The sequence below is a fragment of the Micromonospora sp. SL1-18 genome (genome assembly GCF_047921505.1).
Taxonomy (GTDB): domain Bacteria; phylum Actinomycetota; class Actinomycetes; order Mycobacteriales; family Micromonosporaceae; genus Micromonospora.
In genome coordinates, this window is record NZ_JBLROA010000001.1 from 1 (window position 1) to 112010 (window position 112010).

Annotated in this window: 119 protein-coding genes, 2 tRNA genes and 4 pseudogenes (1 of these 125 running past the window's edge); 88 read left to right on the forward strand and 37 right to left on the reverse strand. The window is 70.9% G+C overall.

The annotated features are described in order from the left end of the window. The coding region (locus tag ACNAW0_RS00005) for a MerR family transcriptional regulator (RefSeq protein WP_416285714.1) at positions 1 to 384 on the reverse strand (384 nt) is incomplete at its 3' end. A gap of 885 nt (positions 385 to 1269) precedes the next feature. On the opposite strand from ACNAW0_RS00005, the gene ACNAW0_RS00010 reads away from it, so the two are divergent. Together ACNAW0_RS00010 and ACNAW0_RS00015 are read left to right on the forward strand one after the other, a co-directional pair. Continuing rightward, positions 1270 to 4152, forward strand: coding sequence for a glycoside hydrolase family 48 protein (locus ACNAW0_RS00010; protein ID WP_416285715.1), 2883 nt, complete (start codon positions 1270 to 1272; stop codon positions 4150 to 4152). Between the two features lie 406 nt (positions 4153 to 4558). Continuing rightward, positions 4559 to 5446, forward strand: coding sequence for a phosphatase PAP2 family protein (locus ACNAW0_RS00015; RefSeq protein WP_416285532.1), 888 nt, complete (start codon positions 4559 to 4561; stop codon positions 5444 to 5446). Here ACNAW0_RS00015 and ACNAW0_RS00020 read toward each other — a convergent pair whose 3' ends face one another. Next, the gene (locus ACNAW0_RS00020; protein ID WP_416285533.1) at positions 5447 to 5899 is read right to left on the reverse strand and encodes a YbhB/YbcL family Raf kinase inhibitor-like protein; all 453 of its coding nucleotides are present in this window, start codon (positions 5897 to 5899) and stop codon (positions 5447 to 5449) included. Positions 5900 to 6003: 104 nt separating this feature from the next. Here ACNAW0_RS00020 and ACNAW0_RS00025 point away from each other — a divergent pair, with 104 nt between their 5' ends. After that, positions 6004 to 6675: a maleylpyruvate isomerase N-terminal domain-containing protein gene (locus tag ACNAW0_RS00025; RefSeq protein WP_416285534.1), complete on the forward strand. Its 672-nt coding sequence runs from the start codon at positions 6004 to 6006 to the stop codon at positions 6673 to 6675. 65 nt (positions 6676 to 6740) lie between these two features. Here the strand turns inward: ACNAW0_RS00025 and ACNAW0_RS00030 are convergent, their stop codons facing one another. After that, a complete protein-coding gene (locus ACNAW0_RS00030) occupies positions 6741 to 7595 on the reverse strand; it encodes a DUF1028 domain-containing protein (RefSeq protein WP_416285535.1) in 855 nt (284 codons plus the stop codon). 52 nt (positions 7596 to 7647) lie between these two features. Then, positions 7648 to 8880, reverse strand: coding sequence for a low temperature requirement protein A (locus ACNAW0_RS00035; RefSeq protein WP_416285536.1), 1233 nt, complete (start codon positions 8878 to 8880; stop codon positions 7648 to 7650). A 190-nt stretch (positions 8881 to 9070) separates the two neighbouring features. Here ACNAW0_RS00035 and ACNAW0_RS00040 point away from each other — a divergent pair, with 190 nt between their 5' ends. Further along, positions 9071 to 9985 (forward strand): hypothetical protein, encoded by a 915-nt coding sequence (locus ACNAW0_RS00040; protein ID WP_416285537.1) that lies wholly within the window; start codon positions 9071 to 9073, stop codon positions 9983 to 9985. Positions 9986 to 10129: 144 nt separating this feature from the next. On the opposite strand, the gene ACNAW0_RS00045 is transcribed toward ACNAW0_RS00040, so the two are convergent. The 7 genes from ACNAW0_RS00045 to ACNAW0_RS00075 form a co-directional block, all read right to left on the reverse strand. After that, the gene (locus tag ACNAW0_RS00045; RefSeq protein WP_416285538.1) at positions 10130 to 11029 is read right to left on the reverse strand and encodes a hypothetical protein; all 900 of its coding nucleotides are present in this window, start codon (positions 11027 to 11029) and stop codon (positions 10130 to 10132) included. Beyond that, positions 11026 to 11535, reverse strand: a complete 510-nt coding sequence (locus tag ACNAW0_RS00050; RefSeq protein ID WP_416285539.1) for a SigE family RNA polymerase sigma factor — start codon at positions 11533 to 11535, stop codon at positions 11026 to 11028. Before ACNAW0_RS00050 ends, ACNAW0_RS00045 begins: the two co-directional genes overlap by 4 nt. Positions 11536 to 11651: 116 nt before the next feature. Beyond that, positions 11652 to 13988 (reverse strand): transglutaminaseTgpA domain-containing protein, encoded by a 2337-nt coding sequence (locus ACNAW0_RS00055; RefSeq protein WP_416285540.1) that lies wholly within the window; start codon positions 13986 to 13988, stop codon positions 11652 to 11654. Further along, positions 13964 to 15220 carry a DUF58 domain-containing protein gene (locus tag ACNAW0_RS00060; protein WP_416285541.1) on the reverse strand — a complete coding sequence of 419 codons (1257 nt, stop codon included), beginning with the start codon at positions 15218 to 15220 and terminating at the stop codon, positions 13964 to 13966. Before ACNAW0_RS00060 ends, ACNAW0_RS00055 begins: the two co-directional genes overlap by 25 nt. Before the next feature lie 9 nt (positions 15221 to 15229). Continuing rightward, complete coding sequence (locus ACNAW0_RS00065) at positions 15230 to 16225, reverse strand: AAA family ATPase (RefSeq protein ID WP_416285542.1); 996 nt, start codon at positions 16223 to 16225, stop codon at positions 15230 to 15232. 30 nt (positions 16226 to 16255) lie between these two features. Then, positions 16256 to 18883 carry a fibronectin type III domain-containing protein gene (locus ACNAW0_RS00070; protein WP_416285543.1) on the reverse strand — a complete coding sequence of 876 codons (2628 nt, stop codon included), beginning with the start codon at positions 18881 to 18883 and terminating at the stop codon, positions 16256 to 16258. 148 nt (positions 18884 to 19031) lie between these two features. Beyond that, positions 19032 to 19919, reverse strand: coding sequence for a hypothetical protein (locus tag ACNAW0_RS00075; protein WP_416285716.1), 888 nt, complete (start codon positions 19917 to 19919; stop codon positions 19032 to 19034). Between the two features lie 67 nt (positions 19920 to 19986). On the opposite strand from ACNAW0_RS00075, the gene ACNAW0_RS00080 reads away from it, so the two are divergent. Together ACNAW0_RS00080 and ACNAW0_RS00085 are read left to right on the forward strand one after the other, a co-directional pair. Beyond that, a complete protein-coding gene (locus tag ACNAW0_RS00080) occupies positions 19987 to 20457 on the forward strand; it encodes a hypothetical protein (RefSeq protein WP_416285721.1) in 471 nt (156 codons plus the stop codon). A gap of 877 nt (positions 20458 to 21334) precedes the next feature. Then, positions 21335 to 21457, forward strand: a complete 123-nt coding sequence (locus ACNAW0_RS00085) for a hypothetical protein (RefSeq protein WP_416285722.1) — start codon at positions 21335 to 21337, stop codon at positions 21455 to 21457. A gap of 388 nt (positions 21458 to 21845) precedes the next feature. Here the strand turns inward: ACNAW0_RS00085 and ACNAW0_RS00090 are convergent. Beyond that, a pseudogene (locus tag ACNAW0_RS00090) lies at positions 21846 to 22157 on the reverse strand (hypothetical protein); the annotation flags it as partial. Positions 22158 to 22251: 94 nt separating this feature from the next. Between ACNAW0_RS00090 and ACNAW0_RS00095 the strand changes: the two are divergent. From ACNAW0_RS00095 to ACNAW0_RS00105, 3 genes are all read left to right on the forward strand, one after another. Beyond that, positions 22252 to 22335: transfer RNA gene (locus ACNAW0_RS00095), tRNA-Leu, on the forward strand. A 256-nt stretch (positions 22336 to 22591) separates the two neighbouring features. After that, positions 22592 to 23812 (forward strand): tyrosine-type recombinase/integrase, encoded by a 1221-nt coding sequence (locus ACNAW0_RS00100; protein WP_416285544.1) that lies wholly within the window; start codon positions 22592 to 22594, stop codon positions 23810 to 23812. A gap of 584 nt (positions 23813 to 24396) precedes the next feature. After that, on the forward strand, positions 24397 to 24927 hold the full coding sequence (locus tag ACNAW0_RS00105; protein WP_416285545.1) for a GNAT family N-acetyltransferase: 531 nt from the start codon (positions 24397 to 24399) through the stop codon (positions 24925 to 24927). A gap of 144 nt (positions 24928 to 25071) precedes the next feature. On the opposite strand, the gene ACNAW0_RS00110 is transcribed toward ACNAW0_RS00105, so the two are convergent. The 4 genes and pseudogenes from ACNAW0_RS00110 to ACNAW0_RS00125 form a co-directional block, all read right to left on the reverse strand. After that, a complete protein-coding gene (locus ACNAW0_RS00110) occupies positions 25072 to 26115 on the reverse strand; it encodes a group II intron maturase-specific domain-containing protein (RefSeq protein ID WP_416285546.1) in 1044 nt (347 codons plus the stop codon). A gap of 490 nt (positions 26116 to 26605) precedes the next feature. Next, a pseudogene (locus tag ACNAW0_RS00115) lies at positions 26606 to 27724 on the reverse strand (recombinase family protein); the annotation flags it as partial. A gap of 132 nt (positions 27725 to 27856) precedes the next feature. Continuing rightward, positions 27857 to 28165 carry a hypothetical protein gene (locus tag ACNAW0_RS00120; protein WP_416285547.1) on the reverse strand — a complete coding sequence of 103 codons (309 nt, stop codon included), beginning with the start codon at positions 28163 to 28165 and terminating at the stop codon, positions 27857 to 27859. Between the two features lie 113 nt (positions 28166 to 28278). Then, positions 28279 to 29073 (reverse strand): reverse transcriptase N-terminal domain-containing protein, encoded by a 795-nt coding sequence (locus tag ACNAW0_RS00125; protein ID WP_416285548.1) that lies wholly within the window; start codon positions 29071 to 29073, stop codon positions 28279 to 28281. 1075 nt (positions 29074 to 30148) lie between these two features. On the opposite strand from ACNAW0_RS00125, the gene ACNAW0_RS00130 reads away from it, so the two are divergent. Together ACNAW0_RS00130 and ACNAW0_RS00135 are read left to right on the forward strand one after the other, a co-directional pair. Continuing rightward, positions 30149 to 30793 (forward strand): SMI1/KNR4 family protein, encoded by a 645-nt coding sequence (locus tag ACNAW0_RS00130; RefSeq protein ID WP_416285549.1) that lies wholly within the window; start codon positions 30149 to 30151, stop codon positions 30791 to 30793. Positions 30794 to 31012: 219 nt separating this feature from the next. Next, positions 31013 to 31789, forward strand: coding sequence for a hypothetical protein (locus ACNAW0_RS00135; RefSeq protein WP_416285550.1), 777 nt, complete (start codon positions 31013 to 31015; stop codon positions 31787 to 31789). A 142-nt stretch (positions 31790 to 31931) separates the two neighbouring features. Here ACNAW0_RS00135 and ACNAW0_RS00140 read toward each other — a convergent pair whose 3' ends face one another. Further along, entirely contained in the window at positions 31932 to 32618 is a 687-nt protein-coding gene (locus ACNAW0_RS00140; protein ID WP_416285551.1) for a hypothetical protein, read from the reverse strand. Positions 32619 to 32721: 103 nt separating this feature from the next. Between ACNAW0_RS00140 and ACNAW0_RS00145 the strand changes: the two genes are divergently transcribed. Further along, positions 32722 to 33252, forward strand: a complete 531-nt coding sequence (locus ACNAW0_RS00145) for a hypothetical protein (protein ID WP_416285552.1) — start codon at positions 32722 to 32724, stop codon at positions 33250 to 33252. A gap of 344 nt (positions 33253 to 33596) precedes the next feature. Here ACNAW0_RS00145 and ACNAW0_RS00150 read toward each other — a convergent pair whose 3' ends face one another. After that, positions 33597 to 33779: a helix-turn-helix domain-containing protein gene (locus tag ACNAW0_RS00150; RefSeq protein WP_349876144.1), complete on the reverse strand. Its 183-nt coding sequence runs from the start codon at positions 33777 to 33779 to the stop codon at positions 33597 to 33599. A 175-nt stretch (positions 33780 to 33954) separates the two neighbouring features. Between ACNAW0_RS00150 and ACNAW0_RS00155 the strand changes: the two genes are divergently transcribed. From ACNAW0_RS00155 to ACNAW0_RS00195, 9 genes are all read left to right on the forward strand, one after another. Further along, positions 33955 to 34027 (forward strand) — tRNA-Gly (locus tag ACNAW0_RS00155). A 24-nt stretch (positions 34028 to 34051) separates the two neighbouring features. Then, positions 34052 to 35407: a hypothetical protein gene (locus tag ACNAW0_RS00160; RefSeq protein WP_416285553.1), complete on the forward strand. Its 1356-nt coding sequence runs from the start codon at positions 34052 to 34054 to the stop codon at positions 35405 to 35407. Then, positions 35404 to 35859, forward strand: a complete 456-nt coding sequence (locus ACNAW0_RS00165; protein WP_416285554.1) for a hypothetical protein — start codon at positions 35404 to 35406, stop codon at positions 35857 to 35859. The genes ACNAW0_RS00160 and ACNAW0_RS00165 overlap by 4 nt, the downstream gene beginning before the upstream one ends. Beyond that, a complete protein-coding gene (locus ACNAW0_RS00170; RefSeq protein ID WP_416285555.1) occupies positions 35856 to 36776 on the forward strand; it encodes a ParB N-terminal domain-containing protein in 921 nt (306 codons plus the stop codon). The genes ACNAW0_RS00165 and ACNAW0_RS00170 overlap by 4 nt, the downstream gene beginning before the upstream one ends. Before the next feature lie 190 nt (positions 36777 to 36966). After that, a complete protein-coding gene (locus ACNAW0_RS00175) occupies positions 36967 to 37257 on the forward strand; it encodes a hypothetical protein (protein ID WP_416285556.1) in 291 nt (96 codons plus the stop codon). Between the two features lie 56 nt (positions 37258 to 37313). Continuing rightward, positions 37314 to 37931 (forward strand): hypothetical protein, encoded by a 618-nt coding sequence (locus tag ACNAW0_RS00180; protein ID WP_416285557.1) that lies wholly within the window; start codon positions 37314 to 37316, stop codon positions 37929 to 37931. After that, positions 37909 to 38064, forward strand: a complete 156-nt coding sequence (locus tag ACNAW0_RS00185; RefSeq protein ID WP_416285558.1) for a hypothetical protein — start codon at positions 37909 to 37911, stop codon at positions 38062 to 38064. The genes ACNAW0_RS00180 and ACNAW0_RS00185 overlap by 23 nt, the downstream gene beginning before the upstream one ends. Next, positions 38046 to 38444, forward strand: a complete 399-nt coding sequence (locus tag ACNAW0_RS00190; RefSeq protein ID WP_416285559.1) for a hypothetical protein — start codon at positions 38046 to 38048, stop codon at positions 38442 to 38444. The genes ACNAW0_RS00185 and ACNAW0_RS00190 overlap by 19 nt, the downstream gene beginning before the upstream one ends. A gap of 3 nt (positions 38445 to 38447) precedes the next feature. Next, positions 38448 to 39845: a terminase large subunit domain-containing protein gene (locus tag ACNAW0_RS00195; RefSeq protein ID WP_416285560.1), complete on the forward strand. Its 1398-nt coding sequence runs from the start codon at positions 38448 to 38450 to the stop codon at positions 39843 to 39845. Positions 39846 to 39853: 8 nt separating this feature from the next. Here the strand turns inward: ACNAW0_RS00195 and ACNAW0_RS00200 are convergent, their stop codons facing one another. Next, complete coding sequence (locus tag ACNAW0_RS00200; protein WP_416285561.1) at positions 39854 to 41458, reverse strand: helix-turn-helix domain-containing protein; 1605 nt, start codon at positions 41456 to 41458, stop codon at positions 39854 to 39856. On the opposite strand from ACNAW0_RS00200, the gene ACNAW0_RS00205 reads away from it, so the two are divergent. From ACNAW0_RS00205 to ACNAW0_RS00215, 3 genes are all read left to right on the forward strand, one after another. Next, positions 41375 to 42991 carry a ParB/RepB/Spo0J family partition protein gene (locus ACNAW0_RS00205; protein ID WP_416285562.1) on the forward strand — a complete coding sequence of 539 codons (1617 nt, stop codon included), beginning with the start codon at positions 41375 to 41377 and terminating at the stop codon, positions 42989 to 42991. The genes ACNAW0_RS00200 and ACNAW0_RS00205 overlap by 84 nt on opposite strands. A 2-nt stretch (positions 42992 to 42993) precedes the next feature. Further along, complete coding sequence (locus ACNAW0_RS00210; RefSeq protein WP_416285563.1) at positions 42994 to 43749, forward strand: recombinase family protein; 756 nt, start codon at positions 42994 to 42996, stop codon at positions 43747 to 43749. Between the two features lie 275 nt (positions 43750 to 44024). Next, positions 44025 to 44696: an FIMAH domain-containing protein gene (locus ACNAW0_RS00215; protein WP_416285564.1), complete on the forward strand. Its 672-nt coding sequence runs from the start codon at positions 44025 to 44027 to the stop codon at positions 44694 to 44696. A gap of 250 nt (positions 44697 to 44946) precedes the next feature. Here ACNAW0_RS00215 and ACNAW0_RS00220 read toward each other — a convergent pair whose 3' ends face one another. Continuing rightward, complete coding sequence (locus ACNAW0_RS00220; protein WP_416285565.1) at positions 44947 to 45321, reverse strand: hypothetical protein; 375 nt, start codon at positions 45319 to 45321, stop codon at positions 44947 to 44949. A gap of 231 nt (positions 45322 to 45552) precedes the next feature. Between ACNAW0_RS00220 and ACNAW0_RS00225 the strand changes: the two genes are divergently transcribed. Both ACNAW0_RS00225 and ACNAW0_RS00230 read left to right on the forward strand, forming a co-directional pair. Then, positions 45553 to 46449 carry a DUF6615 family protein gene (locus ACNAW0_RS00225; RefSeq protein ID WP_416285566.1) on the forward strand — a complete coding sequence of 299 codons (897 nt, stop codon included), beginning with the start codon at positions 45553 to 45555 and terminating at the stop codon, positions 46447 to 46449. 408 nt (positions 46450 to 46857) lie between these two features. Next, positions 46858 to 47733 carry a hypothetical protein gene (locus ACNAW0_RS00230; protein ID WP_416285567.1) on the forward strand — a complete coding sequence of 292 codons (876 nt, stop codon included), beginning with the start codon at positions 46858 to 46860 and terminating at the stop codon, positions 47731 to 47733. 257 nt (positions 47734 to 47990) lie between these two features. Here the strand turns inward: ACNAW0_RS00230 and ACNAW0_RS00235 are convergent, their stop codons facing one another. The 4 genes from ACNAW0_RS00235 to ACNAW0_RS00250 form a co-directional block, all read right to left on the reverse strand. Then, the gene (locus ACNAW0_RS00235) at positions 47991 to 49169 is read right to left on the reverse strand and encodes an ATP-dependent DNA ligase (protein WP_416285568.1); all 1179 of its coding nucleotides are present in this window, start codon (positions 49167 to 49169) and stop codon (positions 47991 to 47993) included. 220 nt (positions 49170 to 49389) lie between these two features. Beyond that, positions 49390 to 49596 (reverse strand): hypothetical protein, encoded by a 207-nt coding sequence (locus ACNAW0_RS00240; RefSeq protein WP_416285569.1) that lies wholly within the window; start codon positions 49594 to 49596, stop codon positions 49390 to 49392. Positions 49597 to 49601: 5 nt separating this feature from the next. Then, on the reverse strand, positions 49602 to 49898 hold the full coding sequence (locus ACNAW0_RS00245; protein ID WP_416285570.1) for a hypothetical protein: 297 nt from the start codon (positions 49896 to 49898) through the stop codon (positions 49602 to 49604). Then, a complete protein-coding gene (locus tag ACNAW0_RS00250) occupies positions 49895 to 50179 on the reverse strand; it encodes a hypothetical protein (protein WP_416285571.1) in 285 nt (94 codons plus the stop codon). The genes ACNAW0_RS00245 and ACNAW0_RS00250 overlap by 4 nt, the downstream gene beginning before the upstream one ends. Positions 50180 to 50712: 533 nt before the next feature. Here ACNAW0_RS00250 and ACNAW0_RS00255 point away from each other — a divergent pair. Further along, on the forward strand, positions 50713 to 51534 hold the full coding sequence (locus ACNAW0_RS00255) for a hypothetical protein (RefSeq protein WP_416285572.1): 822 nt from the start codon (positions 50713 to 50715) through the stop codon (positions 51532 to 51534). Between the two features lie 13 nt (positions 51535 to 51547). Beyond that, positions 51548 to 51982 (forward strand): type II toxin-antitoxin system VapC family toxin, encoded by a 435-nt coding sequence (locus ACNAW0_RS00260; protein ID WP_416285573.1) that lies wholly within the window; start codon positions 51548 to 51550, stop codon positions 51980 to 51982. 158 nt (positions 51983 to 52140) lie between these two features. Here the strand turns inward: ACNAW0_RS00260 and ACNAW0_RS00265 are convergent, their stop codons facing one another. Then, a complete protein-coding gene (locus ACNAW0_RS00265; RefSeq protein WP_416285574.1) occupies positions 52141 to 52491 on the reverse strand; it encodes a hypothetical protein in 351 nt (116 codons plus the stop codon). Between the two features lie 214 nt (positions 52492 to 52705). On the opposite strand from ACNAW0_RS00265, the gene ACNAW0_RS00270 reads away from it, so the two are divergent. The 5 genes and pseudogenes from ACNAW0_RS00270 to ACNAW0_RS00290 all read left to right on the forward strand — a co-directional run bounded on the left by ACNAW0_RS00270 (position 52706) and on the right by ACNAW0_RS00290 (position 62824). Further along, positions 52706 to 56242 carry a helicase-related protein gene (locus ACNAW0_RS00270; RefSeq protein WP_416285575.1) on the forward strand — a complete coding sequence of 1179 codons (3537 nt, stop codon included), beginning with the start codon at positions 52706 to 52708 and terminating at the stop codon, positions 56240 to 56242. An 84-nt stretch (positions 56243 to 56326) separates the two neighbouring features. Beyond that, entirely contained in the window at positions 56327 to 59107 is a 2781-nt protein-coding gene (locus ACNAW0_RS00275; protein ID WP_416285576.1) for a DUF1156 domain-containing protein, read from the forward strand. Between the two features lie 57 nt (positions 59108 to 59164). After that, a pseudogene (locus ACNAW0_RS00280) lies at positions 59165 to 59482 on the forward strand (Swt1 family HEPN domain-containing protein); the annotation flags it as partial. Between the two features lie 6 nt (positions 59483 to 59488). Continuing rightward, on the forward strand, positions 59489 to 62509 hold the full coding sequence (locus tag ACNAW0_RS00285) for an ATP-binding protein (RefSeq protein WP_416285717.1): 3021 nt from the start codon (positions 59489 to 59491) through the stop codon (positions 62507 to 62509). A 45-nt stretch (positions 62510 to 62554) separates the two neighbouring features. After that, the gene (locus ACNAW0_RS00290; RefSeq protein ID WP_416285577.1) at positions 62555 to 62824 is read left to right on the forward strand and encodes a hypothetical protein; all 270 of its coding nucleotides are present in this window, start codon (positions 62555 to 62557) and stop codon (positions 62822 to 62824) included. A 216-nt stretch (positions 62825 to 63040) separates the two neighbouring features. Here the strand turns inward: ACNAW0_RS00290 and ACNAW0_RS00295 are convergent, their stop codons facing one another. Further along, positions 63041 to 63670: a hypothetical protein gene (locus tag ACNAW0_RS00295; RefSeq protein ID WP_416285578.1), complete on the reverse strand. Its 630-nt coding sequence runs from the start codon at positions 63668 to 63670 to the stop codon at positions 63041 to 63043. 811 nt (positions 63671 to 64481) lie between these two features. On the opposite strand from ACNAW0_RS00295, the gene ACNAW0_RS00300 reads away from it, so the two are divergent. The 27 genes from ACNAW0_RS00300 (at position 64482) to ACNAW0_RS00430 (ending at position 83014) form a co-directional block, all read left to right on the forward strand. Continuing rightward, complete coding sequence (locus tag ACNAW0_RS00300; protein WP_416285579.1) at positions 64482 to 65009, forward strand: DUF6416 domain-containing protein; 528 nt, start codon at positions 64482 to 64484, stop codon at positions 65007 to 65009. Positions 65010 to 65301: 292 nt separating this feature from the next. Then, entirely contained in the window at positions 65302 to 65616 is a 315-nt protein-coding gene (locus ACNAW0_RS00305) for a hypothetical protein (protein ID WP_416285580.1), read from the forward strand. 3 nt (positions 65617 to 65619) lie between these two features. Next, the gene (locus tag ACNAW0_RS00310; protein ID WP_416285581.1) at positions 65620 to 67491 is read left to right on the forward strand and encodes a hypothetical protein; all 1872 of its coding nucleotides are present in this window, start codon (positions 65620 to 65622) and stop codon (positions 67489 to 67491) included. Then, the gene (locus tag ACNAW0_RS00315) at positions 67488 to 67718 is read left to right on the forward strand and encodes a hypothetical protein (protein ID WP_416285582.1); all 231 of its coding nucleotides are present in this window, start codon (positions 67488 to 67490) and stop codon (positions 67716 to 67718) included. The genes ACNAW0_RS00310 and ACNAW0_RS00315 overlap by 4 nt, the downstream gene beginning before the upstream one ends. Beyond that, positions 67711 to 67971 carry a hypothetical protein gene (locus ACNAW0_RS00320; RefSeq protein ID WP_416285583.1) on the forward strand — a complete coding sequence of 87 codons (261 nt, stop codon included), beginning with the start codon at positions 67711 to 67713 and terminating at the stop codon, positions 67969 to 67971. Before ACNAW0_RS00315 ends, ACNAW0_RS00320 begins: the two co-directional genes overlap by 8 nt. Before the next feature lie 3 nt (positions 67972 to 67974). Beyond that, positions 67975 to 70179 carry a phage minor head protein gene (locus ACNAW0_RS00325; RefSeq protein WP_416285584.1) on the forward strand — a complete coding sequence of 735 codons (2205 nt, stop codon included), beginning with the start codon at positions 67975 to 67977 and terminating at the stop codon, positions 70177 to 70179. Between the two features lie 14 nt (positions 70180 to 70193). Further along, complete coding sequence (locus tag ACNAW0_RS00330; RefSeq protein ID WP_416285585.1) at positions 70194 to 70349, forward strand: hypothetical protein; 156 nt, start codon at positions 70194 to 70196, stop codon at positions 70347 to 70349. A 653-nt stretch (positions 70350 to 71002) separates the two neighbouring features. Beyond that, on the forward strand, positions 71003 to 72712 hold the full coding sequence (locus ACNAW0_RS00335; protein ID WP_416285586.1) for a major capsid protein: 1710 nt from the start codon (positions 71003 to 71005) through the stop codon (positions 72710 to 72712). 65 nt (positions 72713 to 72777) lie between these two features. Next, the gene (locus ACNAW0_RS00340) at positions 72778 to 73605 is read left to right on the forward strand and encodes a hypothetical protein (RefSeq protein ID WP_416285587.1); all 828 of its coding nucleotides are present in this window, start codon (positions 72778 to 72780) and stop codon (positions 73603 to 73605) included. 8 nt (positions 73606 to 73613) lie between these two features. Beyond that, positions 73614 to 73952: a hypothetical protein gene (locus ACNAW0_RS00345; protein WP_416285588.1), complete on the forward strand. Its 339-nt coding sequence runs from the start codon at positions 73614 to 73616 to the stop codon at positions 73950 to 73952. Positions 73953 to 74132: 180 nt separating this feature from the next. Beyond that, positions 74133 to 74459, forward strand: a complete 327-nt coding sequence (locus ACNAW0_RS00350) for a hypothetical protein (protein ID WP_416285589.1) — start codon at positions 74133 to 74135, stop codon at positions 74457 to 74459. A gap of 67 nt (positions 74460 to 74526) precedes the next feature. Next, entirely contained in the window at positions 74527 to 74829 is a 303-nt protein-coding gene (locus ACNAW0_RS00355; RefSeq protein ID WP_416285590.1) for a hypothetical protein, read from the forward strand. Between the two features lie 165 nt (positions 74830 to 74994). Then, positions 74995 to 75333, forward strand: a complete 339-nt coding sequence (locus ACNAW0_RS00360) for a hypothetical protein (RefSeq protein ID WP_416285591.1) — start codon at positions 74995 to 74997, stop codon at positions 75331 to 75333. Between the two features lie 94 nt (positions 75334 to 75427). Next, the gene (locus ACNAW0_RS00365) at positions 75428 to 76438 is read left to right on the forward strand and encodes an N-6 DNA methylase (protein ID WP_416285592.1); all 1011 of its coding nucleotides are present in this window, start codon (positions 75428 to 75430) and stop codon (positions 76436 to 76438) included. A 117-nt stretch (positions 76439 to 76555) separates the two neighbouring features. Continuing rightward, positions 76556 to 76966, forward strand: a complete 411-nt coding sequence (locus ACNAW0_RS00370) for a hypothetical protein (protein WP_416285593.1) — start codon at positions 76556 to 76558, stop codon at positions 76964 to 76966. A gap of 145 nt (positions 76967 to 77111) precedes the next feature. Continuing rightward, the gene (locus ACNAW0_RS00375; protein ID WP_416285594.1) at positions 77112 to 77660 is read left to right on the forward strand and encodes a hypothetical protein; all 549 of its coding nucleotides are present in this window, start codon (positions 77112 to 77114) and stop codon (positions 77658 to 77660) included. After that, entirely contained in the window at positions 77657 to 78163 is a 507-nt protein-coding gene (locus ACNAW0_RS00380) for a hypothetical protein (RefSeq protein ID WP_416285595.1), read from the forward strand. The genes ACNAW0_RS00375 and ACNAW0_RS00380 overlap by 4 nt, the downstream gene beginning before the upstream one ends. Continuing rightward, on the forward strand, positions 78160 to 78543 hold the full coding sequence (locus ACNAW0_RS00385; RefSeq protein ID WP_416285596.1) for a hypothetical protein: 384 nt from the start codon (positions 78160 to 78162) through the stop codon (positions 78541 to 78543). Before ACNAW0_RS00380 ends, ACNAW0_RS00385 begins: the two co-directional genes overlap by 4 nt. After that, on the forward strand, positions 78543 to 78827 hold the full coding sequence (locus ACNAW0_RS00390) for a hypothetical protein (protein WP_416285597.1): 285 nt from the start codon (positions 78543 to 78545) through the stop codon (positions 78825 to 78827). The genes ACNAW0_RS00385 and ACNAW0_RS00390 overlap by 1 nt, the downstream gene beginning before the upstream one ends. Before the next feature lie 95 nt (positions 78828 to 78922). After that, complete coding sequence (locus ACNAW0_RS00395; protein WP_416285598.1) at positions 78923 to 79294, forward strand: hypothetical protein; 372 nt, start codon at positions 78923 to 78925, stop codon at positions 79292 to 79294. 126 nt (positions 79295 to 79420) lie between these two features. After that, a complete protein-coding gene (locus ACNAW0_RS00400) occupies positions 79421 to 80365 on the forward strand; it encodes a PKD domain-containing protein (RefSeq protein WP_416285599.1) in 945 nt (314 codons plus the stop codon). Between the two features lie 7 nt (positions 80366 to 80372). After that, complete coding sequence (locus ACNAW0_RS00405; protein ID WP_416285600.1) at positions 80373 to 81155, forward strand: hypothetical protein; 783 nt, start codon at positions 80373 to 80375, stop codon at positions 81153 to 81155. Then, a complete protein-coding gene (locus ACNAW0_RS00410; RefSeq protein WP_416285601.1) occupies positions 81152 to 81694 on the forward strand; it encodes a hypothetical protein in 543 nt (180 codons plus the stop codon). Before ACNAW0_RS00405 ends, ACNAW0_RS00410 begins: the two co-directional genes overlap by 4 nt. A 5-nt stretch (positions 81695 to 81699) precedes the next feature. Then, positions 81700 to 81948: a hypothetical protein gene (locus ACNAW0_RS00415; protein ID WP_416285602.1), complete on the forward strand. Its 249-nt coding sequence runs from the start codon at positions 81700 to 81702 to the stop codon at positions 81946 to 81948. Further along, a complete protein-coding gene (locus ACNAW0_RS00420) occupies positions 81948 to 82376 on the forward strand; it encodes a hypothetical protein (RefSeq protein WP_416285603.1) in 429 nt (142 codons plus the stop codon). The genes ACNAW0_RS00415 and ACNAW0_RS00420 overlap by 1 nt, the downstream gene beginning before the upstream one ends. Before the next feature lie 12 nt (positions 82377 to 82388). Continuing rightward, a complete protein-coding gene (locus ACNAW0_RS00425; protein WP_416285604.1) occupies positions 82389 to 82739 on the forward strand; it encodes a hypothetical protein in 351 nt (116 codons plus the stop codon). Then, the gene (locus ACNAW0_RS00430; protein WP_416285605.1) at positions 82700 to 83014 is read left to right on the forward strand and encodes a hypothetical protein; all 315 of its coding nucleotides are present in this window, start codon (positions 82700 to 82702) and stop codon (positions 83012 to 83014) included. Before ACNAW0_RS00425 ends, ACNAW0_RS00430 begins: the two co-directional genes overlap by 40 nt. A 44-nt stretch (positions 83015 to 83058) precedes the next feature. Here the strand turns inward: ACNAW0_RS00430 and ACNAW0_RS00435 are convergent, their stop codons facing one another. The 9 genes from ACNAW0_RS00435 to ACNAW0_RS00475 form a co-directional block, all read right to left on the reverse strand. Further along, complete coding sequence (locus tag ACNAW0_RS00435; RefSeq protein WP_416285606.1) at positions 83059 to 83379, reverse strand: hypothetical protein; 321 nt, start codon at positions 83377 to 83379, stop codon at positions 83059 to 83061. Between the two features lie 20 nt (positions 83380 to 83399). Continuing rightward, positions 83400 to 83978, reverse strand: a complete 579-nt coding sequence (locus ACNAW0_RS00440; protein WP_416285607.1) for a hypothetical protein — start codon at positions 83976 to 83978, stop codon at positions 83400 to 83402. Continuing rightward, positions 83956 to 84288, reverse strand: a complete 333-nt coding sequence (locus ACNAW0_RS00445) for a hypothetical protein (RefSeq protein ID WP_416285608.1) — start codon at positions 84286 to 84288, stop codon at positions 83956 to 83958. The genes ACNAW0_RS00440 and ACNAW0_RS00445 overlap by 23 nt, the downstream gene beginning before the upstream one ends. A 29-nt stretch (positions 84289 to 84317) precedes the next feature. After that, positions 84318 to 85175, reverse strand: a complete 858-nt coding sequence (locus ACNAW0_RS00450; protein WP_416285609.1) for an N-acetylmuramoyl-L-alanine amidase — start codon at positions 85173 to 85175, stop codon at positions 84318 to 84320. A 284-nt stretch (positions 85176 to 85459) separates the two neighbouring features. Further along, positions 85460 to 85786: a hypothetical protein gene (locus tag ACNAW0_RS00455; protein ID WP_416285610.1), complete on the reverse strand. Its 327-nt coding sequence runs from the start codon at positions 85784 to 85786 to the stop codon at positions 85460 to 85462. Positions 85787 to 85809: 23 nt separating this feature from the next. Beyond that, the gene (locus tag ACNAW0_RS00460; RefSeq protein WP_416285611.1) at positions 85810 to 86211 is read right to left on the reverse strand and encodes a hypothetical protein; all 402 of its coding nucleotides are present in this window, start codon (positions 86209 to 86211) and stop codon (positions 85810 to 85812) included. Next, a complete protein-coding gene (locus ACNAW0_RS00465; protein ID WP_416285612.1) occupies positions 86208 to 86651 on the reverse strand; it encodes a hypothetical protein in 444 nt (147 codons plus the stop codon). Before ACNAW0_RS00465 ends, ACNAW0_RS00460 begins: the two co-directional genes overlap by 4 nt. Before the next feature lie 209 nt (positions 86652 to 86860). After that, positions 86861 to 87067 carry a DUF397 domain-containing protein gene (locus ACNAW0_RS00470; protein ID WP_416285613.1) on the reverse strand — a complete coding sequence of 69 codons (207 nt, stop codon included), beginning with the start codon at positions 87065 to 87067 and terminating at the stop codon, positions 86861 to 86863. Positions 87068 to 87081: 14 nt separating this feature from the next. Beyond that, positions 87082 to 87951, reverse strand: coding sequence for a helix-turn-helix domain-containing protein (locus ACNAW0_RS00475; RefSeq protein WP_416285614.1), 870 nt, complete (start codon positions 87949 to 87951; stop codon positions 87082 to 87084). A gap of 279 nt (positions 87952 to 88230) precedes the next feature. Between ACNAW0_RS00475 and ACNAW0_RS00480 the strand changes: the two genes are divergently transcribed. From ACNAW0_RS00480 to ACNAW0_RS00605, 26 genes are all read left to right on the forward strand, one after another. Further along, positions 88231 to 91062, forward strand: a complete 2832-nt coding sequence (locus tag ACNAW0_RS00480) for a hypothetical protein (RefSeq protein WP_416285615.1) — start codon at positions 88231 to 88233, stop codon at positions 91060 to 91062. Beyond that, entirely contained in the window at positions 91063 to 94833 is a 3771-nt protein-coding gene (locus tag ACNAW0_RS00485; RefSeq protein WP_416285616.1) for a hypothetical protein, read from the forward strand. It begins immediately after the preceding gene. Next, positions 94811 to 95893: a hypothetical protein gene (locus ACNAW0_RS00490; protein WP_416285617.1), complete on the forward strand. Its 1083-nt coding sequence runs from the start codon at positions 94811 to 94813 to the stop codon at positions 95891 to 95893. The genes ACNAW0_RS00485 and ACNAW0_RS00490 overlap by 23 nt, the downstream gene beginning before the upstream one ends. Next, positions 95890 to 96801 (forward strand): hypothetical protein, encoded by a 912-nt coding sequence (locus ACNAW0_RS00495; protein WP_416285618.1) that lies wholly within the window; start codon positions 95890 to 95892, stop codon positions 96799 to 96801. Before ACNAW0_RS00490 ends, ACNAW0_RS00495 begins: the two co-directional genes overlap by 4 nt. 202 nt (positions 96802 to 97003) lie before the next feature. Next, complete coding sequence (locus ACNAW0_RS00500; protein ID WP_416285619.1) at positions 97004 to 97930, forward strand: hypothetical protein; 927 nt, start codon at positions 97004 to 97006, stop codon at positions 97928 to 97930. Positions 97931 to 97993: 63 nt separating this feature from the next. Next, the gene (locus ACNAW0_RS00505) at positions 97994 to 98296 is read left to right on the forward strand and encodes a hypothetical protein (RefSeq protein ID WP_416285620.1); all 303 of its coding nucleotides are present in this window, start codon (positions 97994 to 97996) and stop codon (positions 98294 to 98296) included. An 844-nt stretch (positions 98297 to 99140) separates the two neighbouring features. After that, a complete protein-coding gene (locus ACNAW0_RS00510) occupies positions 99141 to 99383 on the forward strand; it encodes a hypothetical protein (protein WP_416285621.1) in 243 nt (80 codons plus the stop codon). A gap of 39 nt (positions 99384 to 99422) precedes the next feature. Next, entirely contained in the window at positions 99423 to 100511 is a 1089-nt protein-coding gene (locus ACNAW0_RS00515) for an AAA family ATPase (RefSeq protein WP_416285622.1), read from the forward strand. Further along, positions 100508 to 101041, forward strand: coding sequence for a hypothetical protein (locus ACNAW0_RS00520; RefSeq protein ID WP_416285623.1), 534 nt, complete (start codon positions 100508 to 100510; stop codon positions 101039 to 101041). The genes ACNAW0_RS00515 and ACNAW0_RS00520 overlap by 4 nt, the downstream gene beginning before the upstream one ends. 67 nt (positions 101042 to 101108) lie before the next feature. Next, positions 101109 to 101423 carry a hypothetical protein gene (locus ACNAW0_RS00525; protein ID WP_416285624.1) on the forward strand — a complete coding sequence of 105 codons (315 nt, stop codon included), beginning with the start codon at positions 101109 to 101111 and terminating at the stop codon, positions 101421 to 101423. A 106-nt stretch (positions 101424 to 101529) separates the two neighbouring features. Beyond that, positions 101530 to 101772 (forward strand): hypothetical protein, encoded by a 243-nt coding sequence (locus tag ACNAW0_RS00530; RefSeq protein WP_416285625.1) that lies wholly within the window; start codon positions 101530 to 101532, stop codon positions 101770 to 101772. Between the two features lie 85 nt (positions 101773 to 101857). Further along, positions 101858 to 102148, forward strand: coding sequence for a hypothetical protein (locus ACNAW0_RS00535; protein ID WP_416285626.1), 291 nt, complete (start codon positions 101858 to 101860; stop codon positions 102146 to 102148). Next, a complete protein-coding gene (locus tag ACNAW0_RS00540) occupies positions 102148 to 102279 on the forward strand; it encodes a hypothetical protein (protein ID WP_416285627.1) in 132 nt (43 codons plus the stop codon). Before ACNAW0_RS00535 ends, ACNAW0_RS00540 begins: the two co-directional genes overlap by 1 nt. 6 nt (positions 102280 to 102285) lie before the next feature. After that, a complete protein-coding gene (locus tag ACNAW0_RS00545) occupies positions 102286 to 103089 on the forward strand; it encodes a DUF2637 domain-containing protein (protein WP_416285628.1) in 804 nt (267 codons plus the stop codon). Between the two features lie 12 nt (positions 103090 to 103101). Beyond that, positions 103102 to 103491 (forward strand): hypothetical protein, encoded by a 390-nt coding sequence (locus tag ACNAW0_RS00550; RefSeq protein ID WP_416285629.1) that lies wholly within the window; start codon positions 103102 to 103104, stop codon positions 103489 to 103491. 326 nt (positions 103492 to 103817) lie between these two features. Next, a complete protein-coding gene (locus ACNAW0_RS00555) occupies positions 103818 to 104783 on the forward strand; it encodes a recombinase family protein (RefSeq protein WP_416285630.1) in 966 nt (321 codons plus the stop codon). 220 nt (positions 104784 to 105003) lie between these two features. Continuing rightward, on the forward strand, positions 105004 to 105258 hold the full coding sequence (locus ACNAW0_RS00560; RefSeq protein ID WP_416285631.1) for a hypothetical protein: 255 nt from the start codon (positions 105004 to 105006) through the stop codon (positions 105256 to 105258). Between the two features lie 109 nt (positions 105259 to 105367). Then, complete coding sequence (locus ACNAW0_RS00565; protein WP_416285632.1) at positions 105368 to 106456, forward strand: ParB/RepB/Spo0J family partition protein; 1089 nt, start codon at positions 105368 to 105370, stop codon at positions 106454 to 106456. Between the two features lie 133 nt (positions 106457 to 106589). Then, positions 106590 to 106769: a hypothetical protein gene (locus ACNAW0_RS00570; protein ID WP_416285633.1), complete on the forward strand. Its 180-nt coding sequence runs from the start codon at positions 106590 to 106592 to the stop codon at positions 106767 to 106769. A 417-nt stretch (positions 106770 to 107186) separates the two neighbouring features. Beyond that, a complete protein-coding gene (locus tag ACNAW0_RS00575; protein WP_416285634.1) occupies positions 107187 to 107663 on the forward strand; it encodes a hypothetical protein in 477 nt (158 codons plus the stop codon). Then, on the forward strand, positions 107664 to 107933 hold the full coding sequence (locus tag ACNAW0_RS00580; RefSeq protein WP_416285635.1) for a hypothetical protein: 270 nt from the start codon (positions 107664 to 107666) through the stop codon (positions 107931 to 107933). Positions 107934 to 107936: 3 nt separating this feature from the next. Beyond that, positions 107937 to 108077 (forward strand): DUF6011 domain-containing protein, encoded by a 141-nt coding sequence (locus ACNAW0_RS00585; RefSeq protein ID WP_416285636.1) that lies wholly within the window; start codon positions 107937 to 107939, stop codon positions 108075 to 108077. Beyond that, positions 108074 to 108340, forward strand: a complete 267-nt coding sequence (locus ACNAW0_RS00590; protein ID WP_416285637.1) for a hypothetical protein — start codon at positions 108074 to 108076, stop codon at positions 108338 to 108340. Before ACNAW0_RS00585 ends, ACNAW0_RS00590 begins: the two co-directional genes overlap by 4 nt. Before the next feature lies 1 nt (position 108341). Further along, positions 108342 to 108752 carry a hypothetical protein gene (locus ACNAW0_RS00595; RefSeq protein ID WP_416285638.1) on the forward strand — a complete coding sequence of 137 codons (411 nt, stop codon included), beginning with the start codon at positions 108342 to 108344 and terminating at the stop codon, positions 108750 to 108752. Positions 108753 to 108768: 16 nt separating this feature from the next. Further along, entirely contained in the window at positions 108769 to 109260 is a 492-nt protein-coding gene (locus tag ACNAW0_RS00600; RefSeq protein WP_416285639.1) for a hypothetical protein, read from the forward strand. Positions 109261 to 109601: 341 nt separating this feature from the next. Continuing rightward, positions 109602 to 110099: a hypothetical protein gene (locus tag ACNAW0_RS00605; RefSeq protein ID WP_416285640.1), complete on the forward strand. Its 498-nt coding sequence runs from the start codon at positions 109602 to 109604 to the stop codon at positions 110097 to 110099. Positions 110100 to 110103: 4 nt separating this feature from the next. On the opposite strand, the gene ACNAW0_RS00610 is transcribed toward ACNAW0_RS00605, so the two are convergent. Continuing rightward, positions 110104 to 110583, reverse strand: coding sequence for a hypothetical protein (locus ACNAW0_RS00610; protein WP_416285641.1), 480 nt, complete (start codon positions 110581 to 110583; stop codon positions 110104 to 110106). 632 nt (positions 110584 to 111215) lie between these two features. Here ACNAW0_RS00610 and ACNAW0_RS00615 point away from each other — a divergent pair. Next, positions 111216 to 111314, forward strand: a pseudogene (locus ACNAW0_RS00615) (IS6 family transposase); the annotation flags it as partial. Positions 111315 to 111703: 389 nt separating this feature from the next. On the opposite strand, the gene ACNAW0_RS00620 reads toward ACNAW0_RS00615, so the two are convergent. Next, positions 111704 to 111925 carry a hypothetical protein gene (locus ACNAW0_RS00620; RefSeq protein WP_416285642.1) on the reverse strand — a complete coding sequence of 74 codons (222 nt, stop codon included), beginning with the start codon at positions 111923 to 111925 and terminating at the stop codon, positions 111704 to 111706. Between the two features lie 51 nt (positions 111926 to 111976). Between ACNAW0_RS00620 and ACNAW0_RS00625 the strand changes: the two genes are divergently transcribed. Then, positions 111977 to 112010, forward strand: partial view of a TSUP family transporter gene (locus ACNAW0_RS00625; protein ID WP_416285643.1) — the 5' end (the start) only. 452 nt of this gene lie beyond the right edge of the window; only the first 34 of its 486 coding nucleotides appear in the window; the start codon lies at positions 111977 to 111979; its stop codon lies off the right edge, out of view.

The following is a 112010-nucleotide window of genomic DNA, read 5'->3' on the forward strand; positions in this document are numbered from 1 at the left end:
ACCCCGGTCGATGGCGTCCATCAACGCCAGGAACTTCTTGCGGCGCAGGTTCATCCCGCCACCGATCTCGCTGACCCACTCGTCCACCGCCAGGCCGCGAGCCAGACAGAACTGCTGCATCGCCGCCACCTGCAAGGCCAGGTCGGCCTTCTGCCCCAGCGAGGAGACCCGGCAGTACACCACCACCACCCTGCGTCGGGCGGCGTCGAAGCCGGGCTGCAACACCCTACGCACATCGGAGTCGTCGAAGTACCGCTGCCCCGACGGCAGACGGCGAGCCACAATCCGCCCTTCCACCTCCCATCGACGCACCGTCCTCACCGAACGACCGATCCGCGTAGCGAACTCGCCGATCCGATAACACTGCCCACGATGGTCGACAATAGACGGTTCTGGCCAGAAAAACGATCACTAGTCGCTCCTCCTCGAAGTGACTGGCCACCCTGGGGTCGGGAGCGCTCCCAGCATAGGCCCAGCCGTGGCCGGCCGCGTCCCCTGGGCGGACCGCGGTGCAGGGCGCGGGCCGGGCCGGGGCGGGTGGCCGGTGGTCAGTGGGTGGGTGTCGCTCGGGGCGCGGGGTGAGCGGCGGGGTGGGCAGATAGCGAAAGGAGGCCGATCGGGCGGCGTGTCGCGCCTTTCTCGTCGGCCTCTTTTCCCGTCGACGGCGGGGGTTTAGTGTGTGGGGACGGGGGAGGGCGACCCCCGTCCCCACGAGTGGTGCGAACACGCGCGAGTGTGGATTTGGCGTCCTGTCGTGCGTGTCGCGCGGGAGCCGGGCCACGCGAGTGGCTCTGGTTCCACCTCCCCTCCATGCCGGTGGGTGATGGCTGGCGGCGGCGTCCGGGCTGGCCCGTCGTCAGCCTCTTGGGCCACTGGAGACACAGGTTCCCCAGCAAACTCGGATTTGCACCTCGGTCGATGGAAGCGCTCCCATCGGCGATGCTTGCGACTGTAGTGCCCGTCACCGGTTTGGGAAAGCCCCAAAACAAGATCGAAACATGGATGTGGCTGATTGCCTGGACGTTGTGGTGGGAGCGCTTCCATGTCACACTCTCCCCAATCGCGACACGGAGCCAGCACGCGCGAGCGTGGGACCGCCGAGGGCACCCGGACACCCGGTGCGGCGTCCTGCGATCCCCGGCACGACCGGGTCGACCACCTTTCCGGGCGCCTCCGTCCCCCCGTGTCCGCCCGTCGACGCGTGGAGGCGCCCCGCCGGGGCCGCACGGTCCCGGCCCGGTCCGAGGAGACACCGCGCACATGAGACTCATGGCCAGACGTCGCCGCATGGCGATGTTCGCCGCCACCGCCGTCACCATCGGCGGGGTGGCCCTGCCCGCCGGTCCCGCGCAGGCCGCCCCGGCCTGCGACGTGACGTACGTGACGAACGACTGGACCGGCGGCTTCACCGCCAACATCGACGTCAAGAACCTGGGCGACCCGGTCAACGGCTGGACGCTGAAGTTCACCTTCCCCAACAGCAGCCAGCAGGTGACCCAGGGCTGGTCGGCCAGGTGGAGCCAGTCCGGCAGCGAGGTGACCGCGACCAACGAGTCGTGGAACGGCGACCTCGGCACCGGCGCCACGGCCAGCATTGGGTTCAACGGCGCCTACTCCGGCAGCAACCCGAAGCCCACCTCGTTCACCCTCAACGGGGTCACCTGCAACGGCGTCACCGCCAACCAGCCGCCCACCGTCGCCCTCGACGTGCCGGCCGGGCCGTTCGTGGCGCCGGCGACCGTGCCGCTGACCGCGACCGCCAGCGACCCGGACGGGACCATCAGCAAGGTCGAGTTCTACCGCAACGGCCTGCTGGTCAACACCGACACCACCGCTCCGTACGCGTACACCCTGGACAGCCTGCCGGCCGGCAGCTACACAGTGCAGGCCAAGGCGTACGACAACCTCGGCGCCAGCGCCGTGGCTGAGAAATCCTTCACGGTCAACCCCGCCACCGGGCCGGCCCTGGTGGCCGCCCCGCTCGCGCTCAGCGTGGACAAGGGCAGCACTGCCACCTTCAACCTGAAGCTGAGCGCCGCACCGAGCGGCAACGTGCCGGTGACGCTGACCCGCACCGGTGAGCCCGGCATCACCGTCTCGCCCACCGCGACGACTTTGACGCCGTCGAACTGGAGCACCGGCGCCACCATCACCGTCGCCGCGGCGGCGAACGCCGGCAATGGCACCGCCACCATCACCGCCGCCGCCACCGGCTACACCCCCGTGTCGGTGACCGCCACCGCGGTCGACGCGGGCGGCGACAACGCCTACATCAAGAAGTTCCTCGACCAGTACAACAAGATCAAGAACTCGGGCTACTTCAGCCCGGAGGGCGTGCCGTACCACTCGATCGAGACACTGATCGTCGAGGCACCCGACCACGGCCACGAGACCACCTCGGAGGCATTCAGCTTCTGGATCTGGCTCGAGGCACAGTACGGCCGGGTCACCCAGAACTGGGCACCGTTCAACAACGCCTGGACGGTGATGGAAAAATACATAATTCCGAATCATTCAGATCAGCCAACCGCCGGCGCCCCGGGCACCCCCCAGTACGCGGCAGAGTACAACCAGCCCAGCCAGTACCCGTCGCAGCTGCAACCGAACGTGCCCGTCGGCCAGGACCCGCTGCGCAACGAGCTCCAGTCCACCTACGGCACCGGCGACATCTACGGCATGCACTGGCTGCTCGACGTCGACAACAAGTACGGCTACGGCCGCTGCGGCGACGGCACCACCCGCCCGGCCTACATCAACACCTTCCAGCGCGGCCCCCAGGAATCGGTGTGGGAGACCGTGCCGCAGCCGACCTGCGACACGTTCAAGCACGGCGGCCAGTACGGCTACCTCGACCTGTTCATCAAGGAAGCCAACGCCCCGGCCAAGCAGTGGAAGTACACCGACGCCCCGGACGCCGACGCCCGCGCCGTGCAGGCCGCCTACTGGGCGCTGACCTGGGCCAAGGCGCAGGGCAAGCAGGCCGACGTCGCGGCGACCGTGGCCAAGGCCGCCAAGATGGGCGACTACCTGCGCTACTCGCTGTTCGACAAGTACTTCAAGAAGATCGGCAACTGCGTCGGCCCCACCACCTGCCCGGCCGGCACCGGCCGCGACTCGGCGCACTACCTGCTCTCCTGGTACTACGCCTGGGGCGGCGCGTACGACACGTCGCAGAACTGGTCCTGGCGCATCGGCTCCAGCCACAACCACTTCGGCTACCAGAACCCCCTCGCAGCCTGGGCACTGACCAACGTGCCCGAGCTCAAGCCCCAGTCGCCGACCGCGGTCGCCGACTGGCAGAAGAGCTACGACCGGCAGCTGGAGTTCTACACCTGGCTGCAGTCCACCGAGGGCGGCATCGCCGGCGGAGCCACCAACAGCTGGGACGGCAGCTACTCCCAGCCGCCGGCCGGCACGGCCACCTTCTACGGCATGTTCTACGACGTCGCCCCGGTCTACCGGGACCCGCCGTCCAACCAGTGGTTCGGCATGCAGGCCTGGTCGATGCACCGCATCGCCGAGCTGTACCTGCAGACCGGCAACACCAAGGCCAAGGCGCTGCTGGACAAGTGGGTGCCCTGGGCCATCGCCAACACCACCCTGGGCACCAACTGGTCCATCCCGTCGGACCTGCAGTGGACCGGCCAGCCCAACAACTGGGACCCGGCCAACCCACAGCCGAACACCAACCTGCACGTCACAGTGACCAAGGGCGGCCAGGACGTCGGCGTCGCCGCCGCGTACGCCCGGACCCTGATCGCGTACGCGGCCAAGTCCGGCAACACCGCCGCCAAGAACACCGCGAAGGGACTGCTCGACGCGCTGTCCGCCGCCGCCGACACCAAGGGCGTCTCGCGGCCGGAGACACGCGAGGACTACGGCCGCTTCGACGACGTCTACAACGCCAGCAACGGCCAGGGCCTCTACATCCCGCCGGGCTGGACCGGCAAGATGCCCAACGGCGACGCCATCGCCGCGGGCAAGAGCTTCCTGGACATCCGGTCGTTCTACAAGAACGACCCGGACTGGCCGAAGGTCGACGCGTATCTCAAGGGCGGTCCCGCGCCGACGTTCAACTATCACCGGTTCTGGGCCCAGGCGGACGTCGCCATGGCCTACGCCGACTACGGCACCTACTTTCCCGCGGGGTGAGGTGACCACTCCGCCACGGGTGGCCGGACCACCCGTGGCGGAGGCCGACCGGGCCGAAGGCGGAACACACAGGGCTCGATCGGCGACGGCCTGATTCCTGTCAGGCCGGGTGGGCCGGCCGTCCGGCCGACGCAGCGGACGGACCGGCCCACCCTTGCGCCCGTAGACGAACTTGCCGCGAAAACACGCGCGAAAAACCGGCCGCCACGGGATCACATCAGGGCCATGGAGGGAGTAACGTACATCACCGGAGAGGCCGCTCCCCCCGTGGCGGCCTCTCTCCTAATTTCCGACCCGCCGTCCGCATCGGATCCTCAAACCGGATGCTCGGCCACCGCCGCCCGACCCCAGCAACCAGGACGCGACGGCAACCCAACGAACGCTCTAAACGGCCGGCCGATAAGTTGTGTCAGTGGGCGGGACAACGAGAAATACAACGGCGATCCGGCTGGTCGTGGTGGCCACGGCCCAGGCGATCGCGCTGCTCCTGATCTGGCGTTTCGCCGTGCACACCCCGACCGGCCAGTGGATCGACACCGTCGCGCTGACCGGCAACCAGATCGGCCGAAACCGCATCGACGGACCGGTGAACCAGATCCTCAACGCCATGTCGGTGGTGTCCCTGCTGATGGCGACCGCGGTCATCGGCTTCATCGCGCTGATCCGTGGCCGCAGCGCCCTCGCCGTCACCGCCACCATGCTGATCGCCGGCGCCAACGTCAGCACCCAGCTACTCAAGCACCTCCTGACCCGCCCCGACTTCGGCATCGACCCCGAACGCGCGGCGGCCGGCAACAGCCTGCCCAGCGGGCACACCACAGTGGCCGCCTCGGTGGCCGTCGCGCTGATCCTGGTGCTACCCCCGAAGGCGCGGGTCGCGGGCGCGTTCCTCGGCGCCGGCTACGCGGCCGCCGCCGGCGTGGGCACCCTCTCCGCCGGCTGGCACCGGCCCAGCGACGCCATCGCCGCGTACCTAGTGGTCGGGGTCTGGACGGCGATCGCCGGGCTGATGCTGCTGCTCTTCCAGCGGGCACGCGCGGCGGCCTCGCCAGCCGACGCACACCCGACCGCCGCCGCCGTGCTCGGCCTCGGCGGCACGCTCGCACTCGTCGCATCCGGGCTCGCCGCGTCCTGGCTCACCCGGCTCACCGACTTCCCCGCCGACGAACTCAGCCGCCGTCCACTCTTCATCGGCTACGCCGGCAGCGCGGCCGGCATCATCGGAACGATGGCCGTGCTGGCCGCGCTGGTCCTGGCGCTGGTGCACCGCCTGGTGCCCCGCTACCAGGGCTGATCAACGGAAATAGGTGCCCACCATCGTGCCGCTGGCGATCTCCTTGTCGCCGAGCGCCCGCTGCACGTCGGTGGCCTGCGGCGCGTCCGGCAGATCCAGCGGACGCTCCAGAGCGTAGAGGCGGAAGAAGTACCGGTGCGGCTCCTCGTGCTGCGGCGGGTGCGGGCCGCCCCAGCCCGTGGTACCGAAACCGTTGGGCCACTCCTGGCCCCCGAGCGGCACGCCGCCCTCGGGTACCCCGTTCGACCGGGGCGAGATTCCGGTCACCAGCCAGTGCAGGAAAGGGGTCTTCCCGGCGTCCGGATCCTCGACGAACAGGATCAGCTCCTCGGTCGAGTCGGGAACGTCGGACCACTCCAGCGGCGGCGAGACGTTCCCACCCTCGCGGGAAAAACGCCCCGGGAGCATGTCGTGGTCGTTGAATGCGGTACTGCGGAGCATGATGCCGGCCATCGTGCGGCGCCTCCTCTCCTCGTCCTGCGGCGCGTACCCGGCCCGGCGGCGGCGAAACGACAGGTGACAGGCTGGCCCGGCAGGCAACGGACGGAGAAGGCCGAATGGACACGGTACGGGCAGGGTTCCGCGACGAGTGCGCGCGGCTGGAGGAGGTACTGCGCGGCCTCGACGAGGCAGACCTGGACCGGCCCACACCCTGCCCGCCCTGGGCGGTGCGGGACCTGCTCGCGCATGTGCGCACCGGCGCCGGACGGCTGGTCGACATGCTCGCCGCCGAGCAGCCCGAGCGGGCCGAGGTGGACGCCGCCGCCTACTTCGGGGCCGCCAAGTTCGCCCCGGAGGTGGACAGCGCCCGGATCGACAGCGCTCGGCGGGAGGCGCGGGAGCTGCCCGGCGTACCCGAGGTGGCCGACGGCTTCGCGGGTGCCTGGCGGGCCGCCGACGCGGCGGTCGCCGCGCAGCCACCGGGACGGCTCGTGCGTACCCGGCACGGCGATGCGATGACGCTCACCGAGTTCCTGCGTACCCGGGTGGTGGAGGTCGGCGTGCACGGCCTGGACCTGGCCGATGCGCTGGACCGGCCGCCGTGGCTGACCCCGACGGCCGCCGAGGTGATCGCGAACCTGCTGACCGCCGGCCGGCCGGTGCCCGACGGACTCGGCTGGGACCCGCTGACCCTGGTCCGCAAGGCCACCGGTCGGGCCGCGCTCACCCACCGGGAGCGGACGCTGATCGACCGCGCCGGCATCCGCTGGCTGTCCTTCAGCGGCTGACGGCCCCGTCCTTCCACAGCTGGCCCGGACCGACCGCCGGCTGGCCTGGACCGGTCGGCGGCGGGTCAACCGACGGTGCGCTCGGCCGGGGCGGTGCGGCGCAGGTGGTCCAGAACGATCGGGTCGATGCGACCGACGACGAAGCGCTCCTCCAGGTTCTCCACCCCGGCCCACGAGGCGAGCGCGTCGTCCAGGCCGGCCGCGCCGACCGGGTGCCCGGCGGCGGCCAGCAGCGCGGCCACCTCGTCGGCCAGCGGGCCGGTGAGGTCCTGCAGCGTGGTCGGGTCGGGCTTGCCGAACAGCAGGGTGTGGGTGTCGAGCAGGCGGCCCAACTCGGTGACTGGGTCGGGGTGGTCGTCCACCCGCAGATCGACCAGCTGGTCACCGGTGCCGGCGTATCCGCCGAAGCGCTGCACCACCAGCAGGCCGGCGCTCTGCCGGCCGCGCCGATCGCCGCCGGCCTCGTCCCCGGCGTGCAGCGCGGCCAGCAGCCGCTGCGGGAAGGGCAGCTCCGCCCCACCCAGCCAGGCGTCCCGGATCGCGTCGATGACGTGCGGGCCGGCGAGGATGTTGCCCTGCGCGGCCCAGCCGTCCCCGGCCTGGCCACCGGCCCATGGGTGGCAGAACGGCCCGGTCCAGGTGGCCCCGTCGCCGGTCGCCCCGACCACGCCGAGCTGCCGCTCGTCGCGGCCCGGGTCCGCGGCGACCAGCCCGGCGACCACGTCCGCCGGGGCGACTCCGGTCCGCAACAGCGCCAGCCCCTGCGCCCGGTAGGCCAGGTTGAGGTGCGCCTGCGTGGCGACGGCGCCCACGTCGGCCTCGGCGGCCGGGACCAACGCCCCGGCGGCGAGGAACTTGCTGGCCACAGCGACGCCGTGCAGCCGGCCGTCGGCGGAGCGGGCGACAATCGAGAAAGTCACTCGCGGATCGTAGCGCCGTGACGGGCGCGGTCGTGTCTGCCGTGTGGCCGGCTCAGAACGGCGGGGCGGCCGCCTCCGGCGGCTTGCCCCGCGCCCGGCGGGCGTCGGCCACCGCCACCGCGGCCAGCACGGTGGCGGCCACGGCCGAGGCGATCAGCGGCGGGTGGTGCAGCAGCAGCGCCACCGAGCCGAGCAGGACCAGGATCGCGATCCAGCGGGACGGTGACACCCGGGCGAAGACCTCGTACTCGAGCCGTGCTCGACCGGCCAGGAACACCGCCGGACCGATGATGATCAACGCGACCCAGGCCGACTCGGCTCGATCGAGGGGATGCTCGATGGTCAGCTGGTAACCGATGGCGATGGCGGTGATCCCGACCAGCATGACCAGGTGGGTGTCGGCGGCGGACCGGCCGACCGTCGCGGGATGCCGCGCCTTGACGACCGCCTCGCCGAGGATCTGTCCGGCCCGCTGGTAGTAGATCCGCCAGAGCAGGATCGAGGTGAGCAGCGCCAGAGCGAAGGCGAAGGTGGGGTTGCGGGTGAACGGCCGCGCACTGTAGGAGAATCCGGCGACGAGGATCGTCTGGCCGAGCGCGATCAGGAAGAACTGCTGGTAGCGCTCGGCCAGGTGCTCCCCGGCGATGTCCCACTGCGACACGCTGGATCGCCCCAGCCCGGGCACCGGCCAGCCCGTCAACCCCGCCAGGTATTCGGTGCCCAACGCCACCGCCCACAGCACCACTCGAGGGCCCGTGGGCACGAACGCCCCGACCAGCCAGAGCACCCCGGTCACGCAGTACACGGCCAGCACGCGCAGCTGGAGTCGCCGGTCCGGATGCCGGCCGAAGGTGATCAACAAGATCAGCGGCCGGGAGACCTGCGTGACCACGTACGCGGCCGCGAACGCCAGGCCGGTGATACTGAACGCCTCGGGGATGGCAACGCCCATGACCATGCTGCCCACCAGGGCGATGATCATGATCAGCTGCAACCCGAGTCGGTACGGGTCGTGGTGGCTGGTGGCCCAGGAGATGCCCTGCCAGACCGTGTAGATCGCCACCAGCAGCAGCAGGGTCTTGCCGCCGCCGGTGATCGGCGACCACCCGGTGGTCCCGCCGGGCTCAAGGGCCAGATCCTCGAAGGACCGGTCCGCGATGCGGGTGAGCGCGAAGACGAACACCAGGTCGAAGAAGAGCTCCAGGAACGTGGCACGGGCGATGGTCGTGGAAACCGGTGGATTTCCTCGTTCGCTTTGCCCACCGGTCTCGTCACCGGTCGTCATGGTCGACTGTTCGTGCCGTCGCTGCAGGCCACCTGGCAGTCGTAACACGCTCGCCCGATGCTACGGCCGGTATCACCCAGATTCCCTGCTTGCCCGCGCAGGTGAGGCCGGAGGCCGGTGCGTGCAACCGATGGCCGCGGCCTGCCGTCCAAATCATCAGGACAGGCGCCAGCGGGGCGGCCGGTGGGACATGGGGGAGCAGATGGGGCGGATCAGGTACCTGGTAGCTGCGGTGGCGGTTGGGACGTTGCTCGTGGGCTGTGGCGAGCGGGTCGGATCAGGCCCCGCCGCTCCGGGCAGCCAGGCCATCGCGTCCACTGCGGTTGGCACGCCGCAGGTGGATCCGATTGCGTTGATCGGTTCCTGGACGCTGGCGGACGTCGACGACGCCACGGGTGACATTCTGCGGCTCGCCTCCGGCACGGACGACGGCCTGCTGTTGTTCGGCCGCTGCGGTGTGCAGATGGGGACGTGGCGGGCCGACGTCAACGGCCTGTTCGTCGCCGACATCACCGGCAACACTGTTTCTGAGAACGCTCGGGGATGCGGGTCCGGCGCTGAGGTCGTCGCCGATCCCTGGCTGCGTCGGGCCGCTGCCTTCCGCGTGGAGGGCGACAGCCGGGTCCTGCTCGACGGCCAGGGTGTGCGCGTAGCCCGGTTGCTGCCCGGTGCGAGGCCGACCCCTGGGCCGAACCTGCTGCCAGAAATGGCGGAGCCGCCCAAGGTCACCGACGAGGTCCGGCGCGCCTTGGCGCCGGCCACCGCCCTACCAGAGGCGTTGACGCCAGCGCGCCGGGACACCCTTCTCGGTCGGTGGGTGCCCGCCGACGCGCGGTGGTTCAGGTCGAAGGGACCGTACGTCGAGTTGCGCGATGACGGCGAATGGCGAGGCTCCGACGGGTGTAACGGCCAAGGTGGACGGTGGGTCGCTGGGCCCGGCGGTGCCCTGCTCGCCACCGCCGGAGTCAGCACGCTGATCGGCTGCGACAACGTTTCCGTGGGGACGTGGCTCTCCTCGGCTTCGCGAGCAGGGCTGGATGGTCAGGTGCTCGTACTGTTCGACGCCGCGGGGAAGGAGACGGGCCGGCTGCGCCGCGACCGGTGACGCAGTCGCCGGGCGCGCTCGCTGTCCTGGCGGGCAGCGGTGCCAGTGCAGCAGACCCGGGTGTACGTCCAAGCTGCGCCTGCCGGATCGAAGTTTTGGATTGTGGCCCGGCCGGGAATTCACCGGCCGGGCCACGTTGTCTGATCACCGCAGGTGGAACCGTTCGTCCATGGCGAGGGCGGCCAGTTGCGGCACGGTGAACGGCAGTTCCTTCAGCCCGTGCTTGGGGCTGCCGAAGGACCGGCTCTGTGCGACGAAGGTGACCGCCCCGTCGGGGTGCCGGTAGGCCGACCACTGTTCGAAGCGGGGGTCGATGGTGGGCCGGACGACCACACCGACCTTCGTGTTGCCGACGGTCACCACTTGGCACTGGCCCTGCATGCCCCAGAACTCCTGGGTCAGCGCGCACGGTTCGGTCGGGAGCCTGTTCCCGCGGGTGTACACCTCGACGGCCACGCGCCCGGTCCGGTCTCCCTCGGCCACGGTGGCCAGGGACGTGTAGCGCCACACGTCGACGCCGTTCACCTTCTCATCGAACTCGGCCTGGTTGCTGCGCGGCGGATCTTCGTCCACGGTCTGGTTCGCCGGGTTCTCCGGCACGACGTACCCGGTCGGCACCACGGCGATGAGCTCGTCGAGCAGCCGAACCCCCTGGTCGTACCGGCTGCCCGCGCGCGCCGTGCGGTCCTCCTGCGGGCGGCCGTCCGGCCCGGGCGGCCACGGCTCGGCGGTGCCCTCGTTGGAGGGGCTCGGAGTAGGCGTCGGCGACGGGTCCGGGATGGGCTCCGGTGCGGAAGCCGCCGGGCTCAGGTCGCCGGAACCCGCGGTGCCCGTGCCCGGGTTGCCGGCACCCGCGGTTCCGACCGCGGCCACGCCGGCGATGGCCAGCACCATGGCCGCGGACCCGGCGCAGGCCCACCCGGTGCGCCGGCGCGCGCGGGCGCGGCGTGCGGTGCCGAGCGCGGTGGCCGTGTCCAGCGGTGGCGGCGGGACGACAGCGGCCATCTCGTGGCGGAGCGCCTCGCGCAGGTCTTCACCGTTCATCGTTCCCCCTTCTCGGTCGTGCTGTAGGCGGGCTGTAGAAGGCCGCGTAGGTTCTCCAGGCCGCGTGCCGCCTGGCTCTTCACGGTTCCGGGTGAGCAGCGCAGCAGCGTGGCGGTCTCCTCGACCGACAGGTCCTCCCAGTAGCGGAGCACCAGAACCGCTCGCTGGCGTGGCGCCAGGGTGGCGAGCGCTTGGAGCATCACCAGCCGGTTCTCCGGCGATTCGGGTGGTGTGGGGCGTTCGGCGTCCTCCCCGCCCACCCGCTCGCGCCGCCACCAGCCCCGCCGTCGTTCGTCCAGGAAGGTCCGGACCAGGATCTGTCGTACGTAGGCGTCGAGCACCTCGTGCCGGGAAACCCGGTTCCAGGCCAGGTAGAGCTTTGTGAACGCGGTCTGGACCAGGTCCTCAGCCCGGTGCCAGTCGCCGCAGAGCAGGTACGCGGTGCCACGCATCGCGTCCGACCTCGCGGCGAAATAGTCCGCGAACGCCGTGTCGCGGTCGCCCATTCATGCCTCCGATCCCCGATTCGGAGATAGTCACGCTCGGTCCGGGTCAGGGGGTTGTTCCGCGGAACGGGATTTTTGTGGCGCGACACGCGACCTGGGCCGGCTGGGCGAGCCGGTCAGCGGTGCCAGCGCAGCGGACCCGGGTGTACGGTCCACAGCAGCCGTCGCCACCACGGGCGGGCCGTGCGCAGCGCCGCGGCGTACCGGGTGGCCAGTTCCGCGGCCCGAGCCGCCTGGCCGGGGGTGGCGGTGTGTGGGGCGAAGGCGACCTGGTTGAGCAGCGCGGCCAGTTCGTCGGGCTCCCGGTCGGCCACGTCGCTGCCCGGCTTCCCCGGCCGTTCGGCAAGGGCGTCGGCGAGGGTTCGGCGGGCCTGCACGGCCACCTCGGCGGCGGCCAGGTCGTCGCCGACCGGGTGGCCGGCGAGCCGCAGCGTGTCGGTCAGTTCCCGCCAGGCGCCGGCGATGCGCCGGCCGGGGTCACCGCGTTCGAGTCGGGTGCGGGTGAGGTTGCGGCGCAGCGTGGCGAGGGTCAGCAGCGCCAGCCCGATCAGCAGTGCCAGGGTGCCGGTGCCGCCGCCGACCAGCACCGGCGTGCTCAGGCCGCCCCGGTCGGCTCGTGGGCCGGGTGCGGCCTCGGTCGGTGCTGTGGGGGTGGGTTCCACCGTCGGTTCGGGCACCTCGGAGGGGGGCGGGTTGTCGGGGGTGGGGTGGAAGTCCTCCTCCACTGGGCGGGGGTCCTGGTCGGGGCGGGGCATCGGGTCGAACGGCACCCAGCCGACGCCGTCGAACAGCACCTCCGGCCAGGCGAAGGCGTCTGCGGCGTGGACCGGGCCGTCGTCGTTGGGGGCGAAGCCGACCACCACGCGGGTGGGTAGGCCGGCCAGTCGGCCCAGCACCGCGAATGATGCGGCGAACTGCTCGGAGGTGCCCTGCTGCCCGCCGCCGTTGCGCGGTCCGAACAGGAAGAATGCCAGGTTGGGGTAGGCGTGCCCGCTGGGGGCGTCCGGGGTGGTCCGGTAGTGCTCGGCGAGGAAGTCCTGGATGGCGGTGGCGCGGGCGTACGGGGCGCCGTTCTGTTCGGCGAGTTGGGTGGCCAGGTGGCGTAGCTGCTCCGGGGCCCCGTCGGGTACCCGCAGGACCCGGGCGACGGGGTCGCCGGCGGGCACGTTCGCGGTGGCGAGCAGGTTCGAGTCGAGGTGTTCCCGTGCGGAGGTGACGGTGTAGCGCAGCCCCGGGGTCAGCCCTTCGGGGCGGATCAGTGTTGCGGTCGTCGGGTCGTAGGCCACGCGTGCGCCGGTGACCTCGCGTGGGGTTGGTACGGCGGGTAGCAGCCGGCCGGTCAGGTCGGCGACGGTGATCTGTTGGCGGATGGTGTCGGTGGTGGTGTCCGGGGCGGGTTCGGTGGTGGGCAGGATCCGTCCGGCGTTGCGGTAGGTGGCGCCGACCCGCCAGGTGACGCCGTCGTAGTCGCTGAGTACCGCGAGGCGGATGCGGGCGGGTCCGGTCGGGCCCGTCTCGGTGTGTACCTCCAGCAGCTTCTGGTCGGGGTTCAGTGCCCACCCGGAGATGCGGATCAGTGGGTTTTCGTCCAGTGATTCGACCTGTGGTGGTTCGACGTAGCGGCGGGGGTCGACGGGGCGGTCGTCGACCTGGGCGGCCACGATCGGGGCGAGCAGGGCGGTGAGCGCGACGACCACTGCCACGCCGGCGGCGCTGGCGGCGAGCAGGCGTAGCCGCACCGTGGCGCGTACCGCCGGGGTGAGCCCGGCCGTCGGGTCGGTGGTGGTCGGGCCGTCGCGGTGCGACGGTGTCGCGAGGCCGGCGGCGGCGACGGCGGCGAACACCACGGTTGGTGTGATCGCCGGGCCGGCGTTGGGGCCGACCACGTAGACCGCGCCGGTGTAGAGCAGCACGGGTGGGAGGTAGCCGAGCAGCATCCGGCGGGTGCGCAGTGCCACCTCGGCGGCGGCGAGTCCGGTCAGCCAGGCGGCGACCACCGGCAGCAGCACGGTGTCCGGTGCCGGTTCGACGGGGATCATCGCGGTCAGCAGGCGGGGGATGGCGTTGCGGGCGGCGTCGGCCGTCACCTCGGCGAGGCTGCCGGGCAGCGCGGCGTGGCTGGCGGCCAGGCGCAGCGACAGCAGCGTCCACCCGGCCAGGCCGGCCACGGACAGCGGGGCGACCAGCCAGGACGGCTGCCGCCGGGCGGCGACGCTCACCAGCACCGAGCCGATCGCCGCGCCGAGGATCAGCCGGGTCAGCAGTGGGTCGGCGTACACCCGGCCCAGCACGACGCCGGCCAGCGTGATCATGGTGATCAGTGCCAGCGGCACGGGCACGTCGCGCAGGGCCCGCAGGGTGCGTCCGTTGGTCCGGCCGGTGGGCGGCCCGGCTGTCGGGTCCGGGTCCGTCGGGGTCTGGGTCACGGTCACCATCGGCGGATTCCGTCCCACCCGGCGGCGAATTCGGCGCCGTCGGCGGCGTCGATCACCAGCAGGCCGGCCGCGCCGGGCGGCGTCGGCTGCGCCGCGCCGAACACCCCGACCACCAGCGACGGGTACGCGCCGCGCAGCGCGCCGACGTGCCCGAGGTCGGTGTGGGCGCCCGGCCCGGTGAGGAAGATCAGGGTGTCGCCGAGTCGCTCCTGCCGCAGTCGGCTCACCGTGGTGCGCAGGGTGTCCTCGTTCCCGTCGGCCAGCTCGACCGCGGCGAGCCGGTCCAGCGGGCTCTTCGACGATGCCAGCTCGGCTGGCGGCCATAATTCGGCCTCCGCGCCGCTGGGCGGCGCTCCGGACCGAATGAAGGCCGGTCTGGCGTCGCGCCGCGACCTGGAGCCGTCGGTGGGTTCCTCGTCGGCGGGTGCGACCAGCAGCAGGGCCACCGGCAGGTCCTCCCGGACGGCCGCGGCCACCACCGAGGCGGCGGCCTCGCAACCCGACTCGAACGACTCGGCGATGCCGGCCACCCGCTGCGGATGGGCGGACGCCCGGTTGTCCAACACCACCACGATCCGCGGGAGGCTGGTGTCCACGTTCTCCCGCACCATCAGCTCGCCCACCCGGGCGCTGGTACGCCAGTGCACCCGGCGCAGTTCGTCGCCGACCACGTACTCCCGGAGCGAGTCGAAGGTGATCGAGCCGTGTGGGACGCTGTCGGTGCGCCCGTCGAGGCTGCGTCCGGCCCCGGTCGGCACCGCCGTCAGCGGGTGGATGCGTGGGTGCACCCAGACCGGCACCGTGCCGCCGTAGGAGCGGGCCAGCGCGACCAGGCCGAGGGGGTCGCGGCGGATCACCCGCAGCGGGCCGACCGGCACCACGCCACGGCGGTGGGTCGGCACGTCGTAGCGCACCTCGGTGTCGCGGCCGGGACGCAGCCGCAGCAGCGGCACCGGCACCACAGCGGCGCCGCAGCGGTCCTCGGCGAGCAGGTTCGCCGCCCGCAGCCGCCCGGTGTTGCGTACGGTCAGGGTCATCGCGGCCGGCTCCCCGCGGGCCACCCGGTCCGGGTCGGCGACCCGTTCGACCGTCAGCCGGGGCCGCCAGGCGGCGTTGACCAGGGCGTATCCGACGGCGACGGCGGCCGCCACGCCGAGCACGGTCAGCTCCGGGTAGGCGTAGCCGAAGCCGACGCCGAGCAGCACGAGGGCGGCGACGAGCAGCCCGACGCCGCGGGCGGTGATCCCCACGGTTTTGCCTCAGCCGAGCACGGGGGCGGGCTGACCGGACGGCAGCGGCACCGGCACCGAGGCGACCGCCTGGCGCAGCACCTCGGCGGCGGTCACCCCGCGCACCTGCGCGTCCGGGGTGAGCAGCAGCCGGTGCGCGAAGACCGGCTCGGCGAGGGCCTTCAGGTCCTCCGGCATGATCCAGCCCCGTCCGTCGATCAGCGCGTACGCGCACGCCGCGCGGGTCAGGGCGATCACGCCGCGAGGGCTGACCCCGACCCGGACCTGCGGGTGGTTGCGGGTGGCCGCGGCCAGTCGCACCGCGTACCCGTAGAGCGGCTCGGCGATGTGCACCCGCTGGGCCATGCGCACCATCTCGCCGACGGTGGCGGTGTCGGTGATCGCGTTCAGCGAGTCGGGGGAGCGGACCGTCGCCCCGCGCAGCACCTCCACCTCGACCGACTCGTCGGGGTAGCCGACGGAGAGTTTCACCAGGAACCGGTCGAGCTGGGCCTCGGGCAGCCGGTAGGTGCCGTCCATCTCCACCGGGTTCTGGGTGGCCACCACCAGGAACGGCTGCGGCACCGGGTGGCGTACGCCGTCCACGGTGACCGTCCGCTCCTCCATCACCTCCAGCAGCGCCGACTGGGTCTTCGGCGACGCCCGGTTGATCTCGTCGGCGATGACGATGTTGGCGAACACCGGCCCCGGGTGGAACTCGAACGCGCGGGAGGCCTGGTTGAAGATGGTCACCCCGGACACGTCCGAGGGGAGCAGGTCCGGGGTGAACTGGATGCGCCGCCACTTACCCTTCACCGTCGCCGCGATCGCCCGGGCCAGGGTGGTCTTGCCGACCCCGGGCACGTCCTCGAGCAGGACGTGCCCCTGGGCGAACAGCGCGGTCAGCGCCAGCCGGACCACCTGCGGCTTGCCCAGCACGACCGCGTTGACGTTCTCCGCCAGCCGGGCGGCGAGGGCGGCGAAGCCCTGCACCTCCGGCTGGGTGAGCGGTTCGGGGGTGTTCACGTTGCGCAGGTGCTCCTCTTTGTGGCGTGTTCAGCAGGTGGGCAGGAGGTTGATGTTGTCGCCGCCCTCCAGGTTCAGCCAGGCCCACGGGATGTAGTTGCGCCCCGAGTACTCGACCTGCACCCACCAGGTGCTGCGCTTGTCGTTGTTGTAGATGTAGGCGTAGACCTCTTCACCCTGCACCTTGCAGTACGCCTTCAGCCGGGTGCCGGGCTTGGCCCAGCCGACCTGCTTGGAGTTGATCTGCTGGGGCACCGAGAAGACCTCGTTGCCGTTGCGGCCCGGCACATCCCGGTTGCAGTAGGTGGCCTCCGCGCCGGACGACCCGTTGTTGCAGGTCGCGATGCCGTAGAGCGCGTCGGTCGACTGAGCCTTGGTGGCGGTGCCCTGGCCGGCGGCGTTGGTCGCGGTCACCGTCACCGTGTACGCCGTGCCCGGCGTCAGGCCGGTCACCCGCAGGCTGGAGCAGCTCCCGCTGGCGGACTTCCCGCCGGTGGCCGCCGAACAGGTGGCGTTGCCGCCGCCCGCGTCCACCGTGAACGACACCGTCACCGAGGTGACGTCCGCCGACGAGCCGGTCACGGTGACCCGGGGCGCGGCGACCGTACGCGCCGTGGTGGTCGCCTCCGCGCCCGGACCGGCCTCGTTGACCGCCTTCACCTTCACCGTGACGTTCTGCCCGTTGCCCAGCCCACCGACCGTGGTCTGGGTGTCGGTCACCTCGCTGGTCTTCCCGCCGACGTCCACCAGGTACTTGGTGACCGGGCGGCCGTTGTCCACCGCCGGCGCCCACTGCACGGCGACGGTGCCCGGCTGGTCGGCCACCGTGGACGCGTGCAGCTCCGTCGGCGCGGCCGGGGCCGTGAACGGCACCACCGTGTTACTCACCGGCGACGCCTTCGACCCGGCGCCCTTGCTGCTGACCGAAACCACGGTGAAGGCGTACTGGGTGCCGTACTCCAGCTGACCGGCCGGGATCACCAGCTCCGTCTTCGTCGACTCACCGGCCGGGGCGCTGGCACCGGCCGAGGTGGCGGTCACCGCGTACCGGGTGATTTTGTTGCCCTGCCCGTTGGCCTCAGGCCACCTGACCAGCACGGTGCCGTCGGGCCGCGCCTCGGCGGTGGTACTGGCCGGCGGATCCGGCACCTCCGCGGTCGGGGTGACCGGGTTGCTCCGCCTCGCCGGCCCGTCACCCTTGGCGTTGACCGCGTGCACCTGGAACGTGTACCTCTCGCCATTGGTCAGCCCAGTGATCTCCAGCGAACGCTGGTTCGCGCCCACCTCGTGGCGCTGCCCGGCACCCTCCACCACGTACTTGGTGATCTCGGCGCCGTTCGCGGCGGCCGCCTGCCAGCTGACCCGCGCCGACGCGTCGCCGGCCGCCGCGGTCACGGCGCGCGGCGCGCCCGGCTTACCCACCTTCGGCTTCTTCGGCGGAGCCGGCGGCGGGGGAACCGGCGGCGGGTCACCGCCGAGCACGTCGTTGGCGTACTTGTTGACCTCGCGGGCCCGGTTCTTGTCGTCCACGACCTGCGCGGTGGCGGCGTTCGGCGGATTGATGAACAAGTGGTTCTCGCGAACCTCCAGCTCCATCGGGCCGGGCCGGCCGGAACCCTTCACGCTGTCCACGAGCTGCCCGGCCGCGTCGAACGAGTACACCGTGCCGGTGCCCTCGTCGGCGACATAGAACCGGCCGGCCCACGCCACCGCCGGGGTGAGCCGACCACCCGCGCCCGGGATGGTGAACTGCCGCACCTCACCGCCGTCGCGGACCACGTGCACCTTCCGCTGGCCGGTCACCGTGACCGGCACCTGCGGGCCGCTGGTCCGCGGCGGCAGGCTGCCCGGGGCGGTCATGTTCAGCGCGGCCCGCTGCGTCCGGCCGGCCTTCACCGTCACCAGCGAGGCGGAGGTACGGTCCAGCACCGCGACCCCCTCGTCCAGGGTGGACACCACCAGCTCGTGGCTCGGCTCCGCCACCTCGTACGTCTCGACCTGCTTCGGGCTCAGGCCAGCCGGTGGCGCCGCCTCCGGCTTGGCCGGCAGCTCGGCGGCGGTGACCGCCGACACGGTGCCCTCACTCGGCACGGCGATCCACAGCCTGCCGGCGCCGTCGAACGCCCCGCCGGTGATGCCCGGCGGATAGTGCACCGGCTCACCCACCGGGGTCAGCGAACGCGGGTCGAGCTGCCGGACGATGCCCTGCACCGCGTCGACGACGAACGCCTGGTTGTCGTGCAGCGCCACGTTCACCCCGAGGCCCGGGGTCGTCGGAGTGGTCGCGCTGATCTGGAGCGTGGCCAGGTCCAGCGAGCTGACCTGGCCGGTGTTCAGATCCCGCAGGATCAGCAGCCGGTCGGTCTGAGCGACCTGCATCTGGTGCCGGCGCGCCCCGGGAACCTCCATCCGGGTGTCCACCCGCGCGGTGATCCCGTTGACCCGGGCTATCTCGCTGCGGGTGGCGCTCCACAACCACGACGAGGCGTCGAAGTTGGCCACCGCGTTGTCGGCGGCGCCCAACCCGAGCACGGTCAACCCCATCGCGGCCAGCAGCGCGGCCACGGTGCCTACGGTGACCAGCCCGCCCCGAAGCTTCCGGGTACGGGGCCGGGGCGGTTGCGCCCCGGTGCTCGTGACGTCCTCGATGGTGGTCACTGCGACCGCCTCCCCGTGTCGGTGGGGGAGAAGCCGCGCAGAAATCGACCCTCCCCAGAGCCGGGAGCCATCATAGGGGCCGGCCGACAGACGTGAAGCCCGTACCGTCCTCCTGTGGACACCCAGCGTGTCGCGGTGCCGGCGCGGGTCAGCGGCGCGACGTACCACCTTCCCGGTCGGTGCAGACCTGACCCGAGGTGGCGTACGTGTCCGTCGAGTAGACCGCCAGCACGGTGAAGCAGTAGTCCAGGTTCGGGCTCAGGCCGTTGACCGTGTAACGGATCGTCCCGGCGTCCACCGTGCCCATCATCCCCAGCTTCTGCCCCGCGCGGCCGCCGGCCACCACGAACGGCACACCCCCGTCGGTCGGGTCGGCCCAGGTGATCGTGATCGTGGTTTGCTCGTCCTGCAGCCGCAGATCGGTCGGGGGAGGGCCGCTCACCTTCGGCTTCACTCCGGTCGGGGCCGGCGCGGGTGGGACCGCTTCCCGGTTGAGCACCACCGCGCCCACACCGACGACCGCCGCCACCACGATCACCGCGACACCGGCCACCACGGCCACCACCGTCCAGTTCCGGCCGCGCGGCTCCGGCTCCTCGGGCACCGGGTACGCGGGCGGCTGGTGGAACGGCGCCGGCACCGCCGGCCAGGCCCCCTGCTGCGGGTACGGGGCAGGAGCAGGCTCCGCCTCCGGGTGGGCCGGCTCGGGGAACTCGAGCAACTCGTCGTAGACCGGCAACGGCCGCCGCGTCCCGTGCTCGGTCTCCGATTCCGCCAGGTCCACGGGATCAGGGTCGGCCTCGTCGCCGTCCTCCGTCGCCGGCTCCGGATGCGCGTCGACCGGCACGTCGAGCGGCTGCGGCGGAGCCGCGCTGCTCCACGGTGGGAGGGTCATCCCCCACGGCGGCACCGGCGAAGCGCTGACCGGCGCCGCCGCCGGCGGGCTGCTCGCGGGCGGCGGCGCGACGGGCGGGCTGCTCGCGGGCGGCGCGGCCGGCGGGTAGGCCTGGTACGCGGGCGTCGGGGGCCCGCTCACCGGTGGCACCGGTGCGGAGGGCCCCGGCGGCGGGTTGACTGGCGGGCCGCTGACGGGTGGCGCGCTCGTGGGCGGCGCGCTGAACGGCGGGCTGCTGACCGGGGCCGGGCCGGCGGCCGGGCCCCTGACCGGTGGCGCGCTGAACGGTGCACTGCTTACCGGCGGGCTGCTCACCGGCAGCGCACTGACTGGTGGGCCGCTGACTGGCGGCGCGCTCATCGGGGGACCGCTGACCTGTGCGCTGCTGCCCGGGGCCGCGCTGACCGGGGGACCGCTGATCGGTGCGCCGTTGGCTGGGGCCGCGCTGTTCGGTGGGCCGCTCACCGGCGGCGCGCTGGTCGGCGACACGCTCATCCGAGCGCCGGTGACCGGCGGCACGGCCATGGGCGGCGCGTTCATCGGCGCGGTACTGGCGGCCGTTTCAGCGACCGGTGTCTCGCTGGTGTTCGGGCCGGCGGGCGAACCGTTCGCCGGCGGCGGGGTGGCCGGGGCGGCGGCCGTGGCCGAGCTCCTGGCGGCCCATTCCGCCTCCTCCTGAAGCAGCGGACCGATCTGTCGCACCTGGACGGTCGGGTTGTCCCAGCCCGGTGCGGGCACCGGCGCTGCGAACGCGCCACCGCCCGAGCCGGATCCGGGTCTGTCCTGGCCGGCCACGGCCGGCCAGTCGGCCATCCGCCGCGGCTGTAGAGCCGGATCCATCGAGGGGGCCGCCGGCGGCGCCGAGGTGGGCGCGGTGACCGGCGGTCCGGAGACCGGTGCGGTCCTCATGCCCGCCGGTACGCCGGGCACCGGGATCGACGGTGGCGGAGGCAGCGCAGCGGATGCCGGCGGAGCGGCGACAGGTGCCGGAAACCGCGGCGACGGTGGCATCGGCGTGGAAGCTGATCGGGCCGGCGAAGACATCGCGCCGGCCGCCGACAGCGCCGAGGCCGGCCGGTTCGGCCCCGGGATGACCGGGGCCGGCGGCAGGTGGGACGGCGTGGCGACGACAGGCGTGACCGGGCTCGGCGCCGGTGGCACGGACACCGGCGCCGGTACCAGAGGGGCTGAAGTCGGTGCGGCCGGCGGAGCGACCGGCGGTGGGGCAGGGGTGGCCGCGGGCGGCACCGAGACAGGCGGGGGCGGGAGCGGCCGTACCGGCGCTGGTGCGGCCGGCGGGACGACCGGCGGCCGGACTGGGGTGACCGCGGGGACAGGCGCAGGTGTGATCCGGGCGGCCGGCGACGCTGGCGGTGCGCTAACCGGGCCTGAGCTGTTGGGTGGGCCGGAGGCCGGCGCGGCCGAGGTGGACCTCGGGACGACCGGAGGTGGTGGCAGCGGCGTCGAGGGGCTAGCCGTACCGGACGGCATCGGAGCGCGAACAGTAGGCGGTGGAGGCACGGGCGTACCCGGACCGGTCGCGGGTGGTGTCCAAGGTGACTGCCGCGTCGGGCCCGGGACCGGTCCGGCCGGCGGCACCCACTGCGCGCCGGGCGACCCGGCGTACGGCGGGGCCGGCGCTGCCGGAGCAGGTGGTGCCGGACGGGGTGCCGGGGTGACACCGGGCACCGACGGAACTGGCGGCGGCTGGGGCGGAGCCGCCATGGCCGGCAACGACATGGTCGGCCCGGACAACGCAGCCGGGTCGGGCTGTGGGCCGCCGAGGTGTGTGCCGGGCAGCTCGGGAGCGGCGGCGGAGCCGCCGAGGTACTGGCGGGCCATGCGTACCGCAGGGTGGTCCGGACCGAGCACCGTGGGCCCGGCGGTGGCCACGCGCGTGTAGTTGCGGCGGGCCTCGTGCCGGTTGCCGAGTTCCTCCGCCACCTGCGCGAGGTCGAAGCTGAGCGCGAGCATCAGCGGATCGGCGTCGCCGCGGCGACGCTCGCCGGCCGCGTAGGCCTCCTCCAGAACCCGCCGGGCGGCGGCGGGGTCGTCGGCCTCGCGGTGCAGGCGGGCGAGGAGGTGGCCGGTGGCCAGCACGTCGGGGTGGTCCTCCCCGTACGCCGGTCGGGTCGCGGTGATCGCGTCGGCGAGCAGGCGGCGGGCGGTGGCCAGATCGCCCGCGCTGCGCAGAGCGAGGGCCTGGTGTTGCGCGGCGGTCAGGGGGGAGGGGTGGGACACGTGAGCAATGCTGCACGGAATCGGCGCTCGGACGCTACCCTGCGCGCCCGATCCGGGAAACGCTCTTGTCGCGCCCTGTCGCGTCACCGCTCTGACCTGCGGAAACGTGGTCATTGGGCGGTGATGTGCATGATCCATCCGGGCCGTGTACAGTAATCCCCCGTGCGGCCCGCCGGGGCGGCCGAACCGGTGAGAAGATCACCTCGGCTGACAGGGTAGGCTGGACGAGTAGGTCCGGGTGGCGGAATGGCAGACGCGCTAGCTTGAGGTGCTAGTGCCCGTATAGGGCGTGGGGGTTCAAGTCCCCCCTCGGACACGATCTTGATAACCACGGTAACAGGCCGCTGAGCTGGAAGAATCCAGCAAGGCGGCCTTCGTCGTTTCCGGGGCGCACCCCGCGCCGGGAACATCTCGGGAACATGGGCTCCCGAGCGATCGTCAGAAGCGGGATCAAGACCGGCGTTGCGCCGGGCTTGCCGAGACGGTTACGGTCCCACCGTTCCGCATACAGGTCGGACGGACGGCGGGCCCGGGACGACGGCCAGGCCGCCTGTTCACGTGGAGGGCAGCGAGTGGCGACCATCGAGAAGAGGCCATACCAGGGCGGCAAGGAGATCCGCTGGCGGGTGAAGTGGCGGACCGGCGGCAGCGGCCCGTGGGACGGCCGGCAGTTCGAGCGGAACAGCGACGCAAAGCGTTTCAAGGCCCTCGTGGAGGCCAGCGGGCACACGATGCCGCCGCCGGAGCATCTGGTCGAGCACGGGTTTGGCTACCTGCTGCCGGCCGGCGTCGCCGAGCCTGCACCCGAGCCCGCCGAGGAGAAGCTGACCTTCCAGGCGTACGCCGAGCAGTGGCTGGGCCAGCTGGTGAAGCCGCACCCAGAGACGATCCGCAAGTACCGGGAGCGTCTGGAGAAGCACGTCTTCCCGCGGCTGGGCGACCGGCCGATCGCCGAGATCACCCGACGCGAGATGCGCGAGTGGCAGCAGGGCCTGCGCGACGCCGGCCTCTCGGCGAAGACGATCGCCAACATCCGGGGCGAAAGCGTCGTGCCGATCTTCAAGGCCGCGTGCCGGCCCGGCGAAGACGAAGAGCCCGCCGTGCGGACGTACAACCCGATGGACGGGCTGCCGCTGCCGGAAGGCCCGCGCGCCGAGCGGGACATCCTGGAGAGCCCCGACGAGGCCCGGCTGTTCCTCGAGGCGGCGTACCAGGTCGACCCGGAGGCGGCCGACCTGCTGCTGTGCAAGCTTGCCACCGGGTTGCGCTGGGGCGAGGTGAGCGCCCTGCCGCCCCGGGCGGTGCACGTCGCCCGCAGCACCGTCTCCATCGTCCAGGTCCTGCGAAAGGTGAACCGGCGGTGGGTGGTCGAGCCCAAGCCGAAGACCAAGCAGGGCTACCGGGAGGTGCCCCTGCCGGCGTCGGTGATGCGGATGATCGCCGAGCGGGTCGCCAAGCCGGGCCGCGAGTTCGTGTTCGTCGCGCCGCGCGGCAACCACTGGCGGTACGAGGACTTCTACACGGACCGGTGGGTGAAGATCCGCGATCTGGCCCGGGAGAAGGGCTTGCCGCGCCGGATGACGATGCACGGGCTGCGGCACTCGCTGCTGACGCTGCTGGCTACCGAGGGCGTCGACCTGGCGGCGCTGCGAACGATGGCCGGGCACGCCAGCGTGACCACGACGATGAACGTATACGTGCACGCGACCCGCCGGCACCACGAACCCGTCCGGCAGATCGTGGGGGACTTCCTCGGCGTCGATGCGTTGGCCACGGGCTCACCCGTCGGGTAGCGAGGTTCACCCGACAGCGAGCGGGCGGCGGTTCACCCGCCCGCCCGCTCGGGCGCCATCGACCCGGGGCTGCACTGGCATCGGCGGGCAGGCAAACGCGGCGTCGACTGGTCGCCGGGCCCGGCGCCTTGAGTGGCGAGGCGTGCCGGGCAGCGGCTCTTGAAGAGCTGTCCCCGAGATGCGAGTCTCACTCGCTATGAGCCGCAATGGACATGGGCGCCCACGTCAACCGAGCGACGAAGTCGCGGAACGACGCGAACGGCGCGATGCACGGATCCGCGCTGAACGCACCGAGCTCGCGATGGCGGAGATGGACGACAAGCCGCCGACCGATGACATTGAATTCGGACCCGGCCGTGATACGCGTGCATGGCGCGGAGGATCGCCCGGGCTCGGACGAGGCCGATGAACTGCCCGACGTGGCGCCGTAGCAATCGGATCGCGGCTACCTATTGACTGGTGGTACGACCGCAGCCCGGCCAGGCTTGGTCGGGGTGACCGGTGGGGTCGCTCTCATCGCGGCAGATGCGTGCGAGGGAAATCGGGTTGAGGCGGGTCGCTTGGCGCTGGCTAGATTGGGTCGCATGCGCACCATCGTGAGCGACCGCCTCCTGCTGCGCCCCTGGCGCGATGAGGACGCCGACTTCCTTCTGGATCTCGAGTCGCGCTGGGAGGTCGTGCGATTCTTGGGCGCGCAGCCCACGATGATGAACAACCGCGAGGACGCCCTCGCCTCGATCGCACGCCGATGCGCCATCGACGATCCGATCCACGGGATCTGGGCCATCACCACAGCGGCGGACGGCCAGCTGGTGGGAAACCTCCTGCTCAAGCCGATTCCCCTGTCGGCCGGGGAACCGGCCGGCGGGCCGACCGATGTCGAGATCGGCTGGCACCTGCATCCGGACGCCTGGGGGCACGGCTACGCCACCGAAGCAGCGGCGGCGGTCCTGGACGACGCGTTCAGCCGGGGTCTGGCGAGGGTCATCGCGGTCACGGATCCGGACAACCATGCCTCCCACGCCGTCTGCCGGCGGCTCGGCATGACGCACTTCGGCCGGACGACGAGGTACTACGACACGCCGAACGAAGTCTTTGAGAGGTTGGCCAGCTGATCGACAAAGACCGCCACGACCGCCTCCGCCGCTCGCCACCGCCACATCGCCGGGTAGCCCCGACGCATTGCTGCGCCGGGGCCCCCTCAGATCCGTACGTGCCACTCGTCGCGGCATACGGCTCAAGCAAGCCCCATGGGCGTTTCAGGCATAGAGCAGTGCTGGCTGCCTGCGGGCGCCGGTTTGTTGGCGCTGGCAGGACGAGTGCACCAGGCGGGCGTCGTCCGATGTGCTGGGATTGCCCTCGGCGGTCAGGTACTGCTTGGTGATCGCCTTGCGGGTGGTGCGATGCCACTGTTCCCATTCGGTGGGGCTGTGTGGCTCGCGGTCGGCGTGCAGGAGCAGGCTTCCGCAGATCGTGCAGCGGCCGTGCTGCTTGGTGAGCAGGTAGAGCACGCTGCGGTCGAGCAGGGGCTTGTTCTTGCTGCGCCGTTTGGCCCAGTAGTCGGTCAGGGCGGGGTCGTCCGGGGACGCCGCGCCGATGACCAGGCTGTGTCGGACGATTTTGGTCCAGCCGGGGCGGTGCATCCAGGCGCCGCTGTCGCGGTCGCCGAAGACCCACCGGTCTTGGCTGGCGGGGTTGAACCGGCCGTAGTACCTGGAGATGATCCAGGACTTCGACTTGTTGGCATGACTGAAGCAGGCCCACTTGTAGGTCAGCCGCCACAGGTGTTGGTCGAGGTCCGCGAAGGTCCTCGACGATGCCGCTCCCCGGTAGTAGTTCGCCCATCCCCGCACGATCGGGTTGATCTTCGCGAGGACCGCCGCCACGTTCGCGCCCCGAAGTGCGCGCATCTCGACGGCGAGGCGACGTTTGACCCGCTTGACGGCGGCCTTGCTCGGCCTGGTCAGCAGCTTGCCGTGTTGGTGGCGGATAGTGAACCCGAGGAAGGCGAACCCGTCTTCGAGGCTGACGATGCGCGTCTTAGCCTCGTTGAACGACAGCCCCCGGGGTGCCAGCCACGCGGCCAGCCTCGCCTTGACCTGGTCGGCTTCGGCCTTGGTGTGGCAGAGCGCGACCATGTCGTCGGCGTAGCGGACCAGGGCCGGGCAGCCCCGCTTCGTGCGAGCCGGATCGCTCGCCTCGTAGCGGACGCCGGCCGCTTCCTCCAGCCCGTGCAACGCGATGTTCAGCAGCAACGGTGAGATCACGCCCCCAACGCAATGGGCAACCTGCGCGTTGGTCACCCTCCGTATCGGTTGAGGGTTGTGGTGGCGTTCCCGTTTTGGGGATGGGGATCCGGTGGCGGATGGTGACGGTGTCGGGTCCGATGAGGATGTCTTTGACGACTAGGCGTAGCACGTGTTGGCGTTCGGTGACGTCGCTGGTTGCGGTGCGGTGCTGCAGGCGGGTGAGGAAGCCTTCGAGGTCGTCGGCCAGACGCAGGTAGGCGTCCCGGTCGGCGATGCGGGTGTCGAGGGCCTCGATCTGGTGGCGGAGATCCGCTTCCCGGGCGCGTAGGTCGGGCATGCGGGCGCGTAGTTCGTCGATGGTGATCAGATGTTCGGAGTAGGCCTCGATCATGCGGGTAATGGCTGTGCTGGCCTTGGTCAGGGCCTGTTGGAGCCGGTCGCGTTGCCGGGTGGCGGGATCGGTGGTGCGGGCCCGGTCGAGCCGGCGGTTGATCTCTGCGCGGATGAGCCGCGGGTCGGATAGCAGGCCGGTGATGTGGTCCCAGACGATGGTGTCGAGGTAGTCGGCGCGCACGGGCTGGTTGGCGCAGACCCGGCCGCCTTCGTAGCGGTAGTCGTCGGAGCCCAGGCACCGGTAGTAGAAGATCTTCTTGTTGGTGGTGCGGGTGCTGGTGCGGTAGTAGCCGTATCCGCAGCCGGCGCAGGCGGTCAGTCCTTGCAGCAGGGACGGGGTTTTGCTGTTGCGGGCGGCGTAGCGTTTGTTGTCGGCCAGCCGGGTGGCGGCGCGTTCGAACACCTCACGGGTGATGATCGCCGGCACGTCGATGGTGATCCACTCGTCGCGGGGCCGGTCGACGGCCTTCACCGGGCGGGGTGTGACGCGCCCTTGCAGGCGGGCGCGGCGGTTGAGCCCGGCCGGCTCGTGCACGATCGTGGTCTTGCCGAAGATCGCGGTGCCGGTGTAGGCGGGGTTGCGGAGCATGCCCCACACGACGCTGCGGTCCCAGCGGGTCTTGCCGGTGCGGGTGCGGGTCCCGGTGCTGGTCAGCCAGCGGGTCAGGTCGGCGATGCTGGCGCCGTCGTCGGTGTAGCGGCGGAACAGCTCGACGACCAGGACGGCTTCGTGGTCGATGATCTCGTAGCGGGCCGGTTCAGTGGGGGTCTTGCGCACGTACCGGTAGCCGAACGGGGCGCCGGAGAGCACGTTGACCGATCCGGTCTTGGCCCGGTAGGTCTTGCCGCGCCGGTAGCGTTCCATCAGCTGCGCCTTCTCGTACTCGGCGAACATGCCCTGGAACTGCACCAAAAGTTGGTCCTCGGGACTGTCGCCGCGGGGGCCGTTGATGAACTCGACGCGGGTGCCGGCGCGGGCGAACTCCTCGATGAGCAGGGCCTGGTAGGCGAACTTGCGGGCCAGCCGGTCCGGGCTGTAACACAAGATCACGTCGATGGCGGTCTCGGCGACCAGGTCCCGCAGCCGCTCCAGCGCGGGGCGGGTCAGGGTGGCGCCGGAGTGCCCGGCGTCTTCGAACACCCAGTCCTCGGGCACCTCAAGCCGCGCCCTCGCGGCGTGCTCGCGCAGCGCCGCGGTCTGCGAGTCGATGGTCTGGTCCTTCTTCTGGCGGGTCGAGGAGACCCGGGCGTAGATCGCCACGCTGGTCATCAGGACACCTCACGTTCTCGGCGTCCCGAGCCACGCGGGAACGCCGGTCGGGAACAAGGCACGCGTACGCGGCCGCGAGATCAGCGGCGGCGTGGCGGTCGAAGACGAACACGGTCTCGACCGCCAGCCGGCTCATCCGCGGCGGCGCCCGCGAGGATCGTGCAAGTACGCGGTCAGGGCCTCGCTGACCAAAGCGGAGATCGTGGACCGCCGCCGACGGGCCTGGGCCCGGACCTGGGTACACAGCGAGGCGGGCAGCTTCACCGTGAACACCACCGTCTTCTCCGGCACCGCGACTGGACCAGACCGCGCGAACCGCAGGTAGCGGTAGGCCTGGCGAATCGACACCCCGAACCGCGCCGCCAGCACCCCGGCCGCCTCCACGGTGGACACGTCCGAGCCTGCCAGCACCGCTGCCGCGTTGATCCGCTCAGCGAACACCCCAGCATCAACACGCCCACCTGAGGAGACGTCCATGTACTACCCAACGAGTCATCCACCACGGTGGATGCGCCTATCGCGAGGAAGTTTCTCCAACCGCCGATAACCCAGCGTCACCTCAAAACAGAAGTTACCCATTGCGTTGGGGGCGTGATCACACCGCCCTGAGGGGTGCCCTCGTCGGTCGGTGCGAAACCCTTGCCCGCTTCGAACACACCGGCCTTCAACCAACTGCGGATCATGCCCCTGCCGGGAAACGATCCGATCGCGGTGAGGAGGTGGGCGTGATCGATGCGGTCGAACGCCGCGGTCAGGTCCGCGTCCAGCACCCATGCCCGGCGGGGTCGTTTCCCGCACCCCATCACGTGCAGGACCGCGATCGCGTCCTGGCAACTGCGACCCGGCCGGAACCCATACGAGCGTGGTTCGAACCGGGCCTCCCACTCCGGCTCCAGAGCGTTGCGGCACCGCGCCTGGTGGACGCGGTCGGCAATCGCCGGGATGCCGAGTGGGCGTTGCTTGCCGTTGGCCTTCGGGATGTACACCCGCCGCACCGGCAAGGGTTGGAACGACCGTGCTGTGCGGTGCACCTGCACAGCCAGGTCCATCCGGGCCGGGGAGGTCAACGCGACCTGCCCGTCCACCCCCGCCGTCGCGCGGCCAGCATTGCGTTGGGTGACCTGCCGCACGCTTACCAGCGTGTTCGACCAGCTTCCCAACATCATCTTCTGCAGGTTCCTGACCTTGGCCAGGTCCCCGGCCTTCACCGCCTTGAAGATCCTGCCCCGTAGCCGCCGTACGTTGTCCTCATGACGCCGCCAATCGATGGCGTCCCAATCGGGGATCACGTCCTCAGGTCCGTTCGCTCCGGCAGCCGCCATCGCAACATCGAAAGCAAAAGCTGTCATCGCGTCTAACTTGCCCTTCGGTTCCGGTGGGTCCGGTGCTTCGTCGTCAAAGGCTCACCCGCCACACGTCAGCCCGCTTTCGCGGCCGGGCACCAGGCCCGGTATCCGGCCAGTTATGCGAGAACGGCTGGTTGGAGGACCAGCCATGACGCTCCCGTTTTCCTGTCGCCTTTCGGCCACCGGCATTCGCTTCTTGGGCGTCCTGTTCCCGCCACGGAGTTCCGCTTCCCTCACGGTCGGCCTACCACCGCCCAGCCGGACCACACCGGCCACCACGATGGACCTGACGGGGTTTCCACGTTCCACACGCATGAGCTACGACCGGGTCGGGTGCCCTCTGTACCCCGGAGGCGACGGTGTCCACACGGCCCGAAAGCGTCCCGAGCCGCCGCCCGCCGACTTGCACGGCCAGCCTCCTGTTCATCCCAGTAGAACGATCCGACCTGGGAAGTTGCCGTAACGAGGCATCAGACGAGGATTCACTCGCGTTCACCCTTCCGGCCTTCCCCTCACCTGTGGCACCCGGTCGGAACGAGCGCCCTTGGGCTTTCCCCTGGGCTTCGCACCCGGCCATTACTGGCCACGCACGCCAGGGCGGGGACCGGTCCTGGACACTGACCAGGAGCTACGTCTCGGGCATCTACCCGAACCTCCAATCGACGTACTCACTCAACACGTGCGACCTCGTGTCGCAACGCACATCGGCATGAGCGGACGTCTCGCCAGCGCGGCCCCGCAGGCAAGCGCTGGCGGTCAGACCATCGCGATCATGTAAAGCATCAGGTGAGGCCGATCCGTCAAGCATCATGCGAGACCAGGCATCGCCGGCAGCCGGCAGCCGGCTGTCGTACTCCGCTTGAGGCGTTACACGCTGACTTCGCTTGAAGGGTTACACCGGCCCTTACCGTGCCGGACACGTTCGGTGACACCTGCCACGACCGTGCTGTTCGCGGTTGCCTGCCCGCGGATGCGCGGACGCGAGTTGCTTCCGATGGAGGCGGGCATAAGGCAGTTGTCAGGTCGCCCGGTGCGACGGGGCATATGCGTCGGCGGATCGGCCTGGTTTGATCGCAGCATGGGTACCGACACTGAGGTGGAGCGGGCGTGGCATCGGATCGAGGATTGGCTGTCGCGGTTTGCCCCCCGGTTCCGTGCGGAGCTGAACCCGCCGGCAACGGCAGCCGAGATCGACACTGTTGCAACCGCCCTTGGTGTGGCGCTCCCGGCCGACCTTCGGATCTGGTGGGGGCTGTCAAACGGAGTCCGGCACGGCATCGGCCTACCAAGTGCAAGTCTGATCCCTGACTTCTCGAGTCCATACCCCACGTCCATCGCGCTGGAGCATTGGCGGATGCACCTGGAGGTCCAACAGGAGTCGTACCCGCCGGGGCTGCGTGAGGAGATGGCACGATTCGTGGCCGACCAGAACGCCCAGCCAGCGGGCATCCTCGAACCCCAGTTGTACTGGCTCCCCCGATGGCTGCCCATCGCTGGTGACGGTGGAGGAGGTGGCGTATTCATCGACCTGCGTGAGGGTCCGCTACACGGATGCCTGGTGGAGTTCTCCCGGGACCACCAGGGCACGACACCGCTGTGGGAGTCCGTGACGCAGCTGTGGGTAGATGTCGCTGACGAGCTGGAAGCCGTCGACACCGACATGCTCCGCAGCGACCGCATTGACGACCTGGGGTTCGGCTCGTGGGCGCCTCCCAACTCCTAGCCGGAGACGGGGTTGGGGAACCGCTAACGGTCGGTGACGGTGGGCGCGCCCTCATCGCGGCATGTGCGTGCACCAGGTCGACGTGCCTCTCGGTCGAAGTTGCGGCGAGGTCGTGCTTGGCGTGACGGGGATGAGGCGCGGCGCTGGCCGGCGCGGCTATGGTCTGGGAATCGTCGCGGCTGGTGTCCCGCCGCGTTCCCGTTGTAGAGGTGGATTCGCGTGTTGACGGGTGCGGTCGAGGTGTACGCCAACCATGCTGTGCTGATCGTGGGGTCGACTGCCTGGCCCGAACTTGACTGGGATGACAGCCCTGCCAGCGCCGACGGGAGGCATGTGGCGATCCAGACGCGCGGGCAGATCGACCACACTCGGGTGTCGTTCTGGTCGGGCACGATGCCGGTGCTTGGCGAGATCGTCTTCGACGGCGATCTCGACCTGGATGACTACACGATCTGCGTCGGCGACATAGAGAGGCTCCGGCGGTGGACGCAGCGGATCGGGCGGACCGGTCCGCAGCGGGTGATCGTGCGGGTTGACGATCCGGGACACGCCTCGCGGATTCACGTCGGACTCGACATCAGCGCCGATGCCCAGGTATTGCCGCTGCCGTCGGCCGGTGGACCGGTACTTTTCCACGTTCTCACCTCGGAACAGAACGGTATGGCTTTGCCGAACGAACGAGGTCTTGCGCTCGACGGTCACGACTCGCCACACGCCCGGCTGGCGGCCGCGATCAGCCTGCTGTCCGGCCCGGATTCATCCAAGCCGTGGCGGGACAGATACGAAGCAACCCTCATCGCAGAATGGCTGCGATGGCTCAGCATCAACCTTGACTACGCCGAAGCGGAGGAATTGGGAGAGCAGCTTCGACATCTTGTGCACGCCGCACGTACTGCCGGGCCTGACAGCGACGGCACCATCTCACACCAGGATGCCGCACAGATCGCCCGAATGATCCTTGACGCCGTCATGCACGAAGCGCCTGAGCGGCCGTGAGAAGACACCGACTTCCGCACATCGGCAGTTTGCGGACGCCCCCGACGAGCGGCCAACGCCCGGTCAGCGGCAGATCCGTGCGTTCCGACGGCAGGCCCTGTCAGCGGTCCGCAAAGCACTCGTCAACTGGGCACCGGGCTGTTCATCGGTAGAGCGGCTGGTCCTGGGTGGGGTCGGCGGGGACCACGTCGAGGCGCGGGTCGGTGGTGAGTTGGGTGATCAGTGCCCGGGTCCCGCCGATTCCGGCCCAGTGCGGATCGACGTCCTTGGCCACGCACCAGGTGTGATCAGCGGGCCAGGCGAATGCCGGCTCGGCGTTGCTGAGACGGCGCTGGCCCGGCCACCCCGCGGCGGTGTCCCATGTGCCGATGTCGGCTAACGGCCCTCGAAACAACCAGTACGCACGGTTGGGCACCACAACCTTGGGCGCACGCGGTGCCGAGGGCGGGGCAGCGGGTGTGGGTGCCAGTCCCGGCTGGCCGCCGAGCCGCTCGAGCGGGGCGCCTGTGTTTTCTTCGTCGATGTACACGGCGTCGTCGTCGGCTGCGACGTCGGCGTCGCCGAAGCCTTCCCAGACGCAGAAGTAGCAGTCTTCGGGGGTCGTGGTGTGGGTGGCCAGCACCTCGAAAAGGGTGGGCAGCTGGTCGATGGGCCAGTCCGCATCGACATCGTTCTCGCTTTGGCCGGGGCGTGTCGGATCGGGCAGGAACCGAAGCCGCGCGTAGGCGTCGAAGCCCGCAGGGCCGAGGCCCACAAGCCGCTGCCACGGCAGGTCGCTATGGGCGATCCAATCGGCGGCCGACAGTTCCCGACAGAAGTTGAGTGTCACCCACACAGGAAACGCCAAGTACGCCCGGACGGCGGCAGATCCGGATAGTTGGCGTCCTCCGGCGTGCCGCCCGAACAATCCGATCCAGGTATGGTCGCGGGCCATGAGCGCCGATGGTGATGCTGCACTCGCACGTCTGCTTCATAGCCTCGTGGCCGATCTGCTCACATGGCTGGACGACTACCCGGACGATCAAGTCGACCCGAACGCCGTGGCCTCGATCCGGCAGAGCATCGACTGGGTGATTGATCGGCTTCCAGCCGAGCGGCGCGACCGGCTTGCTTCCGGTGACCCGGACCCGGCGGTGTTGAAGACCGTCGCTGGTCTCTTCGTCGACCTGTTGTGGTGGCTGGACACCTGCGGAGACGAGGAGGTCGACTCGCACGTGGCGGTAAAGCTTCAGGAGAGCAGCGTCGACTACGTTGATGGCCTGTCGGACGAGCAGCGCCGACGGCTGATCGAGGTACTCGACGAGTTGGCCGCAGCGGAACAGCACGACGGCCGCCGGTACGAGTTGCGTTTCTTCCCGTACGCGATGGGCCTTGTTGATGAGGAACCTGATGCCGAGGAGCCGCGTGTCCGCGAATGGGTCCACCCCGAAGCCCGGACCTTCGGCCCGGCTGCAGCCGAGTGAAGACGCCGCAAACCACGAGCGACGTCGTCGCGACCTCGAGCCTGGCATGACACTTCGATGCACCCGCACATCGGCAGAAGCGGATGTTGCCGCAGCGTCGCCGGCCACGGAGTTCACCGTCCGTAGACAGTGAGTCGGGGGACCGCGTAGCTCATCAAGCGGAGTAGGAACCAGCAGTGGGCGGCGTGCCGGTGGGGTGGGGTGGTGGCTCGCGGCCCGTCGGGGACCGATCCTCCTAGGACGGTCTAGGCGGTGTGGCGTGGGGCGGGGGCGTCCAGCTGCCGGCATCGGGCCGGCACGTCACCGATGAGTGCGTAGAGCGACCTGCTCTGGACGCCCCCACGTCAGCGGCGCCCGGCCAGGGCGGGGCACGCTTGGTAGGCGGCTTCCAGGTCCGCGTCGGTGAAGCGGACCTTGCGGCCGAGGCGGTGGCAGGGGACGCGGCCCTTGGACACCCAGCGCCGGAGGGTGGTCTCCGCGATGCGAAGCTTCGCCGCGGCCTCGGCGTAGGTGTAGTCCCTGGCCACCTCGTCCTCCTCCTGCCCTCCGGCCGCCGGATGTGGGGCCACTGTAGACCATTGCGGCCCGACAGGTCTACGGTGGGGTACGCCAGGCCACGGCAAGAGCGGAAGCTACTAGCACCCCTCGCCGGTCGCCGGGTGTACGGCTACGATCTAGCACTGCGCGTGCATGGCACGCGGTGCGCTGGAAGTGCTGTTGGCTGGCACGCCGCCGTTCCACGGTGGAGGCCCAGGTTCGAGTCCTGGCCGGCGCTCGACGCCCGGCCACGGGGAAGGTGGTGAGCGGCGTGTTCCACGGCAGCATCCCGGCTGACCTGCGCTCGATCATCTACGAGCACGCGGAGTCGTGGCCGGACACGGACCTGTACGTCGGCTGCTCGGGGAACTTCACGATCGAGCGGACGTTGCACAGCAGGCCGGGCGAGCGGCGGGCGATCCACGGCAACGACGTCCAGGCGTACTCGAGCGCGTTGGGCTGGTGGCTCGCCGGCCGGGAGCTGGACTACCGGCTGAAGGACGAGCACCGCGACGAGCTGGCGTGGCTGGAGCCGTACCTGGCCACGTCGACGGACACCCTGGCGACGCTGATGATGGGCACCCGGTTCCTCCAGTACGTCGGCCGGCAGGGCGTCTACTACGAGCGGATGGTTCGGGCGACCGTCGGGCAGTTCCCGACGATGCACGCCAAGACGGTGGGGAAGCTGTCGGCGCTGACGCTGCGTCTGGCGGACTACTACTGCGGGGACGTGCGGGAGTACCTGGCCGACGTGGTGCCGGCCGACGCGCCGGTGGCGATGTTCCCGCCGTTCTACGCGGGCGACTACGAGGCGCAGTTCGCCGGGATTGACGAGTTCTTCGACTGGCCGGCGCCGAGCTACGACCTGCTGGACGAGGACGGCAAGGAGGAGATCATCGGGGCGGTCCTTGACCGGCCGCACTGGATCCTCGGCTTGCACATCGCCCGCGACGAGCTGCGCCCCTGGCTGCGCGGCGTCGTCCAGACCAGCAATCGCGGCATGCCGATCTACGTGTACGCCAGCTCGGGCGCGCGGCGGGTGGTCGCGCCCGCGCAGCAGGTCGAGCCGATCCTGCTGCCGAAGATCGGGGCCGGCGAGGACCTCGGCGACCGCATGGCGATCCACGTGCTGACCGGCGGGCAGTTCTCGGCGGTACGCAGCCAGTTCATGAGCAAGACGATCCTGCCCGGGTCGCCGCTGCTGGCCTGCGGCGTCAGCGTCGACGGGAAGCTGGTCGGGGCGTTCGCGTACCTGCCGCCGAAGTTCGACCCGAGCACCGCGTACCTGATGAGCGACTTCCCCGTGTCGTGGACCCGGTACCGGCGGCTGGCGAAGCTGATCGTGATGGCGGCCGCCAGCCGCGAGGCGCAGCTGCTGTTGCAGCGGTCCCTGTCGAAGCGGCTGACCGGCTGGTCGACCACGGCGTTCACCGACCGGCCGAACAGCGCCAAGTACGGCCGGGGCATCCCCGGCGTGAAGCTGCAGAAGCGCAGCGAGCCGGCCGCCGACGGCATCCACCGCTACCAGCTCCAGTACGGCGGCCCCCTGGGTGACTGGACCCTGCACGAGGCGCTGGCGGAGTGGAAGCGCCGCCACGGGAAGGACGAGCGACGATGAGCGACGAGCACCGCGGCGGCGAGCCGCCGGCCGCCGAGCGGCCCGGCTGCCCGAAGACGCTGTGGGACGAGATGACGCCCTACCAGTGCGGCCAGGGCGCCGAGACGGGCGTGTGCCCGACGCACGGGAAGTTCCGACACGAGCCGGCCGACCCGGACAAGCCGTGCGGGCACCCCGACATGCACCTGGACGCCGACGTGCAGCGGCTGACCGCCTCCGACGAGGACCCCACGGTGGTGGCGTACATCGTGGAGCTCTCGATCCGCTGCCTCGGCTGCCAGGAGCGGTTCCGGTGGACGGGCGTGCCCGCCGGGATGATGCCGAACCGGCCGGCGTGCTCGCCCGACGAGTTCGTGCTGCACGCGCCGATCCGGCCGGCGAGCGCCGACCCGGACTTCGGGCTCGGCATCCCCGGGTTCGCGATCCAGTACCGCGAGGGAGGCGGGCGGTGAGCGACGTCGACGAGCTGCCCCTGGACCCCCGGCTGATGACCGTCCGGCCGCAGGACCTGACGCTGCTGGAGGTCAACGCGCGGTACATGCGCAAGGAGCAGTACGACCGTCTGGTGGCGAACATCAAGCGGGACGGCTGCCTGACGAGCGTGCCGCTGGTGTGGCACGACGTCGACAACGACCGGAAGGTGGTGCTGTCCGGCAACCACCGGGTCACCGCCTCGATCGACGCCGGCCTGGCCGAGATCACGGTGATGGTGGTGCAGCAGAAGCTGAGCCGCGCCCGGCAGGTCGCGTTGCAGCTGTCGCACAACGCGATCGCCGGCGAGGACGACCCGGCCACGTTGAAGCAGCTGTACGAGGAACTGGACGACGTGGACTGGCGGGCCTACTCGGGCCTGGACGACAAGCAGCTCGACCTGCTCGCCCAGGTCGACCTGGAGGGCCTGTCCGAGGCGAACCTGGACTTCGCCACGGTGCAGCTGGTGTTCCTGCCGCACGAACTCGAGGCGGCTCGCGCCAGCTTCGACGAGGCGCGGAAGCTGACGCAGGCCGACGCCCGCTGGCTCGCCGGGTACGGCGACTACGAGTCCACCCTGGATGCGCTCGCGACGGCCCACGGCGCCCACAACGTCGGCAACGTGGCCACCGCACTTGGCCTCATCCTCGCGGTGTTCGAGCGGCACCTCGGCGAGCTGCGCGACGGCGTGTGGCTCGACGAGGAGAGCGGCGAGTCGATCGGGCACGCGGGCCGCCTGGTGCCGATCGAGACGGTGCTGGAGACGCGCTCGATGCCGGCCGACGCGGCAGCGGTGTTGCACCGCGCCGTGGACAAGCTGGTCCGCACCGGCGAGGTGCCCGCCGACCAGCGGTGGCGGGCGCTGGAGCTGCTGGCCGCCGACTACCTGGCCGGATGAGCGGCCGGCTGCCCCGGTCGACGAAGGTGGTCGCCGCGGTCTACCTGGTGGTGATCGTCGGGGGCCTGGCCGCCGTCTGCATCGGGCACTGGCCCTTCTGAGGCCGCACCGCACGACTCCCGGCTGGCAGCCCGCCGGCCGGCGATCCGGCCGCAGTGAGACACCGCGGCCCGACCCCTGGAGGAGAGAGATGACCGGACCCGCCCAGAGCGGCGAGGACCTGTACGCCGGCCTCGACGAGCGCCAGCGGTACGAGCTGGACCGGCGCTGCGACTACCACCCGCCGAAGAACCTGGAGACGGCCGAGGCGCACGCCGGGTGGCGGAAAACGATCAAGGGCGTGATGGCGGAAGCCATGCGCAGCCTGCCCGCCGGCCGCGAGACGTCCATGGTGCTGACCGCATTGGACGACGCCCTGATGTACGGCAACGCGGCGATCGCCCGGCCGCCCATGAGCGGAGGACGCAAGGTCGGGCACTGATCGGGGACGGCCCGGCCTGACCAGGGCCGGGCCGCCCGCAGCTGGAGGAGGTGACCATGAGCGAGCCGGAGGTCCTGCCCTGGGACCGGCAGCGCGGCGAGCCCGAGCGGGCGTACGGGTACTTCGCCCTGTACCGCGACCTGGGCCGCACCCGGACCGTCGCGAAGGTCGCCGAGCAGGTCCACAAAAGCCGGGATTACCTCCACAAGCTGGCGACCCGCTGGAAGTGGGTGCAGCGGGCGCAGGCGTGGGACCGGGAAGAGGACCGGCTGTACGCAGAAGGCTTGGCCGAGCAGCGGCGCGACATGGCCCGCCGGCACGCACGGGTGGCGTCGGCGTTGCAGGCGAAGCTGGTTGCCCGGTTGCAGACCCTCGACGCGTCGAAGCTGACCCCCGGCGACGTGGCCCGCTGGCTGGAGGTGTCGACCCGGGTCGAGCGGCTGGCCCTGGGCCTGCCGGACTCCACGACGGCGCACACGGGCCCGGACGGCGGGCCGATCCGCGCCGAGGTCGAGCAGATGAGCGAGCAGCAGCGTGCCGACTTCTTCCGGGCGCTGATGGCCGAGGCCGCCGCCCGCGCCGGCCAGGCCAACCTGACCGCCGAGCCGGACGACCCGGGCGGCGACGACGACGAGGACGAGGAGGAGCCCGGTGGGGCGACGGAGCAGGGATGACGGCGAGGCGTGGATCGCGGTGGAGCTGCGGGCGCCCCGTTGGGCGGCGTGGTGCGCGGCCGGCGGGCTGCTGCTGATGGGCGCGGCGGCCCTCGGCGGCGTGACCGTGGTGGCGTGGGCGGTCGCGCGGTGAGGCGCGGCCCCCGCTCGGGCAGGCTGCTGCTTGACCACCGGGCGCCGGTCGCCGCCCGGCTGGCGTACCAGCCGGGCGGGGTGGTGCGCGGCTGGGCGGAGCTGGACGCGAAGCCCCCGCCGCCGGTGCGCCGTGCCCCGCCGCCGCGGCGGCTGACCCGGGTGCAGCGGCGGACGCTGCGGTTCCGCGCCTGGACGTGGCGGCTGCTGCTCGGCGGGTGGTTCGCCCTGATGGTGCTGGCGGTGTGGGCCGGGCTGCGGTGGGTCGGCCCGGCCGCCCTCGGCTGCCCGGCGGTGATGCTGGCGGCGCTGCTGGTGCTCGCCTGGGTTGCGGCCGTCGATCTGCGCCAGCGCGAAGCCGAGATGCGGGCCGGGAGCTGAGCCGTGCTGCTGGCGTACCCGGACCCGGCCCTGATGACCGATGCCGAGCTGGCCGCGTACTTGCGCGAGGTGTCGGAGGTCCAGGGCCTTGCCCGGTACGACTGGCCCCGGCACGCCCGGCCGGAGCAGATGGAGCCGGCCTGGTACCGGATCTGGATGCTCCTTGCGGGCCGTGGCTTCGGCAAGACCCGGACCGGTGCGGAGACGGTGCGGAAGTGGGCCGGGGGGAAGCCGGGCGGGCACTACGCGGTGATCGCGAAGACGCACCGGGAGGTGTTCAACGTCTGCTTCACGGCGCGGCGGGCCGGGCTGCTGGCGGTGGTCCCGCCGAGGGAGGTGCGGACGTTCAACAAGAGCGAGCCGTACCTGGAGCTGACCAACGGGGCGATCATCCGCGGGTTCGGCGCGCAGGACCCCGACGTGCTGCGTGGCTACGACTTCGACGGCTGCTGGCTCGACGAGTACGCGGCCTGGCCGTTGCAGACGGCGCAGGGCGTGTTCGACATGCTGTGGTTCTGCATGCGCGAGGCGCCCGAACCGCGCATGGTCATCTCCACGACCCCGAAGCCGCTGCCGCACGTGAAGAAGCTGCTGGCGCGGGCGAAGAAGCAGCGGGCGCGTAGCCGCCGGCCCCGGGTGGTCATCACGCGGGGGCGGACGTTGGACAACGCGCCGAACCTCAGCCCGGAGGCGCTGGAGGAGCTGCTGGAGCAGTACGGCGGCACCCGGCTGGGTCGGCAGGAGTTGGACGCGGAGCTGCTGTCCGACGTCGACGGCGCGCTGTGGAAGTCGGCGTGGATCGAGGCCGGCCGGGTCGACAAGGAGGACGTGCCGCCGCTGGTGCGGACGGTGGTCTCGATCGACCCGGCGGACACGGTGTCGGAGACGAGCGACGAGACGGGCATCGTCGCGGTCGGCCGGGGCGAGGACGGCGAGCACTACGTGCTGGCGGACCGGAGCATGAAGATCGCCGGCATGGCGGCGGCCCATCGGATCTGGCAGTGCTACCTGGACGTCGACGCGGACGTGGTGGTGTACGAGGGCTCGTCGGCGTGGCTGCGGGACATCCTGGTCGACGCGTGGGTGGCCATGCAGAAGGAGGGCCTGCTGCCGGGCGGTGACCCGCCGCTGGACGTGGTGCAGGCCCGCCAGTCGAAGCGGGTGCGCGCCGAGCCGGTCGCGGCCCGGTACGAGGTCGACCCGCCGCGCGTGCACCACGTCGGGACGTTCCCGGCGCTGGAGGACCAGCTGACGACCTGGACGCCGGAGTCGGGGGACTCCCCGGACCGGCTGGACGCCCTGGTGCACGGCGTGACGTACCTGCGGTCGAAGGAGTCCCAGCGGGCGGTGGTGGCGTCGCCGCTGGGCCAGCAGGCACGGCCGTCTGCGGGGCCGCGGTGACCCAGGGATCAAATGAGCGGCTGCGCGAGCGGCTGCGTGAGCACCTCGACGCCGGCCGCCTGCGCCCAGCCGTTGATCGTGGGACGGATCTGCTGATGCCAGTGGGGAAGGCGGATACCGCCGTCGGCGGTGACCTGCCTGACCTCGGGGGCGCCGAACGCCTGGAACAGCTCGCTGGTGAGGCGGTACGTTGCCGCGACCAGCCCGGGGCCGTCGGCGCAGAGATCGTCGATGTCGGCGACCGTGTCAGCCCACGCGCCGTTCGTGATCTCACCGCCCTTCCCCGTTGCCACAGCCTGAGCCGCAAACCAGCCGAGCCGGTCCTCCGGCCAGCCGAGGGTGTCTACCAGCGCGGCCGGGACGTACGGCGCGATGGCGGCCCGGACGGTGGCGAGGCCACCGGCCGCCGCCCTGTCGCGCGCGTGGCGGGCCAGGAATCGCAATCCCGCGGCGATGCCGAGGGTGAGCCACTGGTCGTCGACGAGACGGGACGTCAGGTCCCCGATGTCCGACGTCCGCACGTCAACCGCGCTGGCGAAGACGCCGCTGCCGCTCTCGTGCAGCTCGCATGCCCCGCGCGAGTACGGCTTGTTCGGTTGGTACCTCGTTGCACCTACAAGGCACCGGCGCCGCACGGTCGACCGGATGAAGTGGCGCACCCCGATGCCGAACGCGCTGTGCGCGGTGTCGGCGTTGCTCAGCTGGAATGCGCTCAGCGCGGGGGTGTCGATGGTGAAGGCCCCCGGCATGTCGGGGACGAGGGTCACGACCACGAACATCTCGTCCGGCGCGAGGCGTTCGACGAAGTCGGCTTCGATCCGGGCGGCTTCGTCGATGCGGTCTGCGAAGCCGGCGAATCGTGCCCGGTACGCCTCGGCCACCAGTGCCTCGGACAGCCAGGCCCTCTGCGTGCCGATCCGCTTGGGGTAGAGCAGCGAGTTGTTCTGGATGTAGGCGTGCGGCGCTGTCGCCGTCCGGGCGACCCAGATGACGAGGAATCCGGTGCCGGGCCGGTCGGGATCCTCTACCGGGATGATGTCGAAGGTCGGCGTCGGCTGGACGTTGGCGACGACGGTCTGGTGGAGCCGGACGCGCTCGGCGTCGCTGATGTCCACGCCGACGTCCTTCTTGGCGCGGCCCTGGTCGTCCTCCTCCATGCCGAGGATGAGCAGGCCGCCGTTGGCATTGGCCAGCCCGCCGACATCGGCACACAACTCCTTCCGGTCCTTGTCGCGGCTGCCGTACGTGTCGCGCTTGAAATCCAGGTCGGGGCCTTCCGTGGTGTCCGGGATGAGCCCCTTGACCTGCTTGTAGGTCAGGGTTTCGTCAATCGGTCCGCCGAGGAGCTGTTCGAGCCTGCGGTTTCGCAGCGTGGGCATGCGCTCGATCGTGGACCGCCCCGCCGCAGGGGAGCAAATCGGCAGGTCAGCGAGGCTCCTGATTGGACGGCGGATGATCTTGATTGATACAATGAATATGTACGACCCTTGTTGTACCCGCCTGTTCACGTGGAAGAGGAGAGAGCGGAAGTGACAGCAGCAGTGAAGGCGCGGCCCCGGGGCAAGAAGGCCCCCTACCTCGCGCAGATCGACCCGCGGGAGCTGGTTGCGCACCCGACCAACCTCCGCACCCAGCTCGGCGACCTGACCGAGCTGCGCAACTCGATCGCCGCGAGCGGCGTTCTGCAGGCACTGACCGTCGTTCCCGAGGAGGGCGGCATGCGGATCGTCGCCGGCCACCGACGCGCGAAAGCGGCGGCCGAGGTGATCGAGGCCGGCGAGTGGCCAGACGGCACGCCGCAGACCGTGCCGTGCCTGGTGCGGCCCGACATGGCGGGGATGGCCCCGGCCCAGGTCGTCGCCATGCTGATCGAGAACGACCAGCGCACCGACCTGACCGAGAGCGAGCGGGCAGCCGGGTACGCGCAGCTGGAGCTGTTCGGCCTGGACGTCGCCGAGATCGCCCGCCAGACCGGCCGGGAGCAGAAGCACGTCCAGTCCGCGCTCAAGCTGACGAAGCTCGGCGAGGCCGCCACCGCGGCGGCCGACGCCGGCCGGCTGAGCCTCGACGACGTTGCCGAGCTGGCCGAGTTCGAGGACGACCCGAAGGTCATGGAGAAGATTCTCAAGGACGTCGGCAGCGGCTGGGGGATCAAGCACAAGGCCCAGGAGGAGCGCCGCAAGCGGCAGACCAAGGGGGCTGTCGCGGATCTGACCGCCGAGCTGGAAGCGGCCAGCGTGAAGATCGTGAAGAAGCCGAAGGAGTGGCCGTACAACTGCGCGATGGCGCGCGTCGATCAGCTCCAGACGGCCGACGGAAAGGATCTCGACCCGGAGGCGGTCAAGGCCCTCGACGGGTACGGCGCGCTCATCGAGGAGCGGTGGGACAGCGCCGAAGCGGTCATCGTCTGCCTCGACCCGGAGGCCCACGGCTACAAGCGGACCGGGCACAGCTACTACAAGACGCCGGCCGAGATCGCCGCGAAGGAAGCCGCCGACAAGGCCAAGGAGGAGCTGCAGGCCCGGCTCGCCGAGTCCGGGGCGGTGCGGCGCCGGTTCCTCGTCGAGAAGTACGGCAGCGCGAAGGGCGCGAAGTCGCTGCTCGTCGAGGCGATGCGGTTCGCCGTGGTGTGGCCCGACTTCTACCAGCACCGGCTCGACCACGAGCTGGTCAAGGAGCTGTGCGGCGGCACGCTGACCGAGGCCGCGACCGCCGGGCAGGACCGGCTGAACCGGCTGCTCGTCACCCGGCTCATCTGCGCGCAGGAGCACAACGTGGCGCAGGTCGCCGACGGCCGGTGGGTGGCGCACAAGGACCTGATCGTGCCGTGGCTCAACCGGCTGGAGGAGGACGGCTACGAGCTGTCCGAGGCCGAGGCCACGATGCGGACCACGCTGATCGCCGAGGAGGAGGAGCGCAAGCGCGCCGAGGCCGAGGAGGAGGCCGAGCGCCTGGCGTACGAGGCCGAGCTGGAGGCCGAGGAGGCCGGCGCCGACGAGGACAGCGACGCGCCGGAGGTCGTCGACGTGCAGCTGCCCGAGCACGACGTCGAGCCGGACGAGCCCGAGGGGGCGGCCGCCGACCCGGACCCGTGCCCGGAGACGGACCTGGACACGGCCGAGCCGGACGCGAAGGGCGACGAGTGAGCGTGACCCCTGCGGGTCGGCCGGAGGCGCGTACCGAGCTGGTGCGCGCCTCCGGCGCCGGCCCGACCGACCGCGCGGAGGAACCCATGGACGAGGAGCTGCTGCGCGGGACCTGCCCGGCCTGCCAGGTGGCGATCGGCGACGCGCACCGCGACGACTGCGACGTGGCCGAATGCCTGGCCACCGGCCGGAAGCGCATGTGGTGTCGGGCGCAGCCTGACACCGCAGGCCACGACTGCGGCCGTGCGGACTGGACCGGCCGGTGGCCGGCGCACGCGGAGGCCCGCGAGTTCGGCTGGCACCTGCGGTGGGACACCGAGGCGCGGAAGTTCGCGCGCTGCGCCCCCGAGGTGGAGGGCTCCGGGCCGGACCTGTCGCGGCTGTACCAGTTCGCGCGGTGGGACGCGCAGGCCCGCCGCTGGCGGCGGCGTCGGGCGGTGCTGTTCGCCCGGACCGTGCGCGGCGGCCGGGCCACCGTCGAGGAGCTGACCCGCGTGCACCGCTGGTGCGACGAGCAAGGCTACGAGGTGGTCGGCTCGCACGTCGGCGCCCGCGGCTGGCGGGAAGCCGTCGCCGATGTCGACGACGGCTCGGCCGACCTGGTGGTGGTGCCGTCGGTGGAGCGGCTCGGCTTCGGCAAGCAGGTGTTCGAGCGGGTCGCGGCGGTGCACGCGGCTGGCGGCGATGTCGCCGGCCCGGGTGTGCGGATCGACGCCGACGGCCAGGTCGTTGCTACGGCGACCACCGAGCAGATGTGAGGGGAAGTTCAGGTGGAGATCGGCGACGCGATGATCCTGGCGTGCCCGCAGACGAACCTGAACGTGCTGCTGGAGCGTGCCGACGCTGGCCGTCGCTGTACGAGCGCCGGACATGATCGGCTAAGCACCCGCGACGGAGCGGCCGTTCCCACCGTGACGGCCGTTCCTTCATACCAAGCAACCCTTGCCACGCCAGCTCGGCGTCTCTGCCTCAGCCAAGCGCCGGGCCGGGTGCGAATGGCTCCAGAGGCCGCAATTCCGTACCCTCTTCGCCCATGGACAACCCCCCTGCCGCCCGCCACGACGCGACCGAGCCGACCGACAGCACCGCGACGACGGAGGCCATGTCCGAACCCACAGTCCTGCTGCCCCAGGCACGCACCGGTCAGACGGCATCCGATCGCCGGCAGCGCGGGATTGTTGTTGCCGGCGGCGTGGCGTTCGCTGTCCTGGTCGGCTTGGTTGCCACGACGCTGTTCTCCGACGGCGACGCAGGCCAGAATGCCGCAGCGCCCGTCACCGTCGCGCCCGCCACTGACGGGACACCAGAACTCACGACCGAACCATCGGCGTCGTCCACACCCACTGCGCCCGCACCCTCATCGACCAAGCCCGCGCCCTCATCCACCAAGCCAGCGCCCCCGCCCAGCGCACCACAACGCCCCCGTCAAAGCCCTGCCCAGCTCATCACCGGGATCCGCGGCGGCCTCCCTCACCTCGTGAGCGACGGCCAGCTCGACAAAGACGCCGCCAAGGACCTGGACAAGCGGCTGGAGGACACTTCACGCGCGTTAGCCGACGGTGACACCGACAAGGCATGGGACAAGCTCCGCGAGACGGCCGAGAAGACCAGCAAGCTTCGAAAGGACGGCAAGCTGACAGACGCCGGCTACCAAGCCTTGGCTGCCGCCCTCAACCAGCTCGCCCAAGCCTTCCCCCCACGCTGACGCGCGTACCGCCAGCACACGCGAGCTCATTAGCTAGTCACCCGCCGCCGTCCAAGGGAGCCAGGGGTGGCCGGCAGCGGGTAGGCAGCTTCTCGGCGGCGGCGACGCCGACGCGGCTGGCTAGTCCGGTAAGCGGACCAGCGGAGGCGGGGAAAGTACCTAACGGAACTGCACAAAGTGCATAACCGGGCCTCAGATTATGTAGTTTCCGGGCGAGGCTAGTCCGCTGAGCGGACCAACTCGGGGCGGGTCACGGAGGCGTGGCCCGCCCCTTCGTGTCGCAGTCGCCGCCGACCGGCGGGTCCGCCAGGACGTCGGGGCAGCGGCGGCAGCGCAGCACCAGGTGCCCGCCGCAGCGGCAGGGCCACCAGTCGCGCACCGGGCGGGTGGCGGATCCGCCGGCGTGGGCGTGCCCGTGCCGGCAGTGCGTCGGCTCGTCGCCGACCAGCTCGTGGACCTGCCGGTAGGGGAAGGCGACTACGTGCCGGTCGGCGCGGGCCCGTGCGACCAGGTGCCGCAGCTCGGCGGGGGAGTCCGCGACGTGCTCGACGAGGGTCACGCCGGCGGGGGAGTTGTCGGCCCGGTCCCAGCGGATCGTGATGTACCAGCGCGTTCGCCACTCCATGCCCGCAGGCTACTCGAACACGTGTACTAAAGCTGCGGAGTCGAGAGATGGTGGCCGGGACGCCGGATGCGACTGGGCAGTCAAGCGGCGTGGAGCTACACCAACGCGCCGAAAGCCAGCTGCAGGGCTGGCCGGCCACCCCGGCCACTGTAGGTGAAAGGCTGTGCCGGAGGGCACGATCTCGTGGATGCTGTCGAGCAGTTGTTGGACACGCGATGTTTTGCTAATCGTGTGATCGAGCGGACCCCCCTGCGACAAATAGGCACCAAACAGGACATTCGGCTCCTCGTCGGCATGCTTAATGATCTCGCTGCCCAAACGTGGCACAAGATTTCGGTCGGACCGTCACGGGGGCTAGCCTTCGGTGAGGAGTCACTTACCGACCACAACCTGTTCGAGCTGGATCGACTAGGTGCGCCGATCGAGGTCTACAAGTTCGACAAGACTGAGGAGCCCTACAACGGCGCCGACTTCGAGTGGTGGGTAGGAAGCGACGCCACACACTGGCTTGGGCTGCGATTCCAGGCCAAGAAACTTGACGATGACGGCATCTATGCCCAGCTCGGCCACCGCGTCAGGGGCCGCCGGCAGTACGAGCTGCTGCTAGAGCAGGCACAGCGGGACAACGTCTGGGCATTCTACTGCTTCTATAACGGCTGGCCTGGCTCGTGGCCGAAGGGCGTCCCCAACGCCGGCTGCCGAAAACGCATAGCGCCGGCACCACACGGCAGTGATCAAAAAGCATGTGTGCACGCCTATCTCGAGGACTTCGGCTGTGCGATCGCGCCAGCGAGTGCTGTTGCCGGCCGTCACCAGGGGGAACCGCGGAACGGTCGTAGGGCGTTGGAGGAGCATCTACGCTACAGCCGGCCGTGGTCCCATCTATTCGGCGACCGCAAGGATGATGTTGGACAGCCAAGTCAGATCGTGCGGGAGCTCCCGGCTCAGCTCTGGGACTGGACGGGATTGGCGTCGGACGTCGTAAGTAACGGCCAACTTGCGAGCGGGCTGCCAGAAGGACAGGGCCTTCATGAAGAGCTGCCAACCTGGCTGGAGGCCCGACGGGCGGGGGCAACGAGTCAAGAAGGCTACCGACCTGCGACCGCCGTTGTCTTCAACGTGGGCTAGGGACTGAGCCCGCGGGCCGGCCTACCGGGATGTGCTGCACGGCTCGCCCCGAGCGGGCGCCTTGTGGTGGAACCGTCGCCGCCGGTGGCTCCGCCCGCTGCTCAGGGCTGCCCACCCCGCGCTACCGCGTCGAGGACCTCGCCGCCCAATTCCTGGCTACAGCTCGTGCGGCCGTCCGCGACGTTCACCGGGCGCCGGCAGGCGGTGTGCAGCCGTTCATGTGGGTGCTTCTCAGCAGCGGCGGGTAGCTCAGTGAGGTTGCGGCTAGTCCGTCAAGCGGACCAGCAGTCTGGGGCCGAATGGCGGGTGAAGGCACGGCGGCCAGATGTCGAGGGGTATGTCGGTGGCGGTCCGTAGGGTGTACGCGTTCATAGTGGAATGGCCAACGCCCAGAGAGACGGTGAGCCAATGACAGCCCTGATCGAGCTCGGCAACAACGACCGGCTGTACATCAAGGCCGAGCAGCACATGCTGAGCCTGTACCCCGGTGTCGGCGGCGCGCACGTCAGCCTCCGCTTCGATGTCAGCCGGCAGAACGACGCGCCGAACGGCTCGCCGTTCCAAGTGTCGGCGCTGGTTTATGTGTGCCGAACGTCGGGCCAGGACCAGAAGCTGCTCGGCGTGATGGAGGCGCGGCACTCGATCAATCCGCAGGTGCGGTCCAGCCAGTTCGAGTTGGTCGGATTCGTCAGCGACGAGCAGTTGCGCGTCATCGAGGAGCTGAGGCGGGGTGAGGAGGTGCACCTGAACGCGGCGTTCACGGTGACCTCCGTCGAGGGTGACCCGTCCATGCTGCAGGTGCGTACCGGTTACGGCAGCTTCCACATCGGCGGTGGCGAGTGGTCTAAGCAAATGGAGCAGGTGAACGCGGGCGGCGTCGTCGAGGTCCTGGTACCGATGGTCGGCGGGGCGGACTACGCCGCGGCGTGGAACGAGCTACGCGAGGCCCGGACGCTCTTGCGGAACAACGAGATCAAGGGGGCGCTGGTCGCCGCGCGTTCGACGCTGGAGCTGGTCCGGAAGTCCCAGCGGACGAATGCGGTGGTCCGGGCCGTAAAGAAGCGAGAGGCGGAGAGCCCCGAGCCTCGCCCCGAGGAACAGAGGTCGCTAACCGAGCGGTTTGCGTTCACCTTAGAGGCCCTGTATGCCAACCTGTCTGGCGCAATGCACAGGCCGAGTGGGGCGGCCAAGACGTTCGAGTACACCCGTGCGGATGCTGCGATGCTGGTCGCCGCCGTGGCGGGCATGCTCGCCCGGCTTTCCGAGGAGAGGCGCCTGACGTGACGGCAGCAGCCTGATCGGGTCAGTCACCCGCCCGCCAAGTGCGAGGCCACAAAACGAGGCAGCCGGATCAGGCGTGACATAACGCCGGGCGAGCGGCAGGAACTACGGCGGGAACTTTGCGCTGTTGCCGCTGATTGGGCGCAGCGGCTGAACGACTCCGACCCGGAAGCCCGGCGTAGGGCAGACCACGAGCCGAGCTACGCAGCCAGGATGCGAACTCACCTATCCGGCGGTCGGACGTTGAGCCACCCGCACGTTCACGCCCCGGCCGCGGCGTCCCAGAACGGATCGGCCTCGTGGCCGAGCAGCAGGGGCACGTCGTACACCGACAGGTCCAGTCGCGGACGCACGTACCACACCCGGTGGCGCCATCGCCGGTGTTCGAAGGCGGTGTCCACTTCGATCTCAGCCACCACCGTCGGCTCCACCTGCACGTAGCGCAGTGGCTCGGGTCGGTCCAGCTGCCCGCTCCAGCTCGCGGGCAGCGGCTGCGGCCAGGGGTGCGCGATGATGCCCCGGCGCTGCAGCCGGGGTGGGGACAGCAGCGGCGCGAGCTGCCGACGCTGGGGCATCGTCAGCGGGTGCGTCCTTCCCGTATAGCGCAGGTGTCCCCGTCGATCGAACCGACCGAGGAGCAGCGTGCTCGGGTTGCCGAGGCTGCCGGTCACCCCGCCGACGATCGCCTCGGTCGCCGCGCGCACCCGGAACTTCTGCCATCCGCGCCGGCCGGGCTCGTACCGGCCGTCCAGCCGCTTGACGACCACCCCCTCGATCCCGGCCGCCGTGTACGTGGTCAGCCAATCGCCCACCTCGTCCATGTCGGTGGTCTGCGGCGTGAGGGTCAGCTGCGCCGGCGCGGCCTCGAGCAGCTCCGCCAGCCGGGCCCGCCGCTCGAGCAGCGGCGCGTTGATCACGACGTGGCCGTCGGCGTCGGCGAGCAGATCCCACATGACGTAGTGCGCCGGGTGGTCCCGCGCCATCATCAGCAGGCCCCGGCCGGCGGTGATCCGGCGCTGCAGCCGGGCGAAGCTGGTCCGCCCCCGCTCCCACACGATCAGCTCCCCGTCGAGGATCACCCCCGGTGGGAAGGTGTGGCGGATCGCCCGGGTGATGTCCGGGAAGTACGGGGTCAGGTTCTTGCCGGCGCGCGACTGCAGGTAGACGCCGGCCACCTCGACGAAGCCGATAGCGCGGAAGCCGTCCCACTTGGGTTCGTAGGCCAGGCGCGGCCCCTGCGGCACCGCGCCTATCGGGGCCGACAGCATCGGGGCGACCGGCCGCCGCAGCACCGGCTCGGCCCGGCCGAGGGTCACCCCGGCCGGGCCGAGCCGCCATGGCTGCGCACCGTGCTCATCCGGCCCCCTGCCGCGATCATGCCGGACCGGCATGGCGCGGCGGGCGCAGATCGGGAAGGGCGAATGGCGCGGCGCGCTCACCCTGAACCCGGCGACGGCCCCAAGACGACACAGATCAGGACGCGGTCGAGGCACCCCCCGCGAGCCGGCAGACCGGATGGCGTGACCTGGCTGCCCGACGCGACCGCCGGCGACGGTGGTGTTCGAGGTCGCCACCGCGCGGCGGGCCGGCGCGCAGCTGCGCCACAACGGCGGCGTGCGGCTGGCCGAGGTGCCTGTGGCGTACGGGATGCTCACCGGGTCAGGCGGCCGCCCGCTCGACGAGGACTTCGACGAGGACGCTTTCACAGCGGTTGCACCGCAGGTCGTAGCGGGCGGTGTTCTCAACCAACCCGACGAGCATGAGCGGGTGGTCGTCGTGTCCACGGACGCCCCGAGTGAGCCGGCGCCAGAAGTCGGTGGAGGCGAAGCTGGCTGCCGGCTCGACGAGCCTGGTGGGCTCAGCCACGGGCGTCAGGCCGCCGCTAGGCCTGCGGCCTGGTCGATGGCCCGGTGTAGCTCGGATAGCCGCACGGTGACGGTCGGGTCCTCGGCTGCGGCGGCGCGGGCCCGAGCGTCGACGAGTAGTTGCTTTAGGTACCGGCCCGGGTCGGTACCCAGTCGGTCGGCCTCGTCCTCGAGCCAGCGCGCCAGCTCCTCGCCCGGTCGGATCGAGTACACGGACTTGACCGGCCGCGGCTGGTGCTCGACCTCGCCGGCGGTCCAGTCGACCGCTGCGTTGGCGGCGTTGAGAGCGTCTTCGCGGTTCATCCCCTGCCTCCTGACAGCATCTTCGCCACGGCGTCGCGCTCGTCGTCCTCCAAGCGGCGGGCGCTGACGACGAGGTACTGGTCGTCGCTCTCCTCGATCAGGGTGACCCCGATGATGGAGCCGTTGGGCGCGTGCGCGGCGATGTGCAGCAGCGCCCCGATGTGGCGGCGAACCCGCGGCCGTCCGTGACGTAGGACATATGAGGCGTCCTGCCAGGTCACGCCGTTCGCGGCGATCGCCCGGTAGCTCTCCTCGTCCCAGCGGAACTGCTCCTCCACCACGCCTCCAGTTTACACACGTAAACGCACGTCATTACCGCATGGCGAAAACGGCCCGCCGGGATCTATGTCCTCCCGTTTGTCCGGATCGCATCAGCGCAGGCCGCGCAGGAAGCCGGCCCTGGCGACCGTGACCGTCCATCCCTCGCCCAGCGCAACGCCCGCAGCGCGGGAGATGTGGCGCTCGTAGATCGGCAGGAGTCGACGTTCTCCTTGCGGGGCACCTTCACCTCGATCTCCCCCGGGGTGGGCTGACGGTAACGCTGGTCCCCGCGACGGCCGGCATGCTGGGACAACTGGCGAAGGAGCGGCATCTGCTGTGACCTGGAAGCGGGCGGGGCGTGGGCGGCCACGTCCCGCCGCTCGCGCCTGTCGCAGTCACCCGTGCTCGGGCGCATGTCGCCACATTGGCTGGCTCGGGTGGGCCGAGCCGTCGCCGGCATTGGGTCCGCGCATGGACGGCAGTGGCTGTACGGCCAAAAATGAGCCAGATCGACATGATGTCTCGCCGCAACTAGTTGTGGCACTCTGAGCACATGACCACAGAGCTGCGAGTGACGCTGCCGGGACCTGAAGGTTCCGCAGACGCCCGCCGCGCCCTAGCGGTCCTTGATCGATTCCTCAGCCTGCTTGGCCACCTAGAAGACAATGCGCTCGACAAACGGGCATCCCGCGCAGACGAGCGCAGCACATGGGGCATTACGGCGGTGCAGCTCGGAAGTCTCGTCACCACCCTGGCCCCGAATCGCCTTAAGAGGGGTGCAACAACCAACACGCTGGACCGGGTAGCTGGGGCAGCAGTTAACGGCCTGGCGGAGGCCGAAGAGCGCGAGGGCCTACCACGGGGGTGGGACACGAAGGCAGCCGCCATGGGAGCCGAATTAGCCCACATGCTCGGGTTGCTGGCGGTCGACGGCATGGTGGTGGAACTACTCGACCGGGGCCGCGTTGTCCGCGACGTCACGATCACCCGACACGCCGCGGAGCACCTAGTCGCAGCTCTCAAGGTACGTCGGCAGTCGATCGGGTCAGTGATCGGCAGGCTCGACGCCATATCGGTCCACCAGCGCCGCGAGGCCGGGCTATGGCATGAGCGGACCGGGGAACGGATCACCGTAACCTTCGCCGCGGCCCAGACGGACGAGATCAGCTCGGCTCTCGGGCACCGTGTCGAAATCGCCGGCCGAATCACCCGCGACATCGACGACCGGCTGATCAGCATCAAAGTGCGATCGCTGGAGCGACTCCCGGACCATGGGGAAGGCCCGCCGGTGACAGATCTATTCGGGATCGATCCCGACCTGACGGGGGGCATGGACCCAACGGACTACCTGGGGGAGATCCGTGGAGCGTCCTAAGAACCCCTCATCGGTGTACCTGGATTCCAACGCGCTCATCTATGCGATCATGAAGCGGCCGGACGGGGAGCCGGTCCTCGAGGTTCTACGCCTTGCCGAGGCTGGCAAGCTAACCGTCGCCATCTCAACGTTCTCGTATGTGGAGGTTCGCGGCTACGGCAACAACGATCCGTACCCGCCGGATCGCGACCGGCAGGTCATCGAACTCCTCGACAGCCCGCACATCGTGCGAGTCGAATTCAGCCGCAGGGTTGCGCTACGAGCGAGGCGACTCGGGTACGAGCATCGTCTGAAAGGCTTCGATGCCGCCCATCTGGCCTCGGCGGTTGAGGCCGCCGTCGATGTGTTCATGTCAACCGACACCGACTTCGGGCGAGTCCGCCGCATCGAAGGAGTATGGGTGGACAAGCCGTACGCGCCAGGCGACCCGACGCTGTTCGACGGCTGACCCCCACCAGCCCAATCCGGGGCAAGCCGAGCAGGCCACCGCCCCGACGCGCCAGCGTCTGAACGGCGTCCCGGCCCGCCTGACGTGGCGCACCGGGCGGCGGCACGCTCCCGTGATGGGTGGGTCGACGGCGAACGGGATGGCAGGGGGCGTCGGCGTCAAGGTGCCGGGTTGGTGCGGCGGCGTATCTCAGCATCCACGTCGAAGTCCATCGCTCGGAGCCTGCGGTACGCGCGGTCGCGTACGGCTTCGTCGAAGAGTTCTTCATACCAGGGGAGCAAGACCCACATCTCGACGCTCATGTCGAGCTTGCCCATCTGCTTGAGGCGCCACAGGCCGTCGGAAGGGTTGTCACTGAGGACCAGTTTGCGGGCTGTCTCCACGCCCTGGTACTCACGCAGCATGAGCTGGAACCGTCTTGCTGGATAGCCCAGCGCGGCCAGTGTGTCGACGCCTTCGTGCATCTCCGCAGTGAAGCGTCGCGCCAGCTCTTCCCGGTCGGTGCTCACGTGGCGGTCCCTTCGATCGGCGACTGGCGGGGTAGGCAGGGTCAGCTTGGTCTTCGCCCATCGGCCGAGCTTTCACTATGGACCGCCATCTGGTTGCTCTGCTACCTGTCGCCACATGCACAGTGAGGACCGATCGCGCCGGTGGTCGCCAGCTGGTGTCGCATGGGCGACGTAGAGTGACCGGCATCTGGTCCCGTTCAGCCCGAGGATGTCGATGATCAGCGAGAACCCCGCGTTTGATGCGATCACGCCTGGTGCGCGCGTCGTTGGCGTCGTCCCGGGCATGACGGTGACGGTGCTGGCCGTGCAGCCGATCGGCTCTGCGGCTGTGAAGGTCACCTACGAGTACGGGGATGGCCTGACGGGCCAGCGGCTGGTCTACCCGGCCGATGCGGCTGCCCTGACGGTGGAGGAGTCGCACACGGCCCGCCGGATGTTCGACGGGGATGGTTCGCTGTTCCGGCTTGCTGCTGAGGCGTTGCGGATACGGATGGCTGGCCAGTTCGATCCGATGTTGGCGGTGCACACGAGCGAGTTGGAGCCGCTGCCACATCAGATCAAGGCCGTCTACGGGGACCTGCTGCCGCGAACACCGTTGCGGTTCCTGTTGGCCGATGACCCGGGCGCCGGGAAGACCATCATGGCGGGGCTCTACATCAAGGAGCTGATGCTGAGGGGCGACCTGGCTCGTTGTTTGGTGGTGGCACCGGGTGGGCTGGTCGAGCAGTGGCAGGAGGAGCTGCTAGACAAGTTCGGCCTTCGGTTTGACCTCCTAACTCGGGACCTGGCTGAGGCGAACCTGGGCGGCACGGTGTTCGATCGGCATCCGCTGTTGATCGCCCGTATGGATCAGCTTTCTCGGTCTGAGGAGCTGACAGCAATCCTCGAGCGCAGCGAGTGGGATCTCGTGGTGGTTGACGAGGCGCACCGCATGTCGGCGCACTACTTCGGCCGGGAGTTGAAGACGACCCGCCGCTACGAGTTGGGTCGGCTGCTGGGCCGGATCACGCGGCATCTTTTGCTCATGACCGCGACTCCGCACGCTGGTAAGGAGGAGGATTTCCAGCTGTTCATGGCGCTGCTGGACGCCGACCGTTTCGAGGGCCGCTACCGCGCGGGGGCACACAACCTAGACACCGCAGGGCTGATGCGCCGGATGGTGAAGGAAGAGCTGCTCACCTTCGATGGCAAGCCGCTGTTCCCGCGGCGACGCGCCGAGACGGTCGCCTACCCGCTGTCGGGCCTTGAGCATGAGCTGTACGAGGCGGTCACCGCCTACGTACGTCACGAGTGGAGCCGCGCAGACGCACTCAAGCAGGCCGGTGAAGGCCGCCGGGGCAATACCGTCGGATTCGCCTTGACGGTCTTGCAGCGCCGGCTCGCGTCCAGCCCAGAGGCGATTCTCCGATCGTTGGAGCGCCGCCGCAAGCGGCTAGAAGACCGTAAGCAGGAACTCCAGTACGGGCCCACACCCGATCCGCTTGCTGCCCGCCGGTTCTCCTCTCTGTTGGAGACCGATCGGGCGGAGGATCTGGACACAGAGCTCGACGAGCTCGACGCCCAAGAGCTGGAAAGCCTCGAAGAGGACGTGGTGGACGCAGCCAGCGCCGCCCGAACTGCCGCCGAGCTGGACCACGAGATCGGTGTCCTGGCAGACCTAGAAGTGTTGGCCCGCAAGGTTCGCCACTCCGGCGACGACCGCAAGTGGGCCGAGCTCCGCGACCTACTGCTCGACCCGACCGCGATGCGCGACAAAGCCGGCAGGCTCCGGAAGCTGATCATCTTCACCGAGCACCGCGACACCCTCACCTACCTCGTCGACCAGATCGGCACCCTGCTCGGCCAGCCCGATGCCGTAGTGGCGATCCACGGCGGCACGCGACGCGAAGAACGCCGCCGTATCCGAGAGGTCTTCACGCAGGACAAAGACTCCCTGGTCCTGGTGGCCACCGACGCCGCCGGCGAAGGGCTGAACCTCCAGCGCGCCCATCTGATGGTGAACTACGACCTGCCGTGGAACCCCAACCGCATCGAACAGCGCTTCGGCCGCATCCACCGCATCGGCCAGACGGAGGCCTGCCACCTGTGGAACCTGATCGCCCAGGACACCCGCGAGGGCGAGGTGTTTCTGCGCCTGTTCGCCAAGCTCGAGGAGCAGCGCAAGGCGCTGGGCAGCGACAAAGTCTTCGACGTCCTGGGGGAAGCCTTCGTCGGCCAGCCGCTACGCGAGCTGCTGGTCGACGCGATCCGCTTCGGTGATCAGCCCAACACGCGGCAATGGCTGCACACCGTCATCGACTCACGAGTGGGGGAGGGGCTCAAAGACCTACTCGCCGAGCGGGCGCTGCATCACGACCTGTTCGGTAAAGCCGACCTGGAAGCCGTACGCCGCCAGATGGAGGAAGCCCAGGCTCGCCGGCTCCAACCGCACTTCATCGAAGCGTTCTTCACCCGCGCCTTCGCCGAGCTGGGGGGCCGGATCAACCGGCGCGAGGCTGGCCGATTCGAAATCACGAACGTGCCGGCGGCGCTGCGGGACCGCAGCCCCCGGGGTGGCCTCGGCGGGCCGGTACTGCGCCGCTACGAGCGGGTCTGCTTTGACCGCGATCAGACCCGAATCGACGGTAAGCCCCGCGCTGACCTGCTCGCCCCTGGTCATCCGCTGCTCGACGCGGTCGTCGACGCGACGATTGAACGCCATGGCGACCTGCTGCGCCGCGGCGCCATCCTGGTCGACGAGCGCGACCCTAGCGACCAGCTGCGGATCCTCGTCGCGTTGACCCAGCAGATCGTCGACGGGCACACCCCGCCCGTGCCGGTGTCCGAACGCTTCGAGTTCGTCGAACTCACCCCCGACGGCACGGCCCGATCGGCCGGACCCGCCCCGTACCTGGACTACCGGGGTCTACGGGGGCCGGAGCAGGCTCTGGTCGCCGACCTTCTATCGGCAGAGTGGCTGGCCGCAGGCGCGGAAGACCTGGCCACCGCGTGGGCAGTCGAACACGGCATGGCCACCCACCTGGCCGAGGTCCGTGACCGCGTCGGACTTCTGGTCAAACGCACCAGAAGCCAGGTCAAGCAGCGACTCATCCAGGAGATCAACTACTGGTACGGGGAGGAAGCAGCAATCGCCGCCGCCGTGCAGGCTGGCAAACCCGTACGGATGCGACCCGAGACGGCCCGGCGGCGGGCCGAAGACCTCGAACGACGGCTGGAACGCCGCTTGGCTGAGCTCGACCGCGAGGAAGCTCTCGCACCCCAGCCGCCACTGCTGGCCGGCGCGGCGGTCGTCCTCCCGCAGGGCCTCCTCGACAAACTGGCCGGGGCCGCCGCCGCGGTCGCATCCCATGCCACAGACACCACCATCGTCGAACGCCGCGCCGTCGACGCCGTGCTTGCCGCTGAACGCGCCCTCGGCCGTGCCCCGCAGGAGATGCCGCACAACAACCCCGGATACGACATCCAGTCCCGCTCGCCTGACACTGCCGGCCGCATTGACATTGAGGTGAAGGGCCGGGTGACCGGCGCCATCGACTTCTTCGTGACTCGCACCGAAGTCTTCCACGCGAAGAACGCCGGCAACGCCTACCGCCTGGCGATGGTGGAGGTAGACCTCGACAGGGGCCCAGCCAACGATCAGGTCCGTTATCTGGCCAACCCCTTCCTCCGCACCGAGTTCGGGAACTTTGAGTCGACCGGCCTCACGGGCAAGTGGGCGAAAATGTGGGCAAAGGGCGCGGAACCATGGTGATTCGCATTACCGATCAGGCCGATGACGGCGCCGAGGTGCCGTTCGGCACAATATCCGGGGCACCGGGCCTGTGGGGAGCGTGTGGTGACTGAGGTACAGAAGCGTAAGTTGATCGAGGTAGCTCTGCCGCTGGAGGCGATCAACCGGGAGTCCGCGCGAGAGAAGTCGATCCGCCACGGCCATCCCTCGACCCTGCACCTGTGGTGGGCCCGCCGGCCTCTTGCAGCTTGCCGCGCCGTGCTCTTCGCTCAGCTGGTCGACGACCCCTCATCGCACCCTGACCAGTTCCCAAACGAAGAGTCGCAGGCCGCTGAACGCAAGCGGCTCTTCGGCATCATGGAAGAGCTCGTGGTGTGGGAGAAAGTAAACAGCCAAGACGTGCTCGGCAAGGCACGGGCCGAGATCTGGAAGTCCTGCGACGGCAACCCGCCAGCCATTCTCGACCCCTTCGCCGGCGGCGGATCCATCCCCCTTGAGGCGCAGCGGCTTGGTCTGCAAGCTCACGCCTCCGACCTCAACCCCGTCCCCGTGCTGATCAACAAAGCCCTCATCGAAATCCCGCCGAAGTGGGCGGGTAGACCTGCAGTGTTCCCGGGCGCCACCGAGTCCCAGATCCACAACTGGGCCGGCAATAGCGGACTCGTAGAGGATGTGCGCCGCTATGGCCAGTGGATGCGGGACGAAGCTGAGAAGCGCATCGGCCACCTCTACCCGAAAGCCAAGCTGTCCGACGGCACCAAAGCTGCGGTCATTGCCTGGATCTGGGCACGTACCGTGCGCTGCTTGAATCCCGCCTGCCGTATCCACACCCCGCTCGTGCGTTCGTGGTGGTTGAGCAAAAAGAAGGGACAAGAAGCCTACGTCGTCCCAGCCGTCGAGCACGGCCGCGTTGTCTTTAGTATCGGGCATGGTCTGGCGAACGCGCCGAACAAGAGTACTGATGGCACCGTTTCGCGCACAGGTGCCGTCTGCGTGGGCTGCGGCGATCCGGTACCCCTGGCCCATGTGAGGGCTGAAGGCAAAGCTCGTCGTATTGGCGCTCAGCTCATGGCTATTGTCGCCGAAGGTGGTCGCCGAAGGGTTTACCTCCCACCGAACGACGAGCATCAGCAGGCGGCCGCTGTCGCGCGTCCAGTTGATGTGCCAGAAACGGATTTGCCTGAGCAGGCTCTCGGCTTCAGGGTGCAGGGCTATGGCATGACACGGCATGCTGATCTCTTCACCAATCGGCAATTAGTGGCGCTGGCTGCCTTCAGCGACCTGGTGGAAGAAGCCCGGGAGCGAGTGCTCGCGGATGGCATCGCTAAAGGCTGGGCTGCCGGTGATCCCCTCGAAGGCGGCGGGGCCGGTGCCCAAGCTTATGCCGACTCAGTCGCCCTCTACCTTGGCCTCGGCGTCAGCCGCCTCGCTGATATTGCCAACGCCCTATGCATGTGGGAGAACACTAAGACTCAAGTTCGGCACCTCTTTACCCGGCAGGCGATCCCCATGCTGTGGGACTTTGCGGAGACCTATCCGTTTGGTCTCGCTGCGGGAGGGTTTGGAATTAGCCTGGGAAATCTCCTCAAGGCACTGGCTGAGGTGCCTGCACAGGGCCATCCGGTGGTCAAACAAGCCAACGCGTCCAGCCGGCATTACCGAGATGTCTTGGTTTCTACCGACCCCCCCTACTATGACAACGTTGGCTATGCTGACCTTTCCGACTTTTTCTACGTGTGGCTCCGGCGTTCTCTCGGTAACACTCTTCCAAACACACTTGGCACGGTCCTGACGCCCAAAACGGAGGAGCTCGTTGCCGACCCGTTTAGGCATGGCGATGCCGGGAGTGCGGAGCGGTTCTTCGAGGAGGGCTTTGAGCGGGTCTTCGCTCGGGTGCGTGAAGGCACGCCCGATGGTTACCCGATCGCGGTGTTCTATGCGTTCAAACAATCGGAGAGTGATGACCGCGGCGAGGCATCGACCGGGTGGGAGACCCTGCTGGAAGGGATGATCCGGTCCGGGTGGGCGGTGACAGGTACGTGGCCCATCCGAACCGAGCTGGGCAACCGAATGCGTGGCATTGAGTCCAATGCTCTGGCGTCTTCGATCGTGCTGGCATGCCGGCCTCGCGCGGAGTCGGCCAAGACGACGGACCGGCGTGGCCTGATAACGGTGTTGCGCGGCCAGCTCCCGGAGGCACTGCGCAAGCTGCAACAAGGCAGCATCGCCCCTGTCGACTTGGCCCAGGCGGCGATTGGGCCGGGCATGGGAATCTTCAGCTCCTATGCTCACGTGGCCGAGCCAGACGGATCGCAGATGCGGGTGCGAACTGCCCTGACCTTGATCAATCAGGTGCTAGCCGAGGTGCTGACCGAGCAGGAGGGGGACCTGGATGCTGACAGCCGGTTCGCGCTGAAGTGGTTCGAGCAGCATGGTTGGGCTGAGGGGCAGTTTGGCAGCGCCGAGACTCTCGCCAAGGCTATGAACACTTCCGTCGCGGGTTTGGAACGAGCCGGCGTGCTTCGGGCGCGGGCTGGCAAGGTAAGGCTCATTGCGCCTGAGGATCTGCCGGACAGCTATAACCCGGCACGGGACGAACGGGTGACGGTCTGGGAGATCGTGGCCCACCTGCTGCGACGGCTGGAGGACCGTGGCGTCGATGCCGCGGCGCAGTTTATGGCCGAAGCGCAGCCGTACGTGGACATGGACGCGGTGAAGGAGTTGGGCTACCTGCTGTTCTCGATCTGCGACAAGCAGGGCTGGGCGCCGCAGGCGCTGCGGTTCAATAACCTTGTTACCTCCTGGTCTGATGTGGATCGTGCGGCCCGTACCGTATCCGCATCGCGTCCCGTGCAGGGCGCGTTCGACTTCGGCACTGACGAGTAGCGGGGGAGCGGACGGATGGCGATCAGCAACCGGGACCGGGTCGGCCGGGCCTTGGAGATGTTTGCGGCCGGCGCGGCCCCGTTCGTGGACCGTCACATGGCCGCCGCTGTGGCGGACAGCCCGGTGGACTGGCTGGAACTGCTGGCCCGGCGGGACGAGCAGAAGTTCGGTAAGCGGCCTGAGCTGTCGAAAAGCGACCCGTCGCTGCTGCTGCGTCTGCTGACCGAGGAGTGGCGGGTCTTCAAGGACTCCCTGTCTCGTACGGAGCAGAGCTACGCCAGCGAGCTGCGCGATGTGCGAAACCGGTGGGCGCACCACGCCAATTTCGGCAGCGATGACACCTATCGGGCGTTGGACACGATCGGGCGGCTGCTCACCGCGATGGGCGCGGTGGGGGAGGCCGAGGAGGTCCGGAAGTCGAAGGTGGAGCACCAGCGGCTGGTGCACGAAAAGGAGACCCAGCGGGTCGTCCGTAGCAGCTCGGCCCAGCTCGTAGAGGGCATGGGGCTCAAGGCGTGGCGTGATGTCATTACCCCCCACCGAGACGTCCGAGAAGGCAACTTTCACTCAGCCGAGTTCGCTGCGGACCTGCACAACGTCGCACTGGGTGACGCAGAGTCGGATGAATATGGCGAACCAGTTGAGTTCTTCCGTCGCACCTACCTGACAGAGGGCCTGCGCGATTTGCTGTCGCGGGCTGTACGACGTATCTCAGGCGACGGCAATGCTTCCCCCGTCGTCAACCTGCAGACCAGCTTCGGTGGCGGCAAGACCCACTCGATGCTGGCGCTGTATCACATCTTCTCCGGGCTGCCCCTCACCTCGTATCCCCAAGAGGTCCAGGAGCTGCTGGCTGGCACGGATCTCGCCGCCCTGGGCCCGCAGGTACGTCGAGTGGTGCTCGTCGGCAACCACCTGCACGCCTACGGATTGGAGCCGAAAGAGGACGGCACCAAGATCAATACGATGTGGGGTGAGCTGGCCTGGCAGTTGGGCGGGCGGGCGGCGTACGACAGGATCGCCGCCGCCGACGTGGAGCGCACGAATCCAGGCGCAGCGTTGACCAAGCTGATCCGCGAGTACGCCCCGTGCGTGATCCTCATCGACGAGTGGGTCGCCTACGCCAGGCTGCTGTATGGCCGCGACGATCTCGCCGGGGGAAGCTTCTCCACCCAGTTCACATTCGCCCAGACGCTGACGGAGGCGGTCAAGGCGGTGCCCGGGGCGCTGCTGGTGGTGTCGATCCCCGCGTCCAGCGACGCTGACCCGAAGCGTGGCGGCACCGGCGGGGCTGAGCTGGAGGTTGGCGGAGTCAACGGCCAGCAAGCGCTGGCTCAGCTGCAGCATGTCGTGCGTCGAGTTGCCGACCAGTGGCGGCCGGCCACCGCGCAGGAGTCGTTCGAGATTGTGCGCCGGCGGCTGTTCGAGACGCCGAGCGGCGATGGCATGCGTGACATCGCCGCGGTGGCAAGGCAGTTCACGCAGTTCTACCACCAGCACAAGGGCGAGTTCCCCAGCGGCTGTTCTGAGCCCGACTACGAGGCCCGGATCCGCGCCGCCTATCCGGTGCATCCGGAACTGTTCGACCGGCTCTACAACGACTGGTCGACTCTAGAAAAGTTCCAGCGAACCCGGGGTGTGCTGAGACTGCTGTCCAAGGTCGTGCACGCGCTGTGGGTGTCCGGCGACGCTGCCCCGCTGATCATGACCGGCAGCATCCCACTGGACGTCACCGACGCCCGCGATGAGATCACCCAGTACCTGGAAGACTCCTGGAAGGCGATCATCGACGCCGACGTCGACGGACCCGGGGCCAGCCCGGCGGCGGTCGATGCGAGCCGGTCGGTGTTCGGGCAGCGGGCGCTGACCCGCCGGATCGCCCGCACCATCTTCATGGGATCGGCGCCAACACTGGGGAGCGCGCACAAGGGCATCGAGCAGCAGCGCGTCTGGCTGGGCGTGGCCGTGCCCGGCGACCAGGTCGGCAACTTCGGTTCCGCCCTGCACCTACTCGGGGACCGCGCCACCTACCTCTACAACGACGGCGGCCGCTGGTGGTACGACCTGCAGGAGTCAGTGCTGCGCTCGGCGCGGGACCACGCTGACCGGCTGCGGGACCGGCCCGAGGAGGTCTGGGCCGAGATCAGCCGGCGGGTGCGCGCCACCGAACCGAAGACTCCTGGTGACTTCGTGGCCGTACACGCCGTGCCCGAGTCCACCGGCGACGTCCGCGACGACCCGGAAGCGCGTCTAGTCATCCTGCATCCGCAGTACCCGCACGCCCGAGGCGACGAGAATTCGGCGGCATTCGGCTTCGCTCGCCGAACGTTGGACGCGCGCGGGTCCTCGCAGCGCCGCAACCGCAACATGCTGGTATTCCTGGCGCCGGACCGCAAACGGTTGGAGGAGCTTGAGGAGGCGGTCCGCCAGTACCTGGCCTGGGATGTGATCGCCGGATCGGTGGTGGAGCGCAACCTCACCCCGGACCAGGCCAAGCAGGCCAAGACTCGTCGGGATGACGCCGACCGTGCCGTCAACCTGCGCATCCCGGAGACCTATACCTGGGCGCTCGTGCCGGTGCAGCCCGACGCGACCAAGCCCATCCAGTGGGAGGTCGTCCGCGCCGAAGGCTCCGACGCTCGGTTGGGCGTACGGACCAGCGCGAAACTGCACCAGTCCGACCTGCTGCGGGTGGTACATGGCCCGGCCAACATTCGCCGCGACCTGGAGCAGAAGCTCGACCGGCTGTGGTCAGCCGGGCACGTCAGCGTCGGCGAACTGTGGTCCCTGTACTGCCGGTACCCCTACCTGGCACGGTTGAAGAACCGGCAGGTGCTCGATGAGGGCATCCGGGCTGGGATGAATGAGATCGCCTGGAACGTGGTTGGGTTCGCCCTGGCCACCGGTTACAACGAGGACACCGGCCGGTACGAAGGCCTGGCCCTACCTCACGAAGACAGCTTCGGCCAGATCGTCGACACGACCCTTGTTGTTGATGCCGTGTGGGCCCGGGCGCAACGCGACCTGGAAACCACCGAACGGGAGGCGGCCAAGGCCGCCGAGGCCGGCCACCCAGTCGAGGTCGTGGCACCCGGAGAAATCGCCCCCGTCCAGCCCACGAAGCCGGAGGTTAAGCCTCCGACGCAGGCCGAGCCGGCTCGACCGACCCGGTTTTTCGGCGTCTACAAGGTAGACCCAAACCCGGTGCGCCGGATGAAACTGCTCACCGATCTCGACCGTGAAGTGCTGCAGCACCTTGCGGCTGACCCCGACGTCGAGCTGAGCATCGAGGTGGAGATCACCGCTACCAAGCGGACAGGCTTCGCTGAGGACAAAATCCGAACCGTTGGCGAGAACGCAAAGTCACTGAAGTTTGAGCAGGCCGACTTCGAGGAGAATTGAGAGGCAGGCGGGATAGGACGCCCCGACGATCCGAAGGAGGACTCCATGCCGAAGGGCAAGCACGGCGCGTTCGTCAAACGACCGATCTGGGCCGCGGAGAACGGCAGCGCCGAGGTGTACGCCCGCGTCTACGACGACGGGCACATTGAGATCGTCGGCCGAAACACGACCCTCGACATGAAGCGCGGCGCCTACGGCAAGGGAACCACGGAGCGCTGGGCTTACGGCGAGAACTGGCGTGTCCAGCCGCTGCCGTGGGAAGGGTCCGCTGAAGACCTGACCGGTGAGGTGTTCGAGCCGGGCGAGGAGGAGTAGTTGGGGTGAGCAACAGCGAAAGGTGCGCCTCAACCACTGCAAGGTCTGCCTGCGGCCGGGCAGACCGAATCGGTGTGGCCGCTGCCCGGAGTGTCAGCACGCTCGCGGTTCTTGGGATAGCAAAGAGACGCACGAGCCCCAACCGGTGGAGGTTTCGAAGCCCCCGACGATTCGGGTAGTACCCGGTGGTGGAGTCGAATCGGGCCGGCGTCGCCACTAGGCAGAGCTTAAGGAATCCGGAGGGTGCCACTCCCCAAGCTGGCGCATCCGCTCCACTCGGCTGGCGGCTACCTCGAGATCTGTGAGCGCCGGCTCGTCGAACACCGCCTGCGCTTGGGCGACCAACTCAGCCCCGGCGCAAGGGCCATGTTGCGACCGTGGCGAGGCGGCGTACACGGTCCAGGTGGGTGAGAAAACCGTGCCGGCCGACAGCATGCCGAGAGCGACAGCAAACTGGTACCCATGTCGGACCACCGCTTGGCGCGCTTTGTCGATGTCGTCACGGTCACCCGCGGGCGACCGCCAGATCCGCTTAACCTCCACGAACAGGAGATTGCTCGCCGCGCCTCCCAACCCCCGTCGGTGTATCACAAGGTCAGGTCGCATGTGCGTCCTCGCCTCGTGGTCGCGGACCTTGCGGGCCCCGTCCTTGCCCTGCCGGTCGTACTCGGCGTCGACGTCCCACGCCGGATCAGAACGGAGGGCGAGGTGATGGCCGAGACGGAAGGTCACTCCCCACTCGCCGACGTGGCCTTGCAGCAGCGCGCGGTCATGGATGTAGAAGTCGGCGAGAGCACAACGTAACCAGGTTAGAGCAACTGGCTCATCTCCCACCCGTTCATACATCCACACGGCTTTGCCCTGCCTCGGTCCGCTCGTACCGATAGATTTCCATGTCGTCTAGGGCTCCTCGGTCGCCCACTTCTTCACACTTGAGTCAAGTTTTCGTGGCGGCGTAGCCTGAGCATGCCCGCTCCACATCGGCAGACATTTACTCTGACCAGCCACTTTGGAGTGGCACGGCCGGTCGCCTCGGCGGCCGGACATCGGCGCAGCGGGTGGCGGCGGCCGGCCAAGATCGGGCCGCAGGTCCCTGCATGAGCTTGGCCGAGAGTCGACCGCAGCCGTATTTGCCCAGCTCAACCACCCGACTTGGCGGTCCGAGGCGACGCCTCACTGGACGGTCGGTCAGGACGTACACGTGCTCAACCGCTGGCGCCGGGAGATCGGCCGACTCGACGTATTGCCCAGTCTGAGGCAGCCTTACCGCCTTTGGCAGACTACCGTCGACGGTCACCTCAACCGCCATCAGCCGGCCGTCGACGGGTCCACCGAGGAACCATGCTTCTTCTGCCGTCACAACGCCATGATGGCGCTTGACATCCATTCGTGACATCAACGACGGCGGCTGAGAGCGGACGTGGCCTACGGAACGTCGGTCCCGTGCCGACGTCATTGGCCACCAGCGGACGTTGTGGCAACGTCCGAAGCGCCTCAGTAAGCGAGGACCCTGGCCGCTCCGTCTCGATCGAGTCTCGCGATCTGCATCGTGCCGCACGCTCGGCTCGGGAAGCTATGCCAAAGGGTTGCGCCCCTCTTGACCGTTGTGCCAAAGGGATGGGACCCTTTAGCTACCCTTCAAGCTTGGGAGGTAGTGATGTCAGAGCCGGTACGCGTGTCGATCGGGGACATGGAGCTGAGGATGTCGCGGGCTCGCGCAGAGCAGTTAGTGGTCAGTTTGAAGAGCCAGCTGGACGTAGACGCGACCCGCCAGCCGAGCGAGCCGGGCGGCGGGCTCGTGCTGCCTGACGGCCATCCACTATGGGATCAGCACACTGGCCTCGATGGCCATCGTGACTACCCCGAGTGGGAGGCTGATTCTGACCTTGCCGATGCTGAGGCGTTCTACCAGCCGGTTCGGGGCAAGGCGAAGGTCTTCTTCGACCTGCTTATCGATTATCCCGGTCGCCTGCTCACCGTCGACGATCTATGCCGCCTCGCCGGTGGTGATGTCTTCTCCGGACCGCGTTCGATCGCTGGTGCCATCAATGGCCTCTACCGATCGCATCAGGCATCGGGTCGCCGGTACCCCTTCTACTGGTGGGAGGGCAGGCCGACAAGCTACGCGATGAAGCTGAGCGTGGCGGAGTTGTTCCGGGGGGCGCGAGCCAACCTTGGCCTGTAGCGAGGTGTCATAAAGCAAGCAACTACAGCACCTGCCACGACCGTAACCGACCCAGTCGACCTACACGATGTCGACTGGGGGTCGTCCGTGCTTCACGGTGCCGCCATGCCGCGAGCTACGCATCATCCGGACGCTGAGGTCAGATGCGTTGGCCGAAGCGCCACTGCCTTCCTGTCGTGTGGCAACAGAGGTGGTTCGGCGTCGCCTGACCCCTCGGAGGTAATCCGGGTTGCTCCGCGGACACATGACTTCGATCTAACCGGCCGCAATGGCATTGCCTATGCTCATAGCTGTGACGGGGCTGATCGAGGTCGTGGTGGTGCTGCTCTTCGTCGCGCGGATGGCGCGGCTGATCGTCGCCGACGAGATCACCCGACGACCCCGCGAAGCGATCGTCAGGCGGCTACCCGACGGCAGCCCGCTCGCCTACCTGCTGCTCTGCCGCTGGTGCTTGTCCGTGTGGGTCGCCGTGCCGGTGGCCACCGCCTGGTGGCACCTGTCCGACCTTTCCCGCTGGTCGGGCTACTGGTGGGTCGACGTACCCACCGTCGCGCTGGCCCTGTCGTACGCGACCGGCCTGCTCGTGCGCGCCGAGCCCGAGGAGTAGCGCATGGGCTGGTGGGGCACGAAGCCCAACGTCGACAGCGCGGTCGGCAAGGCGACCGCGGTCGTCGCGTCGGCGGCGAAGATGCGCTACGACTCCAGCGGCAGCCTGCGCAAGGTCACCAAGCAGCAGTGGCAGGACGAGGCGTGGCGGCACTACGAGGAGTGCGGTGAGTTCGCCTTTTTGGTCGACCTGATCGCGAAGGCGATGGGTCGCGCCCGGCTATACATCACGCAGGTCGACGACGAGGGCCGTCCGATGGAGACGCCCGACCAGGCGCCGACCGGCGTCAACGAGACGTTCCTCGGCGGCCCCAGCATGCAGGCCGAGCTGCTGCGCGACGCCGGCATTCAACTCGGCGTGCCCGGCGAGTGTTACCTGATCGGCGAGCCGGAACGCGACGCCGAAGGCAAGGCCACCGACCGGGAGCGGTGGTTCATCGCGTCGGTGGAGGAGCTGACCGAGCGGGCCGGGAAGTACGTGCTCGACCAGGGCGACGGGGCACGCGAGCTGGAGTCCGACGAGACGGTCATCGTGCGGATCTGGGTGCCGAGCCCTCGCAAGCACGCGCTGCCGTCCAGCCAGGTGCAGTCCAACCGGCGGGTGCTGCGGCTGGTCGAGCGGCTGACGCAGTACGTGCAGTCGCAGATCGACTCCCGGCTGGCCGGCGCGGGCATTCTGCTGCTACCCAACGAGCTGAGCTTCGTTGCGCCCGAGCAGGAGGAGGACGCCGAGGACGGGGTGTCGTCGTTCCTGTCGACGCTGACGGAGGCGATGACCACCGCGGTGAAGGACCGCGACAGCGTGGCTGCCCTCGTCCCGATCGTGGTGCAGGGCCCCGCCGAGCACCTGGAGAAGGCGCGGCTGCTCAGCTTCGCCACGGAGCTGAGCGCCGCCGTGCCGGCGATGCTGGACGGCGCGATCCGGCGGCTCGCGCTGGGCTTGGACGCCCCGCCGGAGATGCTGCTGGGCATGACCCAGGCGAACCATTGGGGTGCCTGGATGACCGACGAGGCGACGATCAAGTACCACGTCGAGTCGAAGCTGGAGCTGTTCTGCGCGGCGCTGACCGAGCAGATGCTGTGGCCGGCGCTGGAGGGCGCGCAGGGTGTGGCCGACCCGCGCCGGTGGATCGTCTGGTACGACACCAGCGAGCTGACGCAGACGCCGGACAAGGGCGCCGACGCGAAGGACCTGTACGGCCTGGGCGAGCTGTCGGGGGATGCGCTGCGCCGCGAGACCGGGTTCGGCGACGGCGACAAGCCGACCGACGAGGAGCGGGAGCTGCGGCGGCTGCTGGAGATCATCCGCACGGTGCCGGCGGCCGGGCCGCTGCTGGTGACCCGGCTGCTGGAGGTCGCCGGGGTGAGCGTGCAGCTCGACCCGGAGGCGTTGAAGCCGCAGCCGACCCAGGGCGAGCTGCCCGGCGGGGATCCGCCCGCCGACGAGGAGCCGACGACGGAGCCGCCGCCCGGCGACACCGAAGACCGCGGCCCGCCCGAACCGGCGGCGATCACCGCAGCGGCCGGGCCGATGAGCGCGCCGTTCGTCGCCGCGTGCGAGGTCCTGGCGCTGCGGGCGCTGGAGATCGCCGGCAAGCGGGCGCTCGGCCGGGAGAGGTACCGGCACCAGGGGTTGAAGGCGTGGGAGTACCACACGGTGCGCCCGTCCACGCCGGCGTCGGTGCCCCGGCTCCTCGACGGAGCGTGGACGGCGGTGCCCGCCGTGGCGGCGAAGCTCGACGTCGACGACGAGAAGCTGACGGCGGCGCTGACCGCGTACGTCGGCGGGCTGCTCGTCACGGGCGCGCGGCACGACGTCGACGAGCTGCGCGAGCACCTGGCCGCCACCGGAGCCGGGGAGCTGGTGCCGGCATGAGCGTGACCATCCTCGCGCCGGACCTGGTGCCCGCCCACGGGTACGCCTGCCAGCGGTCCGGGCGCGGGAAGGGCTGCGAGCGGCTGCGGTGGACGATCTGCCGCACCTGCGGGTGGTGGGGCGACCTGTGGGAGGGCGACCAGCCGCCGCTGACCGACGCCGGCCACGTGTGCGACCCGGACGCCGTGGCGCGACGCAACGAGGCAAGGAGGAAGACTGATGGTTGACCCGGAGCAGGTGAGCCTGGCGCAGCTCAAGGCGGCGTTCGCACCGCTGGGCATCGCGCTTGACCAGGACTTCGTGCGGCTGGAGCTGTCCGAGGACAAGCTGACGCTGTACCGACTGGTGCGGAACCCGTCGGGGCTGCCCGTCAGCCGGGTCGAGAACTGTGTGCAGTCGGTGGCCTCGACCGTCGCGGTCGTCGGCGAGCCGCCCGCCGGCCTGGCCCCCACCGAGCCGGACCCCGCGCCGGGGGGCTGAGCCGTGGCCGAGCAGGACCCGTGGCTGCCGCTGCGCCTCGACCACGAGGCGCGGGTGGTGGCCGCCGAGCGGCGGATGCTGCGGGCCGCCCGCGCGGCGCTGCGCGCCTGGCTGCGCGACGCGCGGGCGGTCACGCTGCCGGTCACCGCCGCGGCCCTGCCGCCGGACCCGAGCGCGCTCGCCGGCGCCGGGCAGGCGTGGTTCGAGGCGATGACGGTGCACCTGGTGCCGGCGGCCGAGCAGACGTTCCTGGCGGGAGTCGCCGACGCGGGCGGCGACGTGGAGCTGCTGCGGGTCGCGCAGATGAAGGACGAGTACCTGGCGGCGCTGCCGAACCGGCTGGTCGGCGTGCCCGACAGCGCGTGGCAGCAGGTGACGGCGGCCGTCGCCGAGCTCACCGCCGAGGGCGCGAGCGTGCCGCGCATCCGCGACGCGATCGAGGCGATCCTGGGCGAGCGGTCGTGGGAGGACCGGGCGGTGACGATCGCCCGGACGGAGACGATCGGCGCGTACAACGCGGGGACGCTGACCGCGTGGCTGACCGCCGAGCAGGCGTTCGACGAGAAGCTGGACAAGGTGTGGGTGGCCACGCACGACGAGCGGACCCGGCACGACCACCGGGACGCGGACGGGCAGCGGGTCGCCCTCGACGGCGTGTTCATGGTCGGCGGGATACCGATGCGGTACCCGGGCGACCCGGCCGCGCCGCCCGGGCAGACGGTGAACTGCCGCTGCACGATGATCGAGGTGGAGGCCGATGAGCCCCTGCCTGCGGTCCCGAAGCACCTGTGGCCCCGGCGTGACCGGGCCACCGGGTTGGACATCACGGTGACGGCGGCGGCAGCCGCGAAGGGTGGCAAGCAGATGGCGACGTGGAAGGGTGTGCTGGCGCCGCTGGGTGCCAAGTCGGGCGACCGGCGGATCTTCGCGGCGGACGGTGACTGGTCGTTCCGCGACCTGCCCCTGGCGCTGCGGTGGGCGCGTGAGGACGCCCCCGGGCACGAGGGCGCGGTGACGATCGGCCGGATCACGGCCGGCGAGGTGCAGAAGAGCCGGCTGTCCGGGGCGGGCGACTTCATCGACGCGGTGCCGGAGCTGGGCGAGGCGCTGGAGCTGCTGCGCGCTGGGGTGCTGTTCCCGAGCGTGGACTTGGACGACTTCGAGTTCATGTTCACCGACGAGAAGGGCACGCCGATCGAGGACATGTCCGACGAGGAGTGGGAAGCCTTCATGGAGGCTGGCGAGGATCCGTACATCACGGTGACCAAGGGCCGGGTCATGGCGGTGACGCTCGTCGGCACGCAGGCGTTCCCCGACGCGAAGCTGGAGCTCGTCGACGACGAGCCGGCCGAGGGCGAGCCCGCAGACGAGGAGCCGAAGGAGGAAGAGGCGGTCGCGGCGTCGGGCGCGGCGGCGGCGAAGAAGCAGGTCGCGTCGCTGTACCCGCCGCGTGCCTGGTTCGACGACCCGGGCCTGGCCGAGCTGACGCCGATCACGGTCACCGCGGACGGCCGGGTGTTCGGGCACCTGGCGGACAAGGACTGCCACCTGTCGTTCCTGACCGGCGGGCAGTGCGTGGTGCCGCCGGAGGAGGGCGGCTTCGACTGGTTCCACCGGCCGGAGATCCAGACCGCCGAGGGGGAGCTGGTGGCGGTCGGGCACATCACGGCCGGCACGGGGCACGCCGATCTGCAGGCGAGTGCGGCGTCCGCCGTGGCGCACTACGACGACACGGGCACGCAGGTGGCGGTGGTGCGGGCCGGCCGGGACGCGCACGGCACCTGGGTGGCCGGGTCGCTGGTGCCGGAGGCGACGGAGGAGCAGGTGCAGCTGCTGCGCCGGTCGCCGCTGTCCGGGGACTGGCGGTGGATCGGCGGCGCCCGGCAGCTCGTCGCGGCGCTGTGCGTCAACGTCGGCGGGTTCCCGGTGGTCCGGGGCCGGTCGTCGGGCGGCCGGGCGTACGCGATGGTCGCCTCCGGATGGACCGGCTGGCAGCCGTCCGACCCGGACGCCGGCCGACGGCCGGAGACGCCGGCGCTGTCGCCGGCCGCCCTGGACGCGGCCGTGCGCCGCGCGGTGGCGGCCGGGTTCGCGGCCGAGCGGCAGCGCGTCGCCACCGCGACGCAGGCGGACCGGATCGCCGCGTCGATTGGGCGGGACCGCAAGACGCTCGTGGCGGCGCTGACCGCCACGGTGCACGGCAAGTAGGGGAGGAGGAGCCGATGGGCTGCAACTGCGGCGGCAAGCGGCGCAGTACGGTGTTCGTGCTGTCCTACGGGGATGGCCGGCATGGCGGCGAGTTCACGTCGAAGACGGACGCGGAGATCGCCGACGTGCGCAAGGGCGGCGGCGGCACGATCCGCCAGGTGCAGAAGTAGAGGGGCGGTGCGGTGCCATCCGGCACCGCACCGCCTCGCGTCTATGTCACGGGCCGCCACCCCCCTCGGGAGGTCGGGCGGCCCCGTCGGCGAGCTGCCTGTCAGACGCAGCTGCCGCCTCGGGTTGCGCGGGTTGACCCTGAGCCTCAGCACGCCCGTGGAGGCCGTCAGGTGTGGACGAATACTTGATGCGGAACGCGACGGTTTTCCAGTCGACCTCGAAGCTCCCGCCGTTCTTCTCGATCCGCCTAACCAGCAGGAATGCGAGAAGAATCAGCAGGGTCGGGATCGCCAGGGGAGTGACCGCGGCGTAAACGCTCGCGGCGACTCCCACAGTCGCGGGCCTAGCTGTCCGTCATGGGCACGGTGTACGCCCACCTTTCGCTGATCGATGAGTCCTTGACGCCTTCAGGCCAGGTTTCACATCACCCTTCCGGGGTCGGCGCGAGCCGGGCACAAGGTTAGGACTGCCCCGGGCGCGCCGCGACCGCCGGTCACCCACCGGCGGCCTTCGTTGCCTGTCAGACCACCATGGTGCCGCCCTCGCTGCCTTGATCGGAACTCGGTTCGGCTGCGTTACGCTGTCGGCTGAACCACCGATGCTGGCTGCGGGCCGGTCGGGACGAGATCCCTACCGTGCTGAGGAGCCGACGGTGGAGTTTGAGATCCCTTCGAGCCTGGACGGGCTCGACCTCGACGCCCTAACCGAGATGGAGAACCAGGCCGTCGCGGCGTTCGACGCCCTGCGCGACGACGCGGCCCTGGACGCCGATGGCCTCGCCCGGCTGCGGGAGCTGGCTGCGTTCGTGCAGTCGGTGCGTGCCGAGCAGGCGCGGATCGAGCAGGCGGCCGAGCAGGTCGCCTCCGAGCTGGACGACCTGACCGCGACGGTGCACGGCGTTCCGGAGGGCGGCGATGGCGACGGTGACGAGGGCGACGGCGGCGAAGCCGAGGAGGAGCCGGCGGAGGAGGAGCCGGCTGAGGAGACGCCTGCCGAGGAGCCGGCGGCCGAGGCGCCAGCGCCGCAACAGCCGACGCCGGTCGTCGCTTCGTTGGCCCGCCGGGCGGCCCGCCGTCAGCCGAAGCCGAAGGTGACCAGCGCCGGCAAGTCGGCGGTCATCAAGGCGGCGGCGGACGTGCCGAACGTGCCGCACGGGCACGTGTTCTCCTCCGTGTCGGAGGTCGCGTCGGCGTTCGACGACAAGTTCGCGGGCTTCCCGCGCGGGGTGGGGGTCGCGACCCGTATCAAGCAGAACGTGGCTCGGGTGGAGCTGCCCGTCGACCAGGCGCTCGTCGCCGGGGGCAGGGGCCTGACCGACATGGAGCTGGTGGAGCTGGCCGCGTCGGAGTCGCGGCTGTCGGGTGGCAACCTCGTCGCGGCCGGCGGCTGGGGTGCCCCGTCGGAGACGCTGTGGGAGCTGTGCGAGGGCTTGGAGACGACGGAGGGTCTGCTGGATCTTCCGGGCATCACGGTTCCGCGCGGCGGCGGTATCAAGGTGCCGGCCAACCTCGACTTCCGGGACCTGTATTCGGGGATCGGCTTCGTGCAGACCGAGGCCGACAGCACTGCGGGGGTTGACAAGTCCTCGTACCGGGTGCCGACGGTGAACTGGGCCGAGACGCGCCTCGAGGTGGACGGGGTGCAGATCGAGCAGGACATCGTGCAGAACGCGGTGTGGCCGGAGCTGACCCGGGACGTGGTGCGGCGGACGCTGACCGCCCACGAGCACAAGATCAACGCGCGGCTGATCCAGCGGATGGCCGCCGCGCCGGGGCAGTCGACGCAGTTCGCGCTGACCCTCGGCGGCGACGTCGACGGCGACGAGACGACCACTGCCCTGCTCGGCGCGATCTCCCTCGCCGCGACGGACTACCGGTACCGGTATCGGCTCGGCCGGCGGCAGCTGCTGGAGTGCGTGGTGCCGCTGTGGCTGATCGACTGGATCCGGGCGGACATGTCGCGGCGTGCCGGGGTGAACTACCTCGACGTGACCGACGAGCAGATCACGGCGTGGTTCACCCGGAGGCACCTGCGGCCGCAGTTCGTCTACGACTGGCAGGACGGGTACGCCGACGCGGCCGGCAGCGGCTTCGGCGGCAGCGCCGCCCCGGGCCAGTGGCCGGCGAACGCGGACGTGCTGATCTACGCGCCGGGCACGTGGGTGAAGGGCTCCAAGTCGATCATCGACCTGTCGGCGGTCTACGACAGCACGAAGCTGAAGGACAACGAGTACATCGCCCTGTTCACCGAGCAGGCGACGCTGCTGGTGAAGCGGTGCTTCGTGTCCTACAAGGTGAGCGTGCCGCTGTGCCCGACGGGCGTCACCGGCAGCACCGTGCCGTTCGACTGCTCGGCGGTCTGAGCTACCCGTTTGAGCGGGGCCGCGCCCACGCTGGGCGCGGCCCCCAGCCGGTGAGGAGATGACGGGTGACGCAGCCCTTGGTGTATGTGGACGCCCCGGCGACGACGCCGTACCGGTTCGGGCTGTTCTCGGCTGCGGCCGTGGTCGACGCGGCCAACCAGCGCGAGTTCCAGGCCGGGGTGGAGTGGGAGCCGCAGTGCGTGGATGCGCCTGCGCCGACGAACGCGGCGGCGGCCTCGGACGCGAACCGCGCGGCGATGGCGCTTCCGGACGGGGTGCCGAGCGTGAAGTCGGCGGTGATCCGGCTGTACGCCGGCCTGACCGGCCGGTCGGTGGCCCGGCCGGACCTGACCGAGCGGGCGCGACGGGCGATGGGCCAGGTCGAGCAGCAGTCGCTGGAGCATTACGTGTGGACCGGCGAGGCCGGCACCGAGGAGTTCCTGGCGGCGGCCGACGCGGAGGTGCTGGCCGGCTCGGACGCTGCGCCGGTGCCGCTGGAGGAGGGCGTCGGCCGGCTGGAGGCGCACATCGCCGACCGGGCCGGGGTGCTCGGCGCGGTGTGGGCACCACGGTGGACGGCCGGGTGGTTCGTGGGCAAGAGCCTGACGCGGATCGAGGGCCCGCGCATGGTGGCCCCGCTGGGCGACCCGATCGTGTTCGCGCAGACCAGCGGCGTCGGGCCGGGTGGCGCCGCGCCGGGCGACGACGAGGCGTGGCTGTACGCGACGGGGCCGGTGATGGTGCGGCGCTCGGCGGTGTTCCTGCCGAAGCTGCCGGAGGCCCTGGACCGCAAGGACAACGAGGTGTTCGCCGTCGCGGAGCGGTTCTACACGGTCGGGTGGAGCTGCGCGACGGCGGCGGTGAAGGTCAAGCTGCCGGGCGTGCCGGCGTAGGAGGAGACATGGCGCTGATCTACCCGAAGGACCGCGCGGACGCGCAGGTCCTCGCGAAGCAGCTGCTGGAGGCGGCCGGCGAGGAGCGCCGCTTCGAGGTGCAGACGACGACGGACGGCCCGGTGGGGCTGGCGTTCGACGTGCCCGACGACCTGGCGGAGAAGGTGCTGAGGTCCGGCGACGGCCGGCAGCGTGTGGAGGCTCCCGCGGAGGTCGAGGCCACCGCGCAGGACACGTCGGCCGACGCCGGGGCCGACGGGTCCGGGGCGGGCGCCGAGTTGGCGGACGGTTCCTCCCCGCCGTCGGCGAAGGCGTCCCGGTCGACCTCGCGCCCGTCGCGGAGCTGACCGGTACCCCTCGCCCCGGACCGCGCCGCCCTGCCTGGTTTCTTCCCCGTGCCAGGCGGGGCGGCGCTTTTCGTGTGACCCGCTCCACGGCCCGGAGTGTACATAAAACTTGTACGCGAGACTGAAATTTGCATACAATGAATATGTACGCAACGCGCTATCCCTACAGGAGGGTTTGAGATGGAGAAGCGGGTCAACGAGCTGGCTCTGGAGTTCGGTGTCGAGGCCGAGGGTGCCGACCGGTTCGGGCTGGTCGCCCAGCTGGCGGTGCGGATCGTGGAGGCCGAGCGGGAGCTGGAGCGGGCGGGCGTCGAGCTCACCGGGGCGACCGAGGACGCGGTGGTCAACGCGAAGGCAGGCGACCTGCGCACGGCGGTGCGCGGCGACCTGCTGGCCGCCGTGAGCGACAAGGCGGCGGCGTTCGACGCGGCGCTGATGAAGGTGGCCGAGCGGCGGACGGCCCTGGCGTACGTCGCCGAGAGCGTGAAGGCCAACCGGGCGAACTGAGCAAGCCGATGCGCGCCGGCCGGGGGAGCCCCGGCCGGCGCGCCCGTTTGAGATAAGGGGAGTTCACGTGGAGATCGCCAAGCAGCTGGTCGAGGAAGCCGCCACGGCGCCGGAGCCGGCCGAGAAGGACCGGGTGTGCTGGGACGCCCCGTGGGAGCCGACCGAGCGGACCGGCACCGTGAAGCAGGTGCGCGACGGCATGGTGTGGGTCCAGGAGGACGACGCCGACAGCACGTGGGTGTTGGGCGTCGAGCGGGTGACGAAGGTCGAGCCGGCGAAGGCGGTCGACCACCTGGACTGCCGGGGGTTCGACAACCAGGAGTTCTACTGGCACTGCTACACGCACGAGCTGTACCGCCAGGAGTTCTGAGCTGAGCGGTCCGCCGCCCCTCGCGCCCCACGTGGGCGCGGGGGGCGGCGTCGTTGTGTGGCCCGCCCCACAGCCCGAGGCATACATAAAACTTGTACATAGGCCTGGTGGCTGCCTACAATGAATGTGTACAGCAAGCCGCCCCGACTGCGCGAGGAGAGCCCGATGAACCCGATGGACCTGAACGTGACCGACGAGAGCGGCCGGCGGGTGCTGAGCTGGGCGGACACCGTGACCATCAACCGGCTGAACGCGATCAACGAGGCCCTGCAGGCGGCACTGCGGGAGCCGGTCCGCCGCCCCACCGAGGAGGAGGACCGGGCGCTGCTGGCCCACAACCGGCGGGTGCGGGAGCACAACACGCGGGTGCTGGCCGAGCGCGAGCGGGTGGCGCGCGAGAAGCAGGCGCGCGAGAACGCGCGGGAGACGGCGGCGGTGCGCAAGCGGCTGTGCGACAGCTGCTTCTGCGAGCTGCCCGCCTCGGGCGTGTGCGGCATGTGCTGACCGACCCCTGAGCGCCCCCGTAGCCCGAGCGGCTGCGGGGGCGCCGCCGTTCCCGCCGGCGGGAGAGCCGGCGGCAGTTCACGTGGAGGACGAGATGACGACAACGACGGTGGCGCGGCGCGCGAACGCCGTGCCGTCCGACCCGCGCGAGCACGCGCGGGCGATCGCGGAGGCGGTCGACCAGGCATGGCACAGCCGGTACGGCGGCTCGCGGGTCGAGGTGCCGATGTCGGTGGTGGCGATCCTGGCGGTGCTGGCGCGGGAGGCGCCGGACCCCGACCAGCTCGACCGGGTGGGCGAGATGGCGGAGCGCCTGGACCACGAGGGGTTCTGGCTGCTGATGCAGCGGCTGTGGTGCGAGTTCGCGGCGCTGAGGCCCGACCTGAACCCGCGGACGAAGCACCTGTGGTCGTGGACCGAGGACGAGCCGGACGAGACGACGAAGCGCGCCGTGCACGCCGTCGGCCAGGCGGCGCTAAAGCGCGGGGTGCTCGGCCGGTTCGGGCCGGACGGGTGGGGCGACTACGACCTGCTGGGGACGCTGCTCCAGCAGATGAAGAGCCACGGCGGGCGGAAGGGCATCGGCCAGTTCCTGACGCCGGTGGACGTGACCGAGCTGATCGGCCGGATGGCGGGGCCGAAGGAGGGCGAACGGGTCCTGGAGCCGTGCGCCGGCACCGGCACGATGTTCCTCGGCGTGGCCCGGGCCATGCGGGAGAGCGGGCTCGACCCGACGACGTGCGAGTGGTGGGCGAACGACCTGGACCCGCTCGCGGCGGCGCTGTGCGCGGTGAACGTGCACCTGTGGGGGCTGGGCTGGCGGGTGGTTGTCGGCTGCGGCGACGGGCTGCTGAACCAGTGGATGCACGAGGCCCTGGAGCACCGGCAGATCGCGATCGACGAGATGCGGCGGGCGTGGACGCTCGCCAGGCAGATTGCGGCGGTGCGGTCGGTGTTGGAGCTGCCGACGCCGGAGAGCCCGCTGGACCGGCACATGCGGAAGGCGCGGCCGAAGCCGCCGCCCCCGCCGCCCCCGCCGCCGCCGGCACCGGACTCGTCGACGTTCGACGCGGACGCGGTGTTCCGGCAGGGCCGGCTGTTCTGACCGGCCGGTTGTGTGACGCGCTACACGGCCCCGTGCGTACATAAATTGTGTACGCGCGGGCCCGTGTCGCATACAATGAATATGTACGTCCTGCCTGGATTCACGTGGAGGGAAGAGATGGCAGACAGCACGATCCAGCCTGGCAAGAAGGCGACGGCCGACGAGTGCGGGTGGTTCAACTGCCTGGACGACGACGAGTGCTGCACGCACTGCGGAGCGCACCGCGCGGACGCGCACGACCCGACCTGCCGGCACTACGACGGGCCGGGCGACGAGTGCGACGCCAAACCGGACGAGGAGGAGCCGCCGGTGCTGATCGTCGTCACGAGCTGGAGTGGCGGGAGCGTGCGGGTGCTGGGGACGCGCGAGGCCCTGGAGGAGTACGCGGCGGCGAGGGTCGCGTGGCGGTACCGGGAGCAGGTCGTGGAGATGATGCTCGCCTGGCTGGCCGACGGTGCGCCGTCGCCATACGCGTACGCGGCCTGGCACGGCGAGACGGAGTTCTGGTCGGTGGACGTGGCCGGCTAGTGGCTGCGCAGGCGGGGCTGGGCGGGTGCCCGGCCCCGGTGCGGAGTTCCTAGTGGGCTCTGGCTGTCCGGTCACTATTGACGATTGCGGCCGGACAGAGCAAGGTAACTGTCCGAGTAGGACCCGGTTCACGTGGAGGTAAACCATGGGTCTACGCGCGCTGGTCGGCACCGAGGGTGCCGACGGTGTGTACCTGGCACGGCACGTGCAGCACGACGGGTGCCCGACGATGGTCGTCCCGGCCCTGTCGGTGCTGGTGCACGAGCTGTGCGGCCACAGCCCCGAGCGGGCGGCGGCGGTGCTGTTGCAGTGCGACTGGTCGCGGCTGTACGCGGTGCCCGGCACCGGGCCGACCGGCCACATGGTCGGCGTGCCCTCCGAGGGCTACCCGGCGCAGACCGGCCGGATCGCCGAGGCCCGCGCGGGCGACCGCGAGTGGGCGTACCTGTTCGGCGGCCACCGGCTGCACGTCTACCTGGGGGTGTTCCCCGAGCGCGGCCCGAAGCGGTGGCAGCCGTGGGCGTGCTGGTCGCTGCACGAGCTGCACGACCTGACGCAGCTGGACCTGCTGGAGGTCCAGAAGGCGGGCTACGCGGCGCAGTGGCGGGCGTCCGACTACCGCGGCTACATGGAGGCCGTCCGGACGTCGGTGCGGGACGTGACCCGCATCGGGCTGATGGAGGCGGGCCGGTGAGGGCGCTGGTGGGGCAGTTCGCCCCGGGCAGCCGGTGGTACCGGGCCCGCCCCGTCGAGCTGGAGGGCCAGCCCAGCTGGACCCTCGGGCAGATGCGGGCGATATGGGCGCGCACCTTCGGCCGGGACACCGGGCGGATGGTGGAGGCGCTGCTGCACCGGGACTGGTCGCAGCTGGCGTGCGTGCCGTGGCCGGCGGAGGCCGTCGCGGAGCGCCGCCCCGAGTGGGCGTACGTGGTCGGCATGGGGCGCGCGGTGCGCCCCGAGGCGTCCGGCTCGGCGGTCGTCGGCCAGATGGGCGTCGACGGGCCCGCCGACGACGACGGGTGGGCCTACCTGTGGGAGGCCAAGTTCGGGGCGCTGCACGTCTACGCGGCGCACCGCGGCCGGTGGCACCACCTGGCGACGCTGCCCGCCGACGTGTGGGCCGGGATGACCGAGCAGCTGGTGATCGATGTGGAGGCCAGGTTCAGCTGGCTGGAGCGAGAGGAGAAGGCGGCGTGACCGTCGAGACGAGGAGGCTGGCGAACCCGCCGATCCGGGTCGAGGAGTTGCAGCGCCGGGACGAGGTGCTGCTGTTCGGGCAGCTGGTGGAGATCGCCGACGTGCAGCCGGTGCGGGACTTCCCGACCTGCGTCAACCTGGTGATCCTGCCGCGCGGCGGGCAGCCGAGGGAGACGCTGGTGCCCCGGGACATGCTGCTGCTCGGGATGCGGCTGCCCCGGCTGCTGCCGCTGCGCTGCCAGGGCTGCGACGGGCAGATGCAGGTGCCGGTCGACCTGGCGCAGGGCAGGCCGTCGCCGGTGGTGTGCGGCCGGTGCCGCGGCCGCATCGTCGAGGGCACGGCGCAGGTGAGGCCGCCCGCCCCGGTCGGGAGGTACTGATGGAGAACGTGCTGGCGGCCCTGATGGCCGACAACGACGCCGACCGGGAGAAGTTCCTGAACCGGGAGGTGCTGCGGCACGCGGTGATGCGGCAGATCACCTGCGAGCGGACGGGTCAGGTCCTCGACGTCCGCACGGCGGTGATGGTGACCTGGATCAAGGGCGACAACCGGAGCGCCGTGGTGGTGACCGGTGAGGCCTGGGACGAGGTGGCCGAGCACGTGCGGGCCAAGGTCGAGGAGCTGGGCTCGGAGCTGGAGGTGATCGACGGCCGCCAGCTGTGACCGGCCGGGTGGCGAGGGTTGCCGTCTGTTGGGAGGATCGGGGCCGTGCCTTCGGGCACGGCCCCGTTCACTGTGGAGGAAGCACTATGGAGCCGTTGGCGCAGTTCGGAAGCCACGTCGCGGGACGCAACGCGCGGGTGAGGATCTGGCCCGACCGGATCGAGTGGAGCAAGCCGGGACGCACGACGGTGGCGAACGCGCTGCTGGTGATCCTGGCGGTCTACACGGTGGCGCTGTCGCTGCTGATCCCGGCGTGCCGCCCCCGGTTCAAGGAGCAGGGCCGGCAGATGCTCGCCATGCGGGCGGTGCAGTCGGTGGCGTCCCAGCGGGACGGCCTGCACACGGCGGTGGCGGTGGTGGCCGGCGCGACGACGATCGCGTTCCGGGTGCCGCACGGCCAGGCCGAACAGATCGAGACGCTGATCCGCGACCTGGTGCTGGGCAACCACCCGGCGGCGCAGAAGTAGCGGCCGCCAGCTCGTCAACGAGGGCGCTGTGTCCCACCCGGGGCCAGCGCCCTCTCGGCTACGCTGGCGGGGTATTCGCCGCTGGCTGCGGGCCGGGCATGGACCTTCGCTGTTGAGGGATGCCTGATGACCGCAGTGTGCGACACCCCGGTAAAGGGGAAGATGCTCCGGGCCACGAAGCTCGGGGTGTGCGGCGACCCGATCCTGGGCGCCGGAGGATGGCCGACCCACGTCACGTCGAAGGGCTTCGTCAGCGTCGAGTACGCGGCCGAGGTCGACGACGGCGAGGAGATCGACCAGAAGGACGCAAACGGCGACCCGTTGGTCTACGAGCCGGCCCGGCGGCGGATCAAGCTGTACAACGTGACGGTCACCTGCGGGCGGGTCGACCCGGAGCTGTACACGCTGTTCACCGGGATGCCGGTGGTGCTCGACGAGGACGGCAACGCGACCGGCATGCGGGTCACCTCGGCGGTGAACCTCGACTCGGCGGTGGCGCTGGAGGTGTGGTCGGGCACCCAGCTGAAGAAGTGCGTGGCCGGCGCGATCCAGCGGCCGAGGTTCGGGTACTTCCTGCTCCCGCAGATCATCGACGGGCAGATCGGGGACTTCACGATCGAGAACGGAGCGGCGAGCTTCACGCTGACCGGCAAGGCGATCGAGAACCCGGGCTGGGGTGTCGGGCCGTACGACGTCTACCTGCGCAAGACGGGCGTCGCGCGGCTGATGGACCCGGTGGGCGACCAGGACCTGCTGCACCTCGACTGGACGTTCCTGCCGCCGCCGGCGCCGACGTGCGGGCTGACCGCGCGGCCGCCGGACGGGGACCTGGCGGCCGCGGTCGCCGACGCGACGGGCCGCACCGCGGAGTTCACGGCGACGTACGTGCCGGCCGCCCCGGACGACACCTACTCGGTGGATTGGGGCGATGGGACGTCGTCGGCCGGGCCGGCGGTCGGCCAGAAGGTGACGCACCAGTACGCGGCCGGCGGGACGTACCTGGTGACGGTCACGCACACGGTGAGCGGCGCGCAGCGGTTCAAGTCGTTCGTCGCCCCGGCCGGCGGCTGAGGCTGCGGTGGCGCAGCCGGCGCGGACCGGCCCGTGCGACTGGCCGCTGAACACGGCGTACTGCAGGGGCTGGGACCAGCATGACGAGGTGGTCCGGAAGGCGGCCACGGATCTCGCGACGGAGGTCCTGTGGGCGCTGTCCGGCCGCCGGTTCGGCGTGTGCTCGTCGACGGTGCGGCCGGTGCGGCGCGGCGACGGCGAGGCGTGGCGGCGGTGGGAGTCGTGGCTGGACCTGCCGTACGGGGGCAGCTTCGCGGTGACGTTCTGCGGCTGCCTGGTGGGGGCGTGCGCGTGCGGGTCGGTCGGGCAGGAGCTGAGCTTGCCCGGCCCGATCGACGCGGTGACCCGGGTCGTGGTCGACGGCCAGGTGGTGCCGGCCGAGGCGTACGCGGTGTACGACCGGCGGTGGCTGGCGCGGATCGACGGCGGCTCCTGGCCGAACCGGCAGGACCTGACGAAGGCGGACGACCAGCCGGGCGCGTGGGCGGTCACCTATGAGCGGGGCGTGCCGGTGCCCGGTGGCGGGCAGGTGGCGGCCGGCGCGTACGCCTGCGAGGTGGCGAAGGCGATGGTCGCCGACACGACGTGCCGGCTGCCGAGGCGCGTGCAGTCGCTGGTGCGCCAAGGCGTGCAGCAGACGTTTGTCGACCCCGCGCGGCTCGCTCGGGACGGCATGACGGGGCTGCCCGAGGTCGACCAGTGGCTGCGGGTGGTGAACCCGAACCGGCTGCCCCGCGACACGGTGGTGTGGTCGCCGGACCTGGACCGTGGACGAAGGAGGACGTCGTGACCGAGCCGGTGGTGGAGCCGCAGGACGACGTGGCGTGGCCGGTGGCGGTGAGGCTGCGCGAGCTGATCGGCGGCGCGTTGGACGGGGCGCTCGGCGGGACGCCCGCCGTGGTGGCGGTGGTGCCCGGGCGGGACGTGGCGATCGACTCGTGCTGCGAGGGCCAGGCGTGGGTGCGGGTCGTGCGGACGTACCCGGTGCTGCCGGAGGAGTTCCCCGGCGGGCGGGGCACGCCGCTCGACGACGGCGCGGACCCGGGGGCGTTCTGGGCGGTGGAGCTGGGCGCGGGCACCGCCCGCTGCGCGCCGAGCCCCGACGACGCCGGCAACCCGCCGACGGCGGCCGAACTTGAGCGCAGCGCGGCGGAGCTGGCCGACGACGCCGGCCGGATCCGGCGGACGGTGCTGTGCGAGCTGCAGAAGCTCCCGCAGGTCGAGTCGGTGTGGATCGGGGAGCAGTCCAGCGTCGGCCCGTCCGGCGGCTGCGTCGGCCAGGAGGTCCTGGTCGCGGTGATGACCAACGTGTGCGTGTGCGAGGTGTGAGGGCGATGCGTAAGGGCCAGAAGGTGACGGTGCGGGCGCTGACGGCGATGCCTGGCGTGCCGGACGGGTCGGTGCAGCACGTGGAGTGGGGGCCGCGGGTGGCCACGCTCGTGGAGGCCGGCCGGTACGAGGTGTTGGAGGGTGAGGAGGCCGAGCAGGCGGCGACCGCGGACCTGGAGCCGCCGGACGCTAGCCAGCAGACGCCGACGGCGACGGCCGACGGCGACGGCAAGACGCGCAGAGCGCGCCGCTGATGGCGGTGGTTCGGCCGCGCGTCGATCTGTTCGCCGGCGAGATGCGCCAGCTGCTCACCGGCTCGACCGGGCAGGTGGTGCCGTTCATCCGCAGCGTGGCCCGGAAGGTGCGGACGCGGGCGGTGCTCAAGTGCCCGGTGGACACCGGCCGGTTGCGGGCGGCGCACCGCGAGGAGGTCGGCGTGCGGGCGGGCCAGGTGTACGGGTTCGTGGAGAACGATGTCGAGTACGCGGCGGCGGTCCACGACGGGACGGGGGCGCACCTGATCCGGCCTCGGCGGGCCGGGGGGATGCTGCGGTTCGAGACGGGCGGCCAGGTGGTGTTCACGACGCTGGTGAACCACCCGGGGACGCGGGCGCAGCCGTGGCTGCGCGAGGCGATGGAAGAGGTGGCGGTGCCGGCGGGGTTCCGGCTCGTCCGCTCGTAGGGAGGAAGCGGGATGCGGGAGTTCACGACCAGCGCGAAGGTGGCGAAGCAGGACGGCGGCGAGAAGAAGCTGCCGGACGTGCCCTTCAAGCTGGACGGGGTGGACATGGTGTGCCGGGCGCCGAAGGATGCGCAGCTGGCGTACCTGATGGCGGCGGCGTCGTCGAGCCGCACCGAGGCCGACCAGGTGGCGGCGGTGCTCGACTTCTTCGAGCAGACGCTGGACCCGGCGAGCCTGGCGGTGTTCCGGAAGCGGCTGCTGAACACGGAAGACGAGTTCGACTTCACCGACGCCATGGGGATCTTCCAGCACGTGTGCGAGGAGTGGTCGGGCCGCCCTACTGGATCGGGCAGCGCCTCCTGACCCTGGCGGTCAAGCGTTGGCCCGAGTTCCACGGGACGCTGCTGATGCGGACCGGCCGGGAGCCGCTGGACCTGCCGCTGCCGTCGCTGCTGGACGTGATCTACGCCTGGTGGGTGGAGGGCGGCACGGAGAAGGACGTGGCGAAGTTCCGGACGGCGTTGGAGACGCCGCCGGTCACGGCCGAGCTGGAGGGCCGCGAGGAGTGGTCCGACGACGACACTGACGAGTCGTTCGCCCGCGCGATGGGCGGTATGCAGCGCGCGGCGTCAAGATAGGAGAGGGCGGCCCCGGTGCGGGGCCGCCCTCTTCCGTGCGGGGGTCAGCTGCGGAAGCCATCCCCGCGGAACAGGGTGCTGCCGCCCGGCTCGCGGCGGGGCAGCTGCGGCGGCGGCAGCTCGGCGGCCGGCGCTGACGCCAGGAACGGCAGGTACCGGCGCAGCCAGGCGTCGACGCCGGGGATGGCCAGGACGCGGGTCACCGCGCCGGTGACGACGAGGGCCTGGGTGACGAGCGGCACGGCGTCGACGCCGGCCACCGCGGCGATGGTCGGCAGCAGCGACAGCAGCGCGACGACGGCGGCGAAGATCGTGCGAATGGTGGCCCGCGCCGGGTGGCGGGTCTGCGTGGTGGGGGCGGTCATGGGTCCCTCCTCGGGTTTGGTCACAGACACAGGTCGAGCAGCGGCACGCACACCAGCACCGGGCTGGGGTGGGGTGTGGGTGCCGGCGGGCCGGGTGGCCCGCTGGGGCCGGCAGGTCCCGAAGGACCGGCCGGGCCGGAGGTTGGTGCCGGCCGGGGCGTGCTCGAGGGAGACGGCCGGCCGGTCGGCCGGGCCTCGGCCCGGTCCGGGGCGCCCGTCGACGGGGACGGGGACGGGGCCGGGCCGGTGCACGCGTACCGGCGGCGCAGGTCGCGCACCGGCTCGTCGCGAGGGGCCAGCCGGTCCAGGGCCACGCACAGGTCCCGGCGGGTCTGCTCCAGCCGGGCGTCACGCGCCTTGGCGCCACGGGCCTCGGCGGCCCGCCGCTGGGCGAGGTCCCGCTCCAGCGCCTCGACCCGCCGCTCCATGCGGGAGCTGGCCAGGTCGTAGGCGACGGCCGTGGCTGCGGCCGCGCAGATCAGCGGCAGCAGCGCATACAGGGCGAGGATCCGCCCCAGCCTGCGGCGGTCGTGCGCCACCACCGGGTCGTCGGCCACCCTCGCGAGCCGCCGGGTGTCATCGGTTCGGTGGGGGGTCACCGGGCCTCCTGCGGAGCGTGTCGGGGTCGAGGCCGGCGGCGAACACGTCCAGCCGCAGCCGGGAGTACATGTCCTGGTAGCGGGTCAGCTCGCCCTCCAGGAACTGGACGCGTTGGTCGAGGTAGGCCAGCCGCTCGTCCACCCGCTTGTCGAAGTTGGCTTCCCGCTGCACGTCGGCGGTTCGGCGCGTACCGAGCAGCCCCAGCACCGCGGTGACCAGCGTGGCCAGGACCGCCAGCGCCCCCACGGCCACGGTGAGGCCGGAGACGTCCCCGCCCGCAGCACGGACGATCTGCGCAGCCAGCCACACGCTGCCCCCTCATCGGAACGGCGGGGTGCCTACCGCATCGGGTTGCGGTAGGCGGCGTCCCAGGTGTTCTTGCCGATCAGCCCGTCCTGACGCAGGTCCTGGTCGGCCTGGAACGCGATCGCGAGGGCCCCGTACTCGGGGCCGTAGATGCCGTCGTTGCCGGCGCCGCCGAGCCACCGCTTGCCCTGGCCGATGGACCAGCCCCGGCGGCCGAGCTGGGTGACCCACTCGCGCAGCCAGGCCCGGTCGGTGCGGCCCTTGAAGTAGCGTTCGTGCAGGCCGGACACCGAGTAGTCGGGGCCGGACGCCGGGCCGAAGTACCAGCCGGCGGGCAACGGGAACGCGGTCGCCGTGCCGGGCGCGGGCTTGCCGGCGGCCGGCGGCTTCGGGTGCGGGGCGGGCGTGGATGCGCCGACGATGGGCAGGCCGGCGTGCAGCCAGGTGTAGATCTCGTCGCCGGGGCAGGAGGTGTTCCCGCGGTCGCGGTGGCCGAGCAGCTGGAGCCGCTTGCCCTTGCGGTCGTTCGCCTCGTCGTAGAGCCACTTGAAGGCGCGGCGGGCGGCGTCGGAGACGTCCTGACGGCCGGGCTGGTCCTTGCCGATGATGCAGACGCCGATGGCCTCGGTGTTGTGGCCCTGGCAATGCGCGCCGAGCACGTTCCACCCGCGGCCCTCGTAGATGACGCCGGTGATCGAGTTGACGAGGAAGTTGTAGCCGATGTCCGACCAGCCCTTGACCCGCATGTGGTAGTCCTGGATCTGGCGTGGGGTCTGCGTCGCCGACGCGGCGGAGTAGTGGCCCATGAAGACGGTCCGCTTCGACCAGGGCACGGTCGAGCGGGACTCCGGTGGGCAGGCGCCCCATTCGGCGCGGCTGATGATGTCCACTGGTTGTCCTCCCGGCAGCAGTGATCGTCTGTCGGGGGACAGCGGCTCTACGGTAGCGGCCCGGGGGGACGGTCGCGGGGCGGCTGGGAGGTGGGCGGGCGCGCCGGGTGCTGTCCTGGGGGCGGCGCGCCCGCCCGGGTGAGCGGAACCGGGCTGCCGCCGCACCAGTTGGAGGACAGCTGGTCCGCTCGCCGCGCGACGAGCACGGGGGAAACCGCGTCGCGCGGTGGTTCAGGCCCGCCGGTCACCGCGTGGACTGCGCGGGTACGGTGACCGGCGGGGGTCTACATGCGCCAGGTGTAGGTGATGTCGGCCTCGGTGGGGCCGATCACGACCTTGGCCAGCAGCATCTCCAGCACGGACTGGCGGTAGGAGAGCTGGATGTCGCTGAGGGTGGCTCGGCGTTCGGCGGCGGTCCAGGTCTTCGACTCGATGGCTGCGGCGTCGATGAGCTGCTTGTGGCAGCCGAGCCCGCACTTGTAGTTGCGCTTGGGGGCGTGGGCCTGCTGCTCCTCGTCGAACTCCGTGGTGTTGACGGGCACCAGGCGCAGGTCGCAGCGCCAGCAGTGAAGCAGCAGGCGCAGCAGGTACGGGTCGTTGCAGGCGGTCATGCGGGACCGCGACGTCGGTGGCCTCACCACGGTCCGTGCGCCGGGGGGCGGCGGTCACCCCCCGCCTGCCCCCCGGCCAGTGCCGGCCGGGCCACGCCGGGCCATGACGCGACGCCCGTCGGGTTTGCCGGCCACTGCGCCGCCCCGGCACCCCCTGCGGGGACGGCGGACGGAACGGGCCGCTCGTGCCACGGTTTCGGCGCGGCGTCGGCGGCCGTGACCGACGACGGCTCGACCCCTGCCGCCTCGATCACCCGGGATGCGTTGGAGCGGCACCGGCAGCCGAGCTGCCCGCAGGCGCAGACGCCCTGCGGTCCGGGCCGGTGGCGCAGGTAGCTGTCGACGGCGGCGCGGTAGAGCACGCTGCCGGGCAGGGTGGTGATGGCGTCGGCGGGCAGCCGGCTCGCGGTGCGGATGCGGTTCACCGGCGGCCTCCTTTGCCACGGAACTGCTGGGCGGGGGTGGTGAGCAGCCCGGTTACCGGCCAGATGATCTCGGTTGGCGCGTTCCAGTCGGGCTGCACGGTGTGGCGCGGAGGGGCCGGGGTTGCCGGATCCGCCGGCCCCTCCGAGTTCATGGCGCCGTTGGCCCACTGCACGGCGATGCAGGGGAACGGGGAGCTGCACCAGGTGCAGCGGCGGTGGACCTTGACCTTGGGCGGCCAGGCCTGCACCTCGATGTGCGACGAGCCGGGCAGGTGCACGGCGAGGACGTAGCCGGCGAAGGCTTCGCGGTGGTCCCGGCCGGTGAAGACGATGTAGCCCTCGTGGGGGACCAGTTCGCCGGGCGGCGGCGGTGGGACGTCGCCAGCAACCAGCGTGGACGGTGGTGGTGCTGCGTGTGACAGGTGTCCTGCCTGGACCATGAGCTGCCCCCAGGGGTGCGGTTCTCGATGGTGGTCATGCGTTGCACTGTGCCGGGCTGGCACTGTGCTGGCTAGCACGGTGCCAGCATGGCACGGAGCCGGTCGATGTCACAAGGGGCGCGCGGAAACTGACGCGGCGTGTCTGCCGTGGACGCGCCGAGGGGCCGGCACCTTCCGGTGCCGGCCCCTCGGGTGGGTGGTGGTGGCGGTCAGCCCAGGTCGAACTGCCCGGCCTTCGCGCCGGCGATGAACGACGTCCAGCCGGTGTTGTCGAAGGTCAGGATCGGGCCGCTGCGGTCCTTGCTGTCGCGGACCAGCATGGTGCTGCCACCGACAGCGTCGGACACCTCGACGCAGTTCGAGCCGCCGTCGGACTTGGTGGACTTCCGCCAGGGGCGGAACTCGGGATCGGACATGGGGGACTCCCTGGTCAGGCTTCGGCGGCCAGCGCGTCGGCCGCCTTCTGGATGAGTTCCGCGCTGTCCTCGGGGGACAGCGCGGCTTCACGCAGCTGCTCGAACAGCCGCGCGTACCGCTGCGCCTCCCGGGCCTCGGTGACCAGCAGGTCGGCCCACACGGTGTCGACGGCCACCAGCGTCAGGTCCTCGGGGTCCGGGTAGGCGTACAGGGAGAACGGCGAGCGCGGAACTGCCCCGCGGCCGAGCCGGGCGTCAACCGGCAGGACGCGGACGCTCACGTTGTCCCTGGTCGTGGCCAGAGTGAGCAGGTGGTGCAGTTGCTCCCGCATGATCTTCGGCGGCACGGGCAGCCGCTCTATGGCCTGCGGTTCCAGCACGACGTCGTACTCCGACCCGTCGGGGCCGGAAATCTGGTGCTGCCGGGCGAGTCTGCCGGCGACGGTGCCGCTGAGGTCGAAGTCCGCTCCGTCGTCGAGCGAGACCTGGCCCCGGTGGCGGGCGTACGCCTCGGTCTGGAGCAGGCCGGGCAGCAGGTTGTTCTGGTACTCGAGGATGGTGCGGGCGCCGCACTCGATTTCGGCGGTGCGGGCCTGTCGGGCGCCCATGCCGCCGTACTTGGCCTCGGTCCACCAGCCCTTCGCCAGGCCGTCGCGGGCGACCCGTTGGAGCGCCCGGTACTGCTCCTCGCCTTCGGGGAGCAGCACGTCGAGGATCCGCAGGACGGTGTCGAGTGGACGGCGCTCGCCGTTCTCCACCTTCGACACTGCGGTGCGGTCCAGGCCGGCATGGCGGGCGAGGGTCGCGCCGGTCATGCCGCGCTGCTCGCGCAGCTCGCGGATGGCCTGCCCGAGGCGAAGGCGTCGGGCGAGGGGGCTGATCACGTGGGCTGCACCTCCGGGGCTTGGCACGGTGCCAGTTTGGCACGCGGCCTGCCGTGAGGGTAGGCGGCGACGGCGGTGGGCGGTATGCGTGAGGCTTTCGGCTGGTCCGGCGTGGTGGCTACGCTGTGCGGCAAGACTCGGCGCGCGGGACGGGTCGGGCTCGCTGGATGAGCGCCCGCGAAGGGCTCCGGTTGCGTCACCGGAGCCCTTCGTTCGTCCGCACGTCTGTACGGCCGCAGTGGACGACTGCGACCGCCGAAACTGGCCTACGCTGGGGACGTGGCGCTAGGCAAGGCGTATATCGAGATCATCGGCGACGTGCGGAAGTTCGCGCCGCAGCTGAAAGCCGGGCTGGGCAAGGCGCTGAGGGTCGCCACAATCACCGGGCTCGGCGCGGCGGCCGCCGCATCGGCCGGTCAGGTCATCGGCCTGGCCGCCGCCCTGGCGCAGACCGCCGGGGCGGCGTTCGCCCTGCCGGGGGCGATGGCGGTCGGCGCGTCGGCGATGGCGGCGTTGAAGGTCGCCATCTCCGGTCTCGGGGACGCGTTCTCCGCGGCCGTCGAGGGCGACATGAAGAAGTTCGAGAAGGCGCTGGTGGACCTGTCGCCGCAGGCGCAGCGGGTGGCTCGGGAGTTCCTGGCGATCCAGCCGGCGCTCAAGTCGATCAAGACGGCGACGCAGGACGCGTTCGCCGCCCCGCTGGTGGGGCAGATCCAGGCGACCGCGTCGGCGCTGTCCGGGTACCTGCGCGTGGGTCTGGCCGGCGTCGCCGCCGAGTACGGGAACGCGGCGCGGCAGGCGCTGGAGTTCGCCCGCCAGGGCGCCACCGTGTCGGCGCTGCGCGGGGTCCTCGACACGACGCGGACCGCGGTGGCGAACCTGGGTGTCTCGGTGGGGCCGGTGCTGGCCGGGTTCCGCGACCTGGCGGTGGTGGCGTTGCCGGCGATCCGCGAGCTGTCCGGTGTGGCCGGCGGGCTGGGCGTGAAGTTCGGGGCGTGGCTGTCGTCGATGGCGCAGAGCGGCCAGGCGGCGGCGGCGATCCAGACGGCGCTGGGCGTCATGCGGCAGCTCGGCGCGGTTGGGCTGAACGTCGGGTCGATCATCAGCTCGGTGTTCGCGGCGGCCAACGCGCAGGCCGGCACCGGCGGGCTGCTGGGGACGCTGGTAACGGCGACCGGCGCGCTGCGGCAGTTCCTGTCGTCGGCGGAGGGTGGGGCGGCTCTGCAAGGGCTGTTCGCCACGCTGGGTGGCCTGGCGGCCGGGCTGTCACCGGTGTTCGGGACGCTGCTCGGCATCATCGGCCAGTCGCTGGTGCCGGCGCTCATGCCGATCGCGCAGGCGATCGTGCCGGCGTTGCAGGCCCTGGCGTCGGCCCTCGGGCCGGCGATCGCCGCTCTCGGCCCCGCCCTCGGCCCGGTGTTCTCCGCGCTGTCGTCCGGCATCCAGGCGCTCGCGCCGTCGCTGGGGCCGATCGGGCAGGTCATCGCGTCGATCGCGATGGCGCTCGCGCCCGTGCTGCCGGTCATCGGCCAGCTGATCACGATGCTGGTCGGGCCGCTGGCCACCGCGCTGAGCGCGCTGGGTCCGCTGCTGGGCCCGCTGGTGAACGCGCTCGGCCCGGTGCTGCTCCAGATCGGGCAGACGCTCTCCGCGGTCCTGGCGCCGGTCGCTGGCGTGCTCGCCGAGCTGTTCACCCAGCTGGGTCCGCCGCTGGGCCAGGTCGTCGCCGCGCTGGGTGGAGCTCTCGCCCCGGTCCTCGGGGTGATCGGTCCGCTGATCGCCACGGTGGTGCAGGCGATCATGCCGCTGGTCCCGATGATCGTGTCGCTGCTGCCGCCGCTGGTCGAGGTCATGGTGGCGTTGACGCCGCTGATCCAGCTCCTCGCGCAGGTCGCCACCATGGCGATCACCCTGGTCGCGCCGCTGATCAAGCTGGCGGCGATCCTGTTGCAGTTCCTCGCCGCGCAGGCCATCGCGCCGCTGATCTCGGCGATCGCCAGCGCGCTGACGTGGCTGCTGTCGCCGCTGTCCGGTGTGGCCGAATGGCTCGGCAAGGTGCAGGCGTGGCTGTCGGCGATCGATTGGGCCGGCGTGGGTTCGGCGATCGGCGGGGCGTTCTCGTCGGCGTGGAACGCGGTGGTCGGGTTCTTCCAGTCGATCGGCACATGGTTCGCCGAGCTGCCCGGGAAGATCGGCTCGTTCCTCGCGTCGCTGCCGGGCCTGCTGATGGGGCTGTTCTCGTCGGCGTTCGACATGGCGTTGCAGGCGGTCGGTGTCGGCATCGGCCTGGTGATCTTCTCCGTGACGCAGATGCCCGGCCTGATCCTGGCCGGCATCCGGGCGCTGCCGGGGCTGCTGGCCGGGTTCTTCACCCGGGTGTGGGCCAGCGCGAAGGCGCTGACGCTCGCCGGCATCAACGCGGTGGTGTCGTTCGTGACCGGGCTGCCCGGCCGGATCATGTCGGGGCTGTCGCGGCTGCCGGGGATCATGGCGGGCGCGCTGTCGTCGGCGATGAGCGCGGCGCGCAGCGCGGCGTCCAGCGGCGTGAGCGCCCTGGTGTCGTTCATCAGCAGCGTGCCGAGCCGGCTGTCCGGCCTGGCCGGGAAGTTCGTGTCGGCGGGCAAGAGCCTCATCAGCGGGTTCATGAACGGGCTGAAGAACGTCGGCGGGTTCATCGGGGACGTCGCCGGGTCGATCACGAACGCGATCAAGGGGTTCATCAACCGGGTCATCGGCAAGATCAACTCGGGTATCGCGTCGATCGACGCGAAGCTCCCCGGATCGCTGCCGCGCATCCCGGCGCTGGCGGACGGCGCGATCCTGCGGCGGCCGACGCTCTTCGTCGGCGGCGAGGCCGGCGACGAGGTGGTGGTGCCGCTGACCCGGCCGCGCCGGGCGCGGGAGCTGGCCGAGCAGTCCGGGCTGCTGCGGCTGCTCGGCGATGGCGGTGGCGGCGCGTCCGTGGTGTTCGGGCGCGACGCGATCCGCGTGACCTTCGAGGGTGTCCTGCCGACCCGGCAGGAGGCGCTGGACACCGGCCGGGCGGTCGGCGAAGGCGTGATGGAGACGCTGGCCCGCAGGGACGTGGCCACGACCGTGAGGACGATCTGAGTGGGCGAGTACAACCCTGACCGGCCCTACGTGCTGGGGATGCAGTGGGCGCCGCTGGTGGCGGACACGGTGCAGCTCGACACGGCCAGCGAGGTCGGCTACACGTTCCGGGCCCGCACGACCCACCCGGCAGCGGGCGGCCTGCGGCGGGTCCGGTTGCACATGGCGAGCCCGCCGCCGGGCCTGGCGGACCGCAAGGAGCTGCTGGTCAACGTGTACCCGGCGGACCGGGTGGCCGGCACCGGCCCCGTCCGCAAGCTGGTCATCCCGTGCGGGGAGGGGTCCCTGCTGCCCGGCGCGGCGCTGGCCGGCGGGGGGTCGACGCCGTACGACGCGGTGAGCAACCCGGCGGACCCGCGATACGTCACCCTGACCGGCCCGAATGCGGCCGCCCGCTTCTGGTTCGCGACGACGTACTCGCCGACGACCTTCAAGCTGCAGGGCCAGCGGATCCTCGACGTGTCCGTGCTGTACGTGATCTCGGGCCCGTTCGCCGACCTGGCCCCAGCGGTGACCCTCGGCCTTGAGCGCCCGTCGGCCGGCCTCAACTGGATCATGGACGAGACGCTGAACGGCCCCGCCGAGCACAACGGCGGGACGGCGGTTGTTCGCTCCCGGCTGGGCGAGCTGAACCCGTGGTGGGACACGGCGGCGGCGCCGACGACGCAGCGGGGCCGGGTGCCGTGGCGGGTGAAGGCGGGCAACGGCGCCGCCGGGCTGGACGCGCTGGCGACGTCCGGCGGCACGAACATCAACGTGCGGCTCCAGTCCAGCGCGGCCGCCGCGGCGGGCGCGGTGTTCAAGGTGCACTACCTGGCGCTGGAGATCACGTACGGGGTGGAGAACCGGCTCGGGGGCGGCGGCCTGGACGTCTCGCAGGGCCCCGGCACCGTCATCCCGACAGGGTCCACCGCGGTCACCGGGTTCTTCTTCGAGGTTCCGCTGCTCGGCTTGAACGCGGCCGACGTGCAGCTCACCGCCGGGCGGGAGTACGCGGTCACGGTCGGCCAGGCGTACGGGGGGCAGAAGTCGGTGGCGTCGCCGGTGCCGGTGAAGCTGGACCGGTTGGGGCCGGTCGAGCCGTTCCCGGCGCACCGCGGCGTGCTGCTGCGTAAGACGCTGCGCGCCGGGCAGACGCCGACGGTGGAGACGGTGCAGGAGATGCCGTCGATCCTGCTGCTGACCGGCGCGGTCGCGCCAGGCAGCGCGGACAGCAGCGGCCACACCTACATGAAGCAGGTGGTGGGCAGCGTGTCCAGGGCGAGAACGGCGTGGGACACCTTCCAGCACGTCGTCGAGTCGCACATGGGCGATTGGGTGTGGGCCCGCTTCTACGCGCGGCACCTGCCCGGCACCCTGGACCCGCTGGAGCTTGCGATGGTCGACGGCACCAACCTGGACGTGCGGCTCAGCGCGCCGGCGCGGATCACGGTGGAGGAGTTCGACGCGCTGCCGGAGATCGCGGACGGCTGGCGGGAGGTGACGGTCCGGCTGCCCGCCCCGTACCTGTCGAACGGGGTGGGCGACGTGACGTGGTGGGCGTGGACGAGCAACGCGGACCCGCAGGCGCCGTGGCAGGTGCTGGGCGCTGACGCCGACCCGTCCACCGAGGCCACCACGAACAACCTCGCTTCGGCGACCTACGGCGACGCGCAGCAGGTGTACGCCGCGTACGACGGGCAGCGGGACCAGAGCGCCGACCTGACGCTGATGTTCGCGCAGGAGATGGACGCCGTGCTCGGCCTCGATGTGCAGCCGGCGGTGCAGCCGCTGACCGTCGTCGACGACCAGTGCACCCGGCCGGCGGCGAAGATCCCGACCGGCATCCGCTACCACCGGCTGTCGTGGCTGGCGGTCAACTCAGCGGTGGTGGGCGGCTGGGGGCACTACGAGGTGCAGCGCCAGGACGACACGATGGCCGCCGACGAGTGGGAGACGATCGCGAAGGTCGTCGAGCCGAGCGTGACGGCGGTCGACGACTACGAGGCGCGGGTGGGCGTCGAGTCGCGGTACCGGATCAGGATGATGCACCGCCTCGGCATCGCCGGGCCGTGGTCGCCGCCGGTGGCGGCGACGATCGCCGCGCCGGGCGTGGAGGGCCGCAACGTCGACACCGGGGTGCTGATCCTGACCAGCAACCACAACCCGGCCGGCAACCTGGCGTACGTCGAGAACTTCGACCGGTCGTCGGTGGAGGAGTTCACGTTCCCCGAGGCGGGCCAGGTCGAGCTGCAGGAGATGTTCGACCGGGACTTCAGGACGGCGTTCCGGCCGTTGGAGCGCGGTGGCGTCGAGTTCACCCGGACGGTGCTGGTCAACACGGCGGCGGTGCCGCCGGCCACGATGGACCGTGGCTTCACCGACCTGCGGGACCTGGCGTGGGACACGGTGCCGTACGTGTGCGTGCGGGACGAGCTGCGCAACCGGTGGCTGTCGACGCTGCTGGTGCCGTCGGCGTCGGTGAAGCGCCGCAAGGCGGGGCAGCTCCAGCTGGCGCAGGTGCAGGTGGTGGAGGTGACGGCGACGCCGGCCCCGCTGGACGGCGGCCCGGCCGCGTGCGAGGGCCTGCGGCCGGAGGGCCAGGTGTCGTCGGTGACGGCGACCACGCCGGTGCCGGCGGCCGGCCTCGCCCCGTCCGTGTTCGGGGACCTGTTCGACCGGAACGTGTCGGGCGACCTGGGCAACGGCTGGACGATCATCGAGGGTGCGGCGGCGGACTTCTCGGTGGCCGCCGAGGCGGCGACGATCAACGTGGCCGGCGGCGGCCCCCGAACGGCCGTCGTCGGCGCCGGCTGGAAGGACGTCGACGTCCAGGCGCGTTTCCAGTTCAGCGCGGTGGCGACGGGCCAGCCGATCAACGCGTACCTGGTCGGCCGGCACGTCAACGGCAACACGCACTACCGGGCGCGGCTGGCCGCGCAGACGGACGGCAAGCTGGGCGTCGCGCTGGAGCGGATCGTGGGCGGCGCGCTGACGAACGTCACAGCGCTGGCGACCGTGAAGGACCGGTTCGGTGCCGCGCTGTCCTACCAGGCGGGGCCGTGGTACCGGATGCGGTTGCAGGTCCGCGACGCGGCGGTCCGGGTGGCGGTGTGGCCGGACGGGCAGGCCATGGCCCGGTGGGAGCAGTCGGCGAGGGACATCGCCATCGTCGGCGTCGGGCAGGTCGGTGTGCGCGGCGTGCTGACGGCCGGGAACACCAACGCGGCCCCGACGGTCAAGGTCGCCGAGCTGTCGGTGAGGCAGCCGGCGTCGAACGACCTGGACCTGCGAGTGGAGCTGCGGCCGACCGGCGACCAGTGGACGGCCGAGCTGTCGCGCACCGACAGCACCGCGTCGACCGGGTGGAAGCTGACCGCGGACTCGGGGTCGACCTGCCTCAACCTGTGGGGCGGCGGCGCAGTCAACTCGTGCAGGAGCACACGGGAAATGGTGGCGACCCGGCAGCGGCAGTGGCTACGGGTGACGTACCGCAACGACGTCGGCGGCAGCGGGGCGGCGACGTTCTACGCCTCGGACGACGGGGTGGCGTGGCAGCAGTTCGGCAGCTGGTCGACCGCCCCGGAGCCGCCGACGCTCGACCCCGGGCAGCTGGCGGTGGTGCTGACCGGCGACGTGACACTGGCCCGGGCCGAGGTGCGCCAGGGCGTCAACGGGCCGGTGCTGGCCGCCCCCGCCTTCGAGGTGCAGCCGGCCGGCACGACGCGGTTCGCCGACGCGCAGGGCAACGTGTGGGAGGTGGACGGCCGTGGTATCTGCGCCCCCGCCTGACCTGCTGGACCTGCCCGCGCACCGCGGGCAGCGGTCGGCGTCGTTCCGGTTCGACCTGATGGACGGGCGGACCGGCGTGCGCCGGGGTGAGCTCACGCCGCTGCGGGACACCTCGCCGAGCCTGAGCCACGACAGCACGTCGACGATCCCCCGGCGGCTGTCCGGGTTGACCCTCGGCGTGGACGACGCGAAGCGGATCAACCAGTTGACCGACCGGATCGCGCCCAGGATGGTGCTGGGCGACGGCACCTCGTACCGGCTGGGCCGTTACCTGGTGTCGGACTCGTCGGACCTGGTGACCAGCGCCGGGTCGACTGCGCCGCTGACGCTGCTGGACGAGATGTTCGTGGTCGACCAGGAGCTGGACGTCGGCTTCGACGCGGGCGGGCAGCTCGTCGACCAGGTGGCGGCGCGGCTGGTCGACGGGCTGCCGATCGGGCAGCTGGTGGTCGACGCGACGGAGTTCACGTCGGTGGCCGCCTGGTCGCCGGGCACGTCGCGAGCGAACGCGCTGCGGGACCTGGCCGCGTCGGGCGGGTACTTCATGCCGTGGTTCGACCATCGGGGCTGGCTGCGGATGCGGCGGGCGTTCGAGCCGGCCGACCAGGCGGTGACGATCGACCTGGACGCCTCCCGGCGGGTGATCCGGGGGGCGATCTCGCGGGGGACTGACCTGCTGACCGCGCCGAACCGGTTCGTGGTGGTGTCGAACGACCCCGGCTCGGAGACGGAGCCGGTCGTCGGGGTGTACGACGTGCCGGCGTCGGCGCCGCACTCGATCGCGCAGCGCGGGTTCGTGCTGCCGAAGACGGTCGACGTGCAGGTGCGCTCGCAGGCGCAGGCGACGGTGTACGCGCGGACGCTGGGGCTCCAGCAGACGGTGTACGAGGTGGTGGAGCTGAGCACGCCGGTAGACCCGCGGCACGACGCGTACGAGGTGGTGCGCTGGGACGGGGTGCGGTGGTTGGAGGTGGCCTGGACGATGCCGCTGGCCCCGGGCGGGGAGATGCGGCACACGCTGCGGCGGGCGTACCCGGAGACGGAAGGCGGGGAGGCGTGAGCGACGGGAAGGTGCCGGGCCTGGCGGTGCCGGTGAAGGCACTCGCCGAGGCCGTGCTGGAGAAGGCGGTCCGGCTGGGCCTGACGTGGCGGCTGCGACCGGCGACGGTGACGAACGTGGCCAGCGACGGCACGATCCGGGCACTGCACGACGGCGACACCCAGGCGATCCGGGTGACGTCGATGATCGGCGCGGTTCCGGTCCACGCCCGGGTGATGGTGCTGAAGACGCCGCCGGCCGGGAACCACATCGTCGGCCTGGTCGGCTCACCCGGGCCCGTGGGGCCGGTGCTGACGTTCACGCAGAGCGGGACGTTCAACGTGCCGGCCGGCGCGCGGTGGATCCGGTCGTACGGGGTCGGCGGCGGCGGTGGCGGCGGCGGGGTGACCGGCGCGACCGGCGGCAACGGCGCGGGCGGCGGAGGCGGCTCCGGCGGGTACTGCGAGAGCGTGTGGGCGGCGGCGGAGCTGCCGTCCCAGGTGGACGTGACGGTCGGCGCGGTCGGCGCGGCCGGTGCTGCGGGCGCGTCGGGTGGGGCCGGCGGGGCGACGAGCTTCGGCGGGCTGTGGACGGCGGGCGGTGGCGCTGGCGGCGGCGGGGTGACGGCGAACGCGACGGACACCAGCGGCGGCCGGGGCTACGGCGGCGCGGCGTCGGGCGGGAACGTGCGGAACTCGATCGGCGCGGGCGGCGGTCCGGGCCGGACCCTGGACAACCGGCAGGTGTTCGCGGGGTTCGGTGGGGACTCGATCCTGGGGGCGGGCGGGCCGGCCCCGGTGACGGCCAACGCGGGAGGGAACAACGCGGGCGGTCCAGGTGGTGGCGGTGGCGGCGCGATCGCGCAGGCGACGTCGCGGTCGGGTGGTGCCGGCGGCAGCGGCCTGGTGATCGTGGAGGTCGTCTACTGACCGTCTGACCTGGCCTTGGAAACAGCGCAGCCCCGGATCGCGAAATCCGGGGCTGCGCTGCGTTCACGTGGAGACACCAGCATAGCGGCCCGCGCCGACGGCGAGCAAAGCGCCGCGCCGCCGTACATACAATATTGACGCCAGGGCCCGAGTTCTATACAATGTCTTTGTACGTATCGCCGCCCCTATCAGGAGGTTTGGAGTGGGCAAGGCATTGGTCGTGGCGTGGGGCCACGAGTTCGTGGACGAGGTGGTGGACGCCCTCGGCGACGCCGCCGTGGACGTCGTGGTCGGCAAGCCGACCCTCGCGCAGTGGCGGGGAGCGGCGCTCGTGGTCGTCGACGCCCGCGTGCAGCCGCTGGCGGCCGGGATGCCGGCACGCCCGGGGATGGTGGTCGTCGCCCCGGCGAAGCTGGCCGGCGACCGGCTGGCCGACGCGTACGGCGCCTGGCAGGCCGAGTACCCGGAGGTGCTGCTGTACCGACTGCCGTACGGCGCGGAGACCGTCCGCAAGCTGGTCGCCGAGGCCGCCGTAGGCCAGGCGGCCGAGGCGCGGATCGGCGTGGTCGGTGGCCACGGCGGCGCCGGGGCGACGACGCTGGCGGTGGCGCTGGCGCTGGTCGCGGCCCAGGAGGGGCGGCGCGCCCTGCTCGTCGACGCGGCCGGGCGCGGCGGCGTGGACGACCGGCTGGGCACGCCGGCCGACGAGCTGCGGGTGGTCGACGAGCCGTTCCGGCCGCTGCGAGCGGTCGAGCGGTACGCGGCCGAGGTGAAGGTGATCGACCTGGACCGGGCGCTGGACGACGGCCAGGTGGAGGCGGCCCGGCAGTGCGACCTGGTGCTGCTGGTCGCCAACGCGCAGCGCAACCCGATGGCCAGCCGGTGGGTCGCCGCCAAGCTGTCCGAGCAGGGCGTGCGGTGGGCGTTCGTGCCGACGTGGATGCACGACAAGGTGGCGCAGGAGATCCGCCGCGAGTTCGGGGTGCGGTTCATGGACGAGGTGCCGCTGGAGCCGCCGTCGATCTTCTCGGACGGGCGGGTGCACCTGCTCGACCGCTGCCCGCTGCTCGACCTGGCGCGGGACCTGCTGCGCACCGCGCCGCACGCCGCCGCCCGGGTGGCGGCCTGACCGTCCCCGACCGGTGCCGTACATTGACGTTGTATGGCATCCGGCCGTGGGAGGAGAGGAACAGTGAAGGTGAACCAGGCGAAGCTGAAGGCGGTCACTCGGCGGATCGCAGCCGACTTGATGACGCCGGGCCCGGTGGAGATCCCCTCGATGGTGGGGCTCAAGGAGCTGGTTCGCATGTTCGGCGTGAAGGACAACACGCCGTATCAGTGGCGGTCGAAGGGTCAGCTGCCGAAGGAGGACGGCGAGGTCAGCAACAATCCGCAGTGGAAGCTCATGACGATCTACGCCTGGGCCGAGAAGACCAACCGGAAGATCGTGTGGGACCCGTGGGATGTCCTCGAAGAGGCCGACGAGGCGGCGTAGGTATGCACACGCTGGTTCCCATTGCGGCCGTACACAGCGGGTGTAGGGTGCCGGAAAACGTCTCGGCCCCGCCAGGCGGTCATCTGGCGGGGCCGAAATGGACGTACCCGGAACGGAGAACGGGTCGCACGCGCATCGTACGCCAGTTCGGGCGACGTGCGCTGGCGGCGCTGCACAGAGAGGCCGCCTGCATGGTGGACCGGTGGACGGTCGAGCGCGCGGTAAGGCACGAGCTTTGCACGCTCGACCCGCCCGGCCGGCAGCTCGTCCTGACGCTGCTCACGTGGTCCGATGCGGCCACGGCGACGATCCCCGAGCAGTTCACGCCAAGCCTGACCGACCTGGAGAAGGGGACCGGGCTCGCCCGGTCGACGGTCGCGGCGTGGCTGAACAAGCTGGAGGGTCAGTGGGTGTGGCGCGACCGGCCGAGCGTGGCCGACGCGCGACGCAAGAAGGCCCGCACGGTGTACCGCATGGGGGTTCCGGCGGAGTTGTTGCGGAGGCTCACCGAGCTGGGGGTAGTTGGTCCGCGTGCCGGACCAGCCGCGTCCGAATCGCCCGGGTCTGGTAGTCCGATGAGCGGACCAGTGAAGGGCGGTTCTAGTCCGGGTCGCGGACTAGAACTAGTCCGCCAGGCGGACCGAGTTGGTCCGCCACGCGGACGCAAGACATACAGGGAACAAGAAACGGTTGGGGTCCGCGCCGCGAGCGGTGTCGACCACCGGTACGTCGAGGGGCCGAACGGCGCATGTGCCTATTCCGGGTGCAGGAAGTCGGCTCCGCTGCACGGGCCCGCGCTGCGGGCCGTGCCCGAGAAGGGAAGGAGAGTGATCGGGGAGTGAGGGTGTACCTCGCGCCGGTCGACGTCGCGCAGTGCGCGACGTGCAGCGGCGTGCTCGTGGCCGCCGGAGACGACTGGCGGCACCGCGAGGGCACGGGTTGCACCGAGCTGGCCGAGCCGGTGATCTGCCGGTACCCGGACTGCGGCCTGCCGGCCGCCGTCGGGAGTGAGGCTTGCGCGGGCTGCGCGGGTGCTTTTTCGTCGGGCAAAGATGTGGGGTCGCAGTCCCTGACCGCGACCGCATAAAGTCTATGTAGGACGTTCGTTCACGTGGAAAGGAACGACATGAGTTCGAGGTTCATGCCGGCCAGCCGGAAGAAGGCGAAGGCGCGAGTCGCCCTCGCCGGGCCGAGCGGTGCCGGCAAGACACTGACGGGGTTGAAGCTGCTCTACACGCTGACCGGCGCGCAGACCGTCGCCGACGGCATCGAGCGGATCGCGTTCGTCGACACCGAGCGGGACTCGGCCGACAAGTACGCGGTGAACCCGGAGCTGCCGGGCGTCGGCGACATGACGCCGGACGAGGCGGGCGGCTACGGCTTCTCGAAGATCAGCCCGGTGCGGTACGACCCGCGGCAGCTCGTGGAGCTGATCGACGAGGCGGCCCTGGCCGGGTTCACCGGCTTCATGCTCGACTCGGCGTCGCACTACTGGTTCGGGCCGGGCGGCATCCTGGAGCTGGTCGACCTGTTCGCCCGCAACCACGGCGGCCGGTCGATGGACGGCTGGAAGGACGTGCGCCCGATCGAGCGGGCGTATATCGAGGCGCTGATGAGCTTCCCCGGGCACGTCGTGGTGTGCCTGCGGTCGAAGCAGAAGTACGAGATCACCGAGGGCAGCGACGGCAAGAAGCAGGTGTCCAAGCTGGGCATGCAGCCCGACCAGCGCGACGGGCTGGAGTACGAGTTCGACCTGGTGGGCGACCTCGACCAGGACCACTACCTGCGGGTGACGAAGAGCCGGTGCGTGGCGCTGGCCGACCAGGTGATCCACAAGCCGGGCGAGGAGCTGGGCCACCAGCTGCTCGACTGGCTGGACAACGGCGAGCCGCCGAAGGACCCCGACTGGCCGAAGGCCCTCGCGGCGTGCGCGTCGCGGGAGGACCTGTCCGTGCTGTGGCAGCGGGCGCAGCGCCTCGGCAAGACGCAGAAGCTGCGGGACGCCTTCAACGCGCGGGGCGCCGAGATCGCGGCCTCGCGGCGAGCGGTCGAGGCCCCGGGCGGTCAGCTCGACAACGCGCTGACCGAGGCGGCCGGCGCACGCAGGTCCGACCCCGACGAGTCGGAGGAGGCGGGCGCGCAGCAGGCCCGCGACGCGGGCCGGATGGCCCGGGCCAACGGCCGGCAGCCGGAGACGGCGGGGGCGGGCCGATGACGGTGCAGCAGGCGACCATGCGGGCGGCGGTGCTCAAGGCCCTGATGGACGAGGTGAAAAAGGTCTACGACGTGGCTCGCGCCGAGGCCGACGGTCGCCTGGTCGAGCTGAACGGCGCGCTGGGCGTGAAGACGATCGAGGTCCGGCTGCCGGGCTACGACGGCCCGGTGGCGCAGGTGACGCTTTCCGAGCCGAAGACGGGCTTCGTGGTCGACGAGGCCGGGTTCCTGGCGTACTGCAAGGCGGAGCACCCGTCCGAGGTGCAGGCGGCCGTGCCCGAGCCGGTGGAGTCGGTGCGGCCGGCGTTCCGCAAGGCGCTGCTCGGCCGGGTGAGGGTCGAGCCGGACGGGACGGTGGTCGACGGCGACACGGGCCGGGTCCTCGACTTCGTGGAGGTCGCGGACCCGCCGCCGCCGTCGACGACGCTGACCTTCAAGAAGGGCGGCCGGGAGGAGGTGGCGGCGGCCTACCGGGACGGTCGGCTGGCGCTACCGGAGCTGCTGGCGCTGCCGGCGGCCGAGCAGGAGTGATCGGGCGCGGGGCCGGGCGGCGACCTTCGCCCGGCCCCGCGCCACATCGGAGCCGGGGAGGTGGGCGGTGGCGATCGACGCGCGGCTGGTGCGTGACGGGCTGGTCGACGTCGAGGCGTTCGCCGCCGCCGTCGAGGCCGGCCCGGTCGGGGTGTGCGACTCCTGCGGCGGGCTGCTCGACGGCTCGGCGACCGAGGGCGGCGGCCTGGTGTGGCTGACGACCAGTTGCCGGGGCTGCGGGCGGGAGCGGACCGCGCCGGGCGGCCGGGCGCTGCCGCGCCCCGCGGGCCGGCGGCCGGGCCCGCCGGCGTGGCTGCTGGAGGCGGCGGCCGAGCTGGACGCGCGGCGGCTGGGGGAGCGGCCCGAGTCGCGGACTGTGTGACCCGCTACACGGCCCAGAGCGTACATAAAACTTGTACGCGGGACTGCCGTCCGCCTACAATGAAGTTGTACGTTCCGCCCCCCACCCTGCACTGAGGAGGAGCACGATGCTGAGCTACGAGGAGATCCTGGAGCGCGCCCTGCGGGTCGCGGCCGAGGAGCTGGCGCTGGAGGAGGCCGCCGAGACGATCGGCGACGAGCCGCTGCGCGACGAGCGCGACGGCGAGCCGGTCGAGGTGCGCGAGGTCCAGACGCTGGCCGACGCGGGCTTCATGGGTGCCGAGAACGGCATCGTGCTGCGGCTGACCGACGGCCGCGAGTACACGCTGACCCTTAACCGCTACCGCTGACCGAGCCGGCGGGCGCGCCTCGAGCGCGCCCGCCGCTTCTGCATCCCGACCTGACCTGATCCGACCCTGACCCGAGGAGCGAGAGATGAGCGACCTGACCTGCAGCGAGCGCCTGACGATCCCGACCTTCAACGCCGAGTTCGTGCCCGAGGAGGACGGCGGGCCGTGCACCGAGTCGGCCGTCGCCCGCCTGGTGATCGACCACGACGGCGAGAAGTGCGGGGACGGCGGGCTGTGCCTGTTCGACCCGGCCGAGGGCCTGGAGCTGGACCCGTGGCGGCAGGAGCGGCTGCTGTGCGCCAACCACCTGCACGAGCACGAGGCGGCGGTGGCCGAGCGGGGCGAGCTGGTGGGGGAGACGCTGACCCGCCGGTGATGACCGAGGAGATCCGGCCGGGACCCCCGGGCGGCCTCGACCTGTTGGAGGGGAGACCGATGGAGAGCAAGACGGTGCCGGTCGTTCCGGCACTGCCGGCCGGCGGCCGTGCCGCCGAGGCCGCCGGGTAGGCCGGCGTGGTTCACGTGGAGAAGGTCGACGTGCCGGAGCGGCCGAGCAAGGGCGCGTGGGTGTCGGTGTGGCTGGCGTTCGGTGCCGGCATCGCGGCATCGCTTGCGGCGAACATCGCGCACGCCGGTGCCGGTGCCGGGGCGAAGGCGGTCGCCGGGTGGGCGCCGTTGGCGCTGCTGCTGTGCTCGGAGGTGATGACGCGGGTGCCGGCACCGCGGCACCGGCTGTTGAAGGCGGCGCAGGTCCTCGGCACGATCATCGTCGCCGGGGTCGCCGCGCTGGCCAGCTACCGGCACATGCGGGGCCTGGCCGTGGAGTACGGCGAGGACGACCTGACGGCGAACACGCTGCCGCTGTCCGTCGACGGCCTGGTGGTCGTGGCGTCGATCGGGCTGGTGGTGCTGTCGCAGCTGCGGCGCGCGGCGATCACGGCCGAGCGTGCCGCCGTCCTGGCCCGTGCCGCCGAGCAGGAGGCGTTCCTGGCTGCCGTCGCTGCGGCCCCGGTGCCGCCGCCCCCGGTGCCGGTGCCGCCGGCCGCCGTGCCGGTGCCGCCGCCGGACCCGGTGCCGCCGGACGGGGCCGACGAGAACGCGGCGGCGCGAAAGGTGTGGCGGGACTCCGTTGCGGCCGGGGAGCCGCTGACGGGCAAGGCGCTCGGCGACCGCTTCAAGCGGAGCGAGCGGTGGGGCCGGAACCGCATCGCGGAGGCGAAGGCGGAGCTCCAGGCCGAGCAGGATGCCGGCGGCGACGTCGCCGGCGAAACCGACCAGCAGGACGCCCGGGTGCCGGTCGGCGCCGGGGTCGCGTAGGAGGAGAGACAGATGGTGTCGATGGCGATGATCGCCGCCGAGCGGGCGGCGCGCTGGGACGACAGCCTGTACGCCTGGGTCATCACCCGGGACCGGGCCCACGAGCTGCGCGGCGGCGAGTCGGAGGTCGGGACGGCCGGGCCGCGCCAGGCGACGGAGGAGATGGTCGAGCGGGCCCGGACCGAGGGTCGGCCGTGGCGGATGCTCGACGAGGGCGACGTCGACGCGGGCCGGACGGGCGTCGGCCCGGAAGAGCGCGGCGTGGTGTACGAAGGGCTGATCTGGACGGCGGGGGAGCCCGGCGGCGACGAGGACTTCGGGCCGCTGTACGACTTCGGCACGCCGAACTACGGCTGCGTCGAGATCCAGTACCGCGACGGGGAGCGCTGGGATTCGTTGTAGTGGCGATCCGTCCGGTCGCAGTGGTTGAATGTGACCGACCCCGTCCCAGGGAGTCGTTCGGATCGCGGGACCGGTCAGAGGAGCCGTCGGGGGATAGCGCAATCTGACCGGGCCCGCACCGGGCACAAGAGCCCGGCACCCCGCTCAAGGGGTGCCGGGCTCTTGCGTGCCGGAGTTGCGCATCGGGGTGGGGGGTCACGGTGCCCGAGGCGCTTGAGTAACACGCCGACAACTCCTGAGTACCTGTACGTAGCACAGTGCCATGAGGCACTGCTAGCTTATAGGCCGGTCGAGTTCAGGCCGGCCTTCGCGTGGGGGAGCAGACAGTGCGGTGCTACGGGTACGACGAGACGGGAAGACAGATCATCGACGCCGAGGCGACGGTGATCCGTGAGGTCGTGAAGCGGGTTCTCGACGGGGACAGTATGCGGTCGGTCGTCGCGGACCTGCGGGCGCGGGAGGTCACGACGTCCGCCGAGCGGCCCTGGACCCAGCAGTCGCTGTCGCGGCTGCTGCGCAACCCGCGGCTGGCGGGGCTGAAGACGTACCACGGCGAGGTGGTCGGCGACGCGCCGTGGCCGGCGATCATCGACCGGGACACGCACGGGAAGCTGCTGGAGCTGCTGGACGCCCCGGAGCGGAAGCAGCCGCACGCGACGAACGTACGGAAGTACATGCTGTCCGGCGGCTTCCTGGTGTGCGGGTACCCGCTGCCCGACGAGAGTGGGCCGGGCACGCACATCGACGGGAAGCCGCTGTACACGCAGCCGAGCAACAGCGGCAAGCGCGGGTACGTGTGCCGGGCCGGCAGCCCCAGCTACGGGTGCGGGCGCATCCGGATCGCGGCCGAGAGCTTGGAGGAGGAGGTCGCCGCCCGGGCCCTGGCGCGGCTGGCGTCGCCGAAGGTGCGGGCGCGGCTGGAGCGTTCGATCGGCTCGGCGAAGGACGGCGGTGCGGCGATGGGGCAGGTGCTCCAGGCGATCGAGGACCGGCTGGCCGAGTCGGGCCAGGCGTACGCGCGGCGGGAGATCAGCCTGGTCACGCTGACGGCGATCGAGGCCGAGGCGAAGCGCGAGCAGAAGCAGGTGCGCGAGCGCCAGGCCCAGGCGGCGCGGTTGCAGGCGCTGCCGGCGACGACGCCGGAGGGCCTGTCCGAGTGGTGGGTCGACGCCCCGCTGGAGCGGCGCCGTGAGCTGCTGGCGCTCGTCCTGGACCGGATCATCGTGAAGCCGGCGACGCGGGCCGGCGTGGTGCACCTCGACGCCGACCGGCTTGAGTTCGTGTGGAAGTAGTGGGATGAGAGTGGTCCATATAGGGCTATCGGCGCTCGATCCGGAAACGTAACCACATTTCGAGATTCTTCTTTGACTGTCCACAGTTGATCTGTTGCCGTCCGTGTCGTCGTGCCTATGATCCCCTCTGTTCGATCCTTCAATGTCCCTGCATAGTCCGCCTACCTTGTGGGGTCACAGTGGGATGGCTAGCGCATGGAGACGGACGGGGAGCTGCACGGTGCATCGCAAGCGCACGATCGAGATCCAGAAGCTCGCGGAGAGGATCGAGGCCGAGCTGGCTTCGGGGCGGGTGGACAACGCCGACCTGAGCGACGAGCAGGCGAAGCAGGTCGTGGAAGTGCTGCGGCCGGCGCTGCCGGTCGAGCTGCCCAGCATGGCCCGCCGGGCGTTGCGCCGCACCGCGGTCTACGCGGCGGCCAGCCCCATGCTTCCGACGCTCCTCGCGTCGATGGCCTGCGCGTCGGTCGCGTGACGCGTTCCACGGTTTGGCGTACATAGATTATTGACGCCAAGATCGACTTTCGATTACAATGAATGTGTACGCACCGCGCGTACTGTGCACGTTCACTGTGGAGGAAGCGATGACCGCGACTGCTACCGCGAAGCGGCCGGCGAAGGGCAACAAGGGGCCGATGGTGCGGACCATCCCGGTCGCCAAGATCGAGGCGGACCCGGACCAGCCGCGCAAGCAGTTCACCGAGGAGGAGCTGGCCGAGCTGGCGGCGTCGATGCAGAAGCTCGGCCAACTCCAGCCGGTAGCCGTGCGCAAGACGGCGAAGGCGGGCCAGTACCGCCTGGTCGTCGGCGAGCGGCGCTGGCGGGCCGCCCAGCAGGGCGGCATCGAGGAGCTGCACGCGATGGTGTGGGAGATGGACGACGAGACGGCGTTCATCGCGCAGGTGGCGGAGAACGTCAACCGGCAGGACATGACGCCGATGGAGGAGGCCGCCGCCTACCAGCGCCTCGCGCAGGCCGGCTGGGAGACGGAGCGGATCGCCGAGCTGTTCGGCAAGAGCCAGCCGTACATCGGGTGGCGGATCGACCTGCTCGGGCTGATCGACGACGCGAAGCAGCTCGTCGCCAAGGGGCAGCTGCAGGTGGGCGTCGCCTGGTACGTGTGCCGGCTGTCGGCCGACCAGCAGCGGCGGTTCCTGGTGAAGTGGGCGCGGGGTGAGTTCAGGTCGGCGCGGGACGCCGAGGAGTTCGCGAAGGCGTGCAAGTTGGCGGAGGAGCAGGCCGGGTTCTTCCAGGTCGACGAGGAAGAGCACAGCGAGGAGAAGCAGGCGGAGGTCGTCGCCAAACGGAAGAAGGTGACGAGCAAGATCGACCGCCTGGCGGCGGCCGGCGAGATCCTGGCCGAGCTGGCGGCGATGGACGCGGAGGAGCTGGCGAAGGTCCTCGCCGGCGCAGACGGCGGCGTGGCGGCGTACCGGCAGCGGGTCGACCACCTGCGGACGGCGGCGGGGAAGGTGTCGGCGAAGCTGCGCAAGGCGCAGGCCCTGGCGGCGTCGGTGACGGTGGAGCTGGACCCGGAGGTCGTGGTGCAGGTGCCGGCCGAGGTGGTCGATGTGACGTCGGTGGGACCGATCAAGGTGGACCCGAACTGCACCTGGGAGGGCCACGCCAGCGCGGTCGACGAGGCCGGGTTCTGCCCGGTGTGCCAGCACTGAGCTGAGCGGCCGGTGACTGTGGACGCCCCGCGGGCTAACCCGCGGGGCGTCCCGCGTCCCGGCGATCCCTGTGCGGGTGCAGTGGGAGTGCGTATGCTCCGGGCGTGGGCGGCTGTTCGCGTGGAGAGCCCTGATGCCGGTCGTCGGGCCGATAGACCTGCCGCCCTGCTGGATCTGCCGGCGCGGCCGGGTCCGGGTGCGCCGGGGCGACCGCGACCCGGTGGTGCTGTGCCTGGCCTGCGACGGCGGGCCACTGGTGGACAAGGCCCGCCGGGTGCTCTCCGACGACCAGCGGCGGGCCCTGAACCTGTGAGGCGGCCTCACCGTGCCCGCGGGCTGTACGGTCGCAGTTTGACCGTGCGTGCTCTGTCAGATACAATGTTTATGTACGACCCCGGCTGTTGGAGGCGATTGGTGCGAGGCGAGTGGTCACGGTCCTGTGGGCGTGGCCGCTGCCGTCCGGGCTGGCCCGCCTGCGGCAGTCGATGCGGCGAGCGCAGGCCGAGCTGCACAGGCAGGCGCGGATGCTGAACGCGGTCCCGCTCGGGCCGGCGACCTACCAGGTCGCCCGACGTGCGGTGTTCGACACCCACGCCGGTCCGGCGCTCGTTGCGGAAGTCAGGGCAGCCCTGCTGCCAGAGCAACCGAACGGAGAGGGGGCCACTGTGCCCGCAAGCTGTACGGCCGCAATGCCGAACTGCGGCCACCGAGACGCGCGAGGTGAGATCGCGTGAGTCGGGACACGAAGATCGAAGAGGAGGCCCGCCAGGTCAAGGCGGCCCTTCCGGGCTACCTCGCAGTCCGCGACCTGGCCACCGCGGCGCTGACCACGATGGCGGATGACCTCGGCCTGGACCTGGGGGACCGGGACCGGCGCGACTTGGCCTACGCCGTGGTCGACGCGATCGACAAGGCAGTCGAGCTGCGCGGCATCGCGTTCGCATGCAGCGTCGCCGACATGGAGGTGGCCGCCAACGAGCGGTACCTGCTCACGCCGGCGAGGGAGAAGGCCAAGACCGACCCCGAGACCCGCAACGTGCTCGGCCACCTGGAGCAGCACGCACAGGGCGCGGAGAAGGTACGCAACGAGCTGACCGAGCGGCTGGCCCGCGTCGGCCGGGAGTGGCTGGCGAAGCGCCCGGCGGCGGCGATCGTGCCGCTGGCGGTACCGGCCGAGGCTCGCACCGAGGCGAAGGCGGCGGCGTAGGTGGCCGATGAGCCGCAGACGGCGCGGGACCGGGCACTGGCCCGGGCCCGCGCCACCCGGCGTGAGACGGGGGACGAGCCGCCACCGCACCGGGGTCGGCCGATGGTGGCCCGGCCGCCGGCGGACGCCCCGCCGGTCGACGACCGGGTGGCGACCCTGGCCACGAGGTACCTCGTCGACGGCTACAGCGCCGACGAGGTGGCCGAACGGCTCGGGGTCGACCGCAGATGGTGCCGGGGGATCGCCGCCCGGCTGCGAGGAGGGAGGTAGCCGATGACCGACCAGGTGGCGGCCACCGAGGAGCCCGTGGAGTGCGAGGACTGCGGACGGCCGCTGCGGACGCCGCGAGCCCGCGCCGAGCGGCTCGGACCGAAGTGCCGCCGCAAGTGGCTTGCGATGGGAGGAGCAGCGTGACCGCGATCGTGCGGATCCAGGAGGGCCTGTACACGCCGATGGTGGAGGCGAAGGCGGTCCTGCCGCTGCCGCCGCTGCCAGACGTCCGGCCCATCGACGTCGCCGGTGGCGGCGAGATCGTCGAGATGGAGCTGCTGACCGTGCGGGGTCCGGCCTCGGTCGTCGCGTCCGCAGTGGACGCGCTGGGCGCCTACCTGGACGAGCTGGTCCCGGTGATCGGGAAGCTCTACGACGACCACGAAGGGCCTCAACATGGAGGTTGAGTTGCAGCTGTTCACGAACCGCTACCAGCGGTTCAGGCCCGACCAGGGCGCGCCGGTCCGGACGACGGTCGGCAAGCCCCGGTTCCAGTTGCCGTACGACGTGGCCGGGTTCGCCCGGCTCCTCGCGCCGACGTACGGGATGCTGCGGATGCAGGAAGGGCCGTACCGGCTCATCTACCTGGAGCGGCTGGAGGCCGCGGGGGTGGATCTGATCTCAGAGCAGTTGGCGGAGATCGCGGACGCGGCCGGCAGTGACCGCCTGGTCCTGCTGTGCTTCTGCGACCTGAACGTGCCACCGCCGGACAACTGGTGCCACCGGCGCATGTTCGCCGCGTGGTGGGAAGACCAGACCGGCAACGAAGTACGCGAGCTGGACCGGCGGCGCGAAACGCCGGCAGCGACCTTGTTCTGACGACGAAGGAGTTCACGTGGAACTGACTCTTGACCGACCGGAGGCGAGCGTGCCGCTCGACTTCGACACGGCGCTCCAGCCCGGCGAGTCCGGGTACTTCTCCGGGGAGTGGCTGGAGTACGCGCACGACGGCGGCCGCCGGTTCGAGTCGGCGTATGCCGGCACGCTGGTCCGGCGGTGGAACGGCTGGGCGGTGTGGTCCTGCACCCGCGAGGTTGCCGAGGCGATCGTGACCGACCAGGAGATGTCGCGGCGGCACAACCGGGTGCTGCTTGCGCACTCGGGGCTGTCCGGCGAGAAGCTGGAGCGGTACCTGGACCAGGACGTGCCGCCGATGCGCTGGGAAGGCGACGTGATCGTGGTCGAGCGCGAGGCGCTCGACGAGGAGGACCTGCGCATCGAGCCGGACGAGCACGGCCGGTACGTGGTGATGGGCGGCCACTGGATGTGGGAAGAGGTGCCGGTCGACGCGGCCGACACGGTGCACGGGGTCGCTGAGCGACCGTAGCCGTACAGCTGGGGGCCGGTGCGCTGCGCCGGCCCCCTTCGCTTGGGCAAGATCAACGATGTTCCCGGCGGGAACACCGCCGGGAACAGACGGCCACAAGCGGCCACAATGGAACACGAGTAGACACATGCTGAGCAGGAGCGATAGAATTTGCCCAGCTCAGCGGGCTGCTTCGTGGGGGTTCAAGTCCCCCCTCGGACACCAGTCTTCGTGCGGGATCACGGGAGCTCACCACCCTGGTGGCTCCCGATGAGGACTCCGTGTAGCACTCGTACAGACATCGATGACCGGGTCTCCCGGCGTCTCACGCTGAGGCCGGGCGCCCGGCTCCGGCGGTCGCCATGACGGCCGCCCGGCAACCGCCCCGACGCCGGCTCGACGAGCAGCTCATCGGCGCGGTCATCCCCACCCCGCTTCCTCGCCCGGCACCGCCACCAGCTCCGATGCCGCAGCTGCCCGGAGCCTTCCCAGCTGCGCGGGAACCGGTCGATGAGCTTGTTTTCGACGTGGCACGGCCGGACGCCGACGGCCGGGTGGCGGCCCGAGCGCTGCTGCAGGCGCTGCGCTGGCCCGCCGGTCACCGCCTCCACATCGACGCCACCGGCGGCCTCCTGCTCATCACCGCCGCGCCCGACGGGACGCATGCAGTCGGCACCCGTGGGGCACTACCTCTGCCCACCGCGGCCCGGCAACTCTGCAGCATCAACCCGCATCGGCCGGTGCTGCTGGCGGCGATCCCGGCCCGCGATCTGCTCATCGTGCACCCCTCGAACACCATCACGCGGCTCCTCGCCGACCTGCACGCCGCCGTCCTCGGAGGCCCTTCTCATGCGGGCTGATCCGTCACGCATCGTCACCGCCCAGCAGATCCTGGCGTACCTCGGCCTCACCCCGGCCGACCTCGCCGCTCACCCCGACCCGGCGGCGCGTATGCCGACGCTCGCCGAGTACATACCGCGGGTCGCGGCCGCGGCCAGCCCGGGCACCCGCCGCACCTACGGCACCTACTGGAACCGCATGGCCGCCGCGCTCGGCCACCTGCGGCTGGACGAGGTGACCGCCAGCGACATGGAAGCCCTCATGCGTCAGGTCACCGCCACCGCCCGCACCCGACGCACCGGCCGGCAGGGCCGCCACGCCGGCGAGCACGTCATCGCGGCCGCCCGCGCCATATATCGCCGGGCCATCGCCGACGGCTACCTCACCGCCGCAGACAGCCCCGCCCACCGGGTGGCCAAACCCCGCCGGCTGCCCAATCCCCGCCGCGCCCTCACACCCAGCGAACTGCAGGACATCAACCTTGGTGGCGCGCACCAGCGGCAACGACGTCGTCCTCGACGCACTGCTGCTGCGCCTGCACACCGAAACTGCCTGCCGACGCGGCGGCGCACTCGCGCTGCGCTTGGTCGACCTCGACACCCGCCATTGCCTGATCCGCCTCACCGAGAAGGGCGGCACCCCTGCGATGGCAACCCATCACCCCGACCCTCGTCGAACGCCTCCTCGAGCACGCCCACGCCCGCGGCGCGGTCCTCCCTACCGACCGGCTGCTGCAATACCGCAACGGCCACCCGATCAGCAGCCGCCGCTACGACCACCTGTGGAGGCGGATCGGCGAACGCCTGCCCTGGGTGGCCGCGCAGGGAATCTCCATCCACTGGCTGCGCCACACCACTTTGACGTGGGTGGAACGGCACTTCGGTTACGGTATTGCCCGTGCCTACGCCGGGCATACCGACCGTCGTGGACCCGCCACGACCACCTACATCAAGGCGGACCTCAGCGCCGTCGCCGCCGCTCTGGCTGCCATGACTGGCGAACCCCACCCGCTTGCGCCCACTACAGCGCAAGTTCGTCGTTCGCGTTCATCCCCCGGTCCGGCCGACGTGTGCAAGCGCCGAGATCAGCCGACACAGGCCACGGGTCGGCCGTGCGGCGATCCCCGTTGAACAGCGATGCAGAACCTGCGCCGCGGGCACTACGAACTCGCCATCGACGCCCCGCCGGCTACGCGAGTCGCCGCCGCGTTCACCGAACTCGCCCAAGCGATCTGACCGCGGACCCGACCCGGGTTCAACATGTCCGCCGATCCGACAACGTACTGGCGCCCACTGGCCTGACCGCGAGCGCCGCGCCGCATCCTGTCTGGTGGAGCTGGTGTTCCGCTCCCGGCGGTGGGGCCCGCCGACCCGGTCTCGGGTGAACCGCGGTTGACCCGCCGCCAACGGTCCCTCCCTATTGGTGTTGACCGCCTGTCACGGGGAGGACACGTTGACCGTGTTCGTTACCACAGCTGCGTATCCCGTTGTGCGCCCGCCGCTCACTGCCGCCGTCGCATCCGATCGGTCTGGATCACAGCTGCGTACCTCGTTGCACGCCCGCCGCTCACCGCCGCCGTGGAGCCCGGTCGGTCCGACTATGAACGGCCGTGTCCTTAGTCTGGTCACCGCCCCGGCGGGGGTGGCCCGGTGAGCGGCGGCCTGTTCGGCGCGGTGGTCGTGGCGTCGGTGGCGGCGTTCGCGTTGGCGTGGTTGTCCGCGGTGGCCGGCTTCGGTGGCGGGGTGCTGCTGCTACCGGTGTTCACTGCGTTGTTTGGGCTGCGGGTGGCGGTGCCGATGTTGACGCTGACGCAGCTGTCGAGCAACGGCGCGCGGGTGTGGTTCAACCGGCGGGACGTGAACTGGCCGCTGGTGGGCTGTGGTTCGCTCTTGGGGCGGTGCCGTGCGCCGTCGCGGGGGGACTGCTGCTGG

What these genes read in the sequence shown, in the direction of transcription:
- ACNAW0_RS00010 (WP_416285715.1), top strand. Translation starts at nt 1,270, where the DNA reads ATGGCCAGACGTCGCCGCATGGCGATGTTCGCCGCCACCGCCGTCACC.
- ACNAW0_RS00020 (WP_416285533.1), bottom strand. Translation starts at nt 5,899, where the DNA reads ATGGCCGGCATCATGCTCCGCAGTACCGCATTCAACGACCACGACATG.
- ACNAW0_RS00025 (WP_416285534.1), top strand. Translation starts at nt 6,004, where the DNA reads ATGGACACGGTACGGGCAGGGTTCCGCGACGAGTGCGCGCGGCTGGAG.
- ACNAW0_RS00035 (WP_416285536.1), bottom strand. Translation starts at nt 8,880, where the DNA reads ATGACGACCGGTGACGAGACCGGTGGGCAAAGCGAACGAGGAAATCCA.
- ACNAW0_RS00040 (WP_416285537.1), top strand. Translation starts at nt 9,071, where the DNA reads ATGGGGGAGCAGATGGGGCGGATCAGGTACCTGGTAGCTGCGGTGGCG.
- ACNAW0_RS00045 (WP_416285538.1), bottom strand. Translation starts at nt 11,029, where the DNA reads ATGAACGGTGAAGACCTGCGCGAGGCGCTCCGCCACGAGATGGCCGCT.
- ACNAW0_RS00050 (WP_416285539.1), bottom strand. Translation starts at nt 11,535, where the DNA reads ATGGGCGACCGCGACACGGCGTTCGCGGACTATTTCGCCGCGAGGTCG.
- ACNAW0_RS00105 (WP_416285545.1), top strand. Translation starts at nt 24,397, where the DNA reads ATGCGCACCATCGTGAGCGACCGCCTCCTGCTGCGCCCCTGGCGCGAT.
- ACNAW0_RS00125 (WP_416285548.1), bottom strand. Translation starts at nt 29,073, where the DNA reads ATGACAGCTTTTGCTTTCGATGTTGCGATGGCGGCTGCCGGAGCGAAC.
- ACNAW0_RS00130 (WP_416285549.1), top strand. Translation starts at nt 30,149, where the DNA reads ATGGGTACCGACACTGAGGTGGAGCGGGCGTGGCATCGGATCGAGGAT.
- ACNAW0_RS00145 (WP_416285552.1), top strand. Translation starts at nt 32,722, where the DNA reads ATGAGCGCCGATGGTGATGCTGCACTCGCACGTCTGCTTCATAGCCTC.
- ACNAW0_RS00165 (WP_416285554.1), top strand. Translation starts at nt 35,404, where the DNA reads ATGAGCGACGAGCACCGCGGCGGCGAGCCGCCGGCCGCCGAGCGGCCC.
- ACNAW0_RS00175 (WP_416285556.1), top strand. Translation starts at nt 36,967, where the DNA reads ATGACCGGACCCGCCCAGAGCGGCGAGGACCTGTACGCCGGCCTCGAC.
- ACNAW0_RS00180 (WP_416285557.1), top strand. Translation starts at nt 37,314, where the DNA reads ATGAGCGAGCCGGAGGTCCTGCCCTGGGACCGGCAGCGCGGCGAGCCC.
- ACNAW0_RS00215 (WP_416285564.1), top strand. Translation starts at nt 44,025, where the DNA reads ATGGACAACCCCCCTGCCGCCCGCCACGACGCGACCGAGCCGACCGAC.
- ACNAW0_RS00220 (WP_416285565.1), bottom strand. Translation starts at nt 45,321, where the DNA reads ATGGAGTGGCGAACGCGCTGGTACATCACGATCCGCTGGGACCGGGCC.
- ACNAW0_RS00230 (WP_416285567.1), top strand. Translation starts at nt 46,858, where the DNA reads ATGACAGCCCTGATCGAGCTCGGCAACAACGACCGGCTGTACATCAAG.
- ACNAW0_RS00245 (WP_416285570.1), bottom strand. Translation starts at nt 49,898, where the DNA reads ATGAACCGCGAAGACGCTCTCAACGCCGCCAACGCAGCGGTCGACTGG.
- ACNAW0_RS00255 (WP_416285572.1), top strand. Translation starts at nt 50,713, where the DNA reads ATGACCACAGAGCTGCGAGTGACGCTGCCGGGACCTGAAGGTTCCGCA.
- ACNAW0_RS00270 (WP_416285575.1), top strand. Translation starts at nt 52,706, where the DNA reads ATGATCAGCGAGAACCCCGCGTTTGATGCGATCACGCCTGGTGCGCGC.
- ACNAW0_RS00285 (WP_416285717.1), top strand. Translation starts at nt 59,489, where the DNA reads ATGGGCGCGGTGGGGGAGGCCGAGGAGGTCCGGAAGTCGAAGGTGGAG.
- ACNAW0_RS00290 (WP_416285577.1), top strand. Translation starts at nt 62,555, where the DNA reads ATGCCGAAGGGCAAGCACGGCGCGTTCGTCAAACGACCGATCTGGGCC.
- ACNAW0_RS00295 (WP_416285578.1), bottom strand. Translation starts at nt 63,670, where the DNA reads ATGTATGAACGGGTGGGAGATGAGCCAGTTGCTCTAACCTGGTTACGT.
- ACNAW0_RS00300 (WP_416285579.1), top strand. Translation starts at nt 64,482, where the DNA reads ATGTCAGAGCCGGTACGCGTGTCGATCGGGGACATGGAGCTGAGGATG.
- ACNAW0_RS00310 (WP_416285581.1), top strand. Translation starts at nt 65,620, where the DNA reads ATGGGCTGGTGGGGCACGAAGCCCAACGTCGACAGCGCGGTCGGCAAG.
- ACNAW0_RS00315 (WP_416285582.1), top strand. Translation starts at nt 67,488, where the DNA reads ATGAGCGTGACCATCCTCGCGCCGGACCTGGTGCCCGCCCACGGGTAC.
- ACNAW0_RS00320 (WP_416285583.1), top strand. Translation starts at nt 67,711, where the DNA reads ATGGTTGACCCGGAGCAGGTGAGCCTGGCGCAGCTCAAGGCGGCGTTC.
- ACNAW0_RS00330 (WP_416285585.1), top strand. Translation starts at nt 70,194, where the DNA reads ATGGGCTGCAACTGCGGCGGCAAGCGGCGCAGTACGGTGTTCGTGCTG.
- ACNAW0_RS00345 (WP_416285588.1), top strand. Translation starts at nt 73,614, where the DNA reads ATGGCGCTGATCTACCCGAAGGACCGCGCGGACGCGCAGGTCCTCGCG.
- ACNAW0_RS00350 (WP_416285589.1), top strand. Translation starts at nt 74,133, where the DNA reads ATGGAGAAGCGGGTCAACGAGCTGGCTCTGGAGTTCGGTGTCGAGGCC.
- ACNAW0_RS00360 (WP_416285591.1), top strand. Translation starts at nt 74,995, where the DNA reads ATGAACCCGATGGACCTGAACGTGACCGACGAGAGCGGCCGGCGGGTG.
- ACNAW0_RS00365 (WP_416285592.1), top strand. Translation starts at nt 75,428, where the DNA reads ATGACGACAACGACGGTGGCGCGGCGCGCGAACGCCGTGCCGTCCGAC.
- ACNAW0_RS00370 (WP_416285593.1), top strand. Translation starts at nt 76,556, where the DNA reads ATGGCAGACAGCACGATCCAGCCTGGCAAGAAGGCGACGGCCGACGAG.
- ACNAW0_RS00375 (WP_416285594.1), top strand. Translation starts at nt 77,112, where the DNA reads ATGGGTCTACGCGCGCTGGTCGGCACCGAGGGTGCCGACGGTGTGTAC.
- ACNAW0_RS00390 (WP_416285597.1), top strand. Translation starts at nt 78,543, where the DNA reads ATGGAGAACGTGCTGGCGGCCCTGATGGCCGACAACGACGCCGACCGG.
- ACNAW0_RS00400 (WP_416285599.1), top strand. Translation starts at nt 79,421, where the DNA reads ATGACCGCAGTGTGCGACACCCCGGTAAAGGGGAAGATGCTCCGGGCC.
- ACNAW0_RS00415 (WP_416285602.1), top strand. Translation starts at nt 81,700, where the DNA reads ATGCGTAAGGGCCAGAAGGTGACGGTGCGGGCGCTGACGGCGATGCCT.
- ACNAW0_RS00420 (WP_416285603.1), top strand. Translation starts at nt 81,948, where the DNA reads ATGGCGGTGGTTCGGCCGCGCGTCGATCTGTTCGCCGGCGAGATGCGC.
- ACNAW0_RS00425 (WP_416285604.1), top strand. Translation starts at nt 82,389, where the DNA reads ATGCGGGAGTTCACGACCAGCGCGAAGGTGGCGAAGCAGGACGGCGGC.
- ACNAW0_RS00435 (WP_416285606.1), bottom strand. Translation starts at nt 83,379, where the DNA reads ATGACCGCCCCCACCACGCAGACCCGCCACCCGGCGCGGGCCACCATT.
- ACNAW0_RS00455 (WP_416285610.1), bottom strand. Translation starts at nt 85,786, where the DNA reads ATGACCGCCTGCAACGACCCGTACCTGCTGCGCCTGCTGCTTCACTGC.
- ACNAW0_RS00465 (WP_416285612.1), bottom strand. Translation starts at nt 86,651, where the DNA reads ATGGTCCAGGCAGGACACCTGTCACACGCAGCACCACCACCGTCCACG.
- ACNAW0_RS00470 (WP_416285613.1), bottom strand. Translation starts at nt 87,067, where the DNA reads ATGTCCGATCCCGAGTTCCGCCCCTGGCGGAAGTCCACCAAGTCCGAC.
- ACNAW0_RS00515 (WP_416285622.1), top strand. Translation starts at nt 99,423, where the DNA reads ATGAGTTCGAGGTTCATGCCGGCCAGCCGGAAGAAGGCGAAGGCGCGA.
- ACNAW0_RS00520 (WP_416285623.1), top strand. Translation starts at nt 100,508, where the DNA reads ATGACGGTGCAGCAGGCGACCATGCGGGCGGCGGTGCTCAAGGCCCTG.
- ACNAW0_RS00530 (WP_416285625.1), top strand. Translation starts at nt 101,530, where the DNA reads ATGCTGAGCTACGAGGAGATCCTGGAGCGCGCCCTGCGGGTCGCGGCC.
- ACNAW0_RS00535 (WP_416285626.1), top strand. Translation starts at nt 101,858, where the DNA reads ATGAGCGACCTGACCTGCAGCGAGCGCCTGACGATCCCGACCTTCAAC.
- ACNAW0_RS00540 (WP_416285627.1), top strand. Translation starts at nt 102,148, where the DNA reads ATGACCGAGGAGATCCGGCCGGGACCCCCGGGCGGCCTCGACCTGTTG.
- ACNAW0_RS00550 (WP_416285629.1), top strand. Translation starts at nt 103,102, where the DNA reads ATGGTGTCGATGGCGATGATCGCCGCCGAGCGGGCGGCGCGCTGGGAC.
- ACNAW0_RS00565 (WP_416285632.1), top strand. Translation starts at nt 105,368, where the DNA reads ATGACCGCGACTGCTACCGCGAAGCGGCCGGCGAAGGGCAACAAGGGG.
- ACNAW0_RS00570 (WP_416285633.1), top strand. Translation starts at nt 106,590, where the DNA reads ATGCCGGTCGTCGGGCCGATAGACCTGCCGCCCTGCTGGATCTGCCGG.
- ACNAW0_RS00585 (WP_416285636.1), top strand. Translation starts at nt 107,937, where the DNA reads ATGACCGACCAGGTGGCGGCCACCGAGGAGCCCGTGGAGTGCGAGGAC.
- ACNAW0_RS00605 (WP_416285640.1), top strand. Translation starts at nt 109,602, where the DNA reads ATGACGGCCGCCCGGCAACCGCCCCGACGCCGGCTCGACGAGCAGCTC.